This window comes from Burkholderia anthinoferrum, assembly GCF_002925705.1.
GTDB lineage: Bacteria > Pseudomonadota > Gammaproteobacteria > Burkholderiales > Burkholderiaceae > Burkholderia > Burkholderia semiarida.
Window position 1 is genome coordinate 1 of sequence record NZ_LFZP01000056.1, and the last position, 115,343, is coordinate 115,343.

The following is a 115,343-nucleotide window of genomic DNA, read 5'->3' on the forward strand; positions in this document are numbered from 1 at the left end:
TTGAACTGCTCGTTGTACTTCGTCATGAAAAACACCCCAAAGGTTGGACGGGTGTCCAACTTTTGGGGTGCAGTTCAAAGCGCACGGCCTTTTTCGTGCTCGCGGATCTTGCGCGGCGGCACCGGGCCGCGCGCCGCGTCCGCCGCCAGGATCACTTATCATGTCGGCCAGGCAATTCGCGACGAAAGGCAGACCATGTTTACAGGCATTGTTCAGGGTGTTGGCACCATCAACGCCATCAAGGATCACGGCGAGCTGAGGACGTTCAGCATCGAATTCCCCGAGCGCTTCACCGACGACATCGAGATCGGCGCGAGCGTGTCGGTCGATGGCGTGTGCCTGACGGTGACGACCATCCATTCGCCGGCGCTGATCGACTTCGACGTGATGCTGCCGAGCCTGCGGATCACGACGCTCGCCGACCTTACGACCGGCGCGCGCGTCAACGTCGAGCGGGCCGCGAAGGACGGCGCGGAGATCGGCGGGCATCCGCTGTCCGGTCATGTCGATTTCACGGGGACCATCGCGCACATCGCGTCGTCCGAGCACAACCGGATGATCCGCATCGGCGTGCCGGCCGAATTCAAGCGCTACGTGTTCGCGAAGGGCTATATCGCGATCAACGGCTGCAGCCTGACCGTGTCGGACGTCAATCGCGACGAAGGGTGGTTCGACGTCTGGCTGATTCCGGAAACGCGCCGCGCGACCACGTTCGATGCGAAGGGCGTGGGCGACAAGGTCAACATCGAGATCGAGCGCAGCACGCAGGTCGTCGTGGATACGATTCGCGAGTCGGTCAAGGAAACGCTCGGCGAATTGAATGGCGTCGTCACCGCGCTGCTCGCGGAAAAAGGCATCGATATCGAGGAACTGCTGGCGCGTAACGTCGCGCGGCTGCCGAAGCAGTAAGCGCGATGCCCGCGTGCCAGGTGATCCGCCGGATCACCGGGTACGGGATATCGCATCGCGCCGCGGCGATCGAACGACATCGGCCGCGGCCACCCGTCACTCCCCCTCCACCCGCGCCCCCTTCCCCACCGCCACGCGCTGCGCGCGATAAATCCCCGCGTGCCCGGAAAACAGATACGCGACGACACAGGCGACGATCGCATACACGCCGATATCCGCGCCGAACAGTTCGATCGCCATGATCGTCGACGCGATCGGTGTGTTCGCGGCGCCCGCGAACACCGCGACGAAGCCGAGCCCCGCGAGCACGGGTACCGGCAGCGCCAGCACCTGGCCGAGCGCATTGCCGAGCGTCGCGCCGATGTAGAACAGCGGCGTCACCTCGCCGCCCTTGAACCCGGACGCAAGCGTGACGACGGTGAACGCGAACTTGCCCGCGAAATCGTAAAGCGGCAGCGGGCCGTGAAACGCGGCCTCGATCGTCGGGATGCCGAGGCCGAGATACTGCGGCACGTTCAGCACGGTCGCGGCCACCGCGACCAGCAGGCCGCCGATCACCGGCTGCAGCGGCGCATGGCGGATCACGCGGCGAAACCACGCGGTCAGCGCATGCGTCGCAAACGCGAACAGCCGCCCGACCACGCCGAACGCGATGCCCGCGACGACCGTCACGGCGAGCCCGGTCACGGTGACGGCCGGCACGGATGGAATCGCATAGGCCGTGTGATGGACGCCCCACGCGCGGCACACGACGTCCGCGACGATCGCCGACGCGACGCAGGTCAGCAACGCGTCGTAGCGCAGGCGCCCGATCGCGAGCACCTCGAGCCCGAACACGGCGCCCGCGAGCGGCGTGCCGAACACCGACGCGAAGCCGGCCGCGATGCCGCCCATCAGCAGCACGCGGCGATGCTCGCGATCGAGGCGGAGCACGTGCGTGATGCGATCGGCAAGCGCGCCGCCCATCTGCACGGCCGTGCCCTCGCGCCCGGCCGAGCCGCCGAACAGGTGCGTGACGACGGTCGCGACGAGCACGAGCGGCGCCATCCGCTTCGGCACGAGCGCCTTCGGGTCGTGAATCTCGTCGATCAGCAGGTTGTTGCCGCGCGCGACCGACTGGCCGAATCGATGGTAGATCCAGCCGGTGGCGAAGCCGGCGGCCGGCAGCCCCCACAGCAGCCACGGATGGGCGACGCGCGTACCGGTCGCCCAGTCGAGCGCGATCAGGAACAGCGCGGAAGCCGTGCCGGCGAGCGCGCCGAGCAGGGCCGAAAGCGCGAGCCAGCGGCACACGTAGCGCACGGTCGCGAAAAAATCGGCAGAAGTCGTGAAAAACATGATTTCCCAGATTCGACGGAACATCAAAACCTGGGCGGCAGAATACCGGATGGACGGCCTGCGACCTCCTGACGACCCAGGAACACGCAGGCATCATCAGCCGGGCAAACCGGCGGTTGAGGGCCGCACCGCGCGCGCCACGCGCCGGGAACGACCGCAGGGAGGCATGCCATCTCCGCAGGCGGCAATTGTACGCGACGGCGCGCCACGCACACAATGCAGACGCCGCCGGGCCGCTGCGAAACGACGGCGCCTGCCCGCTGCGCCGTCAGTCGCGCGGCGCGAGCGCGATCCGCGCGATCAGCCGGGGCGCGATCTGCTCGAGCGGCAGGATCGCCGACGCCGCGCCGATCGCCGCGGCCGCCTTCGGCATCCCGTACACGGCGCTGGTCGCCTCGTCCTGCGCGATCGTGTACCAGCCCTTCGCACGCATCGCCTTCAGGCCGAGCGCGCCGTCGCGCCCCATGCCGGTCAGCAGCACGCCGAGCGCCTCGCCCTGCCAGCCGTCCGCGACGCTGTTGAAGAACACGTCGATCGACGGCCGGTACGGCGTGTCGGCCGGATGCCGCGTATAGCCGAGCACGCCGCGCGGCGACAGCGTCAGATGGTCGTTGGTCGCCGCGAGCAGCACCGTGCCCGCTTCCGGCACGCTGCCCTCCCGCGCGACGCGCACCGGCAGCCGCGTGTAGCCGTCGAGCCATTCGGCCATGCCGTACGCGAATGCCTGGTCGACGTGCTGGACGATCACGATCGCGGCCGGAAAATCGGCCGGCAGCGCGCGCAGCAGCGCGGTGAGCGCGGTCGGCCCGCCCGCCGACGCGCCGATCGCGACGAGCGTCGGCTGGCCGCGCGCGGACGCGGGCCCCGGCGGCACGAGCGCCGCGGAGCGGCTTTCGAGCAGCCGGCCGATCTGGTCGATCTTCGCGAGCAGCGCCTGCGGCGACGCGTCGGTCGACAGCCCGAGCGCGAGCGTCGGCGTGTCGACCGCGTCGAGCGCGCCCGCGCCCATCGCCTCGTACACCGACGACGTATTGGCGCTGACGCTCGCCGTCACGATCAGGATCGCGCACGGCGCGCGCGCCATGATCCGGCGCGTCGCGGCGACGCCGTCGACCTTCGGCATCACGAGATCCATCAGCACGACGTCGGGCGGGTGCGCGACGCAGAAATCCACCGCCTCGTCGCCGTCGGTCGCGACCCACAGCACGCGATGGTCCGCGCGCAGCGCGATCACGCGGCGCAGCGCCTCCACGGCCAGCGGCAGATCGTTGACGATGCCGATGTTCATTCTCGCGCGTCCCCGATCAGGTCGTGCACGGCATCGAGCAGCGCTTCGTCGTGGAAGCTGCTCTTCGCAAGGTAGTAATCGGCGCCGGCGTCGAGCCCGCGGCGGCGATCCTCGTCGCGATCCTTGTACGACACGATCATCACCGGCACGCGCTTGAGCATCGGGTCGCCCTTGATCAGCGTGACGAGTTCGATGCCGTCCATGCGCGGCATGTCGACGTCGGTCACGACGAGATCGAACGCATCGCTGCGCACCGCGTTCCAGCCTTCCATCCCGTCGACCGCGACCGTCACGTCGTAGCCGCGCTTTTCCAGCAGCTTGCGTTCGAGCTCGCGCACCGTCAGCGAATCGTCGACGACGAGCACGCGGCGGCGCCGGTCGGCGAGCGCGAGCTGCGGATCGCGCGAGACCCGCGCGAGCTGCCCGCCGCGCACGAGCTTGTCGACCGAGCGGATCAGGTCCTCCACGTCGACGATCAGCACCGGGTCGCCGTTCTCGAGCAGCGCGCCGGCCGCGATGTTCTGGATCTTGTTCAGGCGGCTGTCGAGCGGCTGCACGACGAGCATCCGTTCGCCGAGGAAGCGGTCGACCGCGACGCCGTACAGCTCGGGTTCGCCGCCGACGACCACGACGGCCGTACTGGCGCGCGCCACGTCGGGTTCACCCGCGTCGAGCAACTGGTGCGCGGCGACGAGGCCCGCGCGCCGGCCGTCGAACGGAAAATGCGGCTGCCCTTCGAGCACGTCGATGTCGTCGTGCGCGAGTTCCAGCGTGCGGCGCACGTGCGCGAGCGGGAACGCGTACGGCTCGCCGCCGACCTCGACGAGCAGGCTGCGGATCACCGACAGCGTGAGCGGCAACTGCAGCACGAAACGCATGCCGGCACCCGGCTCGTTGAAGATCCGTACCGCGCCGCGCACGCCGCGCACCATCTCCTGCACCGCATCGAGGCCGACGCCGCGCCCCGATACGTCGGTCACCGCGTCGCGCATCGAGAAGCCCGGCAGCAGCAGGAATTCGAGCAATTCGGGATCGGACAGCCGCGCGGCCGTCTCGTCGTCGGTCAGGCGCTGGCGCACGACGGCCGCGCGCAGCGCGTCCATGTCGACGCCCGGCCCGTCGTCGATCACGCTGACGAGCAGCGAGCCGGCGCTGTGGCGCGCCTCGAGCGTGACGCTCGCCTCGGCCGGCTTGCCGCGCGCGTGCCGCGCTTCGGGCGAATCGACGCCGTGGTCGATCGCGTTGCGCAGCAGGTGGCCGAGCGGCGCGTCGAGCAGGTCGAGGATGTCGCGATCGACCTGCGTGCCTTCGCCGACGATCGAGAAACGCACCTGCTTGCCGAGCGAGCGCGCGAGATCGCGCACGATGCGCGGATACGCACGCGTCGCGTCGCCGAACGGCCGCATCCGGCATTGCAACGCCTCGTCGTAAAGCTGCTCGGCGATATGCGTGCTGCGCCGCTCGAAGCGGTCGAATTCGTCCATGCGCTCGGCGAGCGAGCGCTGCAGGTCGTTGAGCATGTGCCGAACTTCGTTCATCGACGCGAGCATGCCGGCGTCGAGATCGTCGGCGAACTGCTCGACCATCAGGTCGAGCGAACGGGCCGCGTCGCGCTGCGCGCGCTTCACGCGCAGCATCGATTCGGCGAACGGCTTGAGCCAGCGCGATTCGACCAGCGATTCGCCGGACAGGCTCAGCAGCCGGTTCAGCGTATCGGCGCGCACGCGGCGCATCGCGCCGGCGCCCACCACGCGGCCGGCCTGGGCCGGATCGGGCGCCGGGCCCGACACGGCGAGCGGCGGCACCGCGGCACCGGCCCCGACCGGCTCGTTCGCGGCGCCGTCGTGCTCGCGATACGGCACGAACGACGGCGGCGCGGGCGGCGGCGCGGCGGCCGGCGCCTGCATCGTCTGCGCGCCGTCGGCGCCCGTCAGCGCCGCCGCGAACACGTCGATCTCGGTCTGCGACACGGGGTGCCCCTGCGGATCGCCGACGCGCACCAGCAAATCGACGCCGGCCAGCAGCACGTCGACGTGCGTGGCCGTCAGCGCGATCGTGCCGGCCTGCGCGGCGACGAAGCACTCTTCCATCCGCCCCGCGATCTCGACGCCCATCGGCACGCCGACGATGCGGGCGGCGCCCTTCAGCGAATGCGCGGCGCGCATGCACGCTTCGAGCGCGACGGAATCGGGCTCGCCCGATTCGAGCGCGAGCAGCCGCTCCGACAGCGCCTGCGTCTGCGTGCGCGTCTCCTCGCGATACAGCTCGAGCAGCGACAGGTGGCTCAGGTCGTCGTCGCCGCTCATCGCATGCTCCGTGTCACGGCGTCGAACAGACGGTCGTCGTCGAGCAGCCCCACCGACTTGCCGCGCCACGACAGCACGCCGCGCGACAGGCCGGCGCTCGCTCGCCCGACCGTCGCGGGCACCGGCACCCAGTCGGACGCGCCGAAGCGCAGCACGCCCTCGACTTCGTCCACCGGAAACACGACCGGTTCGCCCTGGTGCGCGGCCACCAGCAGCCGCGTGAAACGGCCGTCGCCACCACCGCTCCCGCCGCGGCCGGCCTTGCCGGCATCGAGGCCGAGCAGCGCGCCGATCGAGATCGCGATACGCAGCGTGCCGCGGATGTTGACCACACCGCGCACGGCGGAATGGCGTCGATGCGGCAGCGAATGGATCGGGCGCGTGCCGGCGATCTCGCGCAGCACGCCGATCGGCAGCGCGAGCCATTCGTCGGCCACCCGGAACGCGAGCGCCGCATGGCGCGCGTCGCCGGCGGCGTCGCCCGCGCGCGCCGTGCCGAACGCGCTCATCCGGCGCGTGACGTCCGCCATCTCGGCCACGTCGAGCGGACGCTCGAGCAGTCTCGCCGCGTTCGACGCATAGACCGGGCAGTTCAGACAGCGCTGGCAGTCGTTCAGCCGTTCGCACGAGCGGTCGCCGCGCGTGCCGATCCGGTTCCAGCAGTCGTCGACGTCGAGCGTCGCATCGTCAGTGGCAGCGGCGTCGCGGTTCATGCATTCCTCCGGTCATCGCGGTGTCGGTCCCATTCCCGTCGTCGTGTCAGCCGGCCGAACGCCGGGCGCGTTCGAGCAGCCATTGCGCGCCCGCGCGATCGCCGCCGACATCGAGCAGCGTCGCCAGATGCGTCAGCGCCTCGTGATGCGTGGGGCGCAGGTACAGCGCCTTCCGGTAGAAGTCGCTCGCTTCCGCGGCGCGCCCGCGCGCATCCGCGATCAACCCGTTCAGGTAGAACGCATCGGCATGCGGGCCGACGCGCGCCGAGAACTGCGCGAGCACGCGCTCGGCCTCGTCGAACGCGCCCGCGTTCGCCAGGGCCTGCGCATCCTCCAGCGTCGGGACATCGTCGATTGCCGGCGCAATGCCGTCGTAGGCCGGTACGGCCGCCGCGGCGGTCGCCACCGTCAGGTCGGCCCGTGCGTCGACTGCGGCCGTCTCCACGGCCGGCGCCGCCGCGAACGGCTGACGCACGTCGCCGAACCAGGCCGGGGGCGCGACGGCCACCACCGGGCGCGGCGCGGCGAGCGGGGCGACCGTGAAGCGCTCCGCGCGCTGGTGCGGCACCGCCGCGGACAGCGGCGCAACCGGCCGCGCCGCGCATGCATCGGCCGCCGCGCCGGCCGGCTCGCGATGAAACGCGAACGCCAGCGGCACGCGCGCCGAGCGCATCCCGTGCCGCATCGCGACGCCCGTCTCCGCCGGCCCGACGAACAGCATGCCGTCGTCGGCGAGGCGCGCGTCGAGCGAGCGGATCACGCGATCCTGCGCGTCGCGGTCGAAATAGATCAGCACGTTGCGGCAGAACACGAAGTCGTAGCGAATGCCGGTATCGGCCACCGGCTCGACGAGGTTCGCGTGGCTGAACTGCACGCACGCGCGCACGCGCTCGTCGAGCAGCCAGCCGTCGCGGGTCGGCGTGAAATACCGCGTACGGAACTCCGTCGCCGTCCCGCGGAATGCATTGCGCCCGTAACAGCCGAGCCGCGCCTGCTCGATCGCGCGCGCGCTGAGGTCGATCGCGTCGATCGCGAAGCTGGCCGGCTCGAGCCCCGCATCCAGCAACGCCATCGCCGCCGAATACGGCTCCTCGCCCGTCGAACACGGCGCGCTCAGCACGCGGATCACGCGGCCGGGCATTGCGGCGAGCCGTTCGGCGGCCAGCCGCGCGAGCGTCGCGAAGGCCTCGCGGTCGCGGAAGAACCACGTCTCCGGAACAACGAACAGCTCGATCAGCGCGCGCCGTTCGTCGGCCGACGCGTTGAGCTGCTGCCAGTACGCATCGAGCGCTTCCGGCGTCACGGGCGCCCGCGCAGCCGACGGCACGCGCTCGCCGTCGGCCTGCAATGCATGCACGCGATCGGTCAACGCCCGCATCAGGAAATCGTTGCCGAGCGAATCGGGGTCGATGCCGGTCTCGCGCAGCAACCAGCCGCGAAATCGCGATTCGGACACGTTCATGCAGACTCCTCCCCGTGGCCCGACAGGCCGTCGAACAGATACAGGCGCGCAACGTCGTCGATCAGGTCGGGCACCGACACCTGCTGCACGACGCCGTCGGGCGTGTTCGCGACCCGCCCGAGCCAGCGCGTGCGCGCGGTCGCGATGCCGCTCGCGCGAAACGCCGCGCGGTCGATCCGCATCGTCTGCGTCGCACGCTCGACGATCAGGCCGATCGTGCGCTCGCCGTCAGCGTGACCGGCGCGATAGCGGACCAGCACGAGCCGCGTCGAGCGCAGCGCCTGCGCGCGCCGCCCGAGCGCCAGCATCGGCACGTCGATCACCGGCACCGGCTGGCCGTCGCGCATCAGCAGCCCGGCGATCCAGTCGGGCGCGCCGGGCATCGCCTTCATGACGGCGAGCGGCAGCACCTTGTCGATGCCGGCCGCGTCGAGCGCATAACGCTCGCCGTCGAGCTCGAACATCAGGAACAGCGCGCGCGCGCCGTTCTGCGGATCGGCGCGCGTCACGCGTCGACCTTGAAGCGCGACACGCTGGTGCGCAGCTGGTTCGCGACGAGCGTCAGGTCGTCGATCGCCTGCGACGACTGGCGCAGCGATTCGGCCGTCTGCTGCGCGGCCTCCGACAGTTGCGACAGCGCCTGCGTGATCTGCTCGGCGCCGTTCGCCTGCGTCTGCATGCCTTCGTTGACCATCTGGAAGCGCGGCGCGAGCGTCTGCACCTCGGCGATGATCTGCGACAACTGCCCGCCGACCTGCTGCACGTCGAGCATCCCGCGGCGCACTTCCTCGGAGAACTTGTCCATCCCCATCACGCCCGCCGACACGGCCGACTGGATTTCCTTCACCGTCTGCTCGATGTCGTAGGTCGCCACCGCCGTCTGGTCGGCGAGGCGGCGGATCTCGGTCGCGACGACCGCGAAGCCGCGGCCGTACTCGCCGGCTTTCTCCGCCTCGATCGCCGCGTTCAGCGACAGCAGGTTGGTCTGGTCGGCCACCTTGGTGATCGTCGCGACCACCTGGTTGATGTTCAGCGCCTTCTCGTTGAGGATCGCGAGCTTCGCGTTCACCGAGCCGGCCGCGTCCATCACGCTGCGCATCGTCTCGCCCATCCGCGTGAGCCCGCTCTGGCTCAAGCCCGCGAGCGTCGCCGACTGCTCGGCCACGCCGGCCACCTCGTTCATCGTGCGCAGCAGGTCGCGCGACGTCGCGAAGATCTCGCGCGAGGTCGCGCCGATCTCGGTCGTCGTCGCGGCCGTTTCGTTCGCGGTCGCCTGCTGCTCGCGCGAGGTGGCCGCGATCTCGGCCACCGACGTCGTCACCTGCAGCGACGATTGCTGCGCGCGCGACACCAGCTCGGTCAGCTCGTCGGCCATCCGGTTGAAACCCGTCTCGAGCGTGCCGAACTCGTCGCGGCGACGCAGGTCGAGGCGATGTGTCAGGTTGCCGGTGCGCATCACGTCGTGCACCTCGACGAGCCGCGCCATCGGCACGGTGACCGACCGGTACAGCATGTAGCCGAGCCCGAGCGCGGACAGCAGCATGAACGCCAGCGCGGTCGCCAGCACGATCTCGGTGTCCTGCACGGATTCGCGGATCAGCTTCGCGGACTGCTCGGCGAACTTGCGGTTCTCCTGCACCAGCACGTTCGCGTTGCGCACGACCTCGGTCCACGCGGGCAGCGTTTTCGCGTACGCGGCGACCGCGTCTTCGCGCGACGCGCGGCCCTTCTGCACCGCTTCGTTCAGCAACGGCACGTAGTGATCGTAGGCGCCGCGGAACGCCGTGAAGCGCTGCCGGTCGTCGTCGCGAAACGTCGTGTTCTGGTAGTCCACCGTCAGCGACTCGACCTCCTTCAGCGCGTCGGCGATCTTCGCGAGATCGCGCTGCGCGGCGTCGGGATCGGTTTCGACGAAGATCGCGCGCTGCAGCAGCGTGAACGATTCATTGACCGCGCCGCGCAGCGTCGACGCGAGGTAGACGCCGGGCAGCGAGTCGCGCTCGATGCTGACGGCTTCGGCGTTGATCGCACGCAGTCGCTCGTACGACACGCCGGCCGTCACCAGCATCAGCACGAACAGCACGCCGAAGCTGAGCAGGATGCGATTGCCGAGCGTCAGCCGGGCAGCGCCGATCGTCGGATGCAGGCTTTCATTGGTCGCGCGGGGCGTCACGGTGGCCATGTTCGTTATGGGCTTTCTAAATTCAGCGTTGAAAAAACCGCGCCCGCGTGCGCGCCGAATGGCGCGCCACGAGCGCATCGAGGTCTCTCGGGCGGCGCGGCGGCGGCAGGCCGCGCCGCGACGTCACCGCTCCGCCTGCGCCGGCAGCCGAAGCGCGACCATGAAACCGCGCGCCGTATTGCGCATCAGGATCTGGCCGCGATGCCGCGCCGCCGTTGCGCGGACGAATGCGAGGCCGAGGCCGAAACCGCCGCGCGCCGCGCCATGCGCGGATTCGAGCTGCACGAACGACTCGGTCGCGGCCGTGCGCTGCTCCGGCGCGATGCCGGCGCCGGCATCCTCGACGCCGATCAGCCAGGCGCCGTCCTCGCCGCCCAGCGTGCAATGTACGTCCATCCCGGCCGGGCCGTATTTCAGCCCGTTGTCGACCAGGTTCGCGACCGCGCGCGTCAGCATCATGCGGTCGCCCATCGTCACGCACTCGCCGTCGGGCACGTGCGCGATCACCCGGCAGCCGAGCCCGGCCGCCTTCTCCCACAGCTGGTCGACGGCGTCGACCACGATCTCGTTGAGACTCACGACTTCGTGCGCGCGGCGCTCGGACTGCGCGCGGGTCAGGTGGATGAAGCCGTCGGCGAGCGCGAGCGCGCGCCGCGCATGGCCGGCGATGCGCTCCATGATCGCCGGCATGTCGCCGTGTTCGGCCCGGTAGACGTCGAGCAGCGCGAGGATCGACGTCTGCGGCGAACGCATGTCGTGCGACAGGAAATCGAGCGCCTCGTCACGCTGCCGCGACATCAGGTACGAATTCGAGTGGTAGCGAATGCGCGCGGTCAGCTCCATCGCGTCGGGAAGTTTCACCAGATAGTCGTTCGCGCCGGCAATGAACGCCTCGCGCTTGACGATCGGCTCTTCCTTCGCCGACAGCACGATGATCGGCACGCGCGCGGTGCCGGCGTCCGCGCGCCACGCGCGCACGAGATCGAGGCCGTCGATCTCCGGCATCACGAGATCCTGCAGGATGACCGTCGGCTTCACGTCGCGCGCGACCGCCATTGCCCGATGTGCGTCGGTGCACACGTGCAGGTCGATGTCGTGCTCGCTGCGCAACGCGCGGCGGATCACCTCGCCGACGAATGGCTGGTCGTCCACAAGGAGGACCGATAACCCCGATTCGAGGCAATCCGAGGCATTATCACTACTCGATTCTTTCATAAATCCAGTTTCAAACGCCGAATCTCCAAACGATTCTTTCATAGGAGTTGTTTATCCGACTGGGACGCCATCTTATATTGGCAGTTGAAAAACCCGCCTGATTCCGCCGATTAGGCCTGTCGGCACTGCCTTGCGGGGCTTCGGGCGCCGTTGTTTCCCCGTCGACGACCGCATTACCTCCGCATTCTTTCTCTCAATAAACATAACCGGCTGATTCTAAATGAAATTAGAACACAGCATCTATCTCCTTCCGGTTTAGTTTTGCCAAATATGCAGAAAGAGACGGCAACGGATAAATCGGATCATTTCCGGATTCGACGCACGATAACGTTTGCGAGACCCGCGCCATAAGGCTTGCATGTCGTGCAAGGCTGCGGGATCGGTCGTATTGGGGCCTGATCGTGGCGAGTCAAATCGGCAGTGCGAGGGGAAATCGCGCGGCGGGCGACGCTCGATCCGCATGCGTATGAGAACCGGCGGGGAGCCGGCAGGACGCCGGCCCCGTGGGGGTGAATCGTGAGCCCGCGGCCGATTAGCCGCGCGCGTGCTGCGCGGACACTTCCTGCAGGTCGAGGTCGCGTTCGAGCGTGTGCAGCATCTCGTCGTGAATGCGCCCCGACCGGTGCAGGCGCAACAGCTCGGCGCGCCCGGCCCGGATCGCGGCCAGCACCACGTCGTAGTGCGCGGTGCGCACTTCCACCGGATACGCGGGCGCGTTCTTCGACCGCTCGGTCAGCTCGGCGCGATACGTGTATTGCTCGAGCAGGCGCGGATGGATCACGACGCCGTTCTCGTCGCGCACGAGCGGCTGGATCGCCGCGAGCTGCGCGGCCTCGACGTACGCCCACGTCTGCGGCTCGGTCAGGTGGTGCGCGGCGCGCTCGTCGCGCGGCGGCAGGCGCAGCAGCCGGATCAGCGGCCCGATCGTCGTGCCCTGCAGCAGCACGGTGACGAGGATCACCGCGAACGATGCGACCAGGATCACGTCGCGGCCGGGCAGCGCCTCGGGCAGCGACAGCGCGATCGCCAGCGTCACCACGCCGCGCATCCCGGCCCAGCTCATGATCGTCGCGGCCTTCCAGTCGGGCGCCTCGCCGCGGCCCGCGAGGCCGCGCACCGGCCACTTCAGCGCCTCGACCGCGTAGATCCACACGAAGCGCGACACGATCACCGCCGCCAGCACCGCGAGCACTGGCGGCACCATCGTGCCGAGCACCTGCTCGAAGCCGCCGAGCCGGTGGATCGCGCCGCGCAGCGACAGCCCGATCAGCACGAACACCAGCGCCTCGAGCAGGAACACGATGACCTGCCAGAACGCGGTGCCGCGCGTGCGCACGGCCGCCGAAAACACTTCGTGCTGATGCCAGCCGACGATCATGCCGGCCGTGACGGTCGATATCACGCCCGACACCTCGACCATTTCACCCGCGATGTACGCGATCCAGCCGGCGATCACCGCGACGGTGATCACGAGATAGTCGTCGTCGAGCAGCTTCAGGAACCACACGACGAGCTTGCCGACCACGAAGCCGACCACCACGCCGCCGAGCCCGAGCTCCGCGAAGCGCACGACCGCGTGCTCGAGGCTGAACGCGCCGGTGAGCGCGGCCGCGACCGCGAAGCGGAACAGCACGAGGCCGGCCGCGTCGTTCAGCAGGCTCTCGCCTTCGAGCAGCACCATCAGCCGGCGCGGCAGCGCGACGCGTTCGAGCACGGCCTTCGCGGCCACCGCATCGGGCGGCGACACGATCGCGCCGAGCGCGAAGCACGCGGCCCACGGCAGCGTCGGCACCACCCAGTGCACGGCGAAGCCGACCGCGAACGTCGTGAATACGACCGCGCCGATCGCCAGCATCAGGATGCCGCCGACGTTGCGCTTGAATTCTTCCCACACGGAGAAGTACGCACCGTCCATCAGCAGCGGCGGCAGGAACACCAGCAGCACCAGCTCGGGATCGAGATCGATCGGCGGCAGGCCGGGGATGAACGCGATGCCGATGCCGCCGATCAGCAGCGCGGCCGCGGGCGGCAGCCGCAGCCGCTTGGCGATGCATTCGAGCGCGACGATCGCGAGGAATGACAACAGAACCAGCTTGAATGCCGAGACGGGGGACATGAATCGACCTCGTGAAGAATGAATTCGCGCGTTCCGGCGTCGTACCCCGGCCGGCAGTTTCGCGCGATTACATCACGAGGCGACGCCCATCGTCGAGCCCGTTTCGGGCAGTTCGGCGCGCGGGACACGCGCGGCGCCGCACCGAGCTCGCGACGCGCCATGAAGAACGGCACGCGGGCCGGCCCGATCGCCCGCCCGCGTGCCGCCGTGGCGCCGCGCCGCCTGCCGCGCGTTACCGGCGCCGCACGACCATCAACCGCGGCTCGGTCATGTCCTCGATCGCGTAGCGGACGCCTTCGCGGCCGAGGCCCGAATCCTTCACGCCGCCGTACGGCATGTTGTCGACGCGGAACGACGGCACGTCGTTGATCACGACGCCGCCCACCTCCAGCTCGTCCCACGCGCGCTGCGCATGCGTGAGCGAATCGGTGAACACGCCGGCCTGCAGCCCGAAGTCGCTGTCGTTCACGCGCGCGAGCGCGTCGTCGAAGCGGTCGAACTTCTCGAGGATCGCGACGGGGCCGAACGCCTCCTTCCGGTACAGGTCCTGCTCGCGCCCGACGTTCTCCAGCAGCGTCGCCTCGAACATCGCGCCGTCGACCTTGCCGCCCGCGACGATCTTCGCGCCCGCCGCGACGGCCGCGTCCATCCAGCCCGACAGCCGGCGCGACTCGGATTCGGAGATCATCGGCCCGACGAACGTCGACGGATCCTTCGGATCGCCCATCTTCAGCGAACGCGTCTTCGCGATCAGCTTCTCGCGCAGCGCGTCGTACAGGTCGGCATGCGCGAGAATCCGCTGCACGCCGATGCAGCTCTGGCCCGACTGGTAGTACGCGCCGAACGCGAGGCGATCGACCACGTAGTCGAGCCGCTCGCGCTGATCGGCATCGACGATCGCGGCCGCGTTGCCGCCGAGTTCCAGCACGACTTTCTTCTTGCCGGCCTTCTCCTTCAGCGCCCAGCCTACCGCCGGCGAACCGGTGAACGACAGCAGCTTGAAGCGCTCGTCGGTCGTGAAGAGGTCGGCGCCGTCGCGATGCGCGGGCAGCACCGAGAATGCCCCCTTCGGCAGGTCGGTTTCCGCGAGCACCTCGCCGATGATCAGCGCGCCGATCGGCGTGCGGCTCGCCGGCTTCAGCACGAACGGGCAGCCGGCCGCGAGCGCGGGCGCGACCTTGTGCGCGGCGAGGTTCAACGGGAAGTTGAACGGCGAGATGAACGAGCACGGGCCGACCGGCACGCGCTTCGTGTAGCCCGTATAGCCCTGCGCCCGCGCGGAAATCTCGAGATTGACGATCTCGCCGTCGATGCGCACCGATTCCTCGGACGCGACGCGGAACGTGTCGATCAGCCGCGTGACTTCGCCCTTCGAATCGTTGATCGGCTTGCCGGCCTCGATGCACAGCGCCTCGGCCAGCTCGTCGAAACGTTCGCGAAACCGCGCGACGCAATGATCGAGCACGGCCTGCCGCTTGTAGGCCGGCATCTCGCGCATCGGCTTCGTGGCGTCGACTGCCGCGGCGATCGCCGCGTCGATCGCCTTCGCGTCGGCCAGCGCGACGCGCGTGGCGACCTTGCCGCTGAACTTGTCGGTCACCTCCAGATCGGTGTTCGCGTAGACGGCTTCGTTGGCGAGATAGTACGGATAGGTTTCCTTCAACATGGAACGACTCCTTCCTGTGAACGGGGAATTCAGAGTTGCGCCGACAGGCGCTTGATCTCGCGGTTCAGCACGCGCTCGTTGTCCGAGTAGTCGATCGGCACGTCGATCACGTGCACGCCCGGCGACGCGAAGCATTCGCGCAGCAGCGGCTCGAGATCGTCGGCCGACTCGACGCGATGCCCGTGCGCACCGTAGCTTTGCGCGTACGACACGAAATCGGGGTTCTGCAGCGTCATCGCGAAATCGGGAAAGTTCATGTTCTCCTGCTTCCAGCGGATCATCCCGAACGCGTCGTCGCGCAGGATCATCACGACGATGTCGAGCTTCAGCCGCACGGCCGTTTCGAGTTCCTGCGAATTCATCATGAAGCCGCCGTCGCCGCACACGGCGATCACCTTGCGCTGCGGATGCACGATCTTCGTCGCGATCGCCGACGGCAGGCCCGCGCCCATCGACGCGAGCGCGTTGTCGAGCAGCAGCGAGTTCGGCTCGTGCGCACGCCAGTACCGCGCGAACCAGATCTTGTACATCCCGTTGTCGAGACAGACGATGCCGTCCACCGGCAACGCGTTGTACAGGTCGTTCACGATCCGCACCGGGTACATCGGGAAGCGCGGATCGTGCTGGCCCTTTTCCAGATGCGCGTCGAAATGCGACTTGATCATCCTGAAGCGCTCGAAATCCCAGTGCGATTGCGGCGTCAGCGCCTCCTTCATCTGCCACACCGCATTCGCGATGTCGCCGACCACCTCGATCTGCGGGAAATAGACGGGGTCGACCTGCGCGCCGAGGAAGTTCACGTGGATCACGGTCTTGTCGTCGGTGCGCATGAAGAACGGCGGCTTCTCGATCACGTCGTGGCCGACGTTGATGATGCAGTCCGCATGCTCGATCGCGCGATGCACGAAGTCGCCGTCGGACAGCGTCGCGTTGCCGAGCCACAGCGGGTGCGTCTCGTCGATCACGCCCTTGCCCATCTGCGTCGTGAAGAACGGAATGCCCGTCTTGTCGACGAATTCGAGCAGCATCTTGCAGGTGGTCTTGCGGTTGCCGCCCGCGCCGATCATCAACAGCGGATGACGCGCGGCCTGGATCGCGTCGACCGCATGCGCGACCGCCTTCTCCTCGGCCACCGGCCGCCGGCTGTAGCTGCGCGGGATCGGCTTGCCGTCGCCCTCCTCGTGCGCGATGTCCTCGGGCAGTTCGAGGTGCGCGGCGCCCGGACGCTCTTCCTCCGCGCGGCGAAACGCCTCGCGCACGGCCGACGGGATGTTGCCGATCGACACGATCTGCCGCGTGAACTTCGTGAGCGGCTGCATCATGTCGACCACGTCGACGATCTGGAAGTGGCCCTGCTTGCTGGACTTGATCGGCTTCTGCCCGGTGATCATCAGCATCGGCATCCCGCCGAGCTGCGCATACGCGGCGGCCGTCACGAAGTTCGTCGCACCCGGCCCGAGCGTCGCGAGACACACGCCGGTGCGGCCCGTGAGGCGGCCGTAGGTGGCGGCCATGAACCCGGCCGCCTGCTCGTGCCGGGTCAGCACGAGCTTGATCTTCGATCGCCGCAGCGATTCGAGCAGATCGAGGTTTTCTTCGCCTGGAATGCCGAACACGTACTCGACGCCTTCGGCTTCCAGCGCCTTCACGAACAGATCCGATGCTTTCATGGGACTCTCGGTTATGCCGCCTGCCCGGCCTACGGACACGCGGCGTTCAGGACGCGCGCCGGCCTACGGCACGCGGACGCCTTACCTGCTGGACACAAACCACGGCACTGCTCGCCGCGCGGCACGCGATGCCGGAGCGTGATGCGCGATGCGCGGCGGCGCCTCCGGATGATGGAGGACGAACGGATCCGCCCGCGCGCGGCCAGCTCGCGCGAACGGCAAAGACGTTTTCGATTGTAGACGGATTCCTGAAATTCCGGCTTCGACCGGATGGCCGGCTCCGCCAGCGGAAAGATCGGCCTGACGGCCAGTCAACACCCGCCGACGCGCCGGCCGGGCTGTAATGGCAACGATGTTCCATTCAACAGGCATGTGAACCATGGTTGACACACTGCAATTCATGCCCTACAGTCCTCCTGCATTCAGCATCCGGACCACCGACGTCTTCGACGCCTGGTTTGCCGGCCTGCCCGATCGCATCGCAAGGCGCCGCATCCAGGCGCGCATCGACCGCCTGTCGATGGGCAATCCGGGCGACTGGAAATCCGCCGGCTCGCCCGTCGTCGAAATGCGCATCGATCATGGGCCCGGCTATCGCGTCTACTACGCGAGGCGCGGGACGATCTGGGTGATCCTGCTCTGCGGCGGCGATAAATCGACGCAACAGGCCGACATACGCGCCGCGCACGCAATGCTCGCGCACCTCGACATGGAGTGATCGATGGACAAGATCAAGACGCGGCCGTGGGATTCGGCCGAACACCTGAAAACCGAAGACGACATGGCCGACTACTTCGACGCCTGCCTGCAGGAGGCCGGCGACGATCCGGCCTTCATCGCGCACGCGCTCGGCGTGATCGCCCGCGCGCGCGGCATGTCGCAGGTCGCGCGCGATGCGGGCCTGTCGCGCGAAGGGCTGTACAAGGCGCTGTCGCACGACGGCAATCCGAGCTTCGGCACGATCCTGAAAGTCATCAAGGCGCTCGGCCTGCAATTGCACGGCGCCAAAGCGTCCGCGTGATCCGGCGGCGCGCGGCGTCGCGTCATGCGCGCAACGCCCGTGCCCGCGTCAGTGCAGCCAGCCGGCCGCCCAGCGCGGCGCCAGCGACACCAGATACAACCCGAGTCCGATCAGCCCGCCGACCAGCGTGCCGTTGATGCGGATGTACTGCAGATCCTTGCCGATGTTCAGTTCGATCTGTCGCGACATCTCGCGCGCATCCCAGTTGCGCACCGTGTCGCGAATGTGACGCATCAGGAAATCGGCAAAATCGGGCGCCATCTCGTGCACGGCCTTCTCGATATGCTCGTTCAGCGACGCGCGCAGCGCCGGGCTCTCGGCGAGCCGCGCGCCGAGCCAGCCGCCGAGCGTCGCGGCCTGCCGGTGCAGCGCAGAATCGGCGCGCGCGAGATCGGCCTTCAGCCAGGCCCGCAACTGGCCCCACAAGTCGCGCACATAGTCGTTGAACGCGTCGCCGTCGCGGATGTAGCGTTTGATCTCGTCGCCCTTCGCGATGAATGCGGGGTCGTGCTTCAACCGCTCGGTCAACCGCACGACCGTCCGATCGAAGCGTTGCCGCAGTTCATGCTCGGGGTCGGCCGCCACGCCTTCCAGCACGCGGCTCACCGCACTCGCGAGCATCCGCGCGCCGTTCTCGCCGAACCACTGCGTCGGCATGATCTTCTCGACCTTCGGGTATTGCGTCTTCAGCCATTCGACGATGAAGCCCGCGATCACCTCGCGGTTCTCTTCCTTGCCGAGCACGTCCACCACCTGTTCGATCGCGTCGTCGAGCAGCGCCTGGTGGCGGCCGTCCTTCGTCAGCGTGTCGAGGATCGCACCGGCCGATTGCGACAGGTCGACCCGGTCGATCACCGCGCGGAATGCATCGTGGACGAACGACTGGATCCGCGCGTCGTCGGTCATGTCGAGCGCGAAGCTCATCAGCTTCGTCACGTAGCCGCCGAGCGCGTCGGTGTTCGCCGGCTCGCCGAGCCACGCGCCGAGCATCCGCGCCGGGTCGTGCTGGCGGATCTGCGCGGCGAGCGCGTCGGGGCCGAGGAATTTCTCGCGCACGAACACCGCGAGGTTGTCGGCGATCTTGTCCTTGTTCTTCGGGATGATCTCGGTGTGGCGCGACACGAACGGGATCGGCACGCGGCGGAACAGCGCGACGACCGCGAACCAGTCGGCGAGCGCGCCGACCATCGCGGCTTCGGCGACGGCCTTGAAACCGTCGACCCATGGGCCGCGCGGCAGCAGGATGGTCGTGACGAACACCGCGACGGCCGCCAGCAGCAGCCACAGCGCACGGCGCTTGCTTCGTTTCAGTTCGAGAGCTTTGTCTGGCGTCATGGAGGACGGGCGGATCGGCGATGTCGTTAATATCCCCGATTTCGCCGCAGCCGACAAACCCGCGGCCGGCGTCGCACACACGGCGCATGCGCGCCGCGTGTGCCGCGCTACATGAACGCCTTCAGACCGACGGCCGGATCGGCCAGCTTCACCGGATCGGGCACCGCGCCTGCCGCGATCAGCCGGCGCGACGCGCCGATGTCGCGCCCGAGGTTCGCCGCGGCCACCGCGACGATCCTGCCGTCGTCGCCGAGCCCGAACACCGTGAACGGCCCGCTCGCCGGATCGCCGCGCACGACGATCGTGCGTTCGCCGCCGAACAGCCCGAGCATCTGCAGGTTGCAGTCGTACTGATCGGACCACAGCCACGGCAGCTCCGCATAGCGCTCGTCGGCGCCGAGCAGGTTCGCGGCCGCGACGGCCGGCTGGTTCTCGGCCACCTGCCACGATTCGATCCGCACATGCCGCCCGAGCAGCGGATTGAAGTGCATCGTCACCTCGCCCGCCGCGAAGATCGCCGCATCGGCCGTGCGGCAGCCCGCATCGACGCGTATCCCGTTGTCGACGTCGAGCCCGGCCGCCTGTGCGAGCTCGACGTTGGGCACCACGCCGATGCCGACCACGACGATATCGGCCGGCACGTCGCCGCGATCGGTTTCGACGATCGCGCCGCCGCCCGGCGCGCGACGGATCGCGCGCGGCAGCGTCGCCAACCGGAAGCTCACGCCGCGCCCATCGTGCAGCCGATGCGCGAACGCACCGACCACTTCCGGCAACGCGCGCTGCAGCAACCGGGGCGCCGGATCGATCACCGTCACGTCGCAGCCGAGCTGGCGCGCCGCCGCCGCGACCTCGAGGCCGATGAAGCCGCCGCCGAGCACCGCCACGTGACGCCCCGCCGCAAGTTGCGCTCGCAACGAACGTGCATCGCCCACGGTACGCACGTAATGCGGCACGACGCCCTCGTCGACCGGACCACCGAACGCACGCACCCGCGAACCCGTCGCGAGCACGAGTCGCGCATACGGCAGCGTCGTCCCGTCGTCGAGGCGCACGCGCCGTGCATCGCGCTCGATCGCCTCGACGCGCGTGCCGAGCCGCAGCGCGATGCGCTGCGCGTCGTACCACGCCGCATCCCGGATGAACGCGCGCTGTTCGCCGCCATCGCTCAGCAGCGCGTCCTTCGACAGCGCCGGCCGGTCGTACGGCAGCTCGCGCTCCGCGCCGATCATCACGATGCGCGCCGCCGCATCGCGTGCGCGCAGCGCTTCGGCGGTGCGCCGCGCCGCGTGGCCGGCGCCGACGATCACGAACGGATCAGCCGACATTGACTTCCACCTGCCCGTCGACGATCCGGATCGGATAGGTCCGCACCGGCTCGGTGATCGGCGCGCATTTCGGCGCGCCCGTGCGAATGTCGATCAGCCCCTGGTGCAGCGGGCATTCGACGCAGCCGTCCTCCACATAACCTTCGGACAAGCGCGCGTGACCATGCGAACAGAGGTCGTGCATCGCGAACAGTTCGTCGCCGATCCGGAACACGGCGATCGGCTTCTGGCCGGCGACGCGCGCCGCCGGTTCGTCTTCGGAGAATTCGTCGAAAGCGCCGAGCGGATGCCACTCGGCCAGCGTTGCTTCGGTCATGTCGTTTCCTTGCTTCGTCGGAGCGGTCAGATCGGCGTCGCGAGCAGCGTCTGCACGCGCGACGTGTCGTAGATTACGCGTTTGGTCTTGTAGCGCAAGCCGTCGGGCGTGCGGACCACCGTGTCGTAGTACTTGCCGGCCTGGTACACGTTCGATTCGCCGTTGCTGCGCGTCTGCACGACCACGTAGTTGCTCTCGGTATCGAATTCGCCGTCGCGTTCGGCGACGATCGTCAGGCCCGACGTCATGTGCCGGTACGTATGCTCCTCGTAGATGTTCGCGTGCCGCAGCGACACCACGCGGTCGCGCAGCATCCGCTGGTTCGTGCAGTGGACGATCCCGACCGGCAGCCCGAGATCGGCGTTCTCCTTCGGCACGATTTCGTACGTGCAGTCCTCGGTGAACATCTCCGGCCAGTGTTCGAGCCGGTCGTTGTCGAGGTGCCCGATGTAGCGGTTCTGGAGCATGTAAATCTCGAACCACGTCTTCATGTCTTCCGTCATTTCTTGCTCCCGCCTCAATAGCCCATCAGCTTCTGATAGCCGACCCAGAACTTGCGGATCAGGCTCTCGGTGATCACCGTGTCCTGCTGGTCCGGATTGCCGCGCGACATCTCGATCACCGACGTCGCGTCGGCATCGCGCACCGTGCCGCGCTGCACGAGCTCGGTCGCCTCCGTGTCTTCCATCGAGATGTAGCCGGCCGGCCCGACCAGGTTCGCCTGCTTGATGCGCAGCGCGCGCAGCTCGGGCGTGTCGTCCGCATAGCCGAAGAAGTGGAAGATCAGCTCGAAGTTGTCCGGCCCCTTCGGCAAGATCTGCCGCGCGACCAGCGTGTTGTGGATCTGCTGGATCACGAGCTGCGGGAAGATCGGCTGGATATGGTTCGTGCAGTCCTCGTCGTATTCCGACACGAGATCGAGGATCGACTCGTCTTCCAGATGGAAGCCCTCGTCGAACGAACGGATGTTCTGCTGCTTGTACGCGGCCGACGTATCGTCGCCCGTCTTCGTCACCGTGATGATGCTGTGCAGCCCGTGGTTCGCATCGGGAATCGAGCGCGCCTTCATCCCGACGCGGAAGATGTTGAAGGTCGTATGGAACAGGTGCAGCATGCTCGCGTGATACGGGTCCTTCACGTTCTCCATGTACAGCTTCCAGTTCGACTTCGAATACTGGCGCGTGCAACCGAGATACTCGATCGGCTTGTGGAAGATCCGGTCGATCCACGGGCGCATCTGCTCGCCGAGATAGTCGGGCAGCGGCGCGACCTCGTCGCTGAAGGTCGCGAACACGAGCCCGCGATAGCTGTCGACGCGCAGCTTGCGCAGCCCGTGCTGCTTCGGATCGAAATCGGCCGGCATCCCGGTCATTCCCTTCTGGCCGCGCCGGAACGGTACGCCGAGCAGGTTGCCCTGGTTGTCGAAGCTCCACTGGTGATAGACGCACGTGTGCGAACTCGCGTTGCCGCGCGACTTGCGGCACACCTGCGCGCCGCGGTGCGCGCAGCGGTTCACCCATGCGGACAGCGCGCCGTCCTCGGTGCGCGTGACGACCACCGGCGTGTCGCCGACGAACGTGCTCTTGAAGTCGCCGGCGTTCGGGATTTCCGCTTCGAGCGCGACGAAATTCCACGTCGGCCCGCGGAAGATGCGTTCCTGCTCGCGATCGTAGACCGCCCGCGAGCTGAACACCTTGTACGGCACGCGCGAGCCGTCGTCGTGCGGGAAGGTCACGTCGGATGCGTCGCCGCGTGCGGCGAAAACGACGGGCGATTCTGTCTGCTCCATGTCGGACTCCTTGTCGATCCGTTGCGTTGAATGCATGGAGCCGATTTTTGAAAAGCTAATATTCGGCGTCTATCCGGAAAGTGCGATTGCGGCGGCGCAATATCCACTTTCGGCGGATTTCTGCGCTAGCATGACGGCACACGCGGCTGGCGCACGATCGCGCCCCCGTTCGCCGGATCGAAGCGCGTGCCGTCCATACCAAGGCTGAAGCCCATGTCCCCAACGTCGTTCGAGCCGCTCGCGCTGCGCGCGCACCGGCTGTTCGAATCCCGCGATCTCGACGAGACGCGCGAGCGGATCTCGCGCGTGATGCAGCCGCACGCGCTGCTGCCGAGCGGCCGCGTGCACGGGGCGTCGCACATGGATTTCGTCAGGCTGGGCGGGCTCGGGATCGGCACGATCGCGTTCGGCGACGCGATGCGCGTGCAGGTCGACGCAGTCGACGGCTATTACCTGCTGATGTTCTGCCTGTCCGGGCACGCGGAAGTCCATGCGATGGGGCGTCGGCTCGGCGTCGACGGCCAGACCGGCGTGCTGTGCGCGCCCGGCGAGCGCTTCGACGCGGTGCTGTCGGCCGATTGCGAACAATTCGTGCTGCGCATCGACGCGGCGACCGTCGGCTCGCTGACCGGCGACCCGCGCGCGACGCTCGATCCCGTGCTGCACGTCAGCGACGCCGCGCTCGCCGCGTGGCGCCAGCAGTTGATGCTCGTCGCGCGCTCGCCCGAGCTGCTCGAACGCGCGAACGCGAACCCGCGGGTCGCGTCGCAGCTCGAGCATCTGCTGATCGACCTGCTGATCGAAGGCCATCCGCCGTCGTCCGTGCCGCACGCATCGCACCGCGACCCGGCGCCGGGCTTCGTGCGGCGCGCGCAGGAGTTCGTCGATGCGCATTACGCGCAGCCGCTGCAGCTCGCCGATATCGTCCAGGCCGCCAACGTGCCCGAACGGACGCTGCGCGACGCGTTCCTGCAATTCCGCGGCATGAGCCCGATGCAATACCTGCGCGCGACGCGGCTCGCGCACGCGCGCGAACTGCTGCGCGGCGCGGCATCCAACCGGCGGATCGCCGATATCGCGCTCGACTGCGGGTTTACCCATCTCGGGCGGTTCGCGATCGCGTATCGGGAAAAGTTCGGCGAATCGCCGTCGGAGACGCTCGACGGGCTGCGCTGAGCGCACGTCCGCGCGTTTTCGGGCGGACGCGCCCGCGGCAGCACGGGCGGTTGCCTGTTGCATGGCACGCGCGCACGGCGACAAGCGGGCCGACGATCATTGCGGTACCGCGCGGCGCCGACCGCTTCGGTGGCTGCGGCCGTCTCCGGCACCGGTTGCTGCGATGGCGCGCGCAGCGCGAGCGGCGTCAGCGGCGTCAGCGGCGTCAGCGGCGTCAGCGGCGTCAGCGGTTAGTGCCGCTGGTGCCCATGCCTGCGCCGTTTGCGCCGGTCATGCCGGTTGCGCTGTGTCGGCAGCGCCCGCGGGCGGCAATCGCGGGCCATCCAGTCGCGACGACGCGCAGGCCAGCGCGCGTTCCACCTGTTCGAACATCGCCCGCGTGGCGGGGCTATGCGGGCACGCGCGCAGCAGCAATTCCAGCCATTTCAGCCGCCGCGCCAGCATCGGCACGACCATCGTGCGCACGATCAGCCGCTGATCCGCGTCGGACGGATCGAAACGCGCGCACGTGTCGACGAGCGCGTCGAGCGTCAGTACTGCCTGAGTCGGGTTCGTCATGAGCGTCATGAACAGATCCACCGCCCGCATCGCCGCGGACGGATCGTGAAAGTGAACGGCGAACGCGCGCGCCGGCGTGTCTGGCGCACCGGCAAGCACGTCGCCACAAGCGCGGACCGCGTGGCGTTCAAAACGCGTGCCACTCGGCGGCCCCGCCCGCTGCCGCTACCGGCACGCTCGGCGGCCGCGCCGCCGCCGGAGGCTGCACCCGCGCCGCAGGCGCAACCGCCGGCGCGGCGGGCTCGTCCGGGGAGGCCTCCGCCAGCCGGAACGCCGACATCGCCGCCTGCAAATGGCCGGCCTGCTCCTCGAGCGAATGCGACGCCGCGGCCGCCTGCTCGACGAGCGCCGCATTCTGCTGCGTCACGCCCTCCATCTGCCCGATCGCCACGTTGACCTGCTCGATTCCCTGGCTCTGCTCCCGCGACGCGGCCGCGATTTCGGCGACGATGTCGGACACCTGCTTGATCGCCTGCTTCACCTGCCCCATCGTCGCGCCGACGTCCGCGGCCTGCTGCGCGCTGTCATGGATCATCGACACCGACGCGCCGATCAGTTCCTTGATCTCCTTCGCGGCGCTCGCGGAGCGTTGCGCGAGGTTGCGCACTTCGCTCGCGACCACCGCGAAACCACGCCCCTGTTCGCCCGCGCGCGCCGCTTCCACCGCCGCATTGAGCGCGAGAATGTTGGTCTGGAACGCGATTCCCTCGATGACGCCCGTGATGTCGGACACCCGGCTGGAGCTGCTGCTGATCTGCTCGATCGTCGCGACCATGTGCTGCACGGCGTCGTGGCCGGCGTCGGCCATTCCGGTCGCGCGCGTCGCGAGCGTATTGGCCTGCTGCGCGTTGTCGGCGTTCTGCTTCACCGTCTCGGTCAGTTGCGTCATGCTCGACGCGGTTTCCTCGAGCGACGCGGCCTGCTCCTCCGTGCGAGCCGACAGATCGGCATTGCCGCTCGCGATCTGGTGCGACGCGATCGCCACCGATTCCGCGCTGCGCTTGATGCCGCGCACCGTCGTGCCGAGCTGCCGGTCCATCGTCTCCAGCGCGCCGAGCAACTGGCCGAATTCGTCGTGCGAGTCGATGTCGATCCGGTTGTCCAGCCGGCCGCCCGCGATTTGGTCGGCCACGCGCACGGCCTTGCCGAGCGGCGTCGAGATATGCCGCAGCAGATGCGCCGACGCCCACACCGCGACCAGCAGACCGACACCGATCAGGCCGATCGCGATCCACAGAATGTTGCGGAAGGTCGATTCGCTGTCGTCGACGAACGATTTCGCCTGCTCGACGTTCAGCGCGATGTCGTCCTCGAGCGCCTGCCTGAGCAGGTTCGCGGTCGGCGACAATCGCTCGATCACCGCCCTGGCCGCGTCGTGATCGCCGCCGTTCATCGCCGCGGCCACGTCGTTCACCCCGGCCCGGAACTGCGGCAGCACGCTGCGGATGCGCTCGGCGATGATGCGTTCCTTGTCGCTCGTGATCGATTCCCCGTAATAACGGCCCCAGATCGTATCGAGACGGCTTTGTTGCGTGCGAATGTCGTCGACCGCGCTGCGCATGAGCGCGGGGTCATGCTCGGCCTGCAGCCGGCGCATTTGCAACCGTATGTTGAACGCGAGCGCGCTGATTTCCGTCAATTCGACGATCGGCACCGTATTGCCCGTATAGGCGCGATGGAGATTCGAATTCAGTCTGGACAGACCGAATACACCGAACGTGCCAATTGCGACCATCAACGCGACGCACACCGCAAGGGTGGCAAAAATCCTGAACTTTATGCTTTTCGCAAATCGACTCACCTCGTTCCCCTCCGGTTTTCCAGGTCGGCAATGAATGAAAAGTGCCGCTTCATGACCCTGGTTTACGGGGAGAAAATCAGATTATTTATGATTCGATATTGCAACAATTAAAACCACACACAGCAAGAATCAATATGCGTCGCCACCCATTATCTCATTATTACGTTTATTTTTTAATACATTAAATTGAGTGCAGCCTGAGAGACGCTTGTTTCGCCGACCAGTTATCTCATTAATAGGGCGGCCGGCGCCAGCTCGACGGCACGAAGCCGCGGCGACAAGCCCGATTCCCCCTCGGAGGAGCGCGTCGAAATAGGCCGTTAGCTGCGATTCGTGCTCGAGTCAGGTCACGTCACCGGCACGAACATCTGCCGTGCAATCGCACAGAACGCCGCCGTGGCCGCGCTCTCACCGTGCAGCCGGCGGCTCATGATGATCGGTGACGTCGCGGCCGGCTCTGGCAGCCGCCGGTAAACCACCCCCTTCACGCGCACGCCCTCCACGCTTTCCGGCACCAGCGACACGCCCACCTGCGCCGCCACGAGCCCAAGCGCCGTCTGCAACTCGCGCACCTCGTGCACGGCCGCCGGCACGACCGCGCCGTCGCGCAGCGCCGACAACTGCTGATCGGCGAAGCTCGGCCGCGGCGTGCTCGGGTAGACGATCATCGTCTCGTCCGCGAGATCCGCGAGCGTCAGCGGCCGGGCCGGATCGGCGAGCCGATGCCCGAGCGGCAGCGCCGCGATCAGCTTTTCCTGGATCAACGCCTCGCGCACCAGTTGGTCGTCGTCGAAGCGCAAGCGGCCGAACCCCACGTCGATCCGCCCGCCCTTCAGCGCGCCGAGCTGTTCGAGCGTGAACATTTCGATCAGCGACAGCTCGACGTCCGGCTGCGCCTCGCGAAACGCGCGGATCACGTCCGGCAGCGCGCCGTACAGCGTCGACGGCACGAAACCGATCACGATCCGCTCCGACAGTTGCGCGAGCCGCCGCGTCAGCGGCCCCAATTCGTCGGCCTGATCGACGAGACGTTTCGCCTGCGCATGGAACACGCGCCCGGCATCGGTCAGTTTCAACGGCCGCGCGCCGCGCTCGAACAGCGGCAGCCCGATCTCCTCCTCGATCGCCTGGAGCTGGCGGCTCAGCGGCGGCTGCGTCATGTGCAGCCGCTCCGCGGCCCGTGTGATGTTCATTTCCTCGGCGACGGCGATGAAGTAACGGAGCTGACGCAATTCCATTTCATGCCTCAAAGGTATGGAAGTAGTCGGAAAGAGTGTTGGACGACGCGGGGCGGGAATTCCTACCATGTGCACCAACAGGAGGAATCGCATGATAGCAACTACCGCCACCATCGAACGCATCGAGACGCTGCTGGTCGACGTGCCGACGATCCGGCCCCACAAATTGTCGGTCGCGACGATGAATTGCCAGACGCTCGTGCTCGTCCGCGTTCGATGCACGGACGGTATCGAAGGCGTCGGCGAGGCGACGACCATCGGCGGGCTCGCCTATGGCGAGGAGAGCCCCGAAAGCATCAAGGTCAACATCGATACCTACTTCGCGCCGCTGCTGCTGGGCATGGACGCGACGCGCCCCGGCGCCGCGATGGCGCGTGCGCGCAAGCTGTTCCAGGGCAACCGCTTCGCGAAGTGCGCGCTCGAGACCGCGCTGTTCGACGCGCAGGCGCGGCGCCTGGGCGTGCCGCTGTGCGAGCTGTTCGGCGGGCGCCGGACCGATGCGGTCGATGTCGCGTGGACGCTCGCGAGCGGCGATACCCAACGTGACATCGCGGAAGCCGAAGCGATGCTCGACGCACGCCGCCATCGCGCGTTCAAGCTGAAGATCGGCTCGAACGCGGTCGCCGACGACGTGGCGCACGTCGTCGCGATCAAGCGCGCGCTCGGCGAGCGCGGCGACGTGCGCGTCGACGTGAACCAGGCCTGGAGCGAAACCGATGCGATCTGGGCCGGCGCGCGGCTCGCCGACGCCGGCGTGAGCCTCGTCGAGCAGCCGATCGCCGCGACCAATCGCGCGGGGCTGAAACGCCTCACGCAGCTCGCGCAGGTGCCGATCATGGCCGACGAGGCGCTGCACGGCCCCGTCGATGCGTTCGCGCTCGCGCAGGATCGCGCGGCCGACGTGTTCGCGGTGAAGATCGCGCAATCGGGCGGCCTGCAGGGCGCGGCGAGCGTCGCGTCGATCGCCGCGGCCGCCGGCATCGAGCTGTACGGCGGCACGATGCTCGAAGGCGCGGCCGGCACGATGGCGTCCGCCCAGTTGTTCAGCACGTTCGACTCGCTGAAATGGGGCACCGAACTGTTCGGCCCGCTGCTGCTCACCGAGGAGATTCTCGTCGAGCCGCTGCGCTACCAGGATTTCAAGCTGCATCTGCCGGCCGCGCCCGGCCTCGGCATCACCTTCGACTGGGCCCGCATCGAACGGATGCGACGCGGCGCCCGCTGACCCCACACGACAACCGAAACCGGAGACACAGATGAACAAGCAAGCCATCGACGCCCTGCTGAAGACCTTCGACGACGCGGCCGAGAAGCCCGGCAACCCGCGCGTGCGCGCGATCGTCAACCGGATCGTGAAGGACATCTGCTACACGATCGAGGACTTCGACGTGCAGCCGAGCGAATTCTGGACGGCGCTCAACTTCCTGAACGAAGCCGGCCGCGAATTCGGGCTGATCGCCGCAGGCCTTGGCCTCGAGCGCTTCCTCGACGTGCGGATGGACGAAGCCGAGGAAAAGGCCGGCATCCAGGGCGGCACGCCGCGCACGATCGAAGGCCCGCTGTATGTCGCCGGCGCGCCGGAATCGGTCGGCCATGCGCGCCTCGACGACGGCACCGATCCGGGCCAGACGCTGATCATGCGCGGCCAGGTGCTCGGCGAGCATGGCGCGCCGCTCGCGAACGCGCTGGTCGAGGTGTGGCATGCGAACCATCTGGGCAATTACTCGTACTTCGACCCGTCGCAGCCCGCGTTCAACCTGCGCCGCTCGATCCGCACCGATACCGAAGGCCGCTACAGCTTCCGCAGCGTGCTGCCGGTCGGCTACAGCGTGCCGCCGGGCAGCAAGACCGAGCAACTGCTCGACCAGCTCGGCCGCCACGGCCATCGTCCGGCGCACATTCACTTCTTCGTTTCGGCGGACGGTTATCGTAAGCTGACGACGCAGATCAACATCGATGGCGATCCGCATCTGTGGGACGACTTCGCGTTCGCGACGCGCGACGGGCTGATCCCGCCGGTGCGGCAGGCGGAGGGCGCGGAAGGCAAGCCGTACGGCGTCGACGGACAGTTCGCGCTGATCGACTTCGACTTCTCGCTGGTCAAGGAAAAGCAGGACGTGCCGGGCAGCGAAGTCGAGCGGGCCCGCGCGCAGGCGTGAGCGCCCTTCCCGTTCGACGAATCGACAACGCAAGGAGTGCAGGATGCTGTTTCATGTGGAAATGACCGTTCGCCTGCCGGCGGACATGGACCCGGTCAAGGCGGCCACGCTGAAGGCCGAGGAAAAGGCGATGTGCCAGCGGCTGATGAACGAAGGCGTCTGGCGCCATCTGTGGCGCATCGCAGGGCAGTATGCGAACGTCAGCATTTTCGACGTCGAGAGCGTGCAGCAACTGCACGACGTGCTGAGCCAGTTGCCGCTGTTTCCGTACATGGAGATGGACGTGCGGGCGCTGTGCCGGCATCCGTCTTCAGTACGGGACGACGATCGGTGATGCCCTTGCGGCCCATCATCGCCGGGCAACCGGCGCATGGGCCGCATTTTCAGTTCAAGTCGCCTGCGTCAGCGCGGTCTCTTTCGCGCCCCCGACAGCAGTGCGATCACTTCGGCCTATCCCCCGCCATCTGCAATCCGGTCGATGTCAAACCGACGCGTAGCGGCTTGTGCGGATCGAGCTTCCTTTTCTCGATGACGCGCTTCCAGCCGCCGGCTGCGTCCGGGACGCGATACAACGCGACGATCGCCACATACTCCGTCTCGCGTTGCATCGGTTGAGACAAGCTCGACGAAGCTCCGGGGTTCACGACGGCCGACATATCGGCCTGCAGATCCTGAGCAAGCACCGTCCGGTCGTTCTTCAACAGATCGTCGTACGATGCTCCGTCGAACATCTTGCGGTCCTTCAACTGGTAGACGCGAACGGCCACCGACGTCGGCCGCCCTGCGTCGTCGGGGTTCAGTTCGGCACGGGCGACCAGATCGACGTCAAGCACCTTCACCTGCTTGAAAAACACGGCGCGATACGCATTCGACGACGCGTCCGACACGGACTGCCAGGCACCGCAACCTGACAGCAGCAAGACGGCGACGGCGGTAGCCGCACTCATTCGATAGAACATGGGAACTCCGGAATCAGATCGTGCGCGGCACGAGATGCGGGTTGGGTTGCGGTACGGGGAACGCCTCGTACACGCCAAGCGCGATGCCGATCATGCGTTCATCGACCGACGGCAGCACCGTCGTCCAGCCGAGACGCGGCGCCGGGCCGGCATGTTCGACGCCGACGGTCGGATGCGGAACGAACCTTGACGACACTTCCATCCGCAAATGCACATCGGCCTTGACGCCGACATACAGCTGGATGAATGCCATCACCTCTCGATGCAGCCACGCACCGGGCAACAGGTCCTGAGCCTGCCGTTCGTCGACCGGCCGCAATGTCACGCGCACCGCGCGGCTGCGATACGCGAGACGCCTGCCGAGCACGTAACCGCCGCCGAGCCCGCCGCGCTTCCCGTCCGACAGCGCGTCCGCATCCGGCTTCGCCGACGTCAACGGCTTTGGCCGACCGCTACTCGTCGTCACCGCCCAGAATTCGTCCACCCGAACATCGGCTCCCGGCGCGGCGAGCGCCACCACGCCGGCCAGCCCTTCCGACGTGCGTGTCCGCTGGATCAGCAGCCCCAGCAGGGCAAGCATCCGGGAATCCGGCAAACCCGCACGCAAGGGCTTGTCGCCCCATCCGAATCCGGCGAGACACAACAGGCTGCGCGAATAATCGTCGACTCCGCCGACCTGGAAACGCTCCGGATAACGATATTTCTTCCATGCGCGATACAGCAGCGTCGCCACCCGGTGGTTGAACGGATCGAGAAACGCCTCGACCGCCTCATGCCCTTCCTCCCGCAGTACGATCTCGTCGATCATGTGCGACGGCATCGCCGCATCGACGCCGTAAAGCCCCATGAACGTCGTGCGCACGGTCGGCGGTGCCTCGGGGTGCTCGTCGTCGAATTCGACCGCGGCCATCTCGCCCGCCGGAAACCCCAACCGCGGACGCGGCCGGAACCGCACCGGCTCGTGCTCCGGCGTATCGCGCGTACCGAATCCGGCGCGTTCGGGCGTACACGCCTCCAGCAGCCGACAGAACTGCATGAACGTCATCTTCGGCGCTCGCTGGAACAGCATCCCGACAACCGTCGGCACCCCCTTCGACGCGGCAGCTTCGGCCACCGTCCGATCGATCGAAGCCGTCATAGCGGCGCCCGCCGAGCCTTGCTGCGCGGCCACTCCGTCCGCGACCGGGACGGCAGGCTGACGATCGCCAGCTTCGTGAACAGATTGATCTCCGCATACGCGCCGAAGAACCGATGCAGCAGCTCGCCGAACAGCATCACGTCGCCTTCGCCGGAGAACGCGTGCGAATCGAGCGTGATCTCGATCAGCACACCGCGTTCCACCGCGCCGCCCGATACTTCTTCCAGCATGTCCTGCGACACATGCAGGATGCCGGCGAGCCGCCGCCGGTTCAGCTCCTCGTTCGTCCAGTCGTACAGCGCCAACGCGCCGCGCAATACCTCCGCGTTCATCATCGACAGGAAATTCGGCGCGAGATGCGACAGCACGCGCCACTGGAAGCGGTCTTCGGTCGGCGGATACAGCGGCAACGTCGGCGCGACGAGATTGCGCACACCCCCGACGTTCGGCGTGCTGGCCGCCAGCTCGTCGAGGCTCGCCTCGCGCAGCCCCTTGCGCGGCAGCAGCCCGTTCGTCCCCGTCACGCGCAGCGACAGGCTTTCCTCGGGCAGCGTGTCCATCGACTCCCACGCGTGCCCGCCGAGGATCACCCACATTTCGTGCAACCCCGATACGCCCGAACGCACGCGCGTGTGGAAATAGCGCTCCGGCGCCTCGTGCCGCAGCATGCCGCCGCGGTGCCGGAACGTCGCGAACGGCACGTATTCGTATCGCTCGGCCGTATCGTGATCGAACGTCGCGACTGCATCGACCGAATACGTCTCGACATGCTCGCCCTGATGGCCGGCCGGCACCACGCGATATTCGGTTTCGTGATGATCGATCTCGATCGGCTCGGCATCGAGTTCGAACAGGTTGATCACCGGCGAGCAGAACAGCCGCACGTTTTCCGCGTTGAAGCGCTGGTCCGACGGATAGGCGTCCTTGAGGACCATCTCCAGCTCGAAGCGGGTCGATGTTTCCGGAAGCGTGGAGATGTCCAGCCCGCACAGATCGACGAACAGAAACTTCTCGCGGAACGTGAAGTATTCGAGCAGCAGCTGATATCCGGAGAATGCCGCATCGGCTTTGGGCCACAGCCGTTCTTCCGTCGAAAAGCCGGCCGGCTCGATCGTGACGCCCGGCAGCGGCACGGCTTCTCCGTCGCGTATTTCCGGAACGCGCCAGTGAATCGCATCGACCTGGCGCGTCAACGCAAGATGCATCGCGAATGCGGTCGGCAGATCGGCGTTCAGGTGCAGCCGCAGCCGCGACAGATCCGTCTCCTTGCGCAGCGCCGAGCCGTGCAACGCGAAGCGCAGGCGGATCACCGAACGGCCGTCGTGACGCACGGCCGGCCCGGCATGCGTGATCGAGACCGGCTGCAGCGCAACGGCCTGCGTCGTCCGATACAGACATTGCACCGTCCGCGGCGCCACGCCTTCCGCGCCGCTCGCAGACGGCACGTTGATCGGCGCGGAACGCACCGGCACGCCGGCAGGCACGACGATCGTTTTCTGAAGCGTCTCCGCGAACGGCGTCAGCTCGACGATCGACAGCGAAGGAATCATCCGCAGATAGTGCGGCCACAACAGGCTGACGAGCCCTTCGGTCAACTCCGGCAATTCGTCGTCGAGTTTCTGCCGTAGCCGGCCCGTCAGGAACGCGAAGCCCTCGAAAAGGCGCTCGACGTACGGATCGCGATCGCCGACGCGGTCCAGATTGAGCAGGCGCGCCCGATCGGGGTGCGCCTTCGCGAATTCCTTGCCGGACTCGCGCAAGTAACGCATTTCCGCTTCGTAGTAGCGCAGGATGGGATCGTCGTTGTCCATGAAAAATCCATTACGAAAGAGTCAATGCGCGCGCGGGATCGAGTACCGTGAGTTCCGCATGCAGTTCGCCGATCCGGCGCGCGAGCGCAGGCTTGTCGGCATCCTTGCGGCTGCTCGTCGCTTTCAATGCGTTGACCAGTTGTTGCTTGACCTCGAACGTCAGCGCCGGCTCCCAGCGCATCAGTGGCAGCGAGCGGGACGTGGCGTCGAGTTCGACCAGGAGCGCGAGCGCTGCATCGTGACGGCCGACGTGGTCGGCCAACCGGGCCATCACGAGCCGCTGCAAGTAGCGATGTCGATCGGTTTTCATGCCGGGCAGCGCTTCGAGCCACGCGAACGCCGCCTCGATACCCTCACGCCCCACCAGTTCGCGGGCCTGGGCTTCGATCTCCGGCCAGTCGCCGGTTGAGTCGCTTTCGCTATCCGCGGAGACCGGCAGCGGCGCAACGGCCTCTCCCGCCTCCAGGTCGCGCACGACCGCGTGCCGGGCAATCCATTCGAGTGTCGTGTCGTCGGCGAAGGGCGTGCCGTCGCTGAACGCCAGCCGTTCGATGCCGGGCAAGCGTTCGAGGAATAGCGCGAAATCGGCGCGCAGCAATGCTCGCCACGCGCCGTACGGCGTACCGACGTGATCGAGCGCCACATGCTGGAAGTACTGCAGATCGAACCACAGGTGATTCGCGCCCTCCATGAATGCGCCTTCGACCCGCTCCAGCAACTCGTGCCAGTGCTTCTGCAGCACGAGGCGCTTCATCTGCTGGCGCAACTCCGCGCGTGGGGGCGCCAGACGCGTATGCGACGCGGCATCCGCCGGCGGCACGTCGTGCAGCGTGTCCCAACGAATGCTTCGCGCGACGCGTACCGAAGGCAGGTAGCCGTTTTCCTGATCCCGCAGCCACGTCGACATCGCACGTGCCTGATCGAGCAAGTCGCGCGTCGACGCGATCGAGCCGGCTGAAATTTTGCCCGGCGCACTGGCCGGCGGCACTGCCGTGCCGGAATCGGCCCCGTGCGCCGGTGCTTCCTTTTTATCGAAGCGCGACACGAGCGGCTGCAAATTCGGACGGGCGGCGTCGGGCCACGCCTGCGTGCACGTCACGAGCACGCCGAGTGCGGCAAGCGCACGCTCGAGATCGGCCGGCGCGAAATCGCCGTGGCGGTCCAGCGCGTCGATCACACGCGCGGTGGCGAGCATGTCCAGCGCGGCTTTCCTCGCTTCGTGGCGGGCGGGCAACAGCGCCTCGCCGAACCGGTCGACGAGCGCGGCGGCCAGTTCGAGCCCGTCGGCGAAACCGGCCGGGCCGTCCTGCCGCAGGCGCGCGAACGCGTAGTAGCCGGCCACGCGCAAATCCTTTCCCGTCTCCTTCAGCAGGTGTTCGCACGCGCGGACGATCAACCCGTCGTCGATTCCCGACAGCTTGCCGGCTTCGTCCTTCATTTCGAAGAACGCTTCTTCGTAGCCGGGATCGCGCCCGCACGCATGCTCGCCCGGTATCGGCGCGATCCATGCGGCCCAGGTGTCCGTGCGTCCCCGATGGAGCGAATCGGCACGCGTGCCGCCGACAAGGGTCTTCACAAAATTGGCTAGCGTCATCGCTGGTCTCAAAAAACGAATGCGTCGCCCAGCAGCGTGAGGGCGTACCGGAACGGGCTGGCGGGTGGATCCGAAAGCGCCGACGTCGTCACCACGGGCGAGATCGAGGGCTTCGGCGGCGTCGTTCGTGTCGTCGGGACGGACGTGGTCGTTCGTGCCGACGCTCGAGCCGGTTCGCGATCGGCATTCCGGCCGGATACCTTCTCCGACGCCGCCCACCTCGCTTCATCCGGCAACGGGCTTCTGCCCGGAAGCCCCGACGGCAGCGGCACGGCCGCATGCTTCGCGGCCTCGATCGCCGACGGCGGCAACGGCGGCGGACCGCTCGCCGAAACCCGCGCCCCTGCGTTCGCCGCCGCCGTCACGAACACGCGTGCCGGCAACGCGAAATGGCGCAACTGGAGCACGTCGAGCGGGCCGGCGCCGGCTTCGCTGCGCAATTGCACCCTGAGCGGAACACCCTGGCTCGTATCCGGCGTCCAGGTCAGCAGATAGCGCGCGTTGTCCTGTTGCTTGACCTTCGCGCGCTCCAGCAGCCGGATGAAACCGAAGCGTCCCTGCGAATCGAGCGCGGTGCGCAAGCCGCCTTGCTCCGTCTGCCATTCGATGTGCGACAGATTTTCAAGCGACTGCCCCGGCCACTCGAACGGCGTCCATTCCTGCTTCTGGTTGAAGTAATGCAGTTCGCGGCCGGACAGCACGAATCGCATGTCGGTGACGCCCGGCGTCGGCTCCGGTCTCAGCTCGTAGCGCACCCGTGCATCGCCGGACGGGAACAGCACCGTCGCCGTGCGCGCGAGCTTGTTCAGCCCGTTCAGGAAAGCCGGATCGATCGTCAATGCGCCGGAGTCCGCGCCCTGCGAGGCCACCCACCGATCGCCATGCCGTTCGACGACACCGGCCAGTTGCGACGTCACGAACTGCGCGACCACGCCGCTGTCCGGACGCATGAAGCGCGCCATCTCGGGCAGCGACGCGTCGTTGTCGGAATCCGCGAACGGATAACGGCCGCCGAACGTCCTGTTCCAGTCGGCAAGAATCGCGGTACGCCAGATTTCGTTCAGGCTTGCGGCGGCCGGCTGCACGATGACTTGCCAAGACTGATCGAACGGCGCACGGAACAATGCACCGAATCCGGACCATTGTTCGCCGAGGCTTGCAGCGACGCGGCTCGCGTAATCGCGACTGTCGGCGATATCGGACGTCTTGCCCTGCAGCACGGACTGCGCGGCCAGACGCGCAATCGCGTCCGGATCCGGACTGGAGACGATCTGAGCCGTTTTCAGGCGCATCGCGGTGATCCGCTCCAGGTAGCGCGCCAGACTCAGGTCGCCGGTTGCTGCGGGCGGGCTGACGCCCTTGCCGCCGGATCGCGCCACCGAAACGAGATCGCTGCCGGTCAGACGCAAGATCGGTCCGAACGCGGCCGCGAGCGGCGCAAGTGGTGGCTTCGCCTGCTTCGACGGATCTTTCTCGTCGGCGCCGACCAGTTGCTGCGCCTTACTGATCAGCGTATCGGACAGCGACTGTGCGTTGGCGCCCGTTCCCGCCTGATAGACGACCGCATTCATCAGCGCGACGAGCGGCGAGCGCTGCGGGTCGCCCAGCAGCGTGAGTTGATCGGCCGTGGCTGATAGCGTAGGTGCGGGTTGCCAACGCAGACTGTTGAGGAATAGCCCCCATGCCCGCGCGTAATCGTCGAAATAGCGCTGACGCAGTTCGGCCTTCAATGTCGACGGAGATGCATTGGCAACCTTGGTGTCGGAGAGTACCCAGTCGCTCGCCACATCGCGTTGTTCGCCGGCTTCGTCGATTGCCTTCGAGATGCGCTCTTCCCATGCTGCACGCGTGAATACGCCGGGTACCGTGGCGGTCGTGCCGAACAGGCCCCGGCTCGTTGCACCACCGGCAGAGGATTGCGACGCCGCGTCGCCGAGCAATGTCGCGAGTGATAGCGGCGGGTATTTCGGTGTCGCTTCGTCGACGATCTGCTGGTAGATCGCATCTCCCGAGTTCTGAATGCCGCGCACGCCGACAATCGTCTGGCGGGTGGACGCGATCAGCGCGCCGTCCGGCACGATCGCCGGCGCGGTGCGGTCCGCTCCGGCTCCGCGCCCGATGTGATTGGCAAGGAACGTGATCGCGTGCTGACGCATATCAGCCCATTTGCCGCGCGACAGTTGCGAACCGGCCGGGCGTTCGGGCGCGGACGTCGCGACGAGTTGCGGCGCCAGGAACGCGGCCACGGCCCGCTCGGGCCTGGCAAGCATCAGGTACGTCTTCAGCGTGTCGTAAGCGGCCTGCACCTGGGCTTCGCCGCCGCTCGCGATTTCCGCGTCGGACAGCGACGCGAGTTGATGCAGTCTTGCCTCGAGCTTCCGGCGGATCGGACCGATGAGGATACGGTTCGCGGCATCGGCGTAGTGCGGCCAAAGGGCGTCGAGCAACGCTTCGTCGCGATTCAGGCCGAAACGGGCAATCAACGGCGCGCCGGTGCGCTGACGGATTTCGAGCGTGTCGATCTGGCGATCGAGGTCGGTGAGCGTTTGCAGCGACTGTGCCGGGTTCAAGGCGCCAGTGAGCTTCGCAACCGTATCCGTTGTACCCGAGATCGTTGCACGGTTGCCGAACCCGGACAGCATCGTGCCGACGAGCCAGCAGCCGATCAGCACGGTCGCCATCCACGCCGCCGTGGTCGATAGCGAAAAGCCGATGCGGCGGCCGTGTACGTTGCGGCTGTGGGCGGCGACGGTTTGCCAGATGGTGCGGTGGTGGGGATTGTCGGGCGTATCGTCGCCGTTCTCGATACTGGAATCCGGCGACATCACGTCACGCTCCTTGAACAGCGGCGCAAACATCAGACCGTGAACCGCATGCCTCCAGATACTGGATTCAGACGCTTGCCGCACCAAGTTCGACAGCGCCTCGTGCAGCCTTGAAACATGCTGGGACAATTCCGCGGGATAACGATCGCGGGCATCCGCGGCGAGGCGCGCGACACCCGCATCCGCGAGGTTGCCGGCGAGGTTCCGCAGCGATACATCGATCGCTTCTCCGCTCATCGACGTGTTGGCCCACGTCAAGCCGATGGCTTCGTCTGGATCCAGCCACTCGCTACCGAAATCCGTGACATTCAGAAGGTAAGCGGGCGCGGCCCAGCGTAGCGCGCGCGCATGGCGCGCTAGACGCGTAGCGAGCTCATCAGTGTCGAACGCAGTATTCGCGGCGCTACGGTTGCGGGTAACCGCTACGATCGCATCGATCGGACGGCGCCGCCGCAGTCGGCGGATTTGATCCAGCCATTCGGTGTCGAGTTGGTCGCGGGTCTGGTTTGCATGCAACACGACCGTGTTACCGAGAACGATGTACCCGATGTCGGCCAGTTCGGGCGCGAGACGCCTGACGAGAGGCGTGTCTCCGGCGACAAGCAGCCAGCGGTCACGATAGCCCCAACGCCAGCCGTAGCGGTTACGCAGAACCTCGCGAAGCGCAGCAGCGCGATTGATCTGTCCTGGTGACAGGTTCGGATCGTTGCGCTCGCCGGATTCGGCGCGCTTTTCGGCATCGAAACGAGCGAACCATCTGGACGCCCTCAACACCGCAATCTTCAGCAATACCCACTCGAAGAACTTGACCGCCAGGATTGCCAGCAGCAACGCACATGCCAACGCAAGCTGGCCAATGATCAGGATTTCGCGCGACCACCCGCGACGAGGCCCCTCCACCCACACTGCGATACTGAGTGCCAGGAATACGATGACGGCCGCGACGCCAATGAAGAAACCGGCCGATCGTGTTTTGTTCTCGCTTTTGTCGTTCATGTCCGTTTTCTGCATACGAGTGCGAAAAGTTCCTCATCTTCGCCACAAAGCACCAATTGCGGATCGCCCGTCGTCCGGGCCGCTTCTGCAGCGAGGGCCACGGCCAACCAGGGCCCTGCGCCCGAACAGTCGCCCACCGCTGTCTCGAGCGCGATCCAGCATGCGTCGTCCGGCAACGGCGCCGCTTGGCGAACGCTACCGATACCGTCGCCGACCAGGCCATGCGTCCATACCGTACGCAGACGGTCGGACGGAGTTTGTCCCCACCGTGCAGCAAGCTCGAGTGTTGCGGCAGGAGAAGCGAGCGAGCCTTTGGCAGGCCGATGCAAAAGAAGTCCGGCGGACATCGGCGACGACTCGGGGCGCGAACGCTTGACCAGCAGCGCGACGCCTGCCTCCGCAACGCCGTCGGACAGTACCGAGCTGATTGCATTGCGAAGCTCGACGGCGACCAGAAGGTGGGCGCTCCCGGCGTCTCGGTCGTCGTGCCAGGCATCCGCTTTGAAGACCGTGAGCGCGGGTTCGCTGGCTCCCATCTCCACGTTCAATGCAGGGGCTTGTTCAGCGAGTAGATTCAATATCTGAGTCCCGACGACCTCGTGCTCGAGCCACGATTGGTGACTCAGTTCGACGTAGAGTCTCGTTCCCCGTGGCAGCGCGCGGAGCTGCGGCAGCAGGCCGTCTATCAGGCGCTCGAGCAGCCATGTACAAACCGAACGATGGCGAACATATTCCGAGATTTCGTTACCCGGATAGAAACGAATATCCGGAAGGTTGAGCCAGCGTGCATTGACTTCTCTATCCGCCACTGCATCGCTTGGTCGCGATTTCGTTCCTTCGACTCCCGTCAGTATCTGTTGGAGTGAGTTTTCGGAATCGTTCGTGGAGACGCACCAAGCATGACCTACGATCGTCAAAGGTATGGCTGCCATTGCGTGGCACGCCTGTTCTGCGTCATCGCTCACGCGATTGGTCGCAATCGCCTGATTGCGACAGGCATAGCCGTATCCGAGCCACGCAAACAGCAGGAATGCCCATGCCAGAAATGGGTAACCCGCGACGCAAAACCAGAACCATGGCGTGTTCGCAGGGCGGTCCGTCGACCAGAGCGCGATCGTCAGTCCGGCTCCCGCTCCCATTACGAGTACCAGCAAAATCGTCCAGACGAGCGCCGAGACCCGGGGCGCAGCCGGCACCTTCACGCGCGGCGGCACACGATTGAAGTCGATGGGCATTGCTTACCGGACCCGCGCTCCGCTGGACGGCGCGATCAGAACGGCTCCGCACCGTGTGCGATCACCGTCGCGCGATAGCTGTGTCGTACCGTCCTTCATCCTGCTGCTGCCTTCGACGATTTCATTGTCGCCATGGATCGGGCATGAGACTTTGTCGCCAATACGGGCTGCGCGGCGTCCTTTCACCTTGATGCGATCGGAGCCAGTCAGGACCCGGCCGCCGTGGGTCGTTGCGTCACCTTCGTATGCGAGATTTTTCATTTACGCTTTTCCTCGTGAATATTCAACAACCATCGACCCAACCGGCTTCGGACATGTCCGTACGTTTCCGCAGCATGAAACTCCAACATCTCGCGACCTCTAACATCGATTTAAAATAATCAAAACATAGATTCCCCACCTCTACTTTCCATGATGATCAAGCTTATCGGTGTTATCCACGACCCCATATTCCACACCACTTCGAACAGCTTTATCGAATGGGATATATGCATTGCCTTCGCAAATCTGATCGAATACCAGTTTCCCATTTTTAGAAACATAAATCTCCCCAGGCACGAGCGCATTTGAGACTACGTAGGTGTAGGGCCCGCTCGTAAACTTTAGATGACTACCTAAGCCTTCAGAGAGCCTTGAGACATCAATGATCGAAATTCTTCCGCGCGGGTGTAAGAGTTCGCCAGGGTACTTGCATTCAATATTACTCTGTGTCCCAAAGCGATATTGCACATATCCATGATCGGGTGACGAGTTGTTAGACGCACAAACCGATGCAATCTTCTTTGAGTCCTGTAATTTGCAATTAAAGTACTCGACTTCACCATAATGACAGAGACTCCCCGCATATAGATAATCTTCGCTTGCAGCAGAGGCCACACTATTACAAATAGTTAACAACACCAAGACACCCACCTTTGAGATCGTTTTCACACAAGGCATCCCCAAGCATTTACCAATTCACATCAAAACCAGCGATCAAGCATTTTATAAATTTTCAATTCGACAGAGACGCCAAACGATCGAACCACGGATGGCGCAACTATTAATTATCTACACCATCAACAATCGGGACTGTCACTTGAACAGCTGAAGTAAATTTCCTCGTGCGGCTGACACAACGTGACTTCATCTGCATATGCGCAGCCTCCAACACCGAACACGAAAACCGCCTTAAATACGTCAGCCAAAATACTGTGTGAGCCAAAAATCAATTGATCTCCTTCTTCTATTAATTCTCGAAAAGCACCCACTCCCTCCCCAGACAGCCACCCTTTACCCTGATGCAACTCTGACCGCGACTACTTCGCAGAAAAAACACTATCCCGGACTTGCCGAAAAAAGCCATCTCGATATCCAGCGCTAGCATTTCTTATCACTTAACGCATAAATCCGTATCCGAGCGACCGATCCACTTAACCAAACAGCACTTATTCTTCATTTTTCAAGAAAGAAAGCAGACGCACATAAATTGACCGCCAATGCGAAAATTCCATAAATGAAAAAATGCACTTCAATTTCATGATGCGCGACCATATGAAAAAGGTATCAATTCACATCCACTCCGGCCCCAACATCAAGCGCAGCACAAATCAACCACATTTTTATCGGCACCTTGCTTCCACGATAGTCAATTTTGCACCATCCCGCAGTAGTCCTTTCAACCACCACTCGATCGCCGGCAATCAGATATTTATTTGTCTTAGCACTGGTACGTGACTCATTAAATAGGTAAGCCTTTCTCTTGACCTTTGCACGAACACCATCAGCCCCCTCCATTAGCAAAGCGAGGGGCGAATTAACCACCGACTCAACATCTTTTCTATATTGATACGGAAACCTATAAACCACCCTCTCCCCATCAGACAGCCAACTGTAGTTAGCCCCAAACCAGTCGGTAGCACGCTCATCTTGGCGCAAAACACCCCCAACCGACTCAAAGACGTAGACTGAATAAAATTTTCCGGACGAGTTTTTCTCAACAAGCGAATTTCGAACGTCAAAATAATGAATCACATATATCTTTTCCCGACGATCACGACCGCCCCGCAATAAAAAAGCATCAACGATTTCACCAGGCGTATCGTCGTAAAGCAGACCTCGTCCTTCAGCCTCGACCGGAACACCTCCGCTTTTGATATAAAATAGGGAAATTCCATCAAGCCCGACTGGTGACTTTGTTTTATCATCCAATATCGCCTTCCGGACAAAGCAAACAACTCCCTCTTTGATCTTCAAGGGCGAGTATATTTTCTCCCCGCGCACATCCGAACACACCCCCTTCGCATATACAGAACAACTTACAATAAGAGCACATCCAAAAACATAGCCCTTAATCATCTACACCCCCATTGAGAAATCAGGAAGACCATCCTAAGGATGTTCATAAATTACTCCGCCGGGAGACCTCCGAGATGCGCCGTCCTATTGCATCGACTACAATCTGTGTTCGCAGCAGAAGCTACGCCATTAAAAATAATTAACGATACTAAGGAAAGCTCCTTTGAGATCACTTTCACGAAGACACTCTCGAATATTGACTAATGCACATCAACTTCAGAAGGTAATACCCGCCTCACCCCATCCGACACATCATCCGAGAAGTTTTTGTACTTCGATGACCGACACTCTTGATCCATAATCACCCTTCCATTTCGCGAAACGTACACCCCCCCCCGGCCAAACAGAAGATACAACATACACGTAAGCTCCATTTGTTATTTTTAAATGAAGACCACGAATACTGCCTTCCGAAACATCGGATATTGAAAATAAATTACTTGAACCAATATACCCCTCCGGAATCTCGAAGAAATTATCCTTCTTCCCATATCGATATTTTATATATCCTTTTCCGGGCCTATAATTATTCTTCGCGCAAATTGAAATTACTTTTTTGTTTACAAGCGGACAGCTAAAATAAATATCCTCATCTACTCGACACAGAGTTTCTTCATCTCTCGCCGCGCCGACTCCAGCGCCGGCCACGTTAATTTTCGCCACGCACAAGAGAATTGCAAAAGTAAATTTCCCATTTGTCATCTCAACCCCTGCCAGCCATGAATAGATATGAAATTATTTCTCCGATCAACAATATCCGACATATTTTCATCAGAAATTGGCTGGCCAGGGCGATGACTAAAAAGACCAGGATTTATAACTCTAGTTACGTTGTCTACATCGTCGTTCGCGTCACCATGATCGGCAACCTCATACAACCGATTATCAACCCAATATCCGGCGGCCGATCTAGTTGCATATTTAGCTTGACCGACCAATTCAAAATTTTCCGCAAAATTCAGTGACGCCTCACTAGGCCACCCTTGCGAATTTTCTCTATGCCATTCGTTAAATTTTTCATACTGCCTACGCCCAGTAATCTGTATCAAACCTCGCCCCCGATACTTCCACCCGTCCCCGCTTGAAAATGCACCGTTGCCATTTCTTTTTTCATACGCTCGATTTGCTATCGCCTCTTGATCAGCGGGGTGACTGCTCGTACGCCCATATTGTTCTGCTTCAGCGGGATGGCGCTTGAAATAGCTGAATTTCTCGATCAGCCTGGAAGGTGGATAATTCAAACTCTCGCCGTCGTGGACAACCAATGACGGACCCGATTCGCGACGAATCTGGGCAAAGAAATGCTCTCGCCGGAGATAATTGTCCAACTTGAATAACTCTATATTGCCATTTAACTCGTCCATAACCGCTTGCAGTGTTCCAATGTTCGCTCCTGGAAAAATATGCTGAAGCATTGGCAGCGTAAATTTAAACTTTGACTCGAAATTGGCGGCTAGTGAGATTGGATTGACGTGATAGACACTCGCCCCCGGGAAGCCCGGCACCCCAGCCCCCACCTCATCCCACCACGCCAACTTCTCAATCCGCTTCTGCTCTTCCTCATGCTGCGGCTTAGGCCCCGTCTGCTTCTCCAACTCGGCGATCAACTGCTTCCACTTCGACGGATTCGCCCACTCGCTCTCGTGCTTGACGATCAGTCGCGACGCCGCTTGCATCAACCACGGATATCCATCCCGTTCGCCTGTCGACAACGTGCAAAGCTCGTCAGCCGCGCGGCTACCATCACCCCTCTTGTACAGTGCGTCGTATACCTTGAGCATCAACGGACTGAGCTTCGAACACGATGCGAGATCAGGCGCATTCGCACCGCTCGCGTAATCAATCCATGATTGCGTCGTCGCAAAAATCGTATGTGCCGGATCGTGGGTATCTGCCAAACACTCGAAATCGATCCACTTCTGTGCGAACTCGCGGGTCACTCGCCCGCCAGCGAAGTTGAAATCGCACACCCAGCCTTCAATCGCGTGCCCGTGGGCGTTTACGCCGTCGACATGCCACCAACTCACCGGGTATCCTGGATCGGGATTCGGTCCGGGCACCGGAACACGCCGTGTTGAATCACGCGCCAGCTCGGCGAGCGAGTACACCTGCACACGGTCTGTTTTTCGCGATTGCGGATCCGCGCCCTGTACAAATTCGTTGTTCGGCGTACGCTGATACAGCACCGTACCCGGCTCGATTCGCAGAATGGTCGGTTCCGACGGAAGCCCGAGCTCGGCCCAGTCCTCCTTGCGCGAACCATGTTGGCTAACCCATGCACGCCCTTGCTCGAGGAACGGCCGGATGCTGTCATCACAGAAAACCTCGACGTGCGCCATTCGAACGCCCGAGCTACGTTGATTCAACGAGTCGTATCGCCCCAGGTGTCCGATCAGATCCCCCGCCTTGATTGGAATGCCGGGTGTGTCGCCAGGCTTGGCTTGATCCGTTACCACGACAACCCGATCGAACATCGCGTCCTCAACAGCCTCCTCGGCAACCGGCCCGCCATTTTCCTGGCCGAGGAAAACCCACCCACCGATCGCACTCGACGGCTCGACATAACCGCCCGCGTGTTGCGGATACAGCGATGCCCCGTGTAGATCCGTCAGTTGCCCCCACACCTTCCCGTGCTTCGTCTCAATTTTCCCGATGCCGACGCTGGTCCCCTGAGGCACGATGCCAATAGGGGCGCCGTTCGAAACCTTGCGGACTCGCAACCCCTGCTGCGCCGGATCGACAGCCTGTCCGTTTTTTCCCGACACCGGTTTATCCTGCGCATACTGCGTCACCCGCCATTGCCGCGGCCAATACGACGGCTTCTCCCGTTTCGGGAAATTTGCGTAGTCCTCCCAGGACATCAGGTGCATATACAAGCTGTAGAACGTCAGCTTGGTATCCCGCGGGAACTCCATCGTATGCCGCACCAGCGCGAAGCCCGTGCTATACGGCGCTTCATACGGCGCGCCACTATCGGCAGCCGCCATTTCGCTGACCGGATAGGTCTTGTTGGCGCGAAACGCAATCAGCATACCGTCGGCGATACAGCGCAATCCCCCGTCGAGGTCCAGCGACTGGCCCGCACCGGCCTCCGCGATATGGATGCCGCCGTGCCACATGCCGTTGCTGCTCGAAAGATAGGTGCCGGACGGTTCACGCTCGGCCAGCAGCCGATAGATATCGTGCTCATCGGTGAATCGGGTTGACGCATCGGACACGCCATTGCCTTTACGCAAGAACGGAAATGCGAATGACAGTTTCTTCAGAGCAGGCTTAGCAGGCGTCGGCGTTGACTTGGGCGGCGTCGCTCGCTTCGGCGCATTTTTCGATGTGCGTTTGGTCGCCATGGTCGGGCTTACTCCGAAAAACCGAAATTCAGTGTGTTCTTCACGTCCTTTGGCGGCGCCGAGGACCACATCGGAAACTTGAAACTCCCGCCGTCGGCGTCATTGACGGTCAGGTCGCCTTTCAGCTCGATTTCCCCCGCAGGACTCCCGAGCACGATCTTTCCGCCTGACAGCTTGATATAGGCACCCGAGCCATCACCGATCGTGACGCCTTTACGACCGGTTATCGTGATTCCGCCATCCGAAGAACACACGTGCACGTCCTGCATCGCCATCAATTCCATGCCGTCGCCTTGCGCCTGAATCTGCACCTTGCCCTTTGCCGCGAAGAGTCGAATTCCCAGCCTCGCCGCGAAGAACGAAATCGCTTCACCGGCCGCCGCGGTGATACGCTTCATGACGCCGATGTCCAATCCTTCGCCGGCCGTAATGAACATCTGCTTGCGTGCAGCAACCTGAACGTGCTGCCCGCTCGCGATGCCGACACCCTCCGGCGCGCTTGCGACAATGACGGGCTTCTGGAGGCGGCTCAACTTCTGCTCGATCAGTACGCGTTGCTGATTGGCCTCAGCCTGTAGTGCCTTTGCGGCGTTCGCGGCATCATTGAGAGAGCGCAGAATTTCTTCAGCCTGTGCGAACGTCGCATCCGCGTTTTGCATCGCGAGCTGCTCGCCGGCCGCCCCAGGTTGCGCTTCGGCCGATACGAGCACGCCGTCTGCCGCCCGGATCGACGCATGACCATCGGTAGCGAGTTCAGCCCCCGTTCCGCGCGCGTTGCGATCGATGTCGACCATGAAGCCGAGATTCAGCTGGCTTGCCCGGAACGGCGTGATTAGATGGACATGCTCGTTGCCCTCCCTATCCTCCATCCGCAACTCATTCCGCGCAGCCGTCCGAATCAGGTTCCGCGTATGGTTCAGGTTGTTGACCAGATCCGGATGCGCGCTGTCATGCATCGCCCCGATGATCACCGGCCGGTTCGGATCGCCGTCCGTATGGACGATCGCCACTTCCGCCCCGTCGATCAACGGAAAGTGATGCCCATAATCGCCGCCGCTATACGGCTTCGCCAACCGCACCGGCCGGCTCGTCCCACCCGGGCTCCATTCATCGAGATCGAACGGCAGCTTGATCACGTACCAGCCCTGCTCGGTCAGGTACGCATACTTGTAGTTGCCTGGCGACGTAATCCGCGCTGGCAGAATCCCGTCGACCACCGGCCGCGAAATCGAGGCCATCGACGTGCGCCACACGCGATCCGACGGAATCCCCTCGAACGCCACCCAGTACGATTCGTTACGCCCGCCGTGCGACTCGACCGACGTCACGAACACACCATGCTTCGCATCGGCCGGCTTCGGCTCGACGCGCATCACCTCGCCGGCTTCGAGCCAGAACGGATTACCCGTTCCCTTGAAGGTGATCTGCCCGGCCAGATAGGCCTCGTGCCGCAACCGCGCCACCCGCTTGCCCTCTTCGGGCGTCTCGTAATGCTCGCCCCAGCGATAATCGACGGCGTTCGTCGTCTTGTCGTCGCGTGCCGTGTTTTCCTCAACCAGCAGCGACACCCCGGCCTGTCGATGGTTGTAGTCATGCAGTCGCACGGCCTCCGGCACGCGCTTCATCTCGCGCCCGAGCGTCTTGATCGCATCCGCACCGACACTCTCCAGCCCCGAATCACGCCGATACGGCACCGTGCGCTGCTTGCGCGCATACGCATCGAGATCGTCGCCGAACACCACCACCGCGCGATCCTTCTTCTGCTCCCAGCGAAACCAGATCCCCTCTTCCGCACACATGCGCCGGATGAACGCGAACGTAGTCTCGTGATACTGCGTCACGTATTCACGGCGCTTGTACTGCCCGCGCAACTGGAACTGAAAATCCACCCCCGCGCGATAACCGTAGTGCCGAAGCGTGTCGGTCACGATCTCCTCGACCGACTGCTTCTGAAACAAGCGGCTGGTCACGCCGCGATCGAGATCCGCGAGCGTCGGTTCCAGCACGACGCGGTAACGCGTTTCGTCCGCCGAAGTCTCAAGCTCGTCGAATTGCGTGATCACACCATGAACCGTATACGCCGCCGGCTTCGTACTGAACCGAGCCGCGTTCTCCCCGAACATCTTTCGCAAGTAATCCATGTCCGGGTCGATCGGATCCGCAACGAACTTCGCCGGCCGGCCCAGCACCTGGTCCATCGGAATCCCGGCCACGGGGCTTGTGAATTCGATCTCGTACCGATAAAGCTGGCTCACGCGGTCCAGCCCCGTGAACTTCAGGATCGAGAACGGCGCCGGATGCGGCGCCAGCTTCAATTCATAAGCCTGCGTAGGCAAAATCATCGACATCGACTCTCTCGGTTGCGCAAACAGGCGGTGCCGCCGGGGCAATCATCGTCACCCCGGCGGTTCGCCATCACACGTCGGATCAGTTCTTGGCCTTCGGCATCTGCGACACGAGCGACAGCCCGATGTCCATGCCTTCGACCTGGAAGTGCGGGACGATGAACAGCTTGATCCGGAAGAAGCCCGGGTTGTCCTCGATATCCTCGACCGTGACCTTCGCCTCGCGCAGCGGATGCGACGCCTGCAACTCGTCGCCCGGATCCTTCATCTCGGTGACGAGCCCCTTGATCCAGTTGTTCAGTTCGAGTTCAAGCAGCCGGCGATCCTTGGTCGTGCCGATGTTTTCGCGCTGGATCAGCTTCAGGTAGTGCGCGATGCGAGACAACAGGAAGATGTACGGCAGCCGTGCGTTGATGCGGCTGTTCGCGGTCGCTTCCTTGGTTTCGTACAGCGCCGGCTTCTGCGCCGAGTTCGCGGAGAAGAAGCACGCGAAGTCGTGGTTCTTGTAGAACGACAGCGGGATGAAGCCGAGATTCGCGAATTCGAATTCGCGCGTCTCCGGGATCAGCACTTCGGTCGGGATCTTCGGCTGGTAGCCGGTGCCGAGGTCGTACAGGTGAACCGGCAGATCCTCGACCTTGCCGCCCGCCTGCGGCCCGCGAATCTGCACGCACCATCCATTGCTCACGAAGCTGCGCACCATGTTCGCCGCGAACGCGAACGACGCGTTCATCCACAGGTACTTGTCGTGATCGGGGCCCTTGACGGCCTCCTCATAGTTGAACGCCCGCACCGGCGCCGTGTCCTTGCCGTACGGCAAGCGGCCGAGCACGCGCGGCATCGTCAGGCCGACGTAACGCGCATCGTCGGTATCGCGGAAGCTCTTCCACTTGATGTATTCGGCGCGATCGAAGTAGTTGCCGATGTCCTGGATCGCCGCCACTTCCTCCATCGACCGCTTGCCGAAGAACGCCGGCCCGACCGAGCCGATGAACGGCATGTGCGCGGCAGCCGCGACCTTCGAAATATTGCGCAGCAGCGCAACGTCCATCGGCGAATTCGCGAACTCGAAGTCGCTGATCATCGCGCTGATCGGCTGGCCGCCCGGCGTGTCGTATTCCTCGATGTAGGTGAGGCGATACAGGCCGCTCTGGATCAGTTCCGGCGTGTCCTCGAAGTCGCGCTGCAGCGCGTCCTTCGATACGTCGAGCACCTCGATGCGCGCGTTCTTGCGGAAATCGGTGCGGCTCACGAGCATCTTCAGGCCCCGCCAGCGTGCTTCGAGCGCCTGGAATTCCGGCGTGTGCATCACGGCGTCGAGCTGGCGGCTGATTTGCCGGTCGATCTGGCCAATGTGGAAGTCGAGCAGCGATTTGTCGAGCCGGTCCACCGGCTGGCGCGCGTTCGCGACGAGTTCGAGGAACGCGCCCATCCCGCGCGCGATGCGCTCGTCGGCCGACGCCTCGGACAGCATGTCGTTGTCGCGGAACGCCTCGAGCGGGCGCGCCTCGCTAATGGGCTTCAGGTTGATCTTGCTGCACAGCGACGCATAGACGCTGTCGATATCCCCATGCGGGGCGTCCAGCACGACGGTCTCGGTCGCGCCGGCCTGCTGCGTTTCAGTGGGTTTCATCTCGGATCCTGTCTGCGATCGAATGGCTACGAAGTTGCGGAATGCGCTGAACGCGCGTTTTGCCCGGCGTCGCTCACGCATGCCCTTCAGGCTGCGTCGCGGCGGTCGCGATCTGCGCGAGCTCGCCGCGCAGCTTCGCGGACAGGCGGTCGTCCTTCAGCACCTTCTCGAACTCGCGACGGAACGTCCCGTTGTCGAGCAAATTCGATTTCAGGTCGCGCAGCAGGTTGCGCATCGCGAGGAGCGCCTGAAGCTCGGGAATCTGGCGCGCCACCTGCTCGGGTTCGAAATCCTTGATCGACCGGAACGACAGGTTGACGGGCAACTCGGAACCGTCGCCGGCCAGCGTGTTGTTCGCGGCAATCTTGAGATCCGGCGCGTAGTCGGCCAGCACGGCATCGAAATTGTTCTTGTCGATGTTCACCTTCTTGCGCTCGGCAAGCGGCGCCTGCTCGCGGCCGGCGCTGAAGTCGCCCGCCACCAACAGCTTCAGGGGCAGCTCGACCTTCTTCTGCGCGCCGCCCGTATGCAAGTCGAGAGTGATCGACACCCGGCTCTTCGGGATCTCTCGCTGAAAGCTATCCAATTCGTTCTCCTTATCTCAGAAAGCTTGAAGATTCCGCGATATGCACCCCGGACCACGAGTGCACCGTCGTTCACGTCACTTTTGTAGAAAATCGCAACCCGTATTGACGCACGACCGAATCGGATATTCGCGGCATGACGTGCCGATTCAGACGGCAGAAAATATCATGCAATTTCATGAAAAGTAAACAGACAGAAATCAAAAATCACATCCGACCTAACGAGAAACGGATCAATTAATACTCGTCCTATATCACCCCCTCGCCCGAGGCAGACATGAACTACACCAAAATCAATCTCAAATAACTGAATGCTCACCACAACTCATTGATATTTATAACGAAATTAAGCAAACGACACTCGCAAAAATCTCGATAAATCAGCGCACACAAATTCCCGTAGATCACAAAAACAATTCACACCACAATCTCAAAATCAACCCCACTCTTATCTCGATATAAATGACACATTCGTCAACAAATTACCCGATGACGGAGTGACGAAATCGGCAAATGATGGTTAGAATCGGCGCCTCATAACTTCTGATCGATATTGACTACACCATGCGGATCGAAAAGCCGCTCTGGCATGAAGGGCTGATTCTCACGCAGCAGCATTTCCAGCAGCAGGACCGCTGGAACGGGTTCGCGCTGCAACAACTGGCGTCGGCGGTCGCCGCGTCGCCGTGGGGAACGCTGAACGTCGATGTCGACGAAGAAGCACTGGCGTCCGGCCGTCTGAAGCTCACGCGGCTTCGGCTACGCTTTCCGGACGGCACGCCGATCGACACGACCATCGCCGACGCACTGCCGCCCGCGCGTGACCTCGGCCGCGAAATTCCCGCCGATACCCAGACCGTCGACGTGCTCGCCGCACTCGCGCTGCCCGATGCGAACGGCGGCAACTGCCGTTTCGACGAGACGGCGTTGGCCCGTCCGCGTCGCGCGTATCGGGAGTTCGTGAAGGTGGTGGACCTGAACGGCGCGGGCGAAGCCGAAATCGCAGCCGAGCGCCACGCCGTCCGCTTGCTGTTCGGCCACGAATCGCACGCAGACGACACTGCATGCGCAATCGCTCGCCTGACGCGCACGACGAGCGGCCAGTTCCAGATCGATCGCGAATATGTACCGCCCTGTCTGTCGCTGTCGGGTCATCCGCTGCATATCGAACGCATCCGGCGGCTCGCGGATATCCTCGCCGCCAAGAGCGCGCTCCTCGGCGCGCGCCGCAGCGAACGGATCGAACAGGTTGCCGAATACGGCGTCGCCGACGTCCAGCTCTTCTGGCTCCTGCACTGCATTCATCAGGCGTGGCCGCAACTGCGCTTCCTCGCGTCGCATCCCGCGCAGCCCACGGATCGCCTGTACCAAGTGCTCGCGCAATTGGCAGGCTCGTTGAGCACTTTCTCGACACACGTGTCGCTGACCGACATCCCGCCTTACGATCATGCCGGCGCACACGAGGTGTTCGCGACGCTCGAGGCGTTGATCCGCGATCTGCTCGACGCGATCATCCCGTCGCGGGTCGTGTCGATCGGGCTATCGCACACAACGCCGACCACCTGGGCCGGCCGGTTCCTTGACGAGCGGATCGTCGAGGGCGCGGCGGACTGGTACCTGTCCGTCAATGCGGCGCTACCGGCGTTCGAGCTCGTCGAACAGTTCCCGCGCCTGTGCAAGATCGGTGCGCCGGACGACGTCGAGCACATCGTCAATTCCGCGGTGGCGGGGATTCCGCTCAAGGCCGTGCAGCGCGTGCCGGGCGCCATTCCGGTGCGGCTGGACAACCATTATTTCGCGCTGGATGCGCACGACGCCGCCCATGCGCGAATGCTGGCCGCGCGCGCTTGCCAGATCTATCTGCCGGCGTCGGTTCCCGACGCATCGATCGAACTCTACGCGGTGCTGCGCTGATGAACGCCATCGTCTCCACACGTCACGATTCCGCGTTGCTGGCGCGGGAGCCATCGTCCAGCCACGCGGCCGGGCCTTCGATGCGTGCGCTGCTGCGCGATACGGCACTGCTCGTCGCGCAGCTGTCGAGCGGCGGCGAGGTCGACAACCCGGAAGGGCTGCGTCAGCAGTGCGCCCGGCTCGTCGCGCAGTTGGCGACGGCACTCGATGCACAGGGGGTCGCCGCCGACATACGGGACGATTTGCTCGTCGCGCAATGCGCGCTGATCGATGAAGCCGCGCTGCGGCATCTGCCCGCCGCCGACAAGGCGAACTGGGAGTCCAGGCCGCTGCAGGTCGACCGGTTCGGCACGCACGACGCAGGCACGCGCATTTACGAGCGGCTCGAGTACCGGATGCGCGAACCCGCGCCGAACGTCGATCTGCTCGAATGCTATGCGGCCATTTTCGGCCTGGGATTTCGCGGCCGCTACGCCGCTCGCGCGGGCTCGTCAGTGAAAGCCCAAGAGGGCGAGGCAACGCGTCTGGCATTGCTGGCCGCGCTGGTCGCGCAAATCGATCGATTGCGGCCGGCCGTGCGGCCGGGGTTCGTCACCGATCGTTCGAACACGCGACTGATCGACCGGCTCAGGCATCTGTCGCCATGGGCGATCGCCGGAACGGCCTGCGTGATCGCGATACTCGCATGGCTCGCGTGGGATCGCATTCTCGACGCGGAACTGGCGCAACTCGTCCAGACAGTGAAGCGGCCGTGACGTCGGATACCCCTCTCCCACGGGCGGCGACCCACGTCGAATCCGATGCCGCAAAGGCGGCGCTGTCGGGTCTCGGCTATCCGCTGCGCACGATCGTCACGCTATCCGCGACGCTCGCGCTGGCTATCATCGGATGGGTTTTGGCCGTCGATCGCGGCGTCATGTGGGGATTGACGGCGAGCGTCGTTGCGCTCTCCGCGCTCGTCGTCTGGCTGCATTCCCGCCAGCTGACGCGTGCCCGCGAACGGAACGTGCACGTGCTTGCGCAACTCGGCACAGCCACCGCCGACCTGCCCGTCGCACTGCGCACGAAAATGCCGCTCGCGCTCGTCACCGGCGACGGCCTGTCCGCCTTGTTCGATCGCGATACGGCGCGCGCACGTTTCGTTCACGTGGGCGACGGCGCAATCTGGCTGCGCGCCGATCGCCCGCAGGATCTCGCCCGGCTTGCCGTCGCCGTCCGTCAGTGGCGAGACGGCCATGCACCCGATTGCGTCGTGCTCTCGGTCGCGCCCGGCCTCCATGCGAGCGACGATACGTTGTCGCAGAACCTGCGCGTGATCCGGCAGGCCGTCGCCGATGCGTGTCGCATGCTGGGCGCGTCGCTGCCGGGCTATGTCGCCGTCTATCAGCGACTGTCGGATGCGAGCGTGGCGACGAAGGCTGCCACCGGCGCATCGGCGGCGCAGTGGTACGGCATGTCGACCGGCTCGGCCATCGCGAGTCTGCACGGCTTCGACACCGCAATCGAGGCGGCCGAGTCGGACGCACTCCATGCCGACGCAAATCCGGCCGTCTCGGCCCGCGCCGCCGGAATCGCGTCGATCGTCGGATGGACCCGCCGTCTCGTGTTCGACACGCTGACGGACCGACGTCAGCCCGCGTCGCCGTGGCCGCTGCTCGGCGCCGGCTGGATCGATCACGGCCCGGCGTCCGGCCCAGGCAAACCATGGGAACGCGAAGTGCGCGCGCTGACGGGTATCACGCCGGCCGCATTGCCCGCGTCGCCGCTCCCGTGGCCCTTTCCGCAACCGCTGATCGATACGATGCCGCGCCGCGCGTGGCGATCGCCGCGCGTCGCCGCAGTCGCGCATGCGATTGCGATCGTCGCGTGCGCGGCGGTCGTCGCCATTTGCGCAGCCGCCCGGAACAATGAAGCGCTGATGGCCCGCGTCGGCGAGCATCTGGAACGCTACAACCGCATCCCCGTCGCGCAGGACACCGCGAAGCGCGACGCGCTTCTGTCTCTTGCAGCGGACCGCGATCAACTCGACCGATACGCCCGCGTCGGCGTTCCGCTGCGGCTGTCGTTTGGTACCTATCGCGGCGCGCAGCTACTGCCGCTTCTCGACGACGCGATCGCCGCTTACGAGCCACCCCCGCCGCCGCCCGCCGTCGTCACGCTGGACAGCATGTCGCTGTTCGACAGCGGCAACGCGCGGCTCAAGGCCGGCACCACGCGCGCGATGGTCGATGCGCTCGACCTCATCAAGGCTCATCCGGGCAAGCGCGTGCTCGTCGCCGGTTACACGGACGATCGGGGTCGGCCCGATCGGAACCTCAAGCTGTCGATCGATCGCGCGTCGGCCGTGCGTGACTGGCTCGTCGATGCATCGGGCATCCCGCCGACGCAGTTCGCGATCCAGGGCTACGGCGATACACGGCCGGTCGCGGACAACGCGACACCGCAGGGGCGAGCGAAGAATCGTCGGGTCGAAATCACGCTCGTTCCCGATACTCCGCCGGCCGTCCCGACGAGCGCCGCGCGGTAATACGCAACATTTTTGGGTCCCGGGGCGACGCCTCGGGCTTGTCAGCGCCGGAACGCCGTTCCGGCGATTCGCAGTACGAAAAGAAGGAGTGAACAAATGGCAATTCCGGCCTACATGTGGCTCAAGGACGACGGTGGCGCGGACATCAAGGGCTCGGTAACCGTCCAGGATCGCGAGGGCAGCGTCGAACTGGTCGCGTTCGACCACGGCGTGCACATCCCGACCGACGGCAATACGGGCAAGCTCACCGGCACGCGCGTGCACAAGCCGATCATGCTGACGAAGGAAACGGACGCGTCGACGCCGTACCTGTACAAGGCCGTGACGAGCGGCCAGACGCTGAAGTCGGTCGAGATCAAATGGTATCGGATCGACGACGCGGGCAAGGAGAAGGAATACTTCAACACGAAGCTCGACAACGTGAAGATCGTCGCGGTGAAGCCGAAGATGCTCGACATCAAGAATCCCGACTACGAGAAGCACAACCATCTCGAAGACGTGGAACTGCGCTACGAGACGATCACGTGGTCGTACAAGGACGGCAACATCATCCACAAGGACACGTGGAACGAACGTTCCTGACGTGTTGACCGGCCGGCGGAATCCGGTGCGTGCGCGCACCGGATTCCGCCGGTTCGCATGCGCATCGACGGATGCGCGCCCTCTCCCTCTCCTGATCCGCTACCGACATGACGCCGCCGCTCCGGGACGCTTCCCATCTCATTCGCCGTCTCAATCCTCATTGCACGCGGGCGCTCGAAGCCGCTGCAAGCCTTTGTCAGACCCGGCTCGCCGACGAAATCGCGGTCGAGCACTGGGTGCTGAAGCTGATCGAGGCGGACGACGGCGATATTCCGGCGATCCTGCGTCACTACGATCTCGACATCGATGCCGTCTGGGATGCGATGATCGACGTGATCGACCGCTTGCCGCGTACGCTGCGCGGCGTGCCGGCGTTGTCACGGCAGCTCGCCACGGTGATCGAGGACGCATGGGCGCAGGCGGTATCCGACGACCGCGACGGCGCCATTCGCTCCGGGCATCTGCTACAGGCGATCGTCGACGCACCGCATGTGCTGCGCACCCAGCGGGCATGGCCGCTGCTGTCGGTTTCGAGTACGCAGATCAGGCGTGTGCTGCCCCGGCTCGGGCGGCGCTCGTGTGAAAACGCATGCGACGAAACGGTATCGACGTGGGAGACCAACCCGGCCGGCAGTCAGCGCGGCGCCGGGACGGCGGCATCGACCACCACCGGCAACGCGGCCCCGCATGCACCGCACGTGCCGGCGCGCGCGATCGACGGCGATGCGCTCGCCCGTTTCGCGCTCGATCTGACCGAAAAGGCGCGCGGAGGCGAGATCGACCCGGTATTCGGCCGCGACCGCGAGATCCGGCAGATGATCGACGTACTCGCGCGCCGTCGCAAGAACAATCCGATCCTGGTCGGCGAACCGGGCGTCGGCAAGACCGCGCTCGTCGAAGGGCTCGCGCTGCGTGTGGTGGAAGGCAGCGTGCCGGAAACGATCCGCGACACGCGCATCCTGACACTCGATCTTGGCTTGTTGCAGGCCGGTGCGGGCGTCAAGGGCGAATTCGAGCAACGCCTGAAGAACGTGATCGACGAAGTACGCGCGTCCGAAACACCGATCCTGCTGTTCATCGACGAAGCCCATACGTTGATCGGCGCAGGCAACGCGGCGGGCGGCGCCGATGCGGCCAACCTGCTCAAGCCGGCACTCGCGCGCGGGGAATTGCGCACGATCGCGGCCACCACGTGGGCCGAGTACAAGCAGTATTTCGAGCGCGACGCCGCACTCGAACGGCGCTTCCAGGTCATCAAGGTCGACGAACCGGACGACGACACCGCCTGCCTGATGCTGCGCGGGCTCGCGAGCCGCTATGCGAAGCATCACGGCGTGCATATCCGCGATGAAGCGATCGTCGCGGCCGTGCGGTTGTCGCGCCGCTATATTCCCGCGCGACAGTTGCCGGACAAGGCCGTCGACCTGATCGACACGGCCGCCGCACGCGTGCGCATGTCACTCGACGTGCCGCCCGCGGAACTGCAGCAGGCGCGTGCGACGCTGGCGGCGCTCGAACTGGAGCGCGCCGCGCTGGACGCGGACCGCCACGCCGGGATCGCCGCTGTCGCCGAACGGCGTGCGTCGATCGACACGGAATACGATACCGCCCGCGGCGCCGCCGACAGGCTGCTGGATCAGTACACGCGGGAACGCGAACTCGTCGGCGTCGTGCATGCCCTTCGCGACGCAACGAATCAGATGGTCGATCCGGCAGCCGTGTCGGATGCGCTCGATGCGTTGTCGGCCGTTCAACGCAAGTCGCCGATGATTGCCGCCGACGTCGACGCGCCGTCCATCGCGCGCGTCGTCGCCGAATGGACCGGCGTACCGGTCGGCAACCTCGTCGAGGACGAACTGCGCAACCTGCTCGCCCTCGAAGCGACGCTGGCGACGCGCGTGGTCGCACAAGACGATGCGATCGCTGCATTGGCCGAGAGCCTGCGCACCGCCAAGGCCGGCCTGAAGAGCGAACACGCGCCGCTCGGCGTGTTCCTGCTGGCCGGGCCGTCCGGCGTCGGCAAGACCGAAACCGCGCGAGCGCTGGCCGACCTGTTGTTCGGCGGCGACGCCGCGCTGACGACCATCAACTTGTCGGAGTACCAGGAAGCGCATACCGTGTCGCAACTCAAGGGCTCGCCGCCCGGCTACGTCGGCTACGGGCGCGGCGGCGTGCTGACCGAAGCCGTGCGTCAGCGGCCGTACAGCGTGGTGCTGCTGGACGAGGTCGAAAAGGCGCATCGCGATGTGCTCGACATCTTCTATCAGGTATTCGACCGGGGCACGATGCGCGACGGCGAAGGGCGCGAGATCGATTTCCGCCACTGCGTGATCGTGATGACGTCCAATCTCGGCAGTGCGCAAATCGACGATGCGACGGCTGAGGACGCATCGATCACGCAGGCGGCATTGCGGGAAGTCATTCACGCGCAACTGGTCGCGCATTTCCAGCCGGCACTGCTCGCGCGGTTCCAGACGCTCGTCTATCGGCCGCTCGATGCCGTGGCGCTCGCGTCGATCGTGCGCATCAAACTGGACACGATCGCAGTGCGCCTGCTCCGGCAACACGGCGTGACACTGACGTGTGCGGACGATCTGATCGACTCGATCGCGCGGCACTGCGTATCGCGGGAATCGGGCGCACGCAGCGTCGATGCATTCCTGAACCAGCGCGTGCTGCCCGTCGTGTCCCGCGAATTGCTTGCGCGGATGGCATCGGGCATCGCGCCACGGCAGATCTCGTTGTCCGCGACTGCCGAAGGCACGTTGACGATCGATTTCGTCGATGCGCCGACGGCCGACGACGACGGCACCGAACGATGGAGCCGACAATGACCGCCGGCCCGTCGCTGTACGACATGCTGCTCGGCCAGATCGGCGGCGAACCGATCGGCGCCTACGACGATCGCACGCTTGAATGCCTGAGCGTCCAGCAGAACGTCCGCCGTATTCTCAATACGCGAGCCGGCGCGCTCAAGCATCTACCCGACTACGGGCTGCCAGACCTGACGAACATCTACAAGGCATTGCCCGCGTCCGCGCATCTACTCAAGCAGCAGATGGAGGCGACGCTGCTGAAATACGAACCGCGCATTCGCGCGATCGACGTCGCGATCGTCGACAACCGCGATCCCGGCATTCTCGTCAGCTTCGAGATGACCTGCCATCTGAAGAACGCAGGGCTCGTACGCTTCGGCACCTACTTCGAGCCGCCGGGCCGCCTGCACGTCGTCCGGCGCATCGACCCATCGTGATCGCGCACGATCAACCCTCGTGCGCCAGATGCGCACTAAATCCAACCTTCCCCGGCGCGATCCCGTCCTTCAGCGTCAGTGCCGGAATCTCGTAATCGCCCGCGTTCTGCCGGCGAAACGGAATCGGCTGCGTGGTCCACAGATCGTCGAGACGCCGGCCGAGCGCCGCGCGCGTTTCGTCGAAGCGCGCCGCGTTCATCTTGCCCGTCCGATAGATCACGAACGGCGGCAGCACGTCGAACCCTGGGTAATACAGCATGCCGTGCTGGATCGGGAACAGCAGGTCGTCGATCGGCCCGTTGATACCGCGCGGGCTGTAGTGCGGTTCCCACCCGCCCGTCGTGACGATCACCATCGCCCGCTTGCCGGCGAGCGACCCTTCGCCGTAGCGATCGCCCCAATGCGTGTCGGAATGCTCGCCGACACCATAAGCAAACCCGTACGCGTACACGCGCTCGAACCAGCCCTTCATGATCGCCGGCATCGAGAACCACCACAGCGGAAACTGCAGAATCACCGCGTCCGCCCACTTCAGCTTGCCCTGTTCGCGCGCGATGTCGTCGCGCTGTGTGCCCGTCTCGAACGCGCGCTTCGAATCGAGCGCCGGATCGAAGCGATCGTCGGGTGCACGGCCGGTCATGTCGTGCGCATCGAGGGTCGCCTTCCAGTTCATCGCGTACAGGTCGGTCACTTGCACCGTGTGGCCGGCCGCTTCGAGGTGCGCGACGGCGAAGTCGCGCAGCGCGCCGTTCAGCGAGCGCGGCTCGGGATGGGCATACACGATCAGCACATTCATGTTCGTCACTCCGTGGATTGAATGACTGCAGGATGCCGCCTTCAACGGTATATTTGAAATGAATTCCTGATATCCCAGGTATAGCGATGAATAATCTCAGAAGGCTCGATCTGAACCTGCTCGTCACGCTCGACGTGCTGCTCGCCGAGCACAACGTCACGCGGGCGGCCGAGAAACTGAACATGTCGCAACCGTCGGTCAGCGTCCAGCTGCAAAAACTGCGCGACGTGTTCGGCGATCCGCTGCTGCTGCCGGGGCCCCGCGGGATGCGGCCGACCGCGCGCGCGGAAGCGCTGCGCGAGCCGTTGCGGGAGGCGCTCGAGGCCGTCGAGCGGGCCGTGCTTCCGGCCACGCCGTTCGACCCTGCAACCGCGACGAACACGTGGCGCGTGGCCGCGACCGACTACGGCGAATCGACGATCGTGCTGCCCGCGCTGCACACGCTGCGCTCGACCGCGCCCGCCACGCGGCTCGCCGTCGTCGAGCTCGTGCCGCCGCGCATCGAGCAGGATGCCGAACGAAACGGCATCGACCTGGCTTTTCACACGACCGAAGGCTCGCCGCCCGGCATGCGGCGCCTGCCGCTGTTCGTCGAGCGTTACGTCCTGATCGGCCGTGCCGGCCATCCGAAGCTGAAGCGGCGCCCCACGCTCGCGCAGTTCGGCTCGCTCGAACACGTGATCGTGTCGCCCGACGGCGGCGGCTTCTTCGGCGTGACGGACGAAGCGCTCGCGAAGGTCGGCGCCGCCCGGCGCGTCGTGCTGTCGGTGCCGCACTTTCTGTTCGTGATGTCGGCCGTCGCGAGTACCGATCTCGTCGCGATGGTGCCCGAACGGCTGGTGCGCGACGTGCCCGCGCTGCGCGTGGTGGACGCCCCGGTCGAGGTGCCCGGCTATGAAATGTCGATGCTGTGGCACGAGCGCATGCATCGCGATCCGGCGCATCGATGGCTGCGGGAGACGATCGCGGCGGCGGTCTGACACGCCGGTCGCGGCGCGGCTGACATCTGCTGTCACCGGGGGCTTGAAAGTCGGCCGATCACTGTATATATTTACAGTGTTTCTGCGTCATTTGACCCGAATTCCATCATCCCGAGACGGTCTTTAGTGAGGCGACCATGTTCCAGTCATCCGCATTCGATCCCGAGCAACCCGGCTTCAATCCCGTCCATTTCGAGCGCGCCGCGCAGCGGGCGGTCGTCGATCTGCAGCGTGTCGTCAGCGGCCCTGCCCAGCGGGCGCTCGGCCTGCGGCGCCGCACCCACCCGGCCGCCGTCCGCACGATGAGCTGGCAGGCGCTGCTGAACGTCGAGGAGCTGGCATTCTCGAATGCCGGTTTCCTGAGCCGCAACGAGCCGGCCGTCGTCGATGCATTCATCCGGCTGCGCGACAGTCGGCTGGTCGCCGCGGACGTCGAGGAGCCGGTCGACTGGCGCCGCGACGACGACGACCTGCCGGCCGTCTATCTGATCGTCAAGGCGATGCTCGAAGCGGAAGAGGAAGAACGGGCCGAAGCGGCCTGAGCCGCGCGGGCCTTGCGCGGCTGCGTTCTGCCGCACGTCGGGTGGCAGCGCGATCGACGCGGCCGCTCATCGCGGTTCGGCTTCCGCGGTTCGACGCATCGGCGCAGCGCGCGACAAGCCCCGCCCGCCGCGGATCACCGCCGGGGGACTGCCGCCGCGCGAACGGCGCAGCAACGCCCGTTACAGCCGCGCCGCCAGCCGCGCCCCCTGATCGATCGCACGCTTCGCATCGAGTTCGGCGGCCAGTTCCGCGCCGCCGATCAGGTGCACCGAGCGCCCGGCCGCCTGCAGCGGGGCGAGCAACGTGCGCTGCGGCTCCTGCCCCGTGCAGAGCACGACCGTGTCGGCTTCGATCAATTCGTGATCGGTGCGCTGCTCGCCATACGACACGTGCAATCCGCGTGCATCGATCAGTTCGTAATTCACGCCGCCGATCATCTTCACCTGCTTCATCTTCAGCGTCGCACGGTGAATCCAGCCGGTCGTCTTGCCGAGGCCCTTGCCGAGCGGTGCGGCCTTGCGCTGCAGCAGCGTCACCTCCCGCGCGGGCGCCGACACCCGCGCACGCGTCACGCCGCCGCGCGTCGCGGCCGGGTCGGTCACGCCCCACTCGGCCTTCCAAGCGTCCAGATCGAGCGCCGGCGACTCGCCGTCCTGTACCAGATATTCGGCGACATCGAAGCCGATCCCGCCCGCGCCCACCACCGCGACCCGTCGGCCGACCGGCTGCCCGCCCGCGAGCACGTCGATATAGCTGAGCACGTTCGGCCCGTCCTGCCCCGGAATCTTCGGGTCGCGCGGCGCGACGCCGGTCGCCAGCACGATTTCGTCGTAGCCGCCCGCGATCAGGTCGCTCGCGTCGACGCGGCGGTTCAGGTGCAGCTTCACGCCGGTCAACTCGACCTGCCGGCCGAAGTAGCGCAACGCTTGGTGAAACTCCTCCTTGCCCGGGATCCGCTTCGCCATGTTGAACTGGCCGCCGATCTCCGGCGCCGCGTCGAACAGGTCGACCTGATGGCCGCGCTGCGCGAGCACCGTCGAGCACGCGAGCCCGGCCGGCCCCGCGCCCACCACCGCGATGCGCTTCGACTGCGGCGTAGGCGTGTATTTCAGCTCCGTCTCGTGGCACGCACGCGGATTCAGCAGGCACGACGCGATTCGGTTCTTGAACGCATGATCGAGGCACGCCTGGTTGCAGCCGATGCACGTGTTGATTTCGTCGGCCCGGCCCTGCGCCGCCTTGACGACGAACTCGGGATCCGCGAGCAGCGGGCGCGCCATCGACACCATGTCCGCGCAGCCGTCCGCGAGAATCTGCTCGGCCACTTCGGGCCGGTTGATCCGGTTGGTCGTCACGAGCGGAATGCCGACCTCGCCCTTCATCTTCTTCGTCACCCACGCAAACGCGCCGCGCGGCACCGACGTCGCGATCGTCGGCACGCGCGCTTCATGCCAGCCGATCCCCGTGTTGATGATGGTCGCACCCGCGCGCTCGACCGCCTTCGCGAGCTGCACGGTTTCGTTCCAGTCGCTGCCATCCGGAATCAGGTCGAGCATCGACAGCCGATAGATCAGGATGAAGTCGCGGCCGACCGCTTCGCGCGTGCGCTCGACGATCTCGATCGGCAAGCGGATGCGGTTCTCGTACGCACCGCCCCACTGGTCGCTGCGCTTGTTCGTATGCATCGAGATGAACTGGTTGATCAGGTAGCCCTCGGAGCCCATGATCTCGACGCCGTCATAACCGGCTTCGCGCGCCAGCTTCGCGCAACGCACGAACGCGCGGATCTGCCGCTCGACGCCGCGCGCGCTCAGTTCGTGCGGCGCGAACGGCGAGATCGGCGACTTGATCTTCGACGGCGCGACCGCGAACGGGTGATAACCGTAGCGGCCCGTATGCAGGATCTGCAGCGAGATCTTGCCGTCCTCCGCATGCACCGCATCCGTGATCTCGCGATGCCGGCGCGCGGCGGCCGACGTCATCAGCGTGCCGCCGAACGGCTTGGTCCAGCCGGCCACGTTCGGCGCGAAGCCGCCCGTCACGATCAGGCCGACGCCGCCGCGCGCGCGCTCGGCGAAATATTCGGCGAGGCGCGGCAGCGTCTTGCGGCTGTCCTCGAGGCCGGTATGCATCGAGCCCATCAGCACGCGGTTCTTCAGCGTCGTGAAGCCGAGATCGAGCGGGGCGAGCAGGTGGGGAAAGGGGGTCGTCATGATGATTCGGCCAGTAAGCGATGCCTGCCATCGTAGGCGGGCGGCGCCTTGAACGTGAGGGGGCAAACAGCCATAATGCTTGTCATTTCCGGCCAAAACGACATGACCTCCCCGTCTCGCAAGGACCGCCTCGGGCTGCGCCGGCCGACGATTCCGGTCGCCTATACGCGCCTGCTGCTGCAGGCGCTGGCCACACGCGGCGTCGATCTGGCCGCCGTGCGTGCCGGCACGGGCCTGCGCGACGCGGTGCTGGCCGAACCGGATGCGCGCGTCGCGCCGTCGCAATGGGGGCGGCTCGTGCTCAACGCGATCGAGATCGGCGGCGATCCGGGCATCGGGCTCGCGTTCGGGCTGCTGCTGAAGCCGACCGTGCACGGCTTTCTCGGCTATGCGACGCTGACCGCGCGGGACATCCGCGAAGCACTGTCGGTCACGCAGCGCTACTTCCGGATGCGCAATCGCCAGTACCGGCTGACCTATGCGGAAGACGAACGCGGCGCGACGCTCGAACTGCACGGCGTGCAGGCGAATCCCGTGCTGCAGCATCACGTGATGTTCGAATTCGTGCTGACGGGGCTCGCGCAGAACATCGCGCAATGGGCCGGTCGCCCGTCGCCGCCGATCAGGCTGCAATTCGCGTGGCCGGAGCCCGCGTATTTCGCGCGCTACCGCGATACGTTGCCGCCGGTCGAATTCGGCTGCGCGGCCAATGCGCTGTGGGTCGCGCACGACGTGCTCGACTGGCCGCTGCCGCTCGCCGATGAAGTCGCGCACCGGCAGGCGCTCGTGCAGGTGGAACGCGAATATGCGCAGGTGCGGCAGGAGGAAGGCGATCTGGTCGAGCGGGTTCGCGCGGAGCTGGCGCGCGCCGCCGGCGAATACCCGGGGCCCGACATGCTCGCCGAGGCGCTGCTCGTGTCGACGCGCACGTTGCGGCGCCGGCTGGAGGAAGCCGGTTCGAGCTATCGGCAATTGCTCGACGAAGCGCGGTTTCGCGACGCGAAGCAGTTGCTCGCCGCGTCGGACCTCGACCTGAAGACGATCGCCGAGCGGCTGCAGTTCACCGACCCGGCGAATTTCACGCGCGCGTTCCGGCGGTGGGCCGGGCAAACGCCAAGCGCGTTTCGGGAAGCGGCTGCGAGGTAATCGCGTCAGCGGTGACCCGGGCACCGGTGCGCGAATCACGCCGGACCGCTCGCGGCAGGGTGCGGGTGCGGCTGCGCGCGGATTTCAGTGCCACGCGCCGGCCAACCTTTCGCCCGGCAATGCCGGACGGCCCGCCGAAAGCTGTGGCGTATGATGGGCGCCACATCAAAACGACGTCGCGCGGCCCCGCGCCCTCTCCGACCCATGCCCAATCGCACCACCCTGATCGAGGCCACGATCGACCGCGTCGATACCAACCTCATCCGAGTCAAGGCCGATGTCAGGAAGAACCCGCCATACCGTTTGACGATGCAGAACGTCTGCTACTTCGTCACGGCCAGCGACGTCGATGAAGAAGCATTCAAGCAGATCGAGAAACTGAGGCCCGGCATGTCGGTGCGCGCCTGCACATTCGAGCATCGCGGCCGTCGCCGAATCGCGTGGATCAGGAGCGGCAACCTTGCCATCGCGCCGTACGACGTGCGCGCGCAAAAGCGACGGAACCTGTCGCTGCTTGCCTGGTCGTCGTGCCTGCTCGTGCTGAGTCTGGGTATCGCTGCCGCGGCACTCCATTCAGGTTGGGCGTTCACCTCGGCAATGGCCACCGTCGTGGCCACCGTCGGTCTGGTTGGCAACGTGGTCGCCATCGGCGGCTTGTCCGACCTGATCTTCCAGCCGCAGCGACGCGAAGCCCAGGATGGCTGGCTAGGCGAACCGTCCGGTTTCAGCGCGGAGCGGAGCGGCCCATGACGAACCACGACATGCAGACCGTATCCGGCCGCGTGACGGCAATCGGCCAGCAATCGATCGAGACGAAGATCTGGAGCAACAACCTGGGCGCGACGACGCAAAGTATCGAGGAAATCACACTCCAACTCGATTCGCTCGCGTCCCCCCTCGTGTTCAGGACCAACCGGACGACCCGCCTGTTCATCGCCGATGGCGATCGATTGAACGTCGCCTATGCCGACGACCAGGATCGCCAGATCGTCTACGGCATCCGCAACATGACCGACGGTTCGGCTTATCTGCTGCGCCCCGCCAAAGTCGCCGGCGCCCGGGCCGATCTTTTCGTCATGCTCATTTGCGTGGTCGCCGCGGCCGTGGTCAGCGGAATCGTATCCGCGGTGACGCTCAGCATGGACTCGATGTTCGACGTGTTTGCGCTGATCAGCGCGAGTGTAATCGGCTTGTGCGTGCTGAGTGCGATCCTGCGCATCCTGTTCGGCGTGATCGTGTGGCCCGAAATCAGAAGACTGGCGCAGCCGGGCGGCAAACGCGAAATGAACGCGGCAGCTCAAGCGCTGTCGCTCACGCAGGAAGAAACCCGACACGTACGCTTCATCTGACCGGGACAGGTGCGGCTACCGCGCGGCGAACGACGCTGCTCGCCCCGGTTCGCATCGCCGCGGCCACCGCCTGACTCGCCGTCAATGCGCGCCGCTCGTTCAGGTCAAACCGGATCCGCCCGGACGAGCATCAGCGCCCAGATAAATCCGCGCACCGCCATCCCCTTCGCCCGCCTCGATTCGCACCTCGCCCGTCGCGGCGACGATTGCGTCATACACATCGTCGGCCACGCACACCACCGGCACCGCGATCGCATACAACTCGGCGGCCACGATCGCGCCGATCGAGATGATCAGGTCGCGTTCCTTCAGCACGATCCCGACCGGCCCCGTGCCGTTGCGCACAGCTTCCGCGAGCACGCTGCTGCTCGAACTCGAGCCCTTCGCGTGCGGCATCACCATCACCTTGCCGGCAAGGCTCGCGCCGGTCTGCGGATGCCCGCGATCGACGATCCTGCCCGCGCCCGAGTCGTAGCCGCCCCAGAAGCTCAGCGGCTTGTCGAGGACGAACGGCCGCGCACACGCGCTGCCCGGCACGAGCGTGTCGCCCGTCAAGAATTTGCCCGTCGCTTCAGTCATCGAATCGCACCTTGCCTTCGTACGCGGACCGCACGCATTCGCGCATGCTGCCGTACGCGACCGTCACGCCGATGTTCGCGGGCGCATATGACGCCCACTTCCCCGAGTTGGTCATCACCAGCCCCGACAACTGCTTCATCACCGGCGTGATGTACGTGCAGGTATCGACGACGATCTGGATGCCGCGCGCGGCGAATTTCTCCGCGAGGCCGGCTTCTTCCAGCTCCCACAAAATGAAGCGGCTCGTGTTCACGTAGAAATCGCAGGCCGGCTTGCCGTCGAAGGCGTCGAGCAACGTGTCGAGCGTGCGGAATTCGGCCAGCGAAAAATGCGGCGTGCCGAGCGCGACCGCGACGAGCGCGTCGCCGGCCGCGGCGTGGTTCAGCGTGCGGCGAATCTCGTCGAGATCGGCCATCGTGATATCGACCGTGCGCTGCGCCGCGTGCCCCTGCAACGCGGCGTCGAGCGTCGGCGCCTCCGGCGTCACGCCCACTGCATGGAACAGCGCGACGGCCCCGCTCGACGCGGCGGCCGCGCCGAGCGCCTTGAGTTCGTCCTCGGTGGTGTCCGCCGGCAGCCCGACGATCGCCGGCACGACCGCGCCCGCGATCTTGCCGACCGCCAAGCCGAGCGCGGCGAAATAGATGTCGCGCGACGGCAGGCCGGCGAAATCCGGCGCGTTGAACACGATCCGCGCGGCGCGGTTCGCGTCGACATGCAGCCCCGCATACGGCGCGCGCCCAGTGATCGCGGCGGCCAGGTCCAGAAAATCGCCGTAGCGGCTCGTGCGCGCGCCGAGCACCGAGTTCGCGAACACGATCGCATTCGATTCGGCCCACGCGATCTGCTCGCCCAGCGCGGGACGATGCTTCAGTTGATACGGCGCGCACGTGAAGCTCGATTCGCAGCCGAGCCGCAAATGCGCGTCCATCAGGCGCTGCGCATCGCGCTGGATCGTGCGGTCGCCGTGGTACAGCTCGGGATGGATCAGGTCGAGCGACCCGACGTTCAACGTGGTCGGCACCGCGACCTTCGCGCCCGTTTCGACGAAATAGTCGACGAAGTCGAGGCTGGTCTGGCCGTGGTACAGGCAGCCATCGATATGCGCAGATGTAATGTCGATCAGGTGAGGCGCGGACATCACTTGCGCGGTGCGCGCGACGATTCGCATCGCACGGGCGACGCCGTCGCCGAAATCCCCGCGCAACATCGCGTCGTCGCGGTCACTCAACTGCAGCATCCGGTTGCTCCTCGTGACGCGTGCCGGCGGCGCCGGCTGCGTGAAATCCGTCAGAGGACTCTACAACTGGAAATAAAAACTGTCCAGATTTTCACGAATCCGGACCCACACAAAACCACTTTCAGCGAAATTCGGCGACCAAATCACATAATGGCTCGCATTCCGATCCAATTCCCCCTAACGCTCCGCAGTCAGGCTGAACAACTCGTCACGCAGCGCCTTCGCGCGATCGCGGCCGAACTGCGTGTCGAATTCGTCCTGCGCGGCCTGCCACGCAACTTTCGCCTGCGCGAACGTGCGCTCGCCGAGCTTCGTGAGATGGAGCGCATGCGCACGCGCATCGTGCTCGGATGCAGCCGTCGCGACGAAGCCATCGCGCTGCAACGGCTTCAGCGCACGCAGCAAGGTCGTGCGATCCATCACAAGTGCGTCGGCGAGTTCGCTCATCAGCAGGCCGGGCCGGCGTTTGAGGTTCACCATGATCGAGAACTGGGCGGGCGTGACGCCAACCGGGGCCAGATGGCGTTCGTACAGTTGCGTGACGAAGCGCGCCGCCTGGCGCAGCGCGAGACAGTTGCACGCCTCGGAAATCGGAATGTCGTTCATGTTCCGGAATCTATATGTGCATATGCATAAAGTCAATGTACACTCCGCGGTAACAACGGCCGGCGGCCGACCATCGCGTCAAGGAGACGGACATGGACTACATCGACAAGCTGCGGATCTTCCGGTCGGTGGTGGAGATGCGCAGCTTCACGCGCGCCGCCGACATGCACGGCCTCGCGCGGCCGGTCGTCTCGCGCGCGGTGGCCGATCTGGAGGCGCGTTTCGGCAGCCGTCTGCTGCACCGGACCACGCGCCAGGTGTCGCTGACCGAGACGGCCGAGCGAATCTACGAGCGTTGCGCGGCCGTGCTCGACGAGCTCGACGCGCTGGAAGTTCAAGCGCAGGCACACACGCGCGAGCCCGAGGGCCTGCTGCGCCTCGTCGCGCATACGACGGCCGCGCTGAACCGGCTCGTGCCGCTGATCGCCGGCTTCAAGGCCGCGCACCCGAACGTGCGCCTCGACGTCACGCTGACCGAGCGCCCTGTCGATCTGGTCGGCGAAGGCTACGACATTGGCATCGTCGTGCCGTACATGCTGACGAGCGAATCGACCGTCGTGCGGCTGATCGAGCGCATTCCGGTCGTGATCGTCGCCACGCCTGCGTATCTGCACGCGCATGCGCGCCCCGAAAGCCCGGCCGACCTCGCCGATCATCCGTTCGTGCCGATCTCGCCGTCGCTGCGCCGCCCGGCGCTGTCCTTCCGCGTCGACGGCGACACGGTCACCGTGCCGTTCCGTTTCGACATCTCGTCGAACAGCCCCGTGTTCAACCGCGAAATGGTGATGCACGACTTCGGCATCGGCGTCGTCCCGAAAACGCTCGTCGAGGCGCAACTCGCATCGGGCGCGCTCGTGCAGTTGCTGGAAGGCGCCGATCTCGTCGATGCGTTCGTCGAAATCAAGCTCGCGTACGCGAACCGCTCGCTGCTGCCCGCGAAGGTGAAGGCGTTCATCGACTACACGGCCGCGTATTGCGACCGCGAAGGCTGGAGTGTTCCGGCCGCGGCGTGACCGGGCGCGGGAACGCGCCTTTGCGACGCCGATTGGTACAACCACGACACCAATCTGATCCTGTCCCGCCCCTCGCTTCGCGCCGCCCCGCCCCCTAACATGTGCACATGCACAAGACCACGCTCACCGATGACGATTGCTTCGCGGTCCGGCAAGCCGCCCGGCGAATCTCGCAGTTCTACGAGCGCTATCTGTCGCGGGCGGGCGTCACGCCGTCGCAGTACAGCATCCTCGCGCTGCTGCGCGAGCGGCCCGGCCTGACGATGGCGACACTGTCGAACGTGCTGGTGATCGAACGCACCGCGTTGCTGCGCGCGCTCAGGCCGCTCGTCGGCGCGGCGCTGGTGACGGGGCGGATCGAGCCGCCATGCCGCGGCCAGACGTTCGCGCTGACCGCGCACGGCGAAACCAAGGTGGCCGATGCGCACGTGCACTGGCTCGCCGCGCAGGAAGCGTTCGAGCGGTACTTCGGGTCGGCGCAGGCGGCCCGACTGAGAGACGAATTGTTCCGGATCACGCACAACCTGCCGGAACGCTAACCCCTTCCCCGATCGACACGACGACGTCGATCGTTTTGATCAGTGCATATACATAGGTGAATCGATGGATACGACTCAAGACGCTGCCTCGTCACGCGAAGCAGCCACAACCGAGCGGCCCGCGAAGCAACAACGCCGCGTGCCGTGGATGCGCATCGCGGCGGGCGCCGTCGTCGTCGTGGTCGCGGCTGCCGCGCTCGACTGGCTGTTCGTGCTGCGCTTCCAGGAAAGCACCGACGATGCGTACGTCGGCGGTGACGTGACGGTGCTCGCACCGAAGGTCAGCGGTTTCGTCGACAAGATCCTCGTGACCGACAATCAGCGCGTGAAGGCCGGCGACGTGCTCGTGCAGCTCGATGCGCGCGACTACGACGCGAAGCTCGCTCAGGCCAGCGCAGAAGTCGACAGCGCGCGCTCCGCCGTGACCGAACTCGAAGCGAAGCAGCAGCTGCAATTCGCGGTGATCGGTCAGCACGCGGCAGACAAGAATGCGTCGTCGGCCGAGTTGACGCGCGCGGCATCCGATCGCGTGCGCTATCGCGAACTCGTGAAGTCGGACGCCGTATCGAACCAGATCGTCGAGCGCGCGGATGCCGATTACTCGAAGGCCGGCGCGGCCGTCGAACGCAGCGACGCCGCGCTGCTCGCATCGAAGCGGCAGCTCGACGTGCTCGGCGCGCAACTCGCCGATGCGCGGGCCCGCGTGAACACCGCGCTCGCCGCGCAGCGCGTCGCGGCGCTCAACGTCGAATACACGACGATCCGCTCGCCGGTCGACGGCTACGTCGGCAACCGCACGGGCCGCGTCGGGATGCTCGCGAACGTCGGCGTACCGCTGCTGACGGTCGTGCCGGCTAGCGGCCTGTGGATCGACGCGAACTTCAAGGAAGACCAGCTTCGCAAGATGCGCGCGGGCGATCGCGTCGACGTCGCGCTCGATGCGTCGAGCACGCGCCTGCACGGCCGCGTCGACAGCCTCGCACCCGCGACCGGCGCGACCTTCAGCGTGCTGCCGCCCGAGAACGCGACCGGCAACTTCACGAAGATCGTCCAGCGCGTGCCCGTGCGCGTGCATCTCGATCCGCAGCCGGGCATCGAGCAGGTGCTGCGCCCCGGGCTGTCCGCGGTCGTGACCGTGCATACCGACCACAAGAACTGAGCGGGAGCCGACGATGACCACCGCGTTTTCCGGCGACCCCGCGTCGCAACCGACCAGGCAGCGCGTGTTCGCATTCGCGCTGATGTGCGTCGGCTTCTTCATGGCGACGCTCGACATCCAGATCGTCGCGTCGTCGCTGCGCGACATCGGCGGCGGGCTGTCCGCGAGCCAGGACGAATTGTCGTGGGTGCAGACGGCCTACCTGATCGCCGAGATCATCGTGATCCCGATGTCGGGCTGGCTGTCGAAGGTGATGTCGACGCGCTGGCTGTTCGCCGCGTCGGCCGTCGGCTTCACGATCACCAGCATGCTGTGCGGGCTCGCGTGGGACATCAACTCGATGATCCTGTTTCGCGGCATGCAGGGCGCGCTCGGCGCCGCGATGATCCCGACCGTGTTTACCACCGCGTTCGTGCTGTTCCCCGGCAAGCAGCGGCTGATCGCGTCGACGACCATCGGCGCGCTCGCGTCGCTCGCGCCGGCGATCGGCCCCGTGATCGGCGGCTGGATCACCGACCAATGGTCGTGGCACTGGCTGTTCTACCTGAACCTCGTGCCGGGCATCGCGGTAGCCGTGCTCGTGCCGCGCTACGTGCATATCGACGCGCCCGATCTCAGCCTGATCAAGCGCGGCGACTATCTCGGCATCGCGTTGATGTCCGGCTTCCTCGGCTGCCTCGAATACGTGCTCGAGGAAGGCCCGCGCAAGAACTGGTTCGGCGACGACGCGATCGTGATCTGCGCGTGGATCGCCGGCATCTGCGGCTTCCTGTTCATCGTGCATGCGCTGACCGCGAAAGATCCGATCGTCGACCTGCGCGCGCTCGCCGTTCGCAACTTCGGGATCGGCAGCCTGCTGTCGTTCGTGACCGGCATCGGGATCTTCGTCACCGTGTTCCTGACGCCGCTGTTTCTCGCGCAAGTGCGTGCGTTCAGTTCGCTGCAGATCGGCATCGCGCTGCTGTCGGTCGGCGCGTTCCAGTTGATCGCGCTGTGTGCGTATGCGTTCGCCGCGCGCTACTTCAGCATGCGTGCGCTGCTCGTGTTCGGGCTGATCTGTTTCGGCCTCGGCTGCTACCTGTATACGCCGATCACGCACGACTGGGGCTGGCGGGAGCTGCTGCTGCCGCAGGCGCTGCGCGGCATCGGCCAGCAATTCAGCGTGCCGCCGATCGTGACGATGGCGCTCGGCTCGCTGCCGCAGTCGCGGCTGAAATCGGCGAGCGGGTTGTTCAACCTGATGCGCAACCTCGGCGGCGCGATCGGTATCGCGGTGAGCGCGACGATGCTCAACGACCGGCTGAATTTTCATTATCTGCGGCTGAACGAGCACGTGAGCGCCGGCGAACCGCAGATCGCGTCGCTGCTCGACCGCCAGGCTGCGTACTGGGGATCGGTGGCCGGCAATACGCTGAATACCGCGCAGGCCGGACTCGCGAACCTGCATCGGCTGATCTACCGAGAAGCGCTGACGCTGACTTATGCGGATGCGTACTACGCGCTGTCGCTGTGCTTCGTCGTCGCGCTGCTTGCCGTCGTGTTTTCCAAACCCATTACGTTGAACGCGCCGCCGCCGGACGCGCACTGAGGCCAAGGATCATCATCATGAAGAAGCTACTCGTCGCGCTGGCCGTCAGCGCATTCGCCGCCGGGTGCGCGGTACAGCCGGCGCGGCATCCGGCGCTCCAGGATTCGGTTCGAACGCTCGCGCCCGATGGTTGGGATACCAATGTGCCGCGCGCGGACATCGACGCCGCCGCGTGGTGGGCGCAGTTCCACGATCCCGTGCTGGACAAGCTGATCGCCGCGGTGCTCGACGGCAATCTCGATCTGCAGGCCGCGGCCGAACGCGTGAAGCAGGCGCAGGCGCTGACCGTGCAGAAGCGCGCGGTGCTGCTGCCCGAACTCGACGCGACCGCGCACGCGGCCGATGCGCGGCAGAACACGCCGCCGCCGCTCGGCTACGTGCGGCAGGCGGGCGCCGGGCTCGCGCTGAGCTGGTCGCCCGATGTGTTCGGCGGAGAGCGGCTCGATCTGCTCGCTGCTCAAGCGGAGTTGGTCGGGCAAAAGCATGCGGAAGATGCGATGCGGCTCGCGCTTGCAGCCGATGCGGCATCCGCGTATGTCGATCTGCGCTGGGCGCAGCAGGAATTGAAGATCCTGCAGGACAACGCGAAAATCCGCCAGCATGCGCTCGAACTCACGCGCAAGCGGCAGGCGTTCGGGCTGTCGACGGAACTCGACGTGACGCGGGCGCAGAACCAGCTCGATGCACTCGAAGCCCGGATTCCGCCGACGCAGGCGCAGATTTCGCATCAGCTCAATCTGATTGCCGTGTATTCCGGGCGCACGCCGGAATCGGTCGATCGGCTCGTGCTGGCGCAGGCTGGCGAGATTCCCGCGCCGCCGGCGGGCGCGCCGGGGACGTTGCCTTCGCAAGCGTTGTTGCGGCGGCCGGATGTGCTGACTGCCTATGCTCAAGTCGAGCGGCGTGCGGCGCAAGTCGGCGTGGCGAAGGCCGAACGGTATCCGAAGTTTTCGTTGAACCTGACGGACGGGATTCTCGCAGCTTCGTATCTCGGGTTGCCGACGTTGACCGATAACCTGTTCAGCGCGGCGTTGAGCGCGACGAGCCCGATCTTCAACGCGGGACGCATAACGGCCGATATCTCGCAGAGCGAAAGTCGGATGCGCGAATCGGAACTCGGGTTACGACAAACGATGCTGCAAGCGTTGCGGGAAGTCGAGGATGCGCGCGCGAACTTGGTCAGTTCCGATGAGGCGACGCGGCGGCTCGATAGTGCATTGGCGGCTTCCGATAAAGCGCTTGGGCTGGCGAATCAGCTTTATAAGGGTGGTGCGACGGATTTTCTGGATGTGCTGTCGGCGCAGGAGGTTTATCTGCGCGATTCGGATTCACTCAATCAGGTCAGGCGCGAACATGCGCTTGCAGCGGTTGCGTTGTATCGGTCGCTTGGGGGTGGGTGGAGCAGGAACGATGCGGCAGGTGGGCCGGAGGTGGAGGCCGTCGCGAAGAATTGAAGCCGATGCCTGATACGGATGCAGGCCGCGTCGACGGCCCGCACCATTACTCAACCACGGCTCGGTGGTTATCCGGCATCGGCCAACGGTAGCCGATCACTTCGTTCAGCGGGTACGCGAGTTCGCGAACCTCTTCCAGCTGGTTGCCGCCAAACAAGTGGACGTGCTTATCGTCGTGACGCAGGTAGAAACCGACGTGCCCTTTCCAGCTTGCCGGGTCGTCACGCGTCAGGATCGCGATGCAGCCGTACACCGGACGCTCCAGCGGTTTGCCCCATTCCAGCCACGAGCGTGCCAGTGCGGAACCGGTGCCGCGGAATCCGGCGTGCGCCATACACCAGTTCACGAACGACGAGCACCAGGAAATCTTGTCGTCGTAGCCGACCAGGTTCGTCTGGTTGTTGTACTCGACGATGCGTGGGTTGATGCTGCCCGGCGGGTGGCGGCGGATGCCAAGTTCGGCCAGCGCGACGGGCATCCAGGGTGGGTGGGCGGCGTCCGGTCTGGTCTCAACGATTGATCGAGTCACGTCTACCTAGATTCGCGGGAATTGATCGGCAATCGTCGCATGAATCGCACATGGCGACGAGCCCCCTCGGCTGCGCACCGATCGTGGCGTCTTTCGCCGTCGCACGGAGCGCGGCTCCGGATGCACCTGTGAGATCAACTACCATACGATAAATCCAATCGGCCTCGACAGACCACCCACGCGCCATGACCACACCTGCCGACGACCCTGCCTCGCCCGAACTCGACGACACGCCGACTCGACCGGATCGGGGTGCGCAATCGACGCCGCGCATCATTGTGCTGCCGGCGCATCTGCGCAGCATCCCTTCCTGCGAAGGCGTTCCCGATCTGTTCAGCACCTACCTGATCAATATCGGGCTGGCGCTGCTGTTCGGCACGATGTTCACGGGGTTGCTCGTCAGTCCGTTTTACGACGGCTCGCTTTTCGACAAAGGCTTCATCGTGTTCGTCCTATGGCTCGCGATGCTGGGTGTGAGCGCGTGGGCCGTGAGGATCGCCATTCGCGCCGCGAGACATGCCGGCGCCTGGTTCGAGGTGGACTCGACCGGTTTTCGCTATGGCCTCGGCACACGTCCGGAACCGGCCGCCATCCCGAAAGAACAGTGCGTCGAATGGCGCGAAGCCGTCGCGAACCCCGACCGGCTCTATGACGTCGAATACAACACGGCGTCCGGCGTCACCCGGCGCCCCGCGAACTTCCAGTTCTGGCGACGCGCCACGCGCGAACCCGTCGCGGCCTATACGCTGCGCATGAATCTTATCCCGACCGACGCCGACGATGCCATTCGCTGCGCGGGCTTCAAGAATCGCCATGACCTGCTCGTCGCCATTCTGTGCGGCCTCGCGCATCAGGGGCTGCGCTTCAATCGCAATACCTTCATTGCCGCCGGCATTCATCCGGAGACCTGGCAGAAACTCAGGACGCCGTGGCGAAAGGCCGCCGTCTTTTTCTCCATGCTCGCCGCGCTCGGCCTGCTGGCCTTCTTCATCTGGGGGCGCCTCTCCCTGATCTTCTCCTTCGCGATCTGGATCGTTACGTTTTTATATTATTGCGGCGAGGGAAAGTACGACTTCTCTCCGGATATCAAGAACTATCCGCGAGGGCCGATCGTGTTTCGCGTCGACGATCGCGAGAAGGCCGACGAAAGTGGTCGTTGAAGCAGCCGGCGCCCGCCCGGGGGGCGGGCTTTCACCCATGCGCGGGTCTGCGCTTCCGTCGCGATCCCCGCTTATGATGTCGCGAGCCACACGACCCTCACGCCCGCCATGCGCATCACGCCTCTCCCGCCCCTGCAGTGCCTCGTCGCGTTCGAAGCCGCCGTGCGGCACGCGAGTTTCACGAAAGCCGCCGCGGAACTGCACCTGACCCAAAGCGCGATCAGCCGCCAGATCCAGCAGCTCGAGGAATTCCTCGGCCGCTCGCTGTTCGTTCGCGAACACCGTTCGCTGCGGCTGACGATCGCCGGCGAACAATACGCGGCGCAGGTCCACCATCTGCTCACGCAATGCGCGGAAGCCACGCACAACGTGATGAAGCCGTACGGCGATCTCGAGCTGACGATCGCGTGCTCATCCGGTGTCGCACTGCTGTGGCTCACGCCGCGGCTACCGAACTTTCGCGCCACGTATCCGAACATCAAGCTGCGCCTGATCGTGCGCGATAGTCTTGCATCGATGTCGCCCGCGGAATTCGACGTCGGCGTCTACTACGTGCGCCAGCAGGCGCCGGCCGAATACACCGCGCGCCGGCTGTTCGACGAAGAAGTGTTCCCCGTCTGCGCGCCCGGCTATCTGGCCGGCCGCACGCTCGACGCGGCCGATCTCGCGAACGAAACGCTGCTGCGCCTCGAAGACGGCCAGCGCCAATGGATGTCGTGGTCCGAATGGTTCGACCTGAACGACGTCGACAGGCAGAAAGCGCAGCCGCAGGACATCACGATCAACTCGTATCCGCAGATCGTGCAGATGACGATTCTCGGCCAGGGCGTGTCGCTCGGCTGGCGCTACATGATCGACGCATGCATCGAGGCCGGGCTGCTCGTGCGCGTGACGGCAGCGTCCGCGAGCCACGGCGGCGGCTATTACGTGATCTCGCCGAACGACCGCGCGCAGAACCAGGCCGCCCGCCTGTTCACACGCTGGCTGTTCGAACAGGCGGAGCAGCAGACCGGGGCCTGAATGCCCCGAACGCCCGAACACGACGCATGCGTGCAGCGCATGCGTGCATGCGAATCTTTCGTTTCAGAAAAAAATCCGGCTCTCCTTAGTATGGGCTTCACGCGGGGCAGCCGTCCCGCCTTCTGACCAAGGAAGAGACCATGCAAGGAACGCTTTCCCCGCGCGCCGCGCCTTCCGTCGATGCGGCGGTGCAACAGCGCCGCCGCGCCATCGTCGCGACCGTCATCGGCAACGGCCTCGAATGGTTCGACTTCACCGTCTACAGCTTCTTCGCGGTGATCATCGCGAAGCTGTTCTTCCCGACCGGTAACGAACTGACATCCGTACTGCTCACCGTCGCGACGTTCGGCGTGGGCTTCTTCATGCGGCCGGTGGGCGGCATCGTGCTCGGCGTCTATGCCGACAAGGTCGGACGCAAGGCCGCGCTGTCGCTCACGATCCTGCTGATGGCGGCCGGCACCGCGCTGATCGGGATCGCGCCGACTTACGAACAGGCCGGCATCGCCGCGCCGCTGATGATCGCCGTCGCGCGGCTGCTGCAAGGCTTCTCGGCCGGCGGCGAGATGGGCGGCGCCACCGCGTTCCTCACCGAATACGCGCCGCCGGAGAAGCGCGCGTATTACTCGAGCTGGATCCAGTCGAGCATCGGCTTCGCGGTGCTGTTGGGTGCGGCGACCGGCACGTTCGTCACGACGTCGCTCGACACGCAGGCGCTGCATAGCTGGGGCTGGCGGCTGCCGTTCCTGCTCGGGATCATCGTCGGGCCGGTCGGTTACTTCATCCGCAGCCATATCGACGAGACGCCCGCGTTCAGCGCCGTCGAATCGCAGGCGAAGGAAAGCTCGCCGCTGAAGGAAGTGCTGCACACCTACCCGCGCGAAACGTTCGCGAGTTTCTCGATGGTCATCCTGTGGACCGTCTGCACATACGTGCTGCTGTTCTACATGCCGACCTATTCCGTGCGCACGCTGCATCTGCCGCAATCGACCGGCTTCACGGCCGGCATGGTCGGCGGGCTGATGATCATGTGCTGCTCGCCGATCGTCGGGCGACTCGCCGACGCGTGGGGACGGCGCGTGTTCCTGTCCGGCTCGGCGCTCGCGATCCTCGTGCTCGCGTGGCCGATGTTCTCGTGGATCAACCATGCGCCCGGGTTCGCGTCGCTGATCGTGTTCCAGGCCGTGTTCGGCGTGCTGATCGCGACCTATACGGGGCCGATCCTCGCGGCGTTCGCGGAGCTGTTTCCGACCAAGGTGCTGTCGACCGGGTTGTCCGTGGCGTACAACTTCGCGGTGACGATCTTCGGCGGGTTCGCGCCGTTCCTGATCACGTGGCTCATCGCCCGCACCGGCAGCAACATGGCGCCCGCGTTCTACGTGATGCTCGCGGCGGCCGTCAGTTTCGTCGGTACGCGCTTCGTGAAGGATGCGAAGCGTGCGGCTTCCGCGACTCGATAAGGATTTTTTCCCATGACCATTACCGTGCTTCAAGGCGGCAACGTGCTCGACCTCGAACGAGGCGTGTTGCTCGAACATCATCATGTCGTGATCGAAGGCGAGCGGATCGTCGAAGTCACTGATCGGCCGGTGGATTTGCCGAATGCGCAGGTGATCGATGCGCGAGGCAAAACCGTGATGCCCGGGTTCATCGATTGCCATGTGCATGTGCTGGCGTCGAATGCGAACCTTGGCGCGAACGCGACGCAGCCGAATATTCTCGCGGCGATTCGGTCACTGCCGATTCTCGATGCGATGTTGTCGCGTGGGTTTACCAGTGTGCGGGATGCGGGGGGCGCGGATTGGAGCCTGATGCAGGCGGTCGAGACGGGGCTGATTCCGGGGCCGCGGATTTTTCCGTCGGGGAAGGCGCTGTCGCAGACCGGCGGGCATGGGGATTTCCGGCCGCGCGGCGATGTGCTGGAGCCCTGCTCCTGCTGTTTCAGGACGGGGGCGATTGCGCGAGTGGTCGATGGCGTCGAAGGCGTGCGGCTCGCCGTGCGCGAGGAGATTCAGAAAGGCGCAACGCAGATCAAGATCATGGCGTCAGGCGGCGTGGCTTCGCCGACCGATCCGATCGCGAACACGCAGTATTCGGAGGACGAGATTCGGGCGATCGTCGATGAGGCCGAGGCCGCGAATACGTATGTGATGGCGCATGCGTATACGGGGCGGGCGATTGCGCGGGCCGTGCGATGCGGCGTGCGGACGATCGAGCACGGGAATCTCGTGGATGAAGCGGCCGCGATGCTCATGCATGAGCGGGGGGCGTTCGTGGTGCCGACGCTTGTAACTTATGACGCGTTGGCGAAACATGGGACGGAGTTTGGGATGCCAGCGGATTCCATCGCGAAGGTGGCTTCCGTGCAGCAGAAAGGACGCGAGTCGCTTGAGATCTATGCAAAGGCCGGCGTGAAGATGGGGTTCGGGTCGGATCTGCTCGGCGAGATGCATGCGTTTCAGTCCGGCGAGTTCCGGATTCGGGCGGAGGTGCTTGGGAATCTGGAAGCGCTCAGGTCGGCGACGACAGTGGCGGCGGAGATCGTCAATATGACCGGGCAGCTTGGGGTGGTTGCCGTGGGGGCGATTGCCGATCTCGTCGTGCTGGATGGGAATCCGCTCGAGGATATCGGAGTCGTTGCCGATGAAGGGGCGCGGGTCGAGTATGTGTTGCAGCGGGGGGCGGTTGTGAAGCGGCGGGTTGGCGGGCGGTGATTGGACGCCATTCGGTAGCTTCGGCAGGCGCAGCGCGGCCTCACGGGCCTTGCGATCGTGACAGTTGTTGACGATGGCTATCGGTGTGAGTCGCGGCGTTCGAGACAATGGCCGGGGCGGTGTCGCCCCGGCGGTCAAGCGCATTCGGGAAACGCTTGCGTCCCAGTCGCTAGAGCCGCATCAAGCGGCCCTTGCAGACGTTATAGCGGCGACGGTCCCCGGTCAGGATCGTGGTACGACTGCTCTCGCAACGCCAACTGGCTGTAGTCCGGCGTGATCGTGATCTGCCGGGTCACGTAGTTGGTGTCCAGGTATACGCGGTCGCCAGGCTTGAATCCGAAGATCTTGAAATCAATGTCGATCGCCTGCATCCACGGCAGGTACGGCCAGCCCCGCTTGGGAAGGTCCGGGTAATTGCGCAGGACCAGCTCAAACGTCTTTTGCATGTTGACGGGTTTGTTCTTTCTACGACGTGGCTTAGTATTGGCGTCAGCCATTTCCGACTCCTTGGGTGAGTTGGTGGTGGTCAGCGGGTCGTATGGGTTGCCGCCCATGCGGCCCGCGCTTCTTTGATGCCTCGGGTTTCCCCTTCTTTCTCCCCTCTTCGCTGGGTCTTGTTGGGCAAGACGGCTTTCTTTCGACCATCGGGGCGGAGGGAGTTGCGTTCAGCTTCCGATGGCGAGAAGCATGGCTTCATGACCAGTGTAGTCGGCCTGGCATCTCATAATTAGGGAATTGAGGGGGCTTGGCCGAAGGGCATAGGGACCGGAGTGCTAAAAAACCGTCATGCGAATGAGTTTCATTTAACTAATTATCGGACCTCAACTGAGAGTAGAAGGGACTGTTGGATACACCACCGCTACCCATTTTGCGGCCTCCCCTCATGGCACGTTCCAGAAAAATATGTAAAATTCTCTGAAGACAAAAAGCGCAGATACCAACACTAGGCTAATCGGGGGCACGATGACAAACGACAACGGGGGAACTCGTCTTTCGGCGAGTATTTATTTGCTCAAGAAATCCAAGACGGACGAGGCGCTTGAACTAATCAAAAGCATGAGCATTGCTGAGTATCCCTTGGACATCGAAACCTCCGAAGGAGCATTGTATGAGCTGCCCGCTGCCACCGATACGCCAAAGTGGCGCAATGTGCTCACGTCACTGCTCTTAGACAAAAGCACTCCATCTCTTCAAAGCCAATATCCTGGAGCTTTGCTATGGATATGGCGTGGCGGCAAGACATTTTTGTTTACGTTCGGGTATGGCCATACCAAAGTAAAAAGTGAGTGGATCGAGCCAGATTTTGGAAAAATTGTTGTCCAGGCGGTTGTGCCTCAAGGTCAACTTAGAGAGGTTCGTGCTGAACAAGTCTTTGCGCGACGTCATATAGCGAGCGAACGTGCCCCACGGGCCGCTGCCATTCGCGAATTTGGCTTTGAAGCCGATCGAGATCTCGTGGCAGGCATGGAAGGAGTTCCTGAAGATTGCTACAAAGATGCGTTTGGCGGTCGAGTAAGTGGTGCCACGTCATTCAAATTCGAACTTTCGATCTCGAAGCTGAATGACACACTTGATCTTATTATTCAGCGCTATGATTCGAATGAACATCGTAGCCGATGGCCTCAAGCTAACAACTTGGTTCCCGTAAAAGACGAAGATAAGATTCTTCGCTTAAATACCGAGCTCGAAAAAATCCTCTCTCACTCAAATCCTGAGCAGAAAATTTCATTATCCGCCCCAACCGAACGTAATGGCGATAGCCCATACGCACATCACTTCGTTATTGGCCGCATGACCAAAAACGTTGCAACATCACCATATCTTACATTTTCAAGCTGGCAAAGTTACTTGTCGTCCAAGGGCTATGATTTAAACGTAGATTCCGCAAAGAGTACTGCCGTTCATCTCCTTGATGAGGAAAAAAATGAATTCGCAATCTGCTCTCTGTACCAATGCATAGGAACGGAAGTCGACCTGAACAAGACAACGCATGTCTTGTCATCAGGAATCTGGTATTCCACCGGACAAAAATTTATTAAAGATACCAATATCACTTTATCGACCCTCACCGCTCCAGCTCTCCCCCTCATCAATTGGAATTTTTCCGATCATGAAGGGGACTACAACATCGCCGCGTGCAGCGTGAACTCGGATCTCTGGTTATTTGACAAGGAATTGATTAATTTTGGCGGAGGAGCGTCACGCTTTGAATTTTGTGACATTATGCACCTACCGACAAAAACCCTGTATTTTGTCAAGCATCCAGCCGGATCTGCCGGTGTCAGTCACTTATGCGAACAAGTCAGACGGACAGCGGAAATCTTCTTCTCGCCGGATCCCGGGTATCGAGAAAAACTGCTTCACCGGGTAAAAGCTGTTGGCAAAGGGTGGAGTGTCGACTGGATGAGTACGCAACCAAAACGTCACGAGTGGAATTTGTGTCTAGTTCTAATGGGAAAAAATCTTAGCCAACTTCCATTTTTTGCAAAATGCGGAATAGCTCGCCTTCTTCGCGAACTCGAAAAAGGGGGCTTCAATGTAAAATTTCAAGCTGTTTAGAAAAAATTTACCACCGCACTCAACCAAGGAGAAACAGAGTGGCGTTAAAATGTAACAACACCGATATGCTGATCGATTTCGTGAAACAAAAGCATCCTCAAGCAGAGTTCTCAAACCCAACACACTTGCAAACAAAAATAAATTTTCCTTGCGGTCTAGTTATGAATATTTTCAATACCGGAACTGTCAATTTTCAAGGCAACAGTCATGAAAATCGCATCGCCGCCGATCTACTCAATGTAATTGACGCGATCAATAGATAATTATCCATTGATATTAGTGCAGCCGGCCAATATGGTGCCGAATTGGGCAGCATCAGATCTCTCCTTTCAATTCGCCGCCACACTCGTCCGGCTGCCTCTTACTGCTTCGTAGCCACCATTTTTCCGAACTCTTAGTCCAGTAGAACGACATCGGGGCACGCGTGTGCTATCGAACAACCGCGTCAGCCATCGATCACCAGCATCTGTGCCGCGAATGGCGAATAGTTTCCCCTGCCACTAACAAGAGCGGCAAGAGCGGCTACCGTGCCCCACGGCAGACGCTCTTAGAATCACCTAAAGCCGCACTCCCGCCCCCTCCTTACTCATCCACCTTAAAAGCCGAAACCAGCTTGGTCAATTCCGCCGCCTGCTGCTTCAAACTCTCCGCGGCCGCCGCGCTTTCCTCGACCAAAGCCGCATTCTGCTGCGTCATCTGATCGAGCGACTGCACCGCATCCCCGATCTGATCGATCCCGGCACTTTGCTCCAGACTAGCCTCAGCAATCTCGCTCATCATCGCGCTAACGCCCTGAACCTGCGACACCACATCGCTCATCACCTTCCCCGCCTCACTCACGAGCCGCGACCCGGCACCCACCGTCCCCGCGCTATGCTCGATCAGCGATTTGATCTCCTTCGCCGCCTGCGCGCTACGCTGCGCCAGATTCCGCACTTCCGAAGCGACAACAGCAAATCCACGCCCCTGCTCCCCCGCCCGCGCCGCCTCCACCGCGGCATTCAACGCCAGAATATTCGTCTGAAACGAGATACTGTCAATCATCACGATGATCTCGGAAATTCGTTGCGAAGCGTTACTGATCTGCTCCATCGTCGTCACGACCTCGCCCACCACCTGCCCGCCACGCGCCGCCGTGTCCGCCGCGCCGTTGATCATCTTCGCGGCCGTCGTCGCCGTCTCGGTGTTGTTGCGCACCACGGCCGTGATCTCTTCCATCGACGAAGCCGTCCGCTCCAGGTTGCTCGACTGCCCTTCGGTACGCTCGCTCAGATCCGCATTCCCCGACGCAATCTGCGCCGACCCGGTCGCGATCGAAGCCGAAGCCGCACGAATCCGATGAACCAGCGTCGACAGCGACGACACGAACCGGTTGAACGCATCCGACAACTGCCCGATTTCGTCCTGGCTCTCCACCGCCATGCGGCGCGTCAAATCACCCTGGCCGCTGGCAATTTCCGACAGCAGCGTCGCCGCACGCCTAATCGGCGCAGCAATCGCACGCCCCACCAGCCAGATCACGAGCAACGCAACCCCAAGCCCCACCACCGCCGCGACCAGCGCCGCGCTGCGAATCGCACGCGTCACCGGCCCGAGCAGTTCGGCCTGCGGCACCTGAACGACCACATACGCATTCAGCTCCGGAATGAACGACGTCGCGATGAAGCGCGCGCCGCCATCACCCTCGTAGCTCAGGTACGCATACGGCTTGCCCACAAGCAACGTCGCCGACGCATCACCCGGCAGGCCCGGCTCATCCTTCAGGAAATGCTTGCCGTCGATCAGCGACGTATCGCGATGCATCATGATCGCGCCGTCGGGACGCACGAGATACGCAAATCCGGTCTCGCCGATCCGGTAAGCGGAGATGCCCTTCGCGAGCGCATCGACGGACAGGCTCATGCTTGCCGCGCCAACCGGCACGCCGTCGAGTTCCACGCGGCTGTTGATGAACATCATGTAGCCGCCGACGGTCACTTCGCGATCCATGTTCACGTCGTACGCCTTGCCCGACGACAGGAAGCTGGTGAGCCACTGATCCTTGTCGGTCACCTTCCGCTGCAGGCCGGCTTCGTTGTAGTAGTTGCCGCTCTTCACCGACACCCACTGCACGGACGCGGCTTTCTGCTCGTCCTTCACGTTCTTCGCGAGCTGGATCCAGTTACGCGTGCCGGCATCGGGTTCGCCGTCGGCTTCCCACTGCAGCAGAAACGCATCGCGCGCGAGAATGCGCGACGCGGCGATCGGGCCGGCCATCTGGCGCTGCACGTCGGCGCGGATGCCGTTGACGGCGGTCGGCAGTTCTTCGCGCACGACGCGATCGCGCACCGCGTTGCCGATCAGTCGAACGCTGAGCCCACTCGAAATCGCGACGAACACGAGCAGGCAACTCGTCATGCTGAGAATCAGCTTGTTCTGAATGGAAAGCTTGCGCCAGAAATGCATGGGGAACCCTCGATAACCGCTCGGTCTGAGCCAGATTGGGTTATCGGCAGGCGGGCGCAGAAACGCATCGCTGATTTCAGATAGCGATCATTCGAGATTCGTTATGTTGTTGTCGGGCTGGCATATGCGGCCGCCTATATAGGCAGAAACGGCGCAACCTGAACGCCAATCAATACGCGACGAAAATCGTCACGCGCCGGTTTCGCGCTCTTGATGCCGCATCGTCCCCCGCGACGAGCATTGAAATGCCTGCCACGATCGCCCGCGTCAGGTCAGAACTCCATATCGAGTTCGTCGATGTCTTCGTGCTCGGCCTTCGCCGCGTCGATCCACTCGGCGACGAACGGGTGCGTGAGCACCTGCATGCAGTACTCGGCGACGTCCGGTTCGAGCTTCACGTCATAGGTCAAAAAGCGCGTGACGACCGGCGCATACATCGCGTCGGCGATGCCGATCTCGGCCCCGAACAACCATGGGCCGCCGTACTCGGCCAGGCACTCGCGCCAGATCGTCACGATCCGCTCGATGTCGTGCTGCGCGCGCGACCAGATCCGGAAGCCGGGGAAATGCCCGCGCAGGTTCATCGGCAGCGCGGATCGCAAGGCGCTGAAGCCGGAATGCATTTCGCCGCAGATCGACCGGCAATGCGCGCGAGCATGGCGTTCGTCGGGCAGCAGCCGCGCCTGCGGCCTGATCTCGTTCAGGTATTCGGCGATCGCGAGCGTGTCCCACACCGCGTTGCCGTCGTGCGTGAGGCACGGCACGAGGATCGACGGCGACAGCAGCAGCAGCTCCGCGCGCGAAGCGGCATCGATCGGCACGCTGATCGTCTCAAACGCGAGCCCGCTCAGCTTCGCGAGCAACCAGCCGCGCATCGACCACGACGAGTAATTGCGGCTGCTGATGGTCAGCGTCGTCCGTGCGTTGGATTCCATGTCGCTCACCCTGCTGAATGTCGTTCGTGCCCCTGCACCGTAAACGGACGCGCCGCATGACCGCGCGCACCACGCCCGTGCAATCCGCTCGCCGAAGTGGCGCACCGTCACACGGCATCGCGACAGGTGTCGCGCGCCCGACCAGCAAGGCAATGCATCGCCTTCGCCCGCTGATCACCTACCGCGCGCGTCGCCGCGCTCCCGAACCGCTGCAACGCGCGTGCCAGCTTCATGCTGGCATACGGCTTGCCTCGTTCCTTGCAATGCAGCATCACGAGCGACGGTCATGAATCTGCTTGCCTATCCGTTTTATCAATGGTCTGCGGAATGCCTGCGCCCGGCGCGTGCATGGGCAGCCGCCACGCGCGCGACGATGTCGCTGTGGCCGCCGGCGACGTCGACGCCAACGGGCCGCATGGTCGACGCGCTGTGCGAACTGCTCGAATGCTGCGCGTTCTCGCATCGGCGGCCGCCGTTCGGGATCGCGTCGGTCGTCGTCGACGGCGAAACGGTGCCGATCGTCGAGGAAGCGGCCGCGGCCACGCCGTTCGCGACGCTGCTGCATTTCCGCAAGGCGCGGCCGGTCGCGCGCCAGCCGCGCGTGCTGATCGTCGCGCCGATGTCCGGGCACTTCGCGACGCTGCTGCGCGGCACGGTGCGCACGATGCTGGCCGATCACGACGTGTACATCACCGACTGGCACAACCCGCGCGACATCCCGCTGGCGGCCGGGCGTTTCGGTTTCGACGAATACGTCACACACGTGATCGACTTCATCCGTCACATCGGCCCGGACGCCCACGTGCTCGCCATCTGCCAGCCGACCGTCGCGTCGCTGGCCGCGGTCGCGCTGATGGCGGCCGGCGGCGATCCGGCGCAGCCCGCGAGCCTCACGCTGATGGCCGGCCCGATCGACTGCCGCGTGAATCCGACGAAGGTCAACGCACTCGCGACGAGCCAGCCGATCGAATGGTTCGAGCGCAACCTGATCAGCGTGGTGCCGACAGGTTTTGTCGGCGCGCAGCGGTGCGTGTATCCGGGCTTCGTGCAGGTCGGCGCGTTCATGTCGATGAATCCGGACCGGCATGCTGCGTCGTTCGCCGATCTGTACTACGAACGCGCGAAAGGCGACCCGGCGAAAGCCGACACGTTGCGGCATTTCTACGACGAATATTTCGCGACGGCCGACCTCACCGCGGAGTTCTATCTGGAAACGGTCGAGAAGGTGTTCCAGCAGTACGCGCTCGCACGCGGCGAGCTGACGGTCGACGGCACGCTCGTCGAACCGGCGGCGATTCATCGCACCGCGCTGTTGACGATCGAAGGCGAGAAAGACGATATCTGCGCAGTAGGCCAGACGGTGGCCGCGCAGGAACTGTGTTCGGGATTACCGTCGTACCTGAAGACGCACCATGTACAGACGGGCGTGGGACATTACGGCGTGTTCAACGGCAGCCGGTGGGACACGCAGATCTATCCGATCGTGCGGGCGACGATCCACGACAACGAGCCGTACGATCGCACCGCGGATACGCAAGGCGACATGAGCGGCGCGCACTACATCACGCTGCGTGCGCTGCTCGATGCACGTGCATCCGGGATCGATGAGGCGACCGAGGCGGAATCGGATCACGCGCACTGAACGCGGCTGGCGCCACGGTGAATTGCCCCGCCCCGCCGGAGATGCGGGTGATGTTGGCCGCGACATTCGAGCGGCGTGCGAGCAAAACCCCTCGCGCGGATCTTCGCAACCCTTTGGAATTCGAAGCAATGTGCGGGAGCGGAGAACGGGGCGCAGAAGTTAGCGGATCAATAAAAAACCGCCTGAATGCAGGCGGTTCTTCGAAAACGCACACCCAACCGGCCAGCTAGGCACCGGCCTCACCCCACGGCGTCAGCTCCGGCACCGCGCATGGGCCTTCAACGTCGATCGATTTGAAGTCGGCGGGCCCGACGATCTCCAGGTACTCCATGTCCGGCGAGTAGTCGAACAGGTAGTGGACGATCCCCGGCGCCTGATGCACGCAGTCGCCGGCGGCCACCAGCGTTTCCTGTTCGCCGTACATGAAGCGCGCCCAGCCCTTCAGCATGATCACGATATGGAATTCGGCTTCGTGACGGTGCCAGCCGGTGCCCGCCTCCGGTGCATGATTGGCCCTGACGAGTTGCGCGACGACTTTGCCGTTCGTCGCGGCGGCGATACCGAGATCGCGGTACAGGAAAAAGTCGCGCAGGCCCTCGCCTTGAAAGGCGGTGTCCTGCGGCTTCACGTGGGAAAAAGCAGTGGTGGTCGGCGTGCTCATCGCGGTGCTCCTTCATCGAAAGGATCACGCGAGACAAGCATTTAGCGTTCCAGTTTGCGGCGGCGCGAAACGCGCGCGGGCTTACTTCAACCGTCCCGACAGAAACTGCCTAAGCCGCTCGCTCTTCGGATTCACGAGAATCTGCTGCGGATCGCCCTCTTCCTCGATCTTCCCCTGATGCAGGAAGATCACGTGGTTCGACACGTTGCGCGCGAAGCCCATCTCGTGCGTGACGACGACCATCGTGCGGCCTTCCTCGGCGAGCTTCTGCATCACCTTCAGCACCTCGCCCACCAGCTCCGGATCGAGCGCGGATGTCGGCTCGTCGAACAGCATCACTTCCGGCTCCATCGCGAGGGCGCGCGCAATCGCGACGCGCTGCTGCTGGCCGCCCGACAGGTGCGATGGATACATGCCCTCGACGCGCGGCGCGAGCCCGACCTTCTCCAGATACGTGCGCGCCCGCGCGGTCGCCTCGTCCTTGCCGACCCCGAGCACGGCCATCGGCGCCTCGATCACGTTCTCGAGCACCGTCATGTGCGCCCATAGGTTGAAGTGCTGGAACACCATCGACAGCTTCGTGCGCATCCGCTGCAGTTGCTTCTGGTCGGCCACGCGCAGCGAGCCGTTGCGCTCGCGCGTGGTCTGGATCGGCTCGCTGCCGATCGTGATCTGCCCCGAGCACGGCTGTTCGAGGAAGTTGATGCAGCGCAGGAACGTGCTCTTGCCGGAGCCGCTCGAGCCGATGATGCTGATCACGTCGCCGGCCTTCGCCTTCATCGACACGCCCTTCAACACCTCGTTGTCGCCGAATTTCTTGTGCAGGTTGTCAACGGTAAGCTTGTACATGCGGAGTCCTTCGTTGCGGATCATGCGAATGCGTTAATGGCTGCGCGGCGCGAGGTACGCGAGCCAGCGCGTCTCGAGCTTGCGGAACGCCCAGATGAGCGCGAACACGACGACGGCGTACAGCACGGCAGCGATGCCGTAGGCCTGGAACGACATGTACGTCGCCGAATTGACGTCGCGCGTGACCTTCAGGATGTCGGGCACGGTCGCGGTGAACGCGAGCGTCGTCGCGTGCAGCATCAGGATCACTTCGTTGCTGTAGCTCGGCAGCGAGCGGCGCAGCGCGGACGGCAGGATGATGCGCGTATAGAGCTTGAAGCGCGACATCCCGTAGGCCATCCCGGCCTCGATCTCGCCGGCCGACGTCGCCTTGATCGCGCCCGCGAAGATCTCGGTCGCATACGCGCATTCGTTCAGCACGAACGCGAGCAGCGTGCAGTTCATCGCGTTGCGAAAGAATGTGTCGAGGAGCACGTGGTCGTGCACGACCTGCAGGCTGTAGATGCCCGTGTAGCACATGAGCAGTTGCACGTAGAGCGGCGTGCCGCGGAACACGTACGTGTAGAGCCACACGGGGCCCGAGATCCAGCGGTTCGACGACGCGCGCGCAATCGCGAGCGGCACGGCAAGTGCGAAACCGAGCGCGATCGAGACGACCAGCAGCCACAGCGTGATCGCGAGGCCGCTGAAGCGGTAGCCGTCGGTATAGAGAAAGTTTTGCCAGTACTGGCTGACGAGTTCGATCACAGTGCAAGCCTCCGGACGCCGACGGAATAACGCTTCTCGAGGTGATGCAACACGACGTTGGACACCGTCGTGATCGCGAGGTAGATCGCGCCCGCGGCCAGCGTGAAGAAAAAGAAATCGAGCGTGCTCTTGCCGGCGTCCTGCGACGCCTTCACGACATCGGCAAGGCCGATGATCGACACGAGCGCGGTGGCCTTCACGAGCACCTGCCAGTTGTTGCCGATGCCCGGCAACGCGAAGCGCATCATCTGCGGAAACAGGATGCGGCGAAACACGCGCCAGCCGCTCATGCCGTACGCGAAGCCGGCTTCGAGCTGGCCGCGCGGCACCGCGAGGAACGCGCCGCGGAACGTTTCGGTGAAGTACGCGCCGTAGATGAAGCCGAGCGTGATGACGCCGGCGACGAACGGATCGATGTCGATCTGGCGCCAGCCGAGCGCGTCGGTGACGTTGTTCAGCAGGATCTGCATCCCGTAGAACAGCAGCAGCATCAGGACGAGATCGGGCACCGCGCGGATCAGCGTCGTATAGAAGGTGCCGATCGACTTGAGCATGCGGTGGGTCGACAGTTTCGCGCTCGCACCGATGAGGCCCAGCACGAGCGACGCGGCGAGCGACAGCACCGCGAGCTTCACGGTCTCGACCGTGCCGGCCCACAGCAGCGGGCCAAATCCTTGAAAGATCATATGAAGAATCCGGAACGATGTGGCTGGATCGTCAATAGCCATTAACCGCGCATCAAACGAGTTTTGCGCGCTGACTGATGCACCTGCTCATCAGCCCGGGCGCAGCGCGCGGCGCGCGGGCCGATCAACCGCCGTAGACGTCGAATGCGAAGTACCGAAGCGGATCGTCGACCCATCGTTGGCATGGGCACCGACCGCGATGCAAGCGGGGGCAATACTGAGCGCGAGTTTCTTCATGGCGTTCCTGTCAGAGGCGAACTGGGCGGGCCCTGTCGGGCAGCCCGCGCCGGCGCCGCCGGCACCGCGCCCCCGCCGCGAACCCTGCCAACCCGGCGATCGCCCCTTCGGGCGACGCTCAAAGTTGTACATACAACTTTGCCTTTTTCGAGGAATGCCCGGCAATCCGGGTTTATCTCTAGTCGTCGGCGGATTCTTGCATCGATGAAATTTTTCCCTTGTTTTTCAACCAATTGCGCATCACATCAAGTCAAACACGGGACTTCTCCCAACGATCGACCCAGACTAGAGACGCGCCCTCACTTGTCTATACTTATCCAGCCATCGTCAGGTTTCCCGTTCGCCGAGCCGACCGTTCCCGGCCCGACCAGCGGGCGGGCGAATGGCGATTCCGCTGGTGGATGCCCGGGCCGAATCGGCCGCGGTTGGCATGTGCGGCGCAAGTTCGCCGTGTACCCGCGCACGCCGCGCAAGCGAATGCCTTTACGAGAAGACCGAACTCGTCGGGGCGGAACCAGGCGGTATCGCGTTTTTACGGGTTCTTTTCGGGGTGGGCGCGAGTCTATACACCGCATCGTCACCGCGCTTCCTAGAATGGGCGCCATGTCCGATATGCGATCTCTGCAGTGCGGAGCACGATGCGACCCGGGGATGAACACATGAAATCGACCAGAACCGAATGCGCTGCTTCACGCGGTCTGCCGCTCGCCCGTTCGCGGCGTCGTTGTGCCGCGGACCCGCTCGTGCTGCTGTCGATCCGCGTCGAATCGGACGACCTTGCGCTCGTGCGGCGCCAGTTGCATCAGGCCGTCGGCGCCGCGCTCAACTGCTACGCGGCCTCGCTCGACAGCCGCACCGGGCGCGCGTGCATCGAGCTCGAAGTCGCGCGCTCGCAGGCGTCGCCCGCGATCCTGTCGATCCTGCGCGTGCTGCCGGCCGCCGAGTTCGGCACGATCCGCCTGTTGCAGCACTAGCCGGCATTCGCCGCCGCGCGTGACACGTGTCACGCGCTCCCGCTTTCATCGATTCGCACACGTGTGCCCGCGCGGGCACGCGTGACGGATCGCCGTTCCCGTCGCAACGGGCCTTTCCAGGAAATACATGCAATGAAAAAAGCAGTTGTCGGAACTCTCTCGCTTGCACTCTTCAGCGCCGCCGCGCACGCGCAAAGCAGCGTCACGCTCTACGGGATGCTGGATGCCGGTATCGCCTATACGAACAACCAGTCTGGCAAAAGTACGTGGCAGCAAGGCAGCGGGCTGCTGTCGAATACGGTCTTCGGGCTGAGCGGCAACGAGGATCTCGGCGGCGGCCTGCACGCGCTGTTCCGCCTCGAAAGCGGCTTCAATCTGAACAACGGCACGCAGTCCTATCGAAATACGACGTTCGGCCGCCGCGCGTACGTCGGGCTGCAGAGCGACCGGTACGGCGCGCTGACGCTCGGCCGTCAATACGACGCCGTGGTCGACTATCTCGGCCCGCTCGCGATGGCGAACAACGGCGACGGCAACAACCTCGCGTCGCATCCGTTCGACAACGACAACATCGACGATTCGTTCTACATCGACAACGCGGTGAAATACACGAGCCCGACGCTCGCCGGCTGGCAGTTCGGCGGCCTGTACGGGTTCAGCAACGCGGCCGGCGGCTTCGCGAGCAACCGCGCATACAGCGCGGGCGTGTCGTACGCGAACGGGCCGGTCAGCCTCGGCGCCGCGTACCTGCAGCTCAATCGCGGCGGCCTGACGGCCGGCGGCGCACTGTCGACGAACGACGCGCCGAACTTCCCGGCCGTCCGGCAGCGCGTGATGGGCGCCGGCGGCAGCTATGCGTTCGCCCGGCTGACGATCGGCGCGTTGTGGACGCACTCGATGTTCGACGAGACGGCCGCGTCGTCGCTGCCCGGCGCGCTGAACGCGCTGCGCTTCGACAACTACGAGGTCAACGCGCGCTACGCGCTGACGCCGGCGGTCTCGTTCGCGCTCGCCTATACGTTCACCGACGGCCGCTACGACGACGCAACCGGCAGCCACCGGCCGAAGTGGCACCAGGCGACGCTGATGGCCGACTACGCGCTGAGCAAGCGCACCGACGTGTACGCGGAAACCGTGTACCAGCACGCGTTCGGCGTGCCGTCGGGCGCGACGCTCGGGTTCGCGAACGTCACGGGGCTCGCGGCTTCGTCGACGCGCACGCAAGTGGTCGCAACGGTCGGCATCCGGCATCGGTTCTGATCGCGCGCGAGCCGCCGCGGGCCCGCCGCTCTGTGCAATCCCGCATGGACGCGCGCCGGCCGAACAGGGATCATTCGGGGAATCCGGGCCGGCGCGCCCGCGAAACCGGTACACTCGGCGCCGGGCGCGCGCCGGATCGGCATTCGGCGGCGGCCCGCCGCCGACTCTGAATCGTGATCCCATGACCACACCGATCTATCAGGAAATCAAGGACTTCATCCTCGCGCGCATTCATGCCGGCGAATGGGCGGAAGGCGACCAGGTGCCGTCGGAGAACGAGCTCGCGCGCGAATTCAACGTCGCGCGGATGACCGTCAACCGCGCGCTGCGCGAACTGACCGCCGAACAGGTGCTCACGCGCACGCGCGGCTCGGGCACTTACGTGGCGTCGCCGAAATACGAATCCACGCTCGTCGCGATCCGCAGCATCTCCGACGAAGTCGCCGCGCGCGGCCACGGCTATCGCGCGCAGGTGCTGCAGGTCGGCGCGGCCGTCGCCGACGCGAAGCTCGCCGACGAACTGCGGCTCGACGCCGGCAGCCCGATCTTCCATTCGCGCGTGCTGCATTTCGAGAACGACACGCCCGTACAACTCGAGGAACGCTGGGTCAATCCGGCCTGCGCACCCGAATACGCGTTGCAGGACTTCACGACGACGACGCCGAACCAGTACCTGACGCGCGTCGCGCCGCTGCAGCGTGTCGAATACCGGATCGAGGCCGCGATGCCCGACGCCGAAACGCGCCACCACCTGACGATGGACGATCGCGAGCCGTGCCTGCTGCTGCACCGGCGCACGTGGTCGCAAGGGATGGTCGCGTCGGTCGCCAATCTGTGGCACCCTGGCAGCCGTTACCGGTTCACCGGGCATTTCTGATGCCGATGCGCGCGCTCACCTCGCGCGTGGTTGCGCCCATCGTCCGATCGCGCTGACGGCCAGCTTCAAGCCATCCTCCCGCGCGAGGCGCGCACCGAGTTCCGTCGCACGCGCCTTCGTGTCGCCGCGCTCGGCAAACGCGATCGCCCGCGCCAGCGCGGCAGCGTCCATGCGCCTGCCGGCGATCGGCGCATCGGCGACACCGAGCCGCTGCAGCCGGTTCGCCCAGAAGAACTGATCGCCCGCGAACGGCACGACCACCGACGGAATGCCGGCCCGCGCCGCCGAATGCGTGGTGCCCGACCCGCCGTGATGCACCGCCATCGCGACGCGCGGGAACAGCCAGTCGTGCGGCGTGTCGTCGATCACGCGGATGTGCGCGGGCAGCAGCGACGCATCGATGCCGCTCCAGCCCGGATAAAACAGCGCGCGCCGGCCGGCCAGTGCATGCGTCAGCGCGGCGGCCAGCGCCGCACGATCGAAGCCGGCCATGCTGCCGAACCCGATGTACACGGGCGGCTCGCCCGCGTCGAGAAACGCCGACAAGTCGGGCGGCGGCGCCCATGCATGCGCATCGATTCGCCACTGGCCGCATGCGTGCACGTTGGCCGGCCAGTCGGCCGGGCCGGACAACAGCGCCGGCGACACGCCATACAGCATCGGATGATCGGTCCACACGCGCTTGCGCGGCGGCAATCCGCATACGCCGGCGCGCGCGGCATTCGTCGACTTCCTGAACGCCTGCCACAGCAACGCGTTCACGAGCCGATGGCTCGCGCGATTCAGCCCGCGCGGCAACTTCCCCGGCGGCAGGAACGGAGACGCGAATTCGGCGGTCGGCGTGATCGGGATCATGCCCGTGCCGATCGCAGGTATGCCGCGATATTCGGCGACCGACAACCCGACGAACGATGCAAGCCCCGACACGAGAAGCGCGTCGCGCCCGGCCGACGCGTCCGCGACTTCGCGCATCCACGCGGCCGTGTTCGCATTCGCGATCGCGGCAAGCGCCTTCGACGTATCGTGCAAGCCGCCGCGCCCGCGCACCGCATCGGCCAACACGCCTTCCGGCGCAATCGCGCGACGGATGTCGCCGGACAGCGGCGCCGACGGCACGCCGAGTGCGTCGGCCGACCCGAGCGTCGCGGCATCGGCCAGCAGGCGGACGTCGTGGCCGGCGTCCATCAGCGCGCGGCCGAGCGCCGCGAGCGGACGCGTGTCGCCTTCGGTGCCGTAGGTGGCGATGACGAGTTTCATGCGGGGCGCCTCGTACACGGCGGAAAAGCCGAAAAGGTTGGATTCAAAAAACGTGCACGTCGTATACTAATGCAATCCGTACACTTTCAGTCAACCCCTGCCATGACGATTCCGACCGACGATCCGGGCCGCCGCGCGCGCAAACGCATTCAGATGCTCGCGCATCTTGCCGCCACCGCCGCGCGCCTGTTCGACGCGCACGGCTACGAAGCCGTCACGATGGAGCAGATCGCCGCCGAGGCCGATGTCGCGAAGCGCACGCTGTACAACCACTTTCCGACGAAGGAAGCCGTGCTCGCGCACTGGCTCGAAGGCGAACTCGCGCGCGATCTCGCGCATCTGCAGCACGACGTCGCGCGGCGCAAGACCTTTGCGTCGCGCATCGGCTGCGTGCTCGACGCGTCGGCCGCCTGGTGCGAGCAACATCCGGCGTACCTGCTCGCGTACCTGCGGCATCGCTTCCTCGGCATCGGCGCGGCCGAACCGGAGCGTGCGGGAGAGAACGGCGGCGATATCGCGCCGGTGTGGCGGCAACTGATCGCAGCCGGTCAGCAGGCCGGCGAACTGAACCGCACGCTGCGGGCCGACCAGCTCGCAACCTGGTTCCATCACCTGTATCTCGCGGCGATGCTGCGCTGGCTGACCGTGCCGGGACTGTCGCTGAAACGGGAGTTTCAGGCGGTCGCGAAGTTGTTCATCGAAGGCGCGGAAGCGAAACGGTGACGCAGCACGACCGGCAGCGGGACGCGGCCAACGCGTCGCGCGGCGCATACACACTGTTACAACGAACACACGCATTGCATGCCAAATTCCGCGCGCAGCAGTATGCTGATGACGTACGGCTGCGCACTGTGCCTCGGGCAATCCCCTGGTTCGCACGCAATCGCGCCGCCGTCGCGACCGCAATCATGCGTTGCAAGGAGGGTTGTGATGGCTACCACGCATCAGCACTTCCACCTCGAACTACGGCACGCCACCGCGCCGACCTACTTCATCAGTTACCTGTTCCCTGCGTTGTTGTTCGTCTACGAACTGCTGCGCGTCGGCCAGTGGATCCGCGATCACGGGATGCAATTCGTCGCGTTCAAGCAGATGGGCTACGAGTATCTGCTGATGCTGCTGTTCGTCGGACTGCAGATCGTCGTCGAGGCGATCTTCCTGCTCGGCGCCGCGATGCGCAAGGATCATCGCGATTTCGAGCACCGGTTGCCGAACGTGATTCTCGGCATCGGTCTGTCGATCGCGTTGCTGGCGATCGATCTCGCGATCCAGCTTTCGTTCTGACGGCCGGCGGGCGGACGCCCGCCGACGATGGCGAGCGCGCTCAGGCGCTCGCGTCGCGCAGCAACGTCGCGACGGCGGCCAGCACGTCGTCCGTTCGCTCGCGGTGCGGCATGTGCCCGCAGCGGGCGAGCAACAGAAACGACGACGGCCCCGCGACGCGCGCGGCGATCCGCTTCGGATGCACGTCGGACCCGTATTCGTCGTCCTCGCCGTGAATCGCGAGCGTCGCGCACTGCACGTGCGGCAGGTCGCCGTCGAGATTCCAGTCGCGGAACGCCGGCGACAGCCACGTGTCGACCCACGCGCGCAGCACCCATTCGGCCTTGTCGCCGTGATAGCGCGCGAGCCGGTCAAGCTGCCCCGGCTCGTCGAACTGCCGCCCCGCGTCGCGAATGCCGGCCAGCGTGCGATCCTCGACGAACGCCTGCGCGGCGACCGTCACGAGGGCGCGGCAACGCGCCGGATGCGCGGCCGCACAGCCGACCGCCATCCCGCCGCCGACGCTGTGCCCGAACGCGACGAACGCATCGACGCCGAGCTGTTCCAGTACCGCGACGAACGCATGATCGGCCTCGTCGCGCACGAATGTCGTGCCGAGCTGGCCCGGATGACGATCCGAACGGCCGAAACCGAGGCGGTCGTATGCGATCACGTCGCGTTGCGTGGCGCGTGCAAGCTGCGCGGGAAAGTCGCGCCACAGGTCGACGCAGCCGAGTGAATCGTGCAGCAGCACGATCGGCGCGGCCGGCTTAGGCGCGGCCGGCTCAGGCGCGGCCGCGTGGTGCGCCGGCTCCGCACGCCAGCGTTTCGCAAAGAGACGCCCTTGCGGCGTCTCGACGGTCATCTCCTCGGTCACGATATCGGTCATGTGTCGGTCGTCTGCATGAAAGCGGCCGCCGGTCGGCGGCCGCATCGAATCGGAACATGGTGGCCTGCCGGCGCGCGCGGCGTCAAGCAAGCCCAAGCCTCTTTTGCCTCCGCACTCATTCGGGCTGCGGCGGCAGATACTCCATCTGGGCTTCGTCGTACAGCCGGTAGATCAGCGCCTGCATCGCGCGGATGTCCTCCGATTCGTCGAGCATGCGCATGCTCATGATGATGGGCGATACGAGGTTCGGATCGTCGAGCGGCTTGTAGCTGATGTCGTCGCGCTTCAGCCCGTACACGCTATGCGGCACGACGGACACGCCCTCGCCCATCGCGACGAGGCCGAGCGCGATCTGCAATTCGCGCGTCTCGTAGATCCGGCGCGGTTGCAGCGCGCGATCGTGGAAGGCCGCGAGCACCTGGTCCGCGTAGCTCGGGCGCGGCGCCTTCGGAAAGATGATCAGCGTGTCGTTCACGAGATCGTGCAGCGACAGCACGGGCTTCGCGCTGTCGAGCACGTGACCGACCGGCAGCGCGACGATCATCCGCTCCTCGCGCAGCACGACGCGCCGCACGCTCGGATCCTCGTGGCGGATGCGGCCGAACCCGACGTCGATACGCCCTTCCTTCAGCGCCTTGATCTGATCCATCGTCGACATCTCGTGCAGGCTCAGCTCGACGGCCGGATATTCGCTGCGAAAGCGCCGGATGATCTTCGGCAGCATCCCGTACAGCGTCGAGCCGACGAAACCGACCGACATGCTGCGCTCGATCTTGCCGACCCGCTTCGTCATCGATTCGAGCTCGGTCGTCTGCGCGAGCAACTGCACCGCGTGCGAATAGAAGAAGCGCCCGGCATCGGTCAGCTTCAGCGGCCGCGCGGTGCGCTCGAACAGCGGCACGCCGAGCGCTTCCTCGAGCTGCTGGATCTGCCGGCTCAGCGGCGGCTGCGCGATATGCAGCCGTTCCGCCGCCCGCGTGAAATTCCGCTCTTCGGCTACCGCGACGAAGTAGCGGAGGTGTCTCAACTCCATGTTCGAATCCTCCCGGGACAGGCGCCGGACGCTCCTTCGGCACCGCGCGGACGGCGCCCGCACCGGTCACCGTCGCCGGCCATCCGTACCGGCGTCTTCGATCGCCTGCTTCCCGATCCCGTCACGATACCTCAGCCGGCGCCGATCCCGACGCAAGCAGCGTCGTGCCCGCGGCGACGTCCGGGGGCTGCCCCAAGCAAAACGGGAAGCCCGCAAGCTTCCCGTCGTTTCATCGCCGCGGCGGCCGCGGCGGCGCGACCGCGCATCACACCTCGGTCGCGTACAGCGCGTCGCGCTGCTCGTGGCTCAACGAGTCGAGCGGCACGTCCGGCAACTGGTAGCAGATCATCTTGCCGTACAGCTCGGCGAGGCAGTTGCTGCCCGCGTCGAGCGCGTAGCCGTCCTCGCCGTCCGGCGCCGGCGGGTAGACTTCGCGCCACGCGTTGATCGCGGCTTCGATTCGCACGATGGAAACGGGTCCGGCCTTCCGCTCGGCGGGTGATGCGCTCATGGATTCCTCTAAGTTGCGCGCTCCGCGGGCCGTGCCGGCCCGGACGGAACGATGAAAACGCCGGGCCGCTCGCCGGCCGCCGCACGCGGCGCGCGCCGGATGCCGATCCGCGCCGCGCCTGTCGCGCCGGCCGGGCCGTGGCCCGGTAGGGTCGGGCAATATAACCGGCTTTGACCCCGTGCAGGCAAAAGCCGGGCAAAAAAAACGGGAAGCGCGCGGCTTCCCGTTTCGTCCCGTCGCGCGGCCGCCTGCCGTGCCGGCGTCAGCCCGCGGTTTCGCGGTTCGCCACCGGCGGCCGCTGCGCGCCGCGATTGGCGGCGACCCACGGCGCGATCTCCATGTCCTCGTAGCGCACGAACCGGCTCTTCTTCAGGAACCGGAAGCCGAGCCACACGACGATGAACAGCGGAATGCCGACATAGGTGGCGGCCACGCCGGCCCAGTCGATCCGGTTCGCGAGGAACGCCTGGTAGTCCTGGCCGAGCGCGATCACGAGGCACAGCACGAACGCGAACAGCGGGCCGAACGGGAACCACTTCGACTGGTACGGCAGTTGATCGAGCGCGTAACCCTGCTTCACGTAACCCTTGCGGAACCGGTAGTGGCTGATGGCGATGCCGAGCCACGCGATGAAGCCCGTCATCCCCGACGTGTTCAGCAGCCACAGGTACACGGTCTTGTCGCCGTACAGCGACGTGAAGAAGCACAGCGCGCCGACGGCGGTGGTCGCGTACAGCGCGTTGCGCGGCACGCCGCCCGGCGACAGCTTCGCGAATACCTTCGGCGCGCGGCCTTCGGTGGCGAGGTTGTACAGCATCCGCGTGGATGCATACATGCCCGAATTGCCGGCCGACAGCACGGCCGTCAGGATCACCGCGTTCATCACGCCGGCCGCGAAGGCCAGGCCCGCGTGGCGGAACACGAGCGTGAACGGGCTCACGCCGATGTCGGTCACGTCCGTCTTCAGCAGGTTCGGGTCGGTATACGGAATCAGCACGCCGATCACGAAGATCGCGAACACGTAGAACAGCAGGATGCGCCAGAACACCTGGCGCACCGCACGCGGAATCGTCGTGCGCGGGTGCTCCGATTCGCCGGCCGCGACGCCGATCAGCTCGGTGCCCTGGAACGAGAAGCCCGCGATCATCGCGACGCCCATCAGCGCCGGCAGGCCGCCCGCGAACGGTGCGTCGCCGATCGTCAGGTTGCCCCAGCCGTTGGCCGGTGCGCCCTTCAGAATGCCGAAGATCATCAACAGGCCGACGCCGATGAACGCGACCACGGTGACGACCTTGATCAGCGCGAACCAGTATTCGGCCTCGCCGAAACCGCGCACGGTGAGCGCGTTGAGCAGGAACATCACGGCGAGGAACGCCGCGCTCCACCACACGCCCGGCACGTCCGGAAACCAGTAGTGCATCACGAGCTGCGCGGCGACGAGCTCCACCGCGATCGTCACCGCCCAGTTGTACCAGTAGTTCCAGCCGAGCGCGAAGCCGAAGCCTTCGTCGACGTATTTCGCGCCGTAGGTCGCGAACGAGCCCGACACCGGCATGAACGCGGCCATCTCGCCGAGGCTCGTCATCAGGAAGTAGACCATCAGGCCGATCAGCATGTACGCGACCATCGCGCCGCCGGGGCCGGCCTGCGAGATCGACGCGCCGGACGCGACGAACAGGCCCGTGCCGATCGAGCCGCCGATGGCGATCATCGTCAGGTGGCGCGCCTTCAGCGCGCGATGAAGCTTGGGTGGGTTCGCGGGCGAACCGGGTGGGTCGGAATTCGGAATTGCGGACATAAACGAGACGAACGTTGAGCGAGCCGGCATCCGTAGCCGGCGCATGCGGAATCGGAGCGCGGCGCGCGTCCTGCGATGCATTCGATGCGGCCCCGATACGCGTTGCGCGGCGGGCGCCTGCGGCGAAGCGCGGATTCTACCTGATTCGACAGGGGGACAGCCGAGGTCAGCGCCCGCCGCCGCGCCGGAGATTTCGCGGAATCAACGGGTTGGCCGCGTCGGCCGCCGCGATTTCCTCATACGTTGCAAAAACCACGATTGCGACCGGGTCATTCGATTTTCATTTGTCGCGGTCGGCAGGTAATCCTGTCCCGATCCGCCAAATACCGCTGCAATAGGCAAAATCGACTGATGATTATGCGATTAATCAGACAAAAAGACCGACACTGTTAATTGATTCAAATCAAGTTGCCCGTACGCCATGCGGTAATGATGCGTAACCATCGCGCGTCACGCTGTCTACATGCATGTTTTGCATGTACGCGCGAAATTCGGGAATTCGCGGGATAATGACGTTTAATTCGAAATAATCCGCGCGCGGAACCGCCAACGATGCGAACAGCCGCCGCCCCCAGCCCCCGAGGATGAAGTCATTCCCGCTGCCCGCCACGCTGCGCCGCCAAACCGCGTCGATCGTGGCACGCATTCTGTCGCCCCGCGGCGTACTCGTGGCGGGCATCGTCCTGCTGATGTTCAGTTGGGGACTTTCCACGTCGCTATTAATCGAGGCGCGACGCGACGCGTATGACCATGCGGTCGAAAATGCGCGCAACCTGATGCTGCTGATCGAACGCGATATCGCGCGCAATATCGAACTCTACGATTTGTCGCTGCAAAACGTCGTCGACGGCGTGGCCGATCCGGAACTGATGACATTGCCGCCGCGCCAGCGCCACCGGCTGCTGTTCGACCGCGCGGCGACCGGCGCCTATCTCGGCTCGATTTTCGTGATGGATGCGCACGGCAATATCGCGATCGACTCCAGCGCGTCGCCCGCGCGGCAAGGCAATTTCGCCGACCGCGACTATTTCGCCGTGCACCGCGACCGGCTTGCCCCCGGCCTCTACATCAGCCGGCCGTACGCGTCGCGGCTGCGCGGCGGCGCGCTGACGATCGCGCTGAGCCGCCGGATCAACCGGCCCGACGGCACGTTCGGCGGGATCGTCGTCGGCACGCTCAGCATCGACTACTTCCGCGCGCTGCTCGACGGCATCGCGGTCGGCCGGCACGGCAGCGCGGCGATCGTCGAGGACAACGGCACGCTCGTGTCGCGCCTGCCGTACGACACGCGGGTGGTCGGCCTCGACCTGCACGACTCGCCGCTGTTCATCGACGCGCAGCGCGGACGCGCCGGCGAGCTGACGGGCGTCGGCGCCATCGACGGCGTGCGGCGCGTCTATGTTTACAAGCATCTCGCCGGGCTGCCGCTGATCGTCGACGTCGCGCCCGCCGAAATCGACATCTACGCGTCATGGCGCCACCGCGCGGTCTGGACCGTCGTGCTGATGAGCCTGTTCACGGCGTTCATCGCGTGGGGCTCGCTCGCGCTGTCGCGCGAGCTGAAGCGCCGGCAGGTCGCCGAATCCAAGCTGTACCGGCTCGCGCACACCGATTCGCTGACGGGCCTCGACAACCGCGGCACGTTCGATGCGGTGCTCGCGAAGGAGGCCCAGCGCGCGTCGCGCAGCGGGCGCCCGTTGTCCGTGCTGTTCGTCGACGTCGATCACTTCAAGGCGTTCAACGACTACTACGGCCACCCGGCCGGCGACGACGTGCTGCGCCAGGTCGCGCAATCGCTGTCGCGCTGCCTGCGCCGCGACAGCGATCACGTCGCGCGCTACGGCGGCGAGGAATTCGTCGTCACGCTCCCCGACACCGACGCGCAAGGCGCGGCGACCGTCGCCGAAAGCATCCGGCGTACGATCGCGGGGCTCGAGATCGAGCACGTGAAGAGCCCGTACGGGCGCGTCACGGCCAGCATCGGCACGGCCACCGCCGCCGACGGCCGGATGAACGCCGCGACGCTGCTGCGGCGCGCCGACGAAGCGCTGTACCGCGCGAAGTCCGGCGGCCGCAACCGCGTGCTGGACGCGCAGTCGAGCGCGGCCGATGCTTGACGCGCGATGATGCAACGTGGCGCGTGATCTGATGCGGCCGCCTGCCGCCTGGCCTGCCGGCCGCGCCGTGGACAGCCCGCGCGCGTTCGGCTAGCGTTACGTCTGCTGCGCATGCGGCGCGGCGCCGGCCCGCGCGGCCCGCCGTGCGCGTTCCGGCCACTCCTGCTCCGTCATGACCGCCCCGCTCCCGACCCGATTGCCGCCGCTCGTGCGCCACGCGCTTCGCCCGCTGCTCGATCCGTACCGCCGCTACCGCCACGCGAAGCTGATCCATGCGGCGCGCGTCGCGCTCGCGATTCTGGTGTCGATCGCGCTGTCGACGGGGCTGAACGTACCGCACGGCGAATGGTCGACGATCACCGTGCTGATCGTCGTCGGCGGGCTGCAGCACCACGGCAACATCCGCAAGAAGGCGGCCGAGCGCGCGCTCGGCACGTCGATCGGCGCGCTCGCGGGCCTCGCGCTGATCCTTCTCTATTCCGCTTTGCATGCGCCGTTCGTCATCTACCTGCTGATGGCCGTCGGGTGCGGCGTCTGCGCGTATCACGCGATCGGCAAGGCCGGCTACATCGCGCTGCTGTCGGCGATCACGATGGTGATCGTCGCCGGGCACGGCGACAACGAGATCGTCGACGGCCTGTGGCGCGCGGTGAACGTGCTGGTCGGCATCGCGATCGCGCTGGCGTTCTCGTTCGCGTTGCCGCTCTATGCGACCTACTCGTGGCGCTACAAGCTCGCCGACGCGCTGCGCGCGTGCGCGGCCGTGCATGCGCGGCTCGCGGGCGACCGCCCGGTCGGCGACGACGCACACCTGAAGGAAATGGCCGCGCTGAGCGCGCTGCTCGTGCAGTTGCGCTCGCTGATGCCGTCGGTGTCGAAGGAATGCGAGACGTCGATGACGCAGCTCGAGGCGATCCAGCGCAGCCTGCGCCTGTGCATCGGTTATCTGGAGATCCTGTCGAGCGCGCTGCCGGCCCGCGACGACGCGGCGGCCCGCGAATACATGCGCGTCGAGATGAAGCCGTTGAACCGGCGCATTCGCGACACGCTGGTCGGCGCGAGCCGCGCGCTCAAGTTCGGCACGCCGAGCCGGCTCGCCCCGCGCCGCCGGCCGGTCGACCCGCTGCACGACGCGCCGCCGCCGCAGTTGTCCGGCTACGTGTCGATCACCGCCAAGCTGGCCGGCGAAGTGGACCAGCTGCGCGAGCGGCTGCTCGATACCGCGCGGTCGTGGAATATCTGACGTTCCGGGAATCCGGGCTTCACACGCCTTTCTTTCATTTGCCTTTCTGTGTGACGCGACGACACGCCGGCGGCGATGATCGGGGGCTCTCGCCCGATCCGGCCCCGGAAATCCCGCTGCCGCCCCGGCGCGGGCGTGCGTGTTTCGGCGGCGATGCAACGCCATCCAGCACGGCGTTCTCCACCCGGTTAACCGCCCGTCAGGCCCGCCGCGACAGGCTCGACGCCGGTTCCGCACCAAAATCAACCCTTGCTCCAACTTCCCGGACAGCCGATACTCGCATATTCCGCGAAATACGATCCCACCGGCTTCAATCCACGGTAATTCCTATGAGCACGATTCTCGAAAGCCTCCCGACCGGCCAGAAGGTCGGTATCGCCTTCTCCGGCGGCCTGGACACCAGCGCCGCGCTGCACTGGATGAAACTGAAGGGCGCCGTCCCGTACGCATACACGGCGAACCTCGGCCAGCCCGACGAAGACGATTACGACGCGATCCCGAAACGCGCGATCGAATACGGCGCAGCCGGCGCCCGCCTGATCGACTGCCGCGCGCAGCTCGTCGCCGAAGGCATCGCGGCGCTGCAAAGCGGCGCGTTCCACATCACGACCGCCGGCGTCACGTACTTCAACACGACGCCGATCGGCCGCGCCGTGACGGGCACGATGCTCGTCGCCGCGATGAAGGAAGACGGCGTCAACATCTGGGGCGACGGCAGCACGTACAAGGGCAACGACATCGAGCGCTTCTACCGCTACGGCCTGCTCGTGAACCCGGATCTGAAGATCTACAAGCCGTGGCTCGACCAGACGTTCATCGACGAGCTCGGCGGCCGCGCCGAAATGTCCGAATTCATGAACCAGGCCGGCTTCGCGTACAAGATGTCGGCCGAGAAGGCGTATTCGACCGACTCGAACCTGCTCGGCGCGACGCACGAAGCGAAGGATCTGGAAAGCCTCGAAAGCGGCATCAAGATCGTGAACCCGATCATGGGCGTCGCGTTCTGGCGCGACGACGTGAAGATCGCCGCCGAGGAAGTGACGGTGCGCTTCGAAGCCGGCCAGCCGGTCGCGCTGAACGGCGTCGAGTTCAAGGATCAGGTCGAGCTGCTGCTGGAAGCGAACCGCATCGGCGGCCGCCACGGCCTCGGCATGAGCGACCAGATCGAGAACCGCATCATCGAGGCGAAGAGCCGCGGCATCTACGAAGCCCCGGGCCTCGCGCTGCTGTACATCGCGTACGAGCGTCTCGTCACCGGCATCCACAACGAAGACACGATCGAGCAGTACCGCGAGAACGGCCGCCGCCTCGGCCGCCTGCTGTACCAGGGCCGCTGGTTCGACCCGCAGGCGATCATGCTGCGCGAAACCGCCCAGCGCTGGGTCGCGCGCGCGATCACCGGCGAAGTGAAGATCGAACTGCGCCGCGGCAACGACTACTCGATCCTGAGCACCAAGTCGCCGAACCTCACGTACCAGCCGGAACGCCTGTCGATGGAGAAGGTGGCGTCGACGTTCTCGCCGCGCGACCGGATCGGCCAACTGACGATGCGCAACCTCGACATCACCGATACGCGCGACAAGCTGCGCGTGTATTCGCAAGTCGGGCTGCTGACGCCGGGTGAAGCGTCGGCGCTGCCGCAGATCAAGGGCGACAGCGACAAGTAAGTCAGTCGCTTTCGCGAGCGGCCGGGCGGCGTGACAACCGCCCGGCTGCGTGCAGTCCTTCCCTTCCCGCTTTTTCTTCAAGCACTGCCGGATTCGGAACGCATATCGCGACGATCCTGCAGGCGCGTCAGAGTTTTTTCGACGCCGTGGCCGTCGCAGTGGCGGCGGGCCTCGTCATCGTCGTGGAAGCAGCGGCATTGGCCGGCGCCGACGCCGGCGTGCGCGCCAGATCCCGACCGATCATGTCCGCGACCGACTTCTCGCACGACTTGATCCCTTCCACCGACTTGTCGAAATTCTTCTCGAGATCGCTGAAGCTGCCGTACGTGTACGCGAAATCGCTGTCGATGTGGACGCTGTTCGCCTTGACGTCGTAGCCGCACGCGAACGTCTTGTAATAGAGGTCCTGCTTCGTCTTCGCGTCGAGAATGCGCGCGCGGATGACGACCCACGGGATGTAGTCGAGCTGCTGAGGCGGCGAGATATAGCCGAACGACGTGAACCACACGTTCATGATCGCATCCGCGTCGGTCTGGATCGCGGAGTAGTCGTCCGACTTGCCGTCATCCGCGAGCTTCACCTTCTGACCGTCCAGCTTCACGACCTGATAGCCGTTGCCGGTGAGGCGGCCCGCCACGCCGTCCGCGATGTCCGGTGCGAACACGATCTTGCTGGCCGCCACGTGATCCGTGTACGTGCTCGTATGGCTTGCGTTGACGGCGCCTTGCGCGAGCGCGCCGATCAACCCGAACCCGGCCGCCGCGCCGCCGAAATTGACGACCGCGACACGCTTCGGCTCGATGACGTCGAGCATCGCGATCGAATGCAGCTTCTGACGCGCCTCGGGCTTCATGTCCGTGTTCGGCACCGTGGCGCAGCCGGACAGCAGCGTCACGAGCAGGCCGCAACCGACCAGGGTGGCTTTGGAAGAGTTCTTCATTGGATGGGTGGCTTTCGTTGTTGACGGAACGTGTTCATCGGGCCGCCGCACGCGGCGCGTCGACGCGCCGTGTGCGGTGCGACCGTGCGTTTACTGTTTGATCACCTGACCGTACGCGATGAAGCTGTAATCAGCCGCGCGCAGCACGTAGAGGATCGAGCGCTTGAAACCGTTGGTTCCCGTGATCGGCACGAACATGATCGCGGCATTGCCCGACAGCGGAACGCCGGCCGGCAGCTTGCAGCCCGTCGATGCGGAGGCCGTCACCGTCATGTCGTACATGTTCTGGTTCGAGCCGGGCGTGGAAAGCAGCAGCGTGCCGCTCAGGTTGCAACCGCTCAGCGTGCCGGTCAGCGTACCGCCCGATGCAATCGCGAACGATGCGTTGGTCGTCGCCCACGTGCCCACCACGCTGTCCTGCGTGACGGCAAGTGCGTTCGCGGCGTTGTAGGTCCACGTGAAATTCGACGCCGTACCGTTGCGGGTGATCGTGCCGGACAACGTCTGCTTCGGGCTGTATGCGCCCGAGCCCGAATCGATCTTCGTGACGATGCCGCTCGTTCCTGCGAAGTTGATACCCGGGGCAAGCGACCACGTCGAACCGTTGACGGTCAGATTCGTGAAATCGTCGGACATCACGAACGATCCGAGCAGATTGAGCGTGCTCAGGTTGTTGTGCGGGTCGACCAGGGCGATGGTCGAGTAGCCGAGGTTGCCGGATGCCGACCAGATCCCGACCGGGCCGGTTGCCGTTGCGGCCGTCGAACCGTCTTGCGGGGTCGTCAGGCTAGGCAGCGCCTCGCCAACCGTCACCGGCTGCGACGATGCGACGGGGGCGCTTGCCGGGGGAGCCGCGAGCGGCGTGGACGCGACGGACGGTGCGCTGGCTGCGTTGTTGGCGCCGCCGGTGTTGGCGGGCGTGCCGCTGCTTGCGTTCGACGAGCCGTCGCCGCCGCCGCAACCAGCGACGACGAATACCGAGATCGCGGCTGCGGTCAGCAGACAAAGGGAATGCTTGTTCAATTCAATCCTCGATTTTTTTGATGCGTTTTTTTTAGTGGTTCAGATTCGAATCGGGTTACTTTTCGGGTGTGGTGTGTGGGCCTCCTCGAGTGACGTTGAGTGCGTGGTGTGATGTGTAGGGGAAGAGCAATGCGGGATTCGTCGGTTGCCGGATATTCGGCACGACGGATACGAGCGTGGAGGTGTGGTCGTGCGGGAACGCGCACGCAACGGTGAGAACCGCATGCAGCAGCAGGCATGCCGCGGCAAGGCAAAGGCACAGCGCGCGCGAGCCCCCGGTGCCTGCGCGCCCCATCGAATCGGTGCATCCCATCTTCTGGTCATGCGCGCGGCCTCGCCGGCCGGGCGCCCCCTCGGTTATCTGGTCGTGTGGTTTGGTCCTACAGCTCTGGTAATACTTTTTTTGAGCTACCGAGGAAGGGTAACGGCGGCGGCGAGGATTTCTTTAGGGGGGTTTATCGAGGGAATTTTCTAGGGGATTTGTTCCGGGGCTCCGTAAGGCCCCTTGCTCGGCCGTTGGCTCGAGCGATGAAGTCAAACCCACGTTTGAATTCAATCTGTCGATCGGGAAAACACTTCAGTCGCGACGCAGCGGCACAAGAACATCCCAGGCTACGGGAGCAGCGTTTTGCAAGTACCAGAGCCAGTATGATCGACGGCGTTCGGCGCCTCCCTTGGCTTCCCAGATCGCACTGCCCGATACCGCGAGCGCTCCGTAATAGCCGGCATCCCAATCGTCCGGAGGTACGCTCTGTTCGCTTTCGCCGACTACATCGAAGTTCGTGTCGTACAAAATCGTATTCATCGCCGAGAAAACGGCCATGCCCGCATAAACGGAGACAAAGGCCGGTTCGCCATGTTGGAAAAGATCGATAACCTTCGTGTGGTACTCGCCGTTGGCTATTTCGAGGGTGGGAAAATCGCATTTTCCCGATAACGCGTCGATGCCGCTCGCCAGGATCGCTTCGGCCGCCGTCAACACGCTCGGATACGGACTCAGCCGGCCTAGCACCTCTCTCGCACAGATCACAGCCAATCGCGCGCGGCGCAAGTACCCCGCATCGGCGTGTTCGGTCACCGATAGAGCTTCGATTAACTGAAGAAGGTCTTTTCGGGTGGCGGCCGGGAGTTCACCCTCTGCTGTAATCGACGTCGCGGCTGTCGATAATGCGTTTGTCAAATGTTGTGGAATATGCATCACTTGTGTTGATTCTCCGCGGCCAACGGCGCCAACAATGCCGAAAGACTATCCGGGTTTCAAATCCATCTTGAAAATTAGATAGCTCACCACCAAAAACAAAACCCACTCAAATCATATAGCTCGACATAAACTCAAATTCATCGAAATACGCCTTCGGTCCAATTTCCGAAATCCATTCCATCGGCACGTATGCACTATCAACATCCACCTCATAACCACTCCGCCAAACAAGCTTGCTATAAATAACCGCCGGAGCACAAATTAAGTTGAAAAAGAAACCCCCATCCAGAGATGCACGCTCGCAAATTGATTTCGGCGAAACCAATTCATCAATTGCATCCTTCATCCCATTAATATCCCCTTCCGCGAGTGCCAAATAAAATTTATGATCCACTAAAAATTTCCTCTCCCTACTGCCCTTTGGCGGATTTGAAATTACCCGTTCACTGCGCCCCCCTCAAAACACCCCAATCCCCACGTAATGCAACAAAAAACTGCCCCGTCCAAAAATCAAATAAATTATGATTATTTATTCTTTTGATGTCGAATTCAGAATCAATTCCAGCATACCAATCAACCAATCCCTCATGACCCGAAATCAAATAATAAATCCCATTAATCGCCCTGCACTCACATGCCAATGCGCCAATAGGCTCATTATATTTCGGCTGCGAGAGAATATACTCCAGCTTTGCACGGACATAGAACCATTGCTTAAAGGCTGCAACATCGCCAGTCTCATACCATACCGAAATTGCCGATGCCTCCGCATAACTCATTAACGTACGCAGACATCCGGACGGATCACCCAAATCACCTTCTATATTAGCAATACAATTATCCAGCACACCACTCGAAACATCGAACGCACGCCTCTCCAAGACATGATTCAACCGATTAGCCGCTTCCTCGGTAGTTGGAATTTTCGTCACAAATCTCTCCTTCACTTTACTTTTACAGGCACAATCACCAAGTTTCCAGTTGCCTTATTTACACCAGCAACCGCCGTGAAAATTTGCTCATTGCTTCGGGCAACTCTACAGCTCGTTCGTTACCGTTCTCCTCGGCAACTGGAGAAGTTACTCCTTCGCCGACTCGCAGACCGCACCAAGTAGTGCGACCCGCTCCAAGAAGGATACTTCGTCAATGTAATCGGCTCGCCCTGAAGTACAGTACCCACACATTGCTTTCCTTCAGATAAAGAGAAGCCGCAGAACTCTCGAAGTAGCGAGCCAAACTAAATTTGGTAAAAACCGGTTTTCCAGACAGTCACTCGGAATACCGTCTTAGGTTACCCCGATCTTTATGCCGCAGCGGCTGTCCGCGCAAGCAGAGGCGGACAGCAGATTGCAGCCAAATCCCCTAAGCATGGAGACCTGCAAAGTCAATTTCCCGCTTGGAAATTGCAACCCAATCGCCCCTCAGAAAATCACCACTTTCCCGCCGTCTATTTTTGATATCCGATCGTCACAAAAACCTCCCCAGTTTCATCATCACACATAACCCGTGCCGGCACCGACACATCACCGAACTCCCTCTGCAATTTCACATTCCAGCCATCGACGATCAATTTTGCGAGTTCGGCAGCCTGGTCGGTATCAATGTCATCGAACATCCCGGTTATTTCAAGCAGATTTATCCAGAACTGAATCTCATGAATGGCCTTCCCTTTGCTCAACAAATCCCCGTACTCTTCATCGCTGAACAATTCAGAAACAAATACCCCACCGCCAAAAACCCTAGAATCCGGGAAGAATAATTTTGCAAAATGAAAGACGAAGTCGTACACCAGCCCATGAGCCTTATAGACAGTATGCACGTAGTCAAGCCCAGAAACACTACCCGGCGGATTGGCAGCAACAAATGAGGCGAAATCGAATGACTTGTCGTTATACATTACCTTCCTCCTGGAAATTCATCTGATCGGGGCTCACGCACCTTGGGCTTTCCTATGAACTGGCTCCCATCTGGAGCATTGTTTATCCCAGTTTCCTTGACATTTGGGCGTGCAATATTTCCATGGTCTTGACCAGAGCCGCGATACTGCTTCCAAGTTCCATCCTTCACTGACGACGCAGCAGCCGATCCCGCCGCCTTTGCCCAGTTCACCGTCTCCTGCGGACTCTGCGATGCAACCGACGCCGCAGCGCGGCCGCTCAGAGCCCTCATCGCAACAGGCAGCGAAAACCCGTATTGAGACGCTTCACCAGCGAAGGCTATGGCGGCATTTACGAATTTCTGTAGCTTGTCATGTAATCGATGTCGCGGCTGTCGATAATGCGTTCGACAAATGTTGCCGAATGCGCATCGCTCATGTTGATTCTCCATAGCACCCGATGGACATGATGATTCGAGCGTCGTGGCGAGGCGCGATGGACGAGCTATTCGTCGCTATCGCCTCGTTCCGAGTTCTTCACTAGCCCGTGACAAAATGCGGTCGTTTTACGTTCGGCATGTCATCGTATGCCTTCAGGACGGTTTGCAACGGTGTCAGCGATGGGTCGCGATTCCCGTAGACGATCTTGAGCCATGTCGCACCGCGTATGAACTGCCCCGCACCGAACCATTGCGATTCGAGGTTCGCCTTCAACATACGTCGGCCCGCTTCGAACAAAGCATCGGGCGTGTAAGCGTTGGCGTGAGCGATCTCTGGACGGCAGCCATATAGACACAGGGCATAGGCGTACTCGCGTGGCTTGAGCGTCTTCGCAAGACTGGGCGGCTTGTCGTTGACCCAATGTTCGTACATCTGGATACCGTTTTCGAAGCCCTCCATACCGTCCGGCGTAGCATCGTCGCCTGTTTGATAGGCGAACGCCATGTAGTCATCGAGGCACTCTCGAACGATCTCGTTCATTGGCCACGGGCGGGCTTCATTGCGCCAGGCGGCCTCTTCGAGGATTCTCGCGTTCTCCCACTCGGCACTGTTCCAGCCGGTATCCATCCACTCGGCGATCGCTTTCGCCCAATGCAACGTAACTCGATGAAGATCTCTGTTCACCCCGAAGTCCTCATCCGATGCGATTGCCTTTTCAATCCAACTAAGCGAGCGAGAGATTACTGGGGTAGCCTCCTCAGCCAACCCCACCAGCCATGCCCGAACCACATCGGACATGTTATGCGCAGCAATATTTCCGATCGGTTGTCCGTCCGGGCAAACGGTGCGCATAACTCGGGGAAGAGTTCCCTCAATCATCACCTCTCTTGTACGAACTGGATCAAAGAGCATACATGCCTAAACAAAGTTTCCACTGCGGTGCCGATTATGAAAAAATTCCTTTAGCCTGTCGGACCTTACGGGCTTCGTAGCGGCAATTCGTGCTGGTGGGTTGACGATCTTGCGTGGTTGATGCCGACATTGTTCAGGTCCACGCGAACTTCGAAACGTTAAATGATGACGGTTTCGGTGATCATAGGTTGCTGTGAAGAGGATGGCCCAAGTTCCGCCGTCGACACAATGCCGTTCAACACCACAAAGTGCGAACTCGGCTCGCCGCCGAGTTCGCATAATCGGTTGATATCGGAGAGACGCCGACCCCCAATCAGGCTACGTTATTTCGTCATTCGTATATCTTCGCAGCATAGAGAATATCGCCCAACGTTCTCCAATTCGGAGTTACCGGAACTTCTTGGTTAGTATTTTTGTAAAAACCATCCATAGATCTGATCCAACTTTCCATTGCAAGAAGAAATCGCTCAAGCGTTGGATTTTCCCACTCGGTTCTATTTTCCTCCAGATCCTTTAGCAGCTGGCCCACAAAATCCGCCAACTCCTCTTTGGATTCAATTCTTGCAACCAGCTCCGACAGTTCCATGTCTTTCTCCTACGGCTTGGGTCCACCTTTCACGCAAATGATGCACCCTTGATTTCGGGTCGTAAACTTCCACCCCTCTTTCGAAACCTCTCGGGGGGTAGCCGGGGTTATGTTAACCTGAGTTCCGGCCTGATACGTAGCAAATAGTCGCCGATTGTCGAGCGTGTACACAAGTCCGTCTTTTAAATACACACGAATGGCAGGCAAATCGGCCGGCGAGACCACACCTGATTGCAAAGCCGCGATCGTGTCTTGTAGCGACGTTCCGTCCTTAAACGTTGAGCTAATGCTATCTTGCGTAAAACGAATCGAATTCGGATTCGCCAAACCACTTAGGCTGGTCGGCACGCCATTTTTTGTGGCGCCTCCAAACGCCATCGGATTCGGGCTAAGGACGCTGACGCCGTCCCCTTCATCGACGATCGAACTTTCGCCGAGTTGGGCTTTCTCCTTACTCTGTTGCTTATGTAGTTCATCTTGCTCGCGCTGGGCCTCGCTCTTGTTTTGGCCCCAGTGGTCCGCGCTATTGTTTAGCGCCTCGTTCTGCGCAGCCGTCGCGCCCGCCCCCGCATTCTGACCTGCAAGGCCGGCAAGACCACCACCTGCAAACGTCGCAACTGCTCCGAGCAACGCCACTTGTCCTTGATCAAGCGGCGCGTGCGTCGGGTCGATCGCACCTAGTACCAGAGGCGACAGCACCGCACTTGTTGCTCCCCCGATCGCCCCACCCGCACAGCCGGTACCGCTCGCAGCACTCGCAGCACACCCGAGTGCCGCATGCGCCGTCACATACCCGACTTTGCCGAGCTCGCCATCCCCAAATAGGTGGAGTTGATCGAATTGCCCAATTGCACTCGCCCCAACAGCCGCGAGATCGCTAACAACGCTCCCTTTCAACGCGGTCCCGAAGCTACCCCCATACGCGACCGTATTCACAGTGGCCGATACCAACCCCCGACCTGCGATTTCGAACGCACCCTGAAGAAGCTGCTCCGAGGTGATCGTATTCGATGCGATGTTGTTTCCGATCGTCTGCATCGGCAACGCGTTGAGGTCCAATCCTTCCATCAACCCCTGCGTCAAATCAGCGATCACGCCGGCTTTGATAACTTGCCCCAGGCTGAACCCTTGATCGCTGAACGCCTGATTCATCGCGGACGCCACCATGGCGCCAACGACAGGCATCCCCATCACGGACAGCGCGACAGAGGCCGCCATCGAAAAAAGTTGCTCCGGACCGAACCCACCCTGCTGTACGAAATCCGAATGCAGATGGTCCGCTACCGTCTCTTGCGCGAAGCCGCCGCCGAGTTGATGTTGCAGCGATGCAAGCATCGCCTGCGTCGAAGCTGCGTCAACCGTCCCGTCCGCGTTGAGCTTCTGCAGCGCCCCACCAATCTGATTGAGCGCCTGAACATTCAACTCCATGTTCGCCGCGCTCATGAACCCGCCCGGCTGCACCACTGTGCCCGTCGTCTTCAGATACCCGCCATCGACCTTCTGCCAGATCTCCCCCACGTTGACCTGATTCGCCTGGTTCGTCAGCGTGTGCGTGTCGACGCTCAGCGTCCCCGACGCCGTGATGCTCCCCGTGTTGAGAATGCTGCCGTTACCGTCCTGATTGAACTTCAGCGTGACGTCGTGTCCGGAGATGTTGCCGCCCGCCGACATCGCCTGCGTGTCCTGCGGCAGATACACCTGCGGCATCAGCGCCGTAATCGTCGGGCACGACGCCGTGCCCGTCGCGTGACACGTCGGGTCCGGCACCGTCTGCTCGACGTACCACAGCATCGGCTTGTCGAGCGTGTTGATCTGCTCCTGCGTCAGCGCGGCGCCCAGTTGCAGGTCGTGCGCCTTCGAGTAATCGACCGCGTTCTGGTACAGGTACATCTTTTCCTGCGCCGTCACCGACAGGTTTTTCTCGTTGTCGTACGTCAGCCCGTCGACGAAGCTCGACTTGCCGGTTTGCTTCAGCGCCGCCTGCTGCAACAGCAGATCCTCTTCCTGCGGGTTGTAATAGAACAGCGTCGACGAAGGCTGCAGCGCCGACGGCAGATTGTTCAGCAAGTCCTGCGGCCCGAGCGAGCCCAGCACGGAACCGCCGAGCGACGCGTCGACGTACGACGCAGCGCCCGCGACCGGTGTCGGCAGCTTGCCGGTGCCGACTGCACGAGGCACCGACAGGTTCAGCCCCGGCAAGTCCACCGGGCTCAGCGAAATGACCTGCGACGGCGCATTGACACGCGGCGTGTAGGTGTTCGCGGTCGTGATCCCGTTGATCAGCTTCTGGCCCGTCAGCGACACGTACGTGCCGATCACGTTGCCGACGTTCTGGATCTGTCCGTTCGACGAGATCGACAGGTTCGGCGCCTGAATGGTCGCCGCGATATTGCCGACCGGCGTCGGCGGATCGATCGTGCCGCCAGTGCTCGTGTATGCGCTCCCGTACAACGCCTTGCACTGCTCCGGCGTGCCGCACGCCCAGATGTCGTGACGCTTGTCGCTGCTGAACATGCCGGTTTCCTGCACCCAATGCGAGTGCCAGTAGGCGTTCAGCACCTGCGCCTCATTCACGACGGGGCCTGCGACGGCGATCGTCGCGTTGTTGCCGGCCGCGATCAGGCTGCCGATGTTCGTCAGGCTGCCCGCATTGATCTGCAGGTTGTTGCCCGCGCTGATCACCGACGAGCTGCCCGACTGCTGGTCGACATAGCCCTCGCAGTAGCTTTCCTTGTAGCCGCCGGCTGTCATGCAGCCCGAGTATTGCTCGTGCTTGCCGTAGTTCTCGTGTACCGGCACGGGCGGCGGCAGATTGTTGGTGATCGCACCCGAAACGTTGAGCTTGATGTCGTTGCCCGCGACGATGTTGCCGGACGTGTTGTTCAGGCTCTGTGCGGGCGTGGTCGAACTCGCTGTCGTGCCGACACCGCCGATGACGATGTCGTGGCCCGCGAGCAGGTTGCCGTACGTATTGTTGATCTGGCCGGCTGCGATCACGAGATCGTGGCCGGCATAGATCGTCGCGTCGTTCTGGCTGTAGCCGAACGTCGTCGTGGTCGGGTTGTTGCCGCGCGGTTGGCCTGCGTTGCCGCAGGCGGAGTTCGGCACGCCGGAGGCGCAGCCGACCTGGCTCGAATAGTTCTGCTGGTTGCCCCCCTGGTTGGTCAGGGTACCCGATGTAATCGCGACATTGTTGCCTGCGTAAAGCAGGCCCGAGTTGACGAGATTTCCGCCGCCCACTGACAGGTCATTTCCGGCCGCAATCATGCCGGTCGGTGTAGACGAGCTCAGGGTCCCAGTGGACGTTGGGGCAATACTGTTGACCGCAATTTTAAAAGTCGTTACCGGCAAACCATCCGACGGGCTGCCCGACCCCTTCACGAATACCGGGCCAAAAGTGCTGTACATCCCGCCGAGCCATGC

General features: G+C 64.3%; 98 protein-coding genes, 1 pseudogene and 1 riboswitch (1 of these 100 running past the window's edge). Of the genes and pseudogenes, 37 read left to right on the top strand and 62 right to left on the bottom strand.

All coding sequences use genetic code 11. From position 1 onward, the window contains the following. The first annotated feature begins 195 nt into the window (after nt 1–195). Entirely contained in the window at nt 196–909 is a 714-nt protein-coding gene (locus tag C5F75_RS26535) for a riboflavin synthase (protein WP_059573759.1), read from the top strand. A gap of 96 nt (nt 910–1,005) precedes the next feature. On the opposite strand, the gene C5F75_RS26540 is transcribed toward C5F75_RS26535, so the two are convergent. The 11 genes from C5F75_RS26540 to C5F75_RS26595 form a co-directional block, all read right to left on the bottom strand. Beyond that, nucleotides 1,006–2,247: a voltage-gated chloride channel family protein gene (locus tag C5F75_RS26540; RefSeq protein ID WP_059573758.1), complete on the bottom strand. Its 1,242-nt coding sequence runs from the start codon at nt 2,245–2,247 to the stop codon at nt 1,006–1,008. An 80-nt stretch (nt 2,248–2,327) separates the two neighbouring features. Then, a riboswitch (Fluoride riboswitch) is annotated at nt 2,328–2,433 on the bottom strand. An 82-nt stretch (nt 2,434–2,515) separates the two neighbouring features. Next, the gene (cheB, locus tag C5F75_RS26545; RefSeq protein ID WP_059573757.1) at nt 2,516–3,535 is read right to left on the bottom strand and encodes a chemotaxis response regulator protein-glutamate methylesterase; all 1,020 of its coding nucleotides are present in this window, start codon (nt 3,533–3,535) and stop codon (nt 2,516–2,518) included. Beyond that, complete coding sequence (locus C5F75_RS26550) at nt 3,532–5,841, bottom strand: hybrid sensor histidine kinase/response regulator (RefSeq protein WP_059573756.1); 2,310 nt, start codon at nt 5,839–5,841, stop codon at nt 3,532–3,534. Before C5F75_RS26550 ends, cheB begins: the two co-directional genes overlap by 4 nt. After that, nucleotides 5,838–6,554: a chemotaxis protein CheW gene (locus tag C5F75_RS26555; RefSeq protein WP_059573755.1), complete on the bottom strand. Its 717-nt coding sequence runs from the start codon at nt 6,552–6,554 to the stop codon at nt 5,838–5,840. The genes C5F75_RS26550 and C5F75_RS26555 overlap by 4 nt, the downstream gene beginning before the upstream one ends. Nucleotides 6,555–6,600: 46 nt before the next feature. Next, a complete protein-coding gene (locus C5F75_RS26560) occupies nt 6,601–8,016 on the bottom strand; it encodes a CheR family methyltransferase (protein WP_099317197.1) in 1,416 nt (471 codons plus the stop codon). Then, nucleotides 8,013–8,525, bottom strand: a complete 513-nt coding sequence (locus C5F75_RS26565; RefSeq protein ID WP_059573753.1) for a chemotaxis protein CheW — start codon at nt 8,523–8,525, stop codon at nt 8,013–8,015. Before C5F75_RS26565 ends, C5F75_RS26560 begins: the two co-directional genes overlap by 4 nt. Beyond that, entirely contained in the window at nt 8,522–10,198 is a 1,677-nt protein-coding gene (locus C5F75_RS26570; RefSeq protein ID WP_104012945.1) for a methyl-accepting chemotaxis protein, read from the bottom strand. The genes C5F75_RS26565 and C5F75_RS26570 overlap by 4 nt, the downstream gene beginning before the upstream one ends. A gap of 123 nt (nt 10,199–10,321) precedes the next feature. Then, on the bottom strand, nt 10,322–11,455 hold the full coding sequence (locus tag C5F75_RS26580; protein ID WP_059573751.1) for a hybrid sensor histidine kinase/response regulator: 1,134 nt from the start codon (nt 11,453–11,455) through the stop codon (nt 10,322–10,324). 490 nt (nt 11,456–11,945) lie between these two features. Then, nucleotides 11,946–13,529, bottom strand: a complete 1,584-nt coding sequence (locus tag C5F75_RS26585) for a Na+/H+ antiporter (RefSeq protein WP_099317195.1) — start codon at nt 13,527–13,529, stop codon at nt 11,946–11,948. Nucleotides 13,530–13,761: 232 nt separating this feature from the next. Further along, a complete protein-coding gene (locus C5F75_RS26590; protein ID WP_099317194.1) occupies nt 13,762–15,195 on the bottom strand; it encodes an aldehyde dehydrogenase family protein in 1,434 nt (477 codons plus the stop codon). 29 nt (nt 15,196–15,224) lie between these two features. Further along, the gene (locus C5F75_RS26595) at nt 15,225–16,865 is read right to left on the bottom strand and encodes an acetolactate synthase large subunit (protein WP_059639075.1); all 1,641 of its coding nucleotides are present in this window, start codon (nt 16,863–16,865) and stop codon (nt 15,225–15,227) included. A 400-nt stretch (nt 16,866–17,265) separates the two neighbouring features. Between C5F75_RS26595 and C5F75_RS26605 the strand changes: the two genes are divergently transcribed. Continuing rightward, the gene (locus tag C5F75_RS26605) at nt 17,266–17,583 is read left to right on the top strand and encodes a type II toxin-antitoxin system RelE/ParE family toxin (protein ID WP_060163117.1); all 318 of its coding nucleotides are present in this window, start codon (nt 17,266–17,268) and stop codon (nt 17,581–17,583) included. Between the two features lie 3 nt (nt 17,584–17,586). Further along, nucleotides 17,587–17,886: an addiction module antidote protein gene (locus tag C5F75_RS26610; RefSeq protein ID WP_059573746.1), complete on the top strand. Its 300-nt coding sequence runs from the start codon at nt 17,587–17,589 to the stop codon at nt 17,884–17,886. A 48-nt stretch (nt 17,887–17,934) separates the two neighbouring features. Here C5F75_RS26610 and C5F75_RS26615 read toward each other — a convergent pair whose 3' ends face one another. The 5 genes from C5F75_RS26615 to andAc all read right to left on the bottom strand — a co-directional run bounded on the left by C5F75_RS26615 (nt 17,935) and on the right by andAc (nt 22,654). Continuing rightward, nucleotides 17,935–19,221 carry a DUF445 domain-containing protein gene (locus tag C5F75_RS26615; RefSeq protein ID WP_089465445.1) on the bottom strand — a complete coding sequence of 429 codons (1,287 nt, stop codon included), beginning with the start codon at nt 19,219–19,221 and terminating at the stop codon, nt 17,935–17,937. Between the two features lie 107 nt (nt 19,222–19,328). After that, nucleotides 19,329–20,549 (bottom strand): anthranilate 1,2-dioxygenase system ferredoxin--NAD(+) reductase, encoded by a 1,221-nt coding sequence (gene andAa / locus C5F75_RS26620; protein WP_059573744.1) that lies wholly within the window; start codon nt 20,547–20,549, stop codon nt 19,329–19,331. After that, on the bottom strand, nt 20,539–20,865 hold the full coding sequence (gene andAb / locus C5F75_RS26625) for an anthranilate 1,2-dioxygenase ferredoxin subunit AndAb (RefSeq protein ID WP_039344765.1): 327 nt from the start codon (nt 20,863–20,865) through the stop codon (nt 20,539–20,541). The genes andAa and andAb overlap by 11 nt, the downstream gene beginning before the upstream one ends. Before the next feature lie 26 nt (nt 20,866–20,891). Continuing rightward, nucleotides 20,892–21,368: an anthranilate 1,2-dioxygenase small subunit AndAd gene (andAd, locus tag C5F75_RS26630; protein ID WP_006479528.1), complete on the bottom strand. Its 477-nt coding sequence runs from the start codon at nt 21,366–21,368 to the stop codon at nt 20,892–20,894. Nucleotides 21,369–21,382: 14 nt separating this feature from the next. Then, nucleotides 21,383–22,654, bottom strand: a complete 1,272-nt coding sequence (andAc, locus tag C5F75_RS26635) for an anthranilate 1,2-dioxygenase large subunit AndAc (protein WP_034174903.1) — start codon at nt 22,652–22,654, stop codon at nt 21,383–21,385. 213 nt (nt 22,655–22,867) lie between these two features. On the opposite strand from andAc, the gene andR reads away from it, so the two are divergent. After that, nucleotides 22,868–23,830: an anthranilate 1,2-dioxygenase regulatory protein AndR gene (andR, locus tag C5F75_RS26640; RefSeq protein WP_059639071.1), complete on the top strand. Its 963-nt coding sequence runs from the start codon at nt 22,868–22,870 to the stop codon at nt 23,828–23,830. A gap of 270 nt (nt 23,831–24,100) precedes the next feature. Here the strand turns inward: andR and C5F75_RS26645 are convergent, their stop codons facing one another. The 3 genes from C5F75_RS26645 to C5F75_RS26655 all read right to left on the bottom strand — a co-directional run bounded on the left by C5F75_RS26645 (nt 24,101) and on the right by C5F75_RS26655 (nt 27,427). After that, entirely contained in the window at nt 24,101–24,397 is a 297-nt protein-coding gene (locus tag C5F75_RS26645) for a hypothetical protein (protein ID WP_226288546.1), read from the bottom strand. Nucleotides 24,398–24,515: 118 nt separating this feature from the next. Next, nucleotides 24,516–26,189, bottom strand: coding sequence for a methyl-accepting chemotaxis protein (locus C5F75_RS26650; RefSeq protein ID WP_104012946.1), 1,674 nt, complete (start codon nt 26,187–26,189; stop codon nt 24,516–24,518). A 347-nt stretch (nt 26,190–26,536) separates the two neighbouring features. Continuing rightward, nucleotides 26,537–27,427 (bottom strand): LysR family transcriptional regulator, encoded by an 891-nt coding sequence (locus C5F75_RS26655; RefSeq protein WP_104012947.1) that lies wholly within the window; start codon nt 27,425–27,427, stop codon nt 26,537–26,539. 91 nt (nt 27,428–27,518) lie between these two features. On the opposite strand from C5F75_RS26655, the gene C5F75_RS26660 reads away from it, so the two are divergent. The 3 genes from C5F75_RS26660 to catC are packed head-to-tail and all read left to right on the top strand — an operon-like array spanning nt 27,519 to nt 29,920. Next, nucleotides 27,519–28,652 carry a muconate/chloromuconate family cycloisomerase gene (locus C5F75_RS26660; protein WP_059573740.1) on the top strand — a complete coding sequence of 378 codons (1,134 nt, stop codon included), beginning with the start codon at nt 27,519–27,521 and terminating at the stop codon, nt 28,650–28,652. Nucleotides 28,653–28,683: 31 nt separating this feature from the next. Then, nucleotides 28,684–29,586, top strand: a complete 903-nt coding sequence (gene catA, locus C5F75_RS26665; RefSeq protein WP_059573739.1) for a catechol 1,2-dioxygenase — start codon at nt 28,684–28,686, stop codon at nt 29,584–29,586. A gap of 43 nt (nt 29,587–29,629) precedes the next feature. Beyond that, nucleotides 29,630–29,920, top strand: coding sequence for a muconolactone Delta-isomerase (gene catC, locus C5F75_RS26670; protein ID WP_059573738.1), 291 nt, complete (start codon nt 29,630–29,632; stop codon nt 29,918–29,920). Nucleotides 29,921–30,026: 106 nt separating this feature from the next. Here the strand turns inward: catC and tssJ are convergent, their stop codons facing one another. From tssJ to tssB, 13 genes are all read right to left on the bottom strand, one after another. Then, nucleotides 30,027–30,545, bottom strand: coding sequence for a type VI secretion system lipoprotein TssJ (tssJ, locus tag C5F75_RS26675; RefSeq protein ID WP_059573737.1), 519 nt, complete (start codon nt 30,543–30,545; stop codon nt 30,027–30,029). Nucleotides 30,546–30,558: 13 nt separating this feature from the next. Then, the gene (gene tssG / locus C5F75_RS26680; RefSeq protein ID WP_226094229.1) at nt 30,559–31,614 is read right to left on the bottom strand and encodes a type VI secretion system baseplate subunit TssG; all 1,056 of its coding nucleotides are present in this window, start codon (nt 31,612–31,614) and stop codon (nt 30,559–30,561) included. Nucleotides 31,615–31,679: 65 nt separating this feature from the next. Then, a complete protein-coding gene (gene tssF / locus C5F75_RS26685; RefSeq protein ID WP_059573736.1) occupies nt 31,680–33,494 on the bottom strand; it encodes a type VI secretion system baseplate subunit TssF in 1,815 nt (604 codons plus the stop codon). Nucleotides 33,495–33,504: 10 nt separating this feature from the next. Beyond that, nucleotides 33,505–35,088 (bottom strand): type VI secretion system protein TssA, encoded by a 1,584-nt coding sequence (gene tssA / locus C5F75_RS26690; protein WP_059573735.1) that lies wholly within the window; start codon nt 35,086–35,088, stop codon nt 33,505–33,507. Between the two features lie 8 nt (nt 35,089–35,096). Next, entirely contained in the window at nt 35,097–38,909 is a 3,813-nt protein-coding gene (locus C5F75_RS26695; protein WP_059608795.1) for an ImcF-related family protein, read from the bottom strand. Further along, the gene (locus C5F75_RS26700) at nt 38,906–40,144 is read right to left on the bottom strand and encodes a hypothetical protein (RefSeq protein WP_081068165.1); all 1,239 of its coding nucleotides are present in this window, start codon (nt 40,142–40,144) and stop codon (nt 38,906–38,908) included. Before C5F75_RS26700 ends, C5F75_RS26695 begins: the two co-directional genes overlap by 4 nt. A gap of 3 nt (nt 40,145–40,147) precedes the next feature. Then, complete coding sequence (locus C5F75_RS26705) at nt 40,148–40,405, bottom strand: PAAR domain-containing protein (RefSeq protein ID WP_081066514.1); 258 nt, start codon at nt 40,403–40,405, stop codon at nt 40,148–40,150. 1,284 nt (nt 40,406–41,689) lie between these two features. Beyond that, nucleotides 41,690–42,379, bottom strand: coding sequence for a hypothetical protein (locus C5F75_RS36470; RefSeq protein WP_124657252.1), 690 nt, complete (start codon nt 42,377–42,379; stop codon nt 41,690–41,692). Nucleotides 42,380–42,733: 354 nt separating this feature from the next. Next, nucleotides 42,734–43,183, bottom strand: coding sequence for a hypothetical protein (locus tag C5F75_RS36475; protein WP_143328748.1), 450 nt, complete (start codon nt 43,181–43,183; stop codon nt 42,734–42,736). Further along, on the bottom strand, nt 43,180–45,828 hold the full coding sequence (locus tag C5F75_RS26710; RefSeq protein WP_181035478.1) for a glycoside hydrolase family 19 protein: 2,649 nt from the start codon (nt 45,826–45,828) through the stop codon (nt 43,180–43,182). Before C5F75_RS26710 ends, C5F75_RS36475 begins: the two co-directional genes overlap by 4 nt. Before the next feature lie 8 nt (nt 45,829–45,836). Then, nucleotides 45,837–48,176, bottom strand: a complete 2,340-nt coding sequence (locus C5F75_RS26715) for a type VI secretion system Vgr family protein (protein WP_059575341.1) — start codon at nt 48,174–48,176, stop codon at nt 45,837–45,839. A gap of 79 nt (nt 48,177–48,255) precedes the next feature. After that, nucleotides 48,256–49,806: a type VI secretion system contractile sheath large subunit gene (gene tssC, locus C5F75_RS26720; protein ID WP_059575339.1), complete on the bottom strand. Its 1,551-nt coding sequence runs from the start codon at nt 49,804–49,806 to the stop codon at nt 48,256–48,258. 73 nt (nt 49,807–49,879) lie between these two features. Beyond that, complete coding sequence (tssB, locus tag C5F75_RS26725) at nt 49,880–50,392, bottom strand: type VI secretion system contractile sheath small subunit (RefSeq protein ID WP_059575337.1); 513 nt, start codon at nt 50,390–50,392, stop codon at nt 49,880–49,882. 562 nt (nt 50,393–50,954) lie between these two features. On the opposite strand from tssB, the gene tssK reads away from it, so the two are divergent. From tssK to tssE, 6 genes are all read left to right on the top strand, one after another. Then, complete coding sequence (gene tssK, locus C5F75_RS26730; RefSeq protein WP_089465443.1) at nt 50,955–52,304, top strand: type VI secretion system baseplate subunit TssK; 1,350 nt, start codon at nt 50,955–50,957, stop codon at nt 52,302–52,304. After that, on the top strand, nt 52,304–53,059 hold the full coding sequence (locus C5F75_RS26735; RefSeq protein WP_181035482.1) for a DotU family type IV/VI secretion system protein: 756 nt from the start codon (nt 52,304–52,306) through the stop codon (nt 53,057–53,059). The genes tssK and C5F75_RS26735 overlap by 1 nt, the downstream gene beginning before the upstream one ends. Further along, a complete protein-coding gene (locus C5F75_RS26740) occupies nt 53,056–54,831 on the top strand; it encodes an OmpA family protein (RefSeq protein WP_258048599.1) in 1,776 nt (591 codons plus the stop codon). Before C5F75_RS26735 ends, C5F75_RS26740 begins: the two co-directional genes overlap by 4 nt. Nucleotides 54,832–54,927: 96 nt before the next feature. Further along, nucleotides 54,928–55,413 (top strand): Hcp family type VI secretion system effector, encoded by a 486-nt coding sequence (locus C5F75_RS26745; RefSeq protein WP_059575329.1) that lies wholly within the window; start codon nt 54,928–54,930, stop codon nt 55,411–55,413. Between the two features lie 107 nt (nt 55,414–55,520). Then, the gene (tssH, locus tag C5F75_RS26750; protein ID WP_104012950.1) at nt 55,521–58,247 is read left to right on the top strand and encodes a type VI secretion system ATPase TssH; all 2,727 of its coding nucleotides are present in this window, start codon (nt 55,521–55,523) and stop codon (nt 58,245–58,247) included. Further along, nucleotides 58,244–58,666 (top strand): type VI secretion system baseplate subunit TssE, encoded by a 423-nt coding sequence (tssE, locus tag C5F75_RS26755; RefSeq protein WP_059575349.1) that lies wholly within the window; start codon nt 58,244–58,246, stop codon nt 58,664–58,666. The genes tssH and tssE overlap by 4 nt, the downstream gene beginning before the upstream one ends. Before the next feature lie 10 nt (nt 58,667–58,676). On the opposite strand, the gene C5F75_RS26760 is transcribed toward tssE, so the two are convergent. Continuing rightward, complete coding sequence (locus C5F75_RS26760; RefSeq protein WP_059575347.1) at nt 58,677–59,462, bottom strand: NAD(P)H-dependent oxidoreductase; 786 nt, start codon at nt 59,460–59,462, stop codon at nt 58,677–58,679. 86 nt (nt 59,463–59,548) lie between these two features. Between C5F75_RS26760 and C5F75_RS26765 the strand changes: the two genes are divergently transcribed. Both C5F75_RS26765 and C5F75_RS26770 read left to right on the top strand, forming a co-directional pair. Further along, the gene (locus C5F75_RS26765; RefSeq protein ID WP_089465439.1) at nt 59,549–60,442 is read left to right on the top strand and encodes a LysR family transcriptional regulator; all 894 of its coding nucleotides are present in this window, start codon (nt 59,549–59,551) and stop codon (nt 60,440–60,442) included. A gap of 137 nt (nt 60,443–60,579) precedes the next feature. Beyond that, nucleotides 60,580–60,984 carry a DUF2471 family protein gene (locus C5F75_RS26770; protein WP_059575323.1) on the top strand — a complete coding sequence of 135 codons (405 nt, stop codon included), beginning with the start codon at nt 60,580–60,582 and terminating at the stop codon, nt 60,982–60,984. Between the two features lie 180 nt (nt 60,985–61,164). Here C5F75_RS26770 and C5F75_RS26775 read toward each other — a convergent pair whose 3' ends face one another. Continuing rightward, nucleotides 61,165–63,198: an oxidoreductase gene (locus C5F75_RS26775; RefSeq protein WP_104012951.1), complete on the bottom strand. Its 2,034-nt coding sequence runs from the start codon at nt 63,196–63,198 to the stop codon at nt 61,165–61,167. A gap of 75 nt (nt 63,199–63,273) precedes the next feature. On the opposite strand from C5F75_RS26775, the gene C5F75_RS26780 reads away from it, so the two are divergent. The 3 genes from C5F75_RS26780 (at nt 63,274) to C5F75_RS26790 (ending at nt 65,693) form a co-directional block, all read left to right on the top strand. Further along, a complete protein-coding gene (locus tag C5F75_RS26780) occupies nt 63,274–64,344 on the top strand; it encodes an AraC family transcriptional regulator (protein WP_104012952.1) in 1,071 nt (356 codons plus the stop codon). 204 nt (nt 64,345–64,548) lie between these two features. Continuing rightward, nucleotides 64,549–65,094, top strand: coding sequence for a hypothetical protein (locus tag C5F75_RS26785; protein WP_226094224.1), 546 nt, complete (start codon nt 64,549–64,551; stop codon nt 65,092–65,094). After that, nucleotides 65,091–65,693, top strand: coding sequence for a hypothetical protein (locus C5F75_RS26790; RefSeq protein WP_060009524.1), 603 nt, complete (start codon nt 65,091–65,093; stop codon nt 65,691–65,693). The genes C5F75_RS26785 and C5F75_RS26790 overlap by 4 nt, the downstream gene beginning before the upstream one ends. Nucleotides 65,694–65,792: 99 nt before the next feature. Here C5F75_RS26790 and C5F75_RS26795 read toward each other — a convergent pair whose 3' ends face one another. The 3 genes from C5F75_RS26795 to C5F75_RS26805 all read right to left on the bottom strand — a co-directional run bounded on the left by C5F75_RS26795 (nt 65,793) and on the right by C5F75_RS26805 (nt 68,118). Further along, the gene (locus C5F75_RS26795) at nt 65,793–66,272 is read right to left on the bottom strand and encodes an aconitase X swivel domain-containing protein (RefSeq protein WP_104012953.1); all 480 of its coding nucleotides are present in this window, start codon (nt 66,270–66,272) and stop codon (nt 65,793–65,795) included. Next, nucleotides 66,265–67,512: an aconitase X gene (locus C5F75_RS26800; RefSeq protein WP_104012954.1), complete on the bottom strand. Its 1,248-nt coding sequence runs from the start codon at nt 67,510–67,512 to the stop codon at nt 66,265–66,267. Before C5F75_RS26800 ends, C5F75_RS26795 begins: the two co-directional genes overlap by 8 nt. Nucleotides 67,513–67,689: 177 nt before the next feature. Then, nucleotides 67,690–68,118 (bottom strand): MarR family winged helix-turn-helix transcriptional regulator, encoded by a 429-nt coding sequence (locus tag C5F75_RS26805; RefSeq protein WP_060009532.1) that lies wholly within the window; start codon nt 68,116–68,118, stop codon nt 67,690–67,692. Nucleotides 68,119–68,210: 92 nt separating this feature from the next. On the opposite strand from C5F75_RS26805, the gene C5F75_RS26810 reads away from it, so the two are divergent. The 5 genes from C5F75_RS26810 (at nt 68,211) to C5F75_RS26830 (ending at nt 73,871) form a co-directional block, all read left to right on the top strand. Then, complete coding sequence (locus C5F75_RS26810) at nt 68,211–69,131, top strand: LysR family transcriptional regulator (RefSeq protein WP_059575302.1); 921 nt, start codon at nt 68,211–68,213, stop codon at nt 69,129–69,131. Between the two features lie 107 nt (nt 69,132–69,238). Further along, nucleotides 69,239–69,670, top strand: coding sequence for a MarR family winged helix-turn-helix transcriptional regulator (locus C5F75_RS26815; protein ID WP_059575300.1), 432 nt, complete (start codon nt 69,239–69,241; stop codon nt 69,668–69,670). A 64-nt stretch (nt 69,671–69,734) separates the two neighbouring features. Continuing rightward, nucleotides 69,735–70,829 (top strand): HlyD family secretion protein, encoded by a 1,095-nt coding sequence (locus C5F75_RS26820; protein WP_089465436.1) that lies wholly within the window; start codon nt 69,735–69,737, stop codon nt 70,827–70,829. A gap of 13 nt (nt 70,830–70,842) precedes the next feature. Beyond that, nucleotides 70,843–72,417 carry a DHA2 family efflux MFS transporter permease subunit gene (locus tag C5F75_RS26825; RefSeq protein WP_059575295.1) on the top strand — a complete coding sequence of 525 codons (1,575 nt, stop codon included), beginning with the start codon at nt 70,843–70,845 and terminating at the stop codon, nt 72,415–72,417. Between the two features lie 17 nt (nt 72,418–72,434). Beyond that, entirely contained in the window at nt 72,435–73,871 is a 1,437-nt protein-coding gene (locus tag C5F75_RS26830) for an efflux transporter outer membrane subunit (RefSeq protein ID WP_104012955.1), read from the top strand. A gap of 46 nt (nt 73,872–73,917) precedes the next feature. Here C5F75_RS26830 and C5F75_RS26835 read toward each other — a convergent pair whose 3' ends face one another. After that, entirely contained in the window at nt 73,918–74,349 is a 432-nt protein-coding gene (locus C5F75_RS26835; RefSeq protein WP_104012956.1) for a TIGR02594 family protein, read from the bottom strand. Nucleotides 74,350–74,585: 236 nt separating this feature from the next. Here C5F75_RS26835 and C5F75_RS26840 point away from each other — a divergent pair, with 236 nt between their 5' ends. The 4 genes from C5F75_RS26840 (at nt 74,586) to C5F75_RS26855 (ending at nt 79,291) form a co-directional block, all read left to right on the top strand. Further along, nucleotides 74,586–75,560 carry a hypothetical protein gene (locus C5F75_RS26840; protein ID WP_059639046.1) on the top strand — a complete coding sequence of 325 codons (975 nt, stop codon included), beginning with the start codon at nt 74,586–74,588 and terminating at the stop codon, nt 75,558–75,560. Nucleotides 75,561–75,668: 108 nt separating this feature from the next. Beyond that, nucleotides 75,669–76,580: a LysR substrate-binding domain-containing protein gene (locus tag C5F75_RS26845; RefSeq protein WP_099317173.1), complete on the top strand. Its 912-nt coding sequence runs from the start codon at nt 75,669–75,671 to the stop codon at nt 76,578–76,580. Nucleotides 76,581–76,720: 140 nt separating this feature from the next. Next, a complete protein-coding gene (locus C5F75_RS26850; protein ID WP_104012957.1) occupies nt 76,721–78,037 on the top strand; it encodes an MFS transporter in 1,317 nt (438 codons plus the stop codon). Nucleotides 78,038–78,049: 12 nt separating this feature from the next. Further along, the gene (locus C5F75_RS26855; protein WP_104012958.1) at nt 78,050–79,291 is read left to right on the top strand and encodes a metal-dependent hydrolase family protein; all 1,242 of its coding nucleotides are present in this window, start codon (nt 78,050–78,052) and stop codon (nt 79,289–79,291) included. A 200-nt stretch (nt 79,292–79,491) separates the two neighbouring features. On the opposite strand, the gene C5F75_RS26860 is transcribed toward C5F75_RS26855, so the two are convergent. Continuing rightward, the gene (locus tag C5F75_RS26860; protein ID WP_258048600.1) at nt 79,492–79,845 is read right to left on the bottom strand and encodes a hypothetical protein; all 354 of its coding nucleotides are present in this window, start codon (nt 79,843–79,845) and stop codon (nt 79,492–79,494) included. A gap of 409 nt (nt 79,846–80,254) precedes the next feature. Between C5F75_RS26860 and C5F75_RS26865 the strand changes: the two genes are divergently transcribed. Then, nucleotides 80,255–81,850, top strand: coding sequence for a TIGR04141 family sporadically distributed protein (locus C5F75_RS26865; RefSeq protein ID WP_104012959.1), 1,596 nt, complete (start codon nt 80,255–80,257; stop codon nt 81,848–81,850). Between the two features lie 582 nt (nt 81,851–82,432). Here the strand turns inward: C5F75_RS26865 and C5F75_RS26875 are convergent. The 3 genes and pseudogenes from C5F75_RS26875 to C5F75_RS26885 form a co-directional block, all read right to left on the bottom strand. Beyond that, nucleotides 82,433–84,295, bottom strand: a complete 1,863-nt coding sequence (locus tag C5F75_RS26875; protein ID WP_104012961.1) for a methyl-accepting chemotaxis protein — start codon at nt 84,293–84,295, stop codon at nt 82,433–82,435. 169 nt (nt 84,296–84,464) lie between these two features. Then, nucleotides 84,465–84,533: pseudogene (locus tag C5F75_RS26880) on the bottom strand (motility protein B); the annotation flags it as partial. Nucleotides 84,534–84,567: 34 nt separating this feature from the next. Next, nucleotides 84,568–85,230 carry a glutathione S-transferase family protein gene (locus C5F75_RS26885; protein WP_059575280.1) on the bottom strand — a complete coding sequence of 221 codons (663 nt, stop codon included), beginning with the start codon at nt 85,228–85,230 and terminating at the stop codon, nt 84,568–84,570. Between the two features lie 286 nt (nt 85,231–85,516). Between C5F75_RS26885 and C5F75_RS26890 the strand changes: the two genes are divergently transcribed. Next, nucleotides 85,517–86,872 carry a polyhydroxyalkanoate depolymerase gene (locus C5F75_RS26890; RefSeq protein WP_104012962.1) on the top strand — a complete coding sequence of 452 codons (1,356 nt, stop codon included), beginning with the start codon at nt 85,517–85,519 and terminating at the stop codon, nt 86,870–86,872. 226 nt (nt 86,873–87,098) lie between these two features. Here the strand turns inward: C5F75_RS26890 and C5F75_RS26895 are convergent, their stop codons facing one another. The 5 genes from C5F75_RS26895 to C5F75_RS37365 all read right to left on the bottom strand — a co-directional run bounded on the left by C5F75_RS26895 (nt 87,099) and on the right by C5F75_RS37365 (nt 90,052). Then, a complete protein-coding gene (locus tag C5F75_RS26895) occupies nt 87,099–87,533 on the bottom strand; it encodes a cupin domain-containing protein (protein ID WP_104012963.1) in 435 nt (144 codons plus the stop codon). Between the two features lie 81 nt (nt 87,534–87,614). Next, on the bottom strand, nt 87,615–88,382 hold the full coding sequence (locus tag C5F75_RS26900; protein ID WP_059575345.1) for an ABC transporter ATP-binding protein: 768 nt from the start codon (nt 88,380–88,382) through the stop codon (nt 87,615–87,617). 33 nt (nt 88,383–88,415) lie between these two features. Beyond that, the gene (locus C5F75_RS26905; RefSeq protein ID WP_059575275.1) at nt 88,416–89,129 is read right to left on the bottom strand and encodes an ABC transporter permease; all 714 of its coding nucleotides are present in this window, start codon (nt 89,127–89,129) and stop codon (nt 88,416–88,418) included. Continuing rightward, the gene (locus C5F75_RS26910; RefSeq protein ID WP_059575273.1) at nt 89,126–89,815 is read right to left on the bottom strand and encodes an ABC transporter permease; all 690 of its coding nucleotides are present in this window, start codon (nt 89,813–89,815) and stop codon (nt 89,126–89,128) included. The genes C5F75_RS26905 and C5F75_RS26910 overlap by 4 nt, the downstream gene beginning before the upstream one ends. Before the next feature lie 90 nt (nt 89,816–89,905). Beyond that, nucleotides 89,906–90,052: a hypothetical protein gene (locus tag C5F75_RS37365; RefSeq protein ID WP_226094222.1), complete on the bottom strand. Its 147-nt coding sequence runs from the start codon at nt 90,050–90,052 to the stop codon at nt 89,906–89,908. Nucleotides 90,053–90,711: 659 nt separating this feature from the next. On the opposite strand from C5F75_RS37365, the gene C5F75_RS26920 reads away from it, so the two are divergent. From C5F75_RS26920 to hutC, 3 genes are all read left to right on the top strand, one after another. Next, a complete protein-coding gene (locus C5F75_RS26920; RefSeq protein WP_081066526.1) occupies nt 90,712–91,026 on the top strand; it encodes a hypothetical protein in 315 nt (104 codons plus the stop codon). A 132-nt stretch (nt 91,027–91,158) separates the two neighbouring features. Continuing rightward, nucleotides 91,159–92,286 carry a porin gene (locus tag C5F75_RS26925; RefSeq protein WP_059575268.1) on the top strand — a complete coding sequence of 376 codons (1,128 nt, stop codon included), beginning with the start codon at nt 91,159–91,161 and terminating at the stop codon, nt 92,284–92,286. Nucleotides 92,287–92,467: 181 nt separating this feature from the next. Then, nucleotides 92,468–93,163: a histidine utilization repressor gene (hutC, locus tag C5F75_RS26930; protein ID WP_059575266.1), complete on the top strand. Its 696-nt coding sequence runs from the start codon at nt 92,468–92,470 to the stop codon at nt 93,161–93,163. Between the two features lie 15 nt (nt 93,164–93,178). Here the strand turns inward: hutC and C5F75_RS26935 are convergent, their stop codons facing one another. Beyond that, complete coding sequence (locus C5F75_RS26935) at nt 93,179–94,420, bottom strand: glycosyltransferase (RefSeq protein WP_104012964.1); 1,242 nt, start codon at nt 94,418–94,420, stop codon at nt 93,179–93,181. A gap of 102 nt (nt 94,421–94,522) precedes the next feature. Here C5F75_RS26935 and C5F75_RS26940 point away from each other — a divergent pair, with 102 nt between their 5' ends. Both C5F75_RS26940 and C5F75_RS26950 read left to right on the top strand, forming a co-directional pair. Further along, entirely contained in the window at nt 94,523–95,143 is a 621-nt protein-coding gene (locus C5F75_RS26940) for a TetR/AcrR family transcriptional regulator (RefSeq protein WP_060967847.1), read from the top strand. Between the two features lie 207 nt (nt 95,144–95,350). Beyond that, nucleotides 95,351–95,704 (top strand): hypothetical protein, encoded by a 354-nt coding sequence (locus C5F75_RS26950; protein WP_050018066.1) that lies wholly within the window; start codon nt 95,351–95,353, stop codon nt 95,702–95,704. A 40-nt stretch (nt 95,705–95,744) separates the two neighbouring features. Here the strand turns inward: C5F75_RS26950 and C5F75_RS26955 are convergent, their stop codons facing one another. The 5 genes from C5F75_RS26955 to C5F75_RS36920 form a co-directional block, all read right to left on the bottom strand. Next, nucleotides 95,745–96,572 carry an alpha/beta fold hydrolase gene (locus C5F75_RS26955; protein WP_059575260.1) on the bottom strand — a complete coding sequence of 276 codons (828 nt, stop codon included), beginning with the start codon at nt 96,570–96,572 and terminating at the stop codon, nt 95,745–95,747. Nucleotides 96,573–96,687: 115 nt separating this feature from the next. Then, nucleotides 96,688–97,605, bottom strand: a complete 918-nt coding sequence (locus C5F75_RS26960) for a LysR family transcriptional regulator (RefSeq protein WP_050018064.1) — start codon at nt 97,603–97,605, stop codon at nt 96,688–96,690. A gap of 265 nt (nt 97,606–97,870) precedes the next feature. Beyond that, nucleotides 97,871–98,116, bottom strand: coding sequence for a DUF3717 domain-containing protein (locus C5F75_RS26965; RefSeq protein WP_059644709.1), 246 nt, complete (start codon nt 98,114–98,116; stop codon nt 97,871–97,873). 262 nt (nt 98,117–98,378) lie between these two features. Beyond that, nucleotides 98,379–99,914, bottom strand: a complete 1,536-nt coding sequence (locus C5F75_RS26970; protein WP_059575253.1) for an amino acid permease — start codon at nt 99,912–99,914, stop codon at nt 98,379–98,381. A 403-nt stretch (nt 99,915–100,317) separates the two neighbouring features. Continuing rightward, entirely contained in the window at nt 100,318–100,560 is a 243-nt protein-coding gene (locus C5F75_RS36920; protein WP_179231755.1) for a hypothetical protein, read from the bottom strand. Here C5F75_RS36920 and C5F75_RS26975 point away from each other — a divergent pair. The 3 genes from C5F75_RS26975 to argG all read left to right on the top strand — a co-directional run bounded on the left by C5F75_RS26975 (nt 100,499) and on the right by argG (nt 104,941). Next, the gene (locus C5F75_RS26975; protein WP_104012965.1) at nt 100,499–102,031 is read left to right on the top strand and encodes a GGDEF domain-containing protein; all 1,533 of its coding nucleotides are present in this window, start codon (nt 100,499–100,501) and stop codon (nt 102,029–102,031) included. The two genes, C5F75_RS36920 and C5F75_RS26975, sit on opposite strands and share 62 nt — an antisense overlap. Nucleotides 102,032–102,203: 172 nt before the next feature. Further along, nucleotides 102,204–103,274 (top strand): FUSC family protein, encoded by a 1,071-nt coding sequence (locus tag C5F75_RS26980; RefSeq protein ID WP_104012966.1) that lies wholly within the window; start codon nt 102,204–102,206, stop codon nt 103,272–103,274. 329 nt (nt 103,275–103,603) lie between these two features. Next, entirely contained in the window at nt 103,604–104,941 is a 1,338-nt protein-coding gene (gene argG, locus C5F75_RS26985) for an argininosuccinate synthase (RefSeq protein ID WP_050018060.1), read from the top strand. 127 nt (nt 104,942–105,068) lie between these two features. Here the strand turns inward: argG and C5F75_RS26990 are convergent, their stop codons facing one another. The 9 genes from C5F75_RS26990 to C5F75_RS27030 all read right to left on the bottom strand — a co-directional run. Continuing rightward, on the bottom strand, nt 105,069–105,881 hold the full coding sequence (locus C5F75_RS26990; protein WP_104012967.1) for a hypothetical protein: 813 nt from the start codon (nt 105,879–105,881) through the stop codon (nt 105,069–105,071). Between the two features lie 90 nt (nt 105,882–105,971). After that, nucleotides 105,972–106,904: a hypothetical protein gene (locus tag C5F75_RS26995; protein WP_104012968.1), complete on the bottom strand. Its 933-nt coding sequence runs from the start codon at nt 106,902–106,904 to the stop codon at nt 105,972–105,974. Nucleotides 106,905–107,481: 577 nt separating this feature from the next. Further along, complete coding sequence (locus C5F75_RS27000) at nt 107,482–108,102, bottom strand: Imm5 family immunity protein (protein WP_104012969.1); 621 nt, start codon at nt 108,100–108,102, stop codon at nt 107,482–107,484. 109 nt (nt 108,103–108,211) lie between these two features. Continuing rightward, the gene (locus tag C5F75_RS27005) at nt 108,212–108,499 is read right to left on the bottom strand and encodes an Imm49 family immunity protein (RefSeq protein WP_179231764.1); all 288 of its coding nucleotides are present in this window, start codon (nt 108,497–108,499) and stop codon (nt 108,212–108,214) included. 49 nt (nt 108,500–108,548) lie between these two features. After that, nucleotides 108,549–109,037: a hypothetical protein gene (locus C5F75_RS36480; RefSeq protein ID WP_143328746.1), complete on the bottom strand. Its 489-nt coding sequence runs from the start codon at nt 109,035–109,037 to the stop codon at nt 108,549–108,551. A gap of 515 nt (nt 109,038–109,552) precedes the next feature. Next, a complete protein-coding gene (locus tag C5F75_RS27010; RefSeq protein ID WP_059575244.1) occupies nt 109,553–110,002 on the bottom strand; it encodes a hypothetical protein in 450 nt (149 codons plus the stop codon). 519 nt (nt 110,003–110,521) lie between these two features. Then, complete coding sequence (locus C5F75_RS27020) at nt 110,522–111,301, bottom strand: hypothetical protein (RefSeq protein ID WP_226094221.1); 780 nt, start codon at nt 111,299–111,301, stop codon at nt 110,522–110,524. 364 nt (nt 111,302–111,665) lie between these two features. Beyond that, complete coding sequence (locus C5F75_RS27025; protein WP_081066629.1) at nt 111,666–111,920, bottom strand: DUF7660 family protein; 255 nt, start codon at nt 111,918–111,920, stop codon at nt 111,666–111,668. A gap of 9 nt (nt 111,921–111,929) precedes the next feature. Continuing rightward, nucleotides 111,930–115,343: the end of a two-partner secretion domain-containing protein gene (locus C5F75_RS27030; protein WP_104012970.1), read on the bottom strand. It continues 8,025 nt past the right edge of the window; 3,414 of the gene's 11,439 nt are visible here — the last part of the coding sequence; the start codon falls outside the window, past its right edge; its stop codon occupies nt 111,930–111,932.

What these genes read in the sequence shown, in the direction of transcription:
- C5F75_RS26960 (WP_050018064.1), bottom strand. Translation starts at nt 97,605, where the DNA reads ATGGAGTTGAGACACCTCCGCTACTTCGTCGCGGTAGCCGAAGAGCGG.
- tssG (WP_226094229.1), bottom strand. Translation starts at nt 31,614, where the DNA reads ATGCTGTTCCAGCGAGCGCCGAAGATGACGTTCATGCAGTTCTGTCGG.
- C5F75_RS26655 (WP_104012947.1), bottom strand. Translation starts at nt 27,427, where the DNA reads ATGGAATTGCGTCAGCTCCGTTACTTCATCGCCGTCGCCGAGGAAATG.
- C5F75_RS26980 (WP_104012966.1), top strand. Translation starts at nt 102,204, where the DNA reads ATGACCGCCCCGCTCCCGACCCGATTGCCGCCGCTCGTGCGCCACGCG.
- C5F75_RS26810 (WP_059575302.1), top strand. Translation starts at nt 68,211, where the DNA reads ATGGACTACATCGACAAGCTGCGGATCTTCCGGTCGGTGGTGGAGATG.
- C5F75_RS26840 (WP_059639046.1), top strand. Translation starts at nt 74,586, where the DNA reads ATGACCACACCTGCCGACGACCCTGCCTCGCCCGAACTCGACGACACG.
- C5F75_RS26580 (WP_059573751.1), bottom strand. Translation starts at nt 11,455, where the DNA reads ATGAAAGAATCGTTTGGAGATTCGGCGTTTGAAACTGGATTTATGAAA.
- argG (WP_050018060.1), top strand. Translation starts at nt 103,604, where the DNA reads ATGAGCACGATTCTCGAAAGCCTCCCGACCGGCCAGAAGGTCGGTATC.
- hutC (WP_059575266.1), top strand. Translation starts at nt 92,468, where the DNA reads ATGACCACACCGATCTATCAGGAAATCAAGGACTTCATCCTCGCGCGC.
- C5F75_RS26540 (WP_059573758.1), bottom strand. Translation starts at nt 2,247, where the DNA reads ATGTTTTTCACGACTTCTGCCGATTTTTTCGCGACCGTGCGCTACGTG.
- C5F75_RS26780 (WP_104012952.1), top strand. Translation starts at nt 63,274, where the DNA reads ATGCTTGTCATTTCCGGCCAAAACGACATGACCTCCCCGTCTCGCAAG.
- C5F75_RS26785 (WP_226094224.1), top strand. Translation starts at nt 64,549, where the DNA reads ATGCCCAATCGCACCACCCTGATCGAGGCCACGATCGACCGCGTCGAT.
- C5F75_RS26805 (WP_060009532.1), bottom strand. Translation starts at nt 68,118, where the DNA reads ATGAACGACATTCCGATTTCCGAGGCGTGCAACTGTCTCGCGCTGCGC.
- C5F75_RS26935 (WP_104012964.1), bottom strand. Translation starts at nt 94,420, where the DNA reads ATGAAACTCGTCATCGCCACCTACGGCACCGAAGGCGACACGCGTCCG.
- C5F75_RS26615 (WP_089465445.1), bottom strand. Translation starts at nt 19,221, where the DNA reads ATGACGCCAGACAAAGCTCTCGAACTGAAACGAAGCAAGCGCCGTGCG.
- C5F75_RS26925 (WP_059575268.1), top strand. Translation starts at nt 91,159, where the DNA reads ATGAAAAAAGCAGTTGTCGGAACTCTCTCGCTTGCACTCTTCAGCGCC.
- C5F75_RS27000 (WP_104012969.1), bottom strand. Translation starts at nt 108,102, where the DNA reads ATGCATATTCCACAACATTTGACAAACGCATTATCGACAGCCGCGACG.
- C5F75_RS26560 (WP_099317197.1), bottom strand. Translation starts at nt 8,016, where the DNA reads ATGAACGTGTCCGAATCGCGATTTCGCGGCTGGTTGCTGCGCGAGACC.
- C5F75_RS26920 (WP_081066526.1), top strand. Translation starts at nt 90,712, where the DNA reads ATGAAATCGACCAGAACCGAATGCGCTGCTTCACGCGGTCTGCCGCTC.
- C5F75_RS26775 (WP_104012951.1), bottom strand. Translation starts at nt 63,198, where the DNA reads ATGACGACCCCCTTTCCCCACCTGCTCGCCCCGCTCGATCTCGGCTTC.
- C5F75_RS26855 (WP_104012958.1), top strand. Translation starts at nt 78,050, where the DNA reads ATGACCATTACCGTGCTTCAAGGCGGCAACGTGCTCGACCTCGAACGA.
- tssC (WP_059575339.1), bottom strand. Translation starts at nt 49,806, where the DNA reads ATGAAACCCACTGAAACGCAGCAGGCCGGCGCGACCGAGACCGTCGTG.
- C5F75_RS26860 (WP_258048600.1), bottom strand. Translation starts at nt 79,845, where the DNA reads ATGGGCGGCAACCCATACGACCCGCTGACCACCACCAACTCACCCAAG.
- C5F75_RS26815 (WP_059575300.1), top strand. Translation starts at nt 69,239, where the DNA reads ATGCACAAGACCACGCTCACCGATGACGATTGCTTCGCGGTCCGGCAA.
- andAb (WP_039344765.1), bottom strand. Translation starts at nt 20,865, where the DNA reads ATGACCGAAGCAACGCTGGCCGAGTGGCATCCGCTCGGCGCTTTCGAC.
- C5F75_RS36920 (WP_179231755.1), bottom strand. Translation starts at nt 100,560, where the DNA reads ATGCGTGCCACGATCGACGCGGTTTGGCGGCGCAGCGTGGCGGGCAGC.
- C5F75_RS26715 (WP_059575341.1), bottom strand. Translation starts at nt 48,176, where the DNA reads ATGTCGATGATTTTGCCTACGCAGGCTTATGAATTGAAGCTGGCGCCG.
- C5F75_RS26875 (WP_104012961.1), bottom strand. Translation starts at nt 84,295, where the DNA reads ATGCATTTCTGGCGCAAGCTTTCCATTCAGAACAAGCTGATTCTCAGC.
- C5F75_RS26830 (WP_104012955.1), top strand. Translation starts at nt 72,435, where the DNA reads ATGAAGAAGCTACTCGTCGCGCTGGCCGTCAGCGCATTCGCCGCCGGG.
- C5F75_RS26735 (WP_181035482.1), top strand. Translation starts at nt 52,304, where the DNA reads ATGAACGCCATCGTCTCCACACGTCACGATTCCGCGTTGCTGGCGCGG.
- C5F75_RS26800 (WP_104012954.1), bottom strand. Translation starts at nt 67,512, where the DNA reads ATGCTGCAGTTGAGTGACCGCGACGACGCGATGTTGCGCGGGGATTTC.
- C5F75_RS26900 (WP_059575345.1), bottom strand. Translation starts at nt 88,382, where the DNA reads ATGTACAAGCTTACCGTTGACAACCTGCACAAGAAATTCGGCGACAAC.
- C5F75_RS26765 (WP_089465439.1), top strand. Translation starts at nt 59,549, where the DNA reads ATGAATAATCTCAGAAGGCTCGATCTGAACCTGCTCGTCACGCTCGAC.
- tssH (WP_104012950.1), top strand. Translation starts at nt 55,521, where the DNA reads ATGACGCCGCCGCTCCGGGACGCTTCCCATCTCATTCGCCGTCTCAAT.
- C5F75_RS26705 (WP_081066514.1), bottom strand. Translation starts at nt 40,405, where the DNA reads ATGAAAAATCTCGCATACGAAGGTGACGCAACGACCCACGGCGGCCGG.
- C5F75_RS26850 (WP_104012957.1), top strand. Translation starts at nt 76,721, where the DNA reads ATGCAAGGAACGCTTTCCCCGCGCGCCGCGCCTTCCGTCGATGCGGCG.
- andAd (WP_006479528.1), bottom strand. Translation starts at nt 21,368, where the DNA reads ATGACGGAAGACATGAAGACGTGGTTCGAGATTTACATGCTCCAGAAC.
- C5F75_RS26710 (WP_181035478.1), bottom strand. Translation starts at nt 45,828, where the DNA reads ATGGCGACCAAACGCACATCGAAAAATGCGCCGAAGCGAGCGACGCCG.
- C5F75_RS26595 (WP_059639075.1), bottom strand. Translation starts at nt 16,865, where the DNA reads ATGAAAGCATCGGATCTGTTCGTGAAGGCGCTGGAAGCCGAAGGCGTC.
- C5F75_RS26940 (WP_060967847.1), top strand. Translation starts at nt 94,523, where the DNA reads ATGACGATTCCGACCGACGATCCGGGCCGCCGCGCGCGCAAACGCATT.
- C5F75_RS27020 (WP_226094221.1), bottom strand. Translation starts at nt 111,301, where the DNA reads ATGATTGAGGGAACTCTTCCCCGAGTTATGCGCACCGTTTGCCCGGAC.
- C5F75_RS26825 (WP_059575295.1), top strand. Translation starts at nt 70,843, where the DNA reads ATGACCACCGCGTTTTCCGGCGACCCCGCGTCGCAACCGACCAGGCAG.
- C5F75_RS26645 (WP_226288546.1), bottom strand. Translation starts at nt 24,397, where the DNA reads ATGACGCTCATGACGAACCCGACTCAGGCAGTACTGACGCTCGACGCG.
- C5F75_RS26895 (WP_104012963.1), bottom strand. Translation starts at nt 87,533, where the DNA reads ATGAGCACGCCGACCACCACTGCTTTTTCCCACGTGAAGCCGCAGGAC.
- C5F75_RS26550 (WP_059573756.1), bottom strand. Translation starts at nt 5,841, where the DNA reads ATGAGCGGCGACGACGACCTGAGCCACCTGTCGCTGCTCGAGCTGTAT.
- catA (WP_059573739.1), top strand. Translation starts at nt 28,684, where the DNA reads ATGAACAAGCAAGCCATCGACGCCCTGCTGAAGACCTTCGACGACGCG.
- andAa (WP_059573744.1), bottom strand. Translation starts at nt 20,549, where the DNA reads ATGTCGGCTGATCCGTTCGTGATCGTCGGCGCCGGCCACGCGGCGCGG.
- C5F75_RS26965 (WP_059644709.1), bottom strand. Translation starts at nt 98,116, where the DNA reads ATGAGCGCATCACCCGCCGAGCGGAAGGCCGGACCCGTTTCCATCGTG.
- C5F75_RS26990 (WP_104012967.1), bottom strand. Translation starts at nt 105,881, where the DNA reads ATGAAGAACTCTTCCAAAGCCACCCTGGTCGGTTGCGGCCTGCTCGTG.
- tssA (WP_059573735.1), bottom strand. Translation starts at nt 35,088, where the DNA reads ATGACGCTAGCCAATTTTGTGAAGACCCTTGTCGGCGGCACGCGTGCC.
- tssF (WP_059573736.1), bottom strand. Translation starts at nt 33,494, where the DNA reads ATGGACAACGACGATCCCATCCTGCGCTACTACGAAGCGGAAATGCGT.
- cheB (WP_059573757.1), bottom strand. Translation starts at nt 3,535, where the DNA reads ATGAACATCGGCATCGTCAACGATCTGCCGCTGGCCGTGGAGGCGCTG.
- tssE (WP_059575349.1), top strand. Translation starts at nt 58,244, where the DNA reads ATGACCGCCGGCCCGTCGCTGTACGACATGCTGCTCGGCCAGATCGGC.
- C5F75_RS26910 (WP_059575273.1), bottom strand. Translation starts at nt 89,815, where the DNA reads ATGATCTTTCAAGGATTTGGCCCGCTGCTGTGGGCCGGCACGGTCGAG.
- tssJ (WP_059573737.1), bottom strand. Translation starts at nt 30,545, where the DNA reads ATGTTCTATCGAATGAGTGCGGCTACCGCCGTCGCCGTCTTGCTGCTG.
- C5F75_RS26885 (WP_059575280.1), bottom strand. Translation starts at nt 85,230, where the DNA reads ATGGAATCCAACGCACGGACGACGCTGACCATCAGCAGCCGCAATTAC.
- C5F75_RS26950 (WP_050018066.1), top strand. Translation starts at nt 95,351, where the DNA reads ATGGCTACCACGCATCAGCACTTCCACCTCGAACTACGGCACGCCACC.
- C5F75_RS26610 (WP_059573746.1), top strand. Translation starts at nt 17,587, where the DNA reads ATGGACAAGATCAAGACGCGGCCGTGGGATTCGGCCGAACACCTGAAA.
- C5F75_RS26555 (WP_059573755.1), bottom strand. Translation starts at nt 6,554, where the DNA reads ATGAACCGCGACGCCGCTGCCACTGACGATGCGACGCTCGACGTCGAC.
- C5F75_RS27010 (WP_059575244.1), bottom strand. Translation starts at nt 110,002, where the DNA reads ATGTATAACGACAAGTCATTCGATTTCGCCTCATTTGTTGCTGCCAAT.
- C5F75_RS26955 (WP_059575260.1), bottom strand. Translation starts at nt 96,572, where the DNA reads ATGACCGATATCGTGACCGAGGAGATGACCGTCGAGACGCCGCAAGGG.
- andAc (WP_034174903.1), bottom strand. Translation starts at nt 22,654, where the DNA reads ATGGAGCAGACAGAATCGCCCGTCGTTTTCGCCGCACGCGGCGACGCA.
- andR (WP_059639071.1), top strand. Translation starts at nt 22,868, where the DNA reads ATGTCCCCAACGTCGTTCGAGCCGCTCGCGCTGCGCGCGCACCGGCTG.
- C5F75_RS26790 (WP_060009524.1), top strand. Translation starts at nt 65,091, where the DNA reads ATGACGAACCACGACATGCAGACCGTATCCGGCCGCGTGACGGCAATC.
- C5F75_RS36475 (WP_143328748.1), bottom strand. Translation starts at nt 43,183, where the DNA reads ATGACAAATGGGAAATTTACTTTTGCAATTCTCTTGTGCGTGGCGAAA.
- C5F75_RS26795 (WP_104012953.1), bottom strand. Translation starts at nt 66,272, where the DNA reads ATGACTGAAGCGACGGGCAAATTCTTGACGGGCGACACGCTCGTGCCG.
- C5F75_RS26865 (WP_104012959.1), top strand. Translation starts at nt 80,255, where the DNA reads ATGACAAACGACAACGGGGGAACTCGTCTTTCGGCGAGTATTTATTTG.
- tssK (WP_089465443.1), top strand. Translation starts at nt 50,955, where the DNA reads ATGCGGATCGAAAAGCCGCTCTGGCATGAAGGGCTGATTCTCACGCAG.
- C5F75_RS26975 (WP_104012965.1), top strand. Translation starts at nt 100,499, where the DNA reads ATGAAGTCATTCCCGCTGCCCGCCACGCTGCGCCGCCAAACCGCGTCG.
- catC (WP_059573738.1), top strand. Translation starts at nt 29,630, where the DNA reads ATGCTGTTTCATGTGGAAATGACCGTTCGCCTGCCGGCGGACATGGAC.
- C5F75_RS26890 (WP_104012962.1), top strand. Translation starts at nt 85,517, where the DNA reads ATGAATCTGCTTGCCTATCCGTTTTATCAATGGTCTGCGGAATGCCTG.
- C5F75_RS26970 (WP_059575253.1), bottom strand. Translation starts at nt 99,914, where the DNA reads ATGTCCGCAATTCCGAATTCCGACCCACCCGGTTCGCCCGCGAACCCA.
- C5F75_RS27025 (WP_081066629.1), bottom strand. Translation starts at nt 111,920, where the DNA reads ATGGAACTGTCGGAGCTGGTTGCAAGAATTGAATCCAAAGAGGAGTTG.
- C5F75_RS26770 (WP_059575323.1), top strand. Translation starts at nt 60,580, where the DNA reads ATGTTCCAGTCATCCGCATTCGATCCCGAGCAACCCGGCTTCAATCCC.
- C5F75_RS26700 (WP_081068165.1), bottom strand. Translation starts at nt 40,144, where the DNA reads ATGCCCATCGACTTCAATCGTGTGCCGCCGCGCGTGAAGGTGCCGGCT.
- C5F75_RS26535 (WP_059573759.1), top strand. Translation starts at nt 196, where the DNA reads ATGTTTACAGGCATTGTTCAGGGTGTTGGCACCATCAACGCCATCAAG.
- C5F75_RS26605 (WP_060163117.1), top strand. Translation starts at nt 17,266, where the DNA reads ATGCCCTACAGTCCTCCTGCATTCAGCATCCGGACCACCGACGTCTTC.
- C5F75_RS26820 (WP_089465436.1), top strand. Translation starts at nt 69,735, where the DNA reads ATGGATACGACTCAAGACGCTGCCTCGTCACGCGAAGCAGCCACAACC.
- C5F75_RS26590 (WP_099317194.1), bottom strand. Translation starts at nt 15,195, where the DNA reads ATGTTGAAGGAAACCTATCCGTACTATCTCGCCAACGAAGCCGTCTAC.
- C5F75_RS37365 (WP_226094222.1), bottom strand. Translation starts at nt 90,052, where the DNA reads ATGAAGAAACTCGCGCTCAGTATTGCCCCCGCTTGCATCGCGGTCGGT.
- C5F75_RS26760 (WP_059575347.1), bottom strand. Translation starts at nt 59,462, where the DNA reads ATGAATGTGCTGATCGTGTATGCCCATCCCGAGCCGCGCTCGCTGAAC.
- C5F75_RS26745 (WP_059575329.1), top strand. Translation starts at nt 54,928, where the DNA reads ATGGCAATTCCGGCCTACATGTGGCTCAAGGACGACGGTGGCGCGGAC.
- C5F75_RS26585 (WP_099317195.1), bottom strand. Translation starts at nt 13,529, where the DNA reads ATGTCCCCCGTCTCGGCATTCAAGCTGGTTCTGTTGTCATTCCTCGCG.
- C5F75_RS26835 (WP_104012956.1), bottom strand. Translation starts at nt 74,349, where the DNA reads ATGCCCGTCGCGCTGGCCGAACTTGGCATCCGCCGCCACCCGCCGGGC.
- C5F75_RS26695 (WP_059608795.1), bottom strand. Translation starts at nt 38,909, where the DNA reads ATGAACGACAAAAGCGAGAACAAAACACGATCGGCCGGTTTCTTCATT.
- C5F75_RS26660 (WP_059573740.1), top strand. Translation starts at nt 27,519, where the DNA reads ATGATAGCAACTACCGCCACCATCGAACGCATCGAGACGCTGCTGGTC.
- C5F75_RS26845 (WP_099317173.1), top strand. Translation starts at nt 75,669, where the DNA reads ATGCGCATCACGCCTCTCCCGCCCCTGCAGTGCCTCGTCGCGTTCGAA.
- C5F75_RS26570 (WP_104012945.1), bottom strand. Translation starts at nt 10,198, where the DNA reads ATGGCCACCGTGACGCCCCGCGCGACCAATGAAAGCCTGCATCCGACG.